This is a genomic window from Methanothrix soehngenii GP6 (genome assembly GCF_000204415.1).
Lineage (GTDB): Archaea > Halobacteriota > Methanosarcinia > Methanotrichales > Methanotrichaceae > Methanothrix > Methanothrix soehngenii.
In genome coordinates this window covers 2,515,137-2,627,103 of sequence record NC_015416.1, presented here as the reverse complement: position 1 = coordinate 2,627,103, position 111,967 = coordinate 2,515,137, and the positions used below count along the sequence as shown (strand labels likewise).

126 protein-coding genes (1 of these 126 running past the window's edge) are annotated in these 111,967 nt (G+C 50.4%); 46 read left to right on the top strand and 80 right to left on the bottom strand.

Annotation, left to right across the window (positions count from 1 at the left end; genetic code table 11):
• Positions 1-585 precede the first annotated feature (585 nt).
• Entirely contained in the window at positions 586-3,438 is a 2,853-nt protein-coding gene (locus tag MCON_RS15370; protein WP_162145023.1) for an ATP-binding protein, read from the bottom strand.
• A gap of 369 nt (positions 3,439-3,807) precedes the next feature.
• Here MCON_RS15370 and MCON_RS13165 point away from each other — a divergent pair, with 369 nt between their 5' ends.
• The gene (locus MCON_RS13165) at positions 3,808-4,323 is read left to right on the top strand and encodes an O-acetyl-ADP-ribose deacetylase (RefSeq protein WP_013720436.1); all 516 of its coding nucleotides are present in this window, start codon (positions 3,808-3,810) and stop codon (positions 4,321-4,323) included.
• A 66-nt stretch (positions 4,324-4,389) separates the two neighbouring features.
• On the opposite strand, the gene arsM is transcribed toward MCON_RS13165, so the two are convergent.
• The gene (arsM, locus tag MCON_RS13160; RefSeq protein ID WP_013720435.1) at positions 4,390-5,223 is read right to left on the bottom strand and encodes an arsenite methyltransferase; all 834 of its coding nucleotides are present in this window, start codon (positions 5,221-5,223) and stop codon (positions 4,390-4,392) included.
• A gap of 187 nt (positions 5,224-5,410) precedes the next feature.
• On the bottom strand, positions 5,411-5,974 hold the full coding sequence (locus tag MCON_RS13155; protein WP_013720434.1) for a hypothetical protein: 564 nt from the start codon (positions 5,972-5,974) through the stop codon (positions 5,411-5,413).
• A gap of 188 nt (positions 5,975-6,162) precedes the next feature.
• Between MCON_RS13155 and MCON_RS13150 the strand changes: the two genes are divergently transcribed.
• The gene (locus MCON_RS13150) at positions 6,163-6,537 is read left to right on the top strand and encodes a hypothetical protein (protein WP_013720433.1); all 375 of its coding nucleotides are present in this window, start codon (positions 6,163-6,165) and stop codon (positions 6,535-6,537) included.
• On the opposite strand, the gene MCON_RS15365 is transcribed toward MCON_RS13150, so the two are convergent.
• The 8 genes from MCON_RS15365 to MCON_RS16975 all read right to left on the bottom strand — a co-directional run bounded on the left by MCON_RS15365 (position 6,538) and on the right by MCON_RS16975 (position 13,177).
• On the bottom strand, positions 6,538-7,962 hold the full coding sequence (locus MCON_RS15365; protein ID WP_013720432.1) for a Coenzyme F420 hydrogenase/dehydrogenase, beta subunit C-terminal domain: 1,425 nt from the start codon (positions 7,960-7,962) through the stop codon (positions 6,538-6,540). It lies immediately after the preceding gene.
• A 71-nt stretch (positions 7,963-8,033) separates the two neighbouring features.
• On the bottom strand, positions 8,034-9,920 hold the full coding sequence (locus MCON_RS13140; protein ID WP_013720431.1) for an NADH-quinone oxidoreductase subunit NuoF: 1,887 nt from the start codon (positions 9,918-9,920) through the stop codon (positions 8,034-8,036).
• A gap of 129 nt (positions 9,921-10,049) precedes the next feature.
• The gene (nuoE, locus tag MCON_RS13135; protein WP_013720430.1) at positions 10,050-10,511 is read right to left on the bottom strand and encodes an NADH-quinone oxidoreductase subunit NuoE; all 462 of its coding nucleotides are present in this window, start codon (positions 10,509-10,511) and stop codon (positions 10,050-10,052) included.
• 335 nt (positions 10,512-10,846) lie between these two features.
• A complete protein-coding gene (locus tag MCON_RS13130; RefSeq protein ID WP_048133339.1) occupies positions 10,847-11,230 on the bottom strand; it encodes a DUF488 domain-containing protein in 384 nt (127 codons plus the stop codon).
• A gap of 472 nt (positions 11,231-11,702) precedes the next feature.
• A complete protein-coding gene (locus MCON_RS13125; protein WP_157863832.1) occupies positions 11,703-11,957 on the bottom strand; it encodes a hypothetical protein in 255 nt (84 codons plus the stop codon).
• A 54-nt stretch (positions 11,958-12,011) separates the two neighbouring features.
• Positions 12,012-12,485 carry a hypothetical protein gene (locus MCON_RS13120; protein ID WP_013720427.1) on the bottom strand — a complete coding sequence of 158 codons (474 nt, stop codon included), beginning with the start codon at positions 12,483-12,485 and terminating at the stop codon, positions 12,012-12,014.
• A gap of 148 nt (positions 12,486-12,633) precedes the next feature.
• Positions 12,634-12,840 carry a CxxC-x17-CxxC domain-containing protein gene (locus MCON_RS15755; RefSeq protein ID WP_013720426.1) on the bottom strand — a complete coding sequence of 69 codons (207 nt, stop codon included), beginning with the start codon at positions 12,838-12,840 and terminating at the stop codon, positions 12,634-12,636.
• Positions 12,841-13,042: 202 nt separating this feature from the next.
• Entirely contained in the window at positions 13,043-13,177 is a 135-nt protein-coding gene (locus MCON_RS16975; RefSeq protein WP_269798815.1) for a hypothetical protein, read from the bottom strand.
• Positions 13,178-13,257: 80 nt separating this feature from the next.
• On the opposite strand from MCON_RS16975, the gene MCON_RS13115 reads away from it, so the two are divergent.
• Entirely contained in the window at positions 13,258-13,602 is a 345-nt protein-coding gene (locus MCON_RS13115) for a hypothetical protein (protein WP_157863831.1), read from the top strand.
• 246 nt (positions 13,603-13,848) lie between these two features.
• Positions 13,849-14,043, top strand: a complete 195-nt coding sequence (locus tag MCON_RS13110) for a YwbE family protein (protein ID WP_013720424.1) — start codon at positions 13,849-13,851, stop codon at positions 14,041-14,043.
• A gap of 243 nt (positions 14,044-14,286) precedes the next feature.
• Here the strand turns inward: MCON_RS13110 and MCON_RS13105 are convergent, their stop codons facing one another.
• The 3 genes from MCON_RS13105 to MCON_RS13090 form a co-directional block, all read right to left on the bottom strand.
• A complete protein-coding gene (locus MCON_RS13105) occupies positions 14,287-16,257 on the bottom strand; it encodes an alkyl/aryl-sulfatase (protein ID WP_013720423.1) in 1,971 nt (656 codons plus the stop codon).
• Between the two features lie 424 nt (positions 16,258-16,681).
• Positions 16,682-17,563 carry a cache domain-containing protein gene (locus MCON_RS13100; protein ID WP_013720422.1) on the bottom strand — a complete coding sequence of 294 codons (882 nt, stop codon included), beginning with the start codon at positions 17,561-17,563 and terminating at the stop codon, positions 16,682-16,684.
• Between the two features lie 559 nt (positions 17,564-18,122).
• A complete protein-coding gene (locus tag MCON_RS13090; RefSeq protein WP_013720421.1) occupies positions 18,123-19,550 on the bottom strand; it encodes a ribulose-bisphosphate carboxylase in 1,428 nt (475 codons plus the stop codon).
• A 328-nt stretch (positions 19,551-19,878) separates the two neighbouring features.
• Between MCON_RS13090 and MCON_RS13085 the strand changes: the two genes are divergently transcribed.
• On the top strand, positions 19,879-20,679 hold the full coding sequence (locus MCON_RS13085; RefSeq protein WP_157863830.1) for a hypothetical protein: 801 nt from the start codon (positions 19,879-19,881) through the stop codon (positions 20,677-20,679).
• Here the strand turns inward: MCON_RS13085 and MCON_RS13080 are convergent.
• Together MCON_RS13080 and MCON_RS13075 are read right to left on the bottom strand one after the other, a co-directional pair.
• Entirely contained in the window at positions 20,654-21,355 is a 702-nt protein-coding gene (locus tag MCON_RS13080) for a tRNA(His) guanylyltransferase Thg1 family protein (protein WP_013720419.1), read from the bottom strand. The genes MCON_RS13085 and MCON_RS13080 overlap by 26 nt on opposite strands.
• The gene (locus tag MCON_RS13075; RefSeq protein ID WP_013720418.1) at positions 21,327-21,587 is read right to left on the bottom strand and encodes a PRC-barrel domain-containing protein; all 261 of its coding nucleotides are present in this window, start codon (positions 21,585-21,587) and stop codon (positions 21,327-21,329) included. Before MCON_RS13075 ends, MCON_RS13080 begins: the two co-directional genes overlap by 29 nt.
• Before the next feature lie 110 nt (positions 21,588-21,697).
• Between MCON_RS13075 and MCON_RS13070 the strand changes: the two genes are divergently transcribed.
• The 3 genes from MCON_RS13070 (at position 21,698) to rtcA (ending at position 24,832) form a co-directional block, all read left to right on the top strand.
• Positions 21,698-22,285: a flavodoxin family protein gene (locus MCON_RS13070; protein ID WP_013720417.1), complete on the top strand. Its 588-nt coding sequence runs from the start codon at positions 21,698-21,700 to the stop codon at positions 22,283-22,285.
• A gap of 110 nt (positions 22,286-22,395) precedes the next feature.
• Positions 22,396-23,619: a multidrug effflux MFS transporter gene (locus tag MCON_RS13065; protein ID WP_013720416.1), complete on the top strand. Its 1,224-nt coding sequence runs from the start codon at positions 22,396-22,398 to the stop codon at positions 23,617-23,619.
• A 169-nt stretch (positions 23,620-23,788) separates the two neighbouring features.
• A complete protein-coding gene (rtcA, locus tag MCON_RS13060; protein WP_013720415.1) occupies positions 23,789-24,832 on the top strand; it encodes an RNA 3'-terminal phosphate cyclase in 1,044 nt (347 codons plus the stop codon).
• A gap of 222 nt (positions 24,833-25,054) precedes the next feature.
• Here rtcA and MCON_RS13055 read toward each other — a convergent pair whose 3' ends face one another.
• Both MCON_RS13055 and MCON_RS13050 read right to left on the bottom strand, forming a co-directional pair.
• Complete coding sequence (locus MCON_RS13055) at positions 25,055-25,741, bottom strand: MBL fold metallo-hydrolase (protein ID WP_013720414.1); 687 nt, start codon at positions 25,739-25,741, stop codon at positions 25,055-25,057.
• Positions 25,742-25,783: 42 nt separating this feature from the next.
• Complete coding sequence (locus MCON_RS13050) at positions 25,784-26,602, bottom strand: DUF5803 family protein (protein ID WP_013720413.1); 819 nt, start codon at positions 26,600-26,602, stop codon at positions 25,784-25,786.
• A gap of 162 nt (positions 26,603-26,764) precedes the next feature.
• Between MCON_RS13050 and cbiM the strand changes: the two genes are divergently transcribed.
• The 5 genes from cbiM (at position 26,765) to MCON_RS13025 (ending at position 29,996) form a co-directional block, all read left to right on the top strand.
• Positions 26,765-27,484, top strand: a complete 720-nt coding sequence (gene cbiM / locus MCON_RS13045) for a cobalt transporter CbiM (protein WP_048132513.1) — start codon at positions 26,765-26,767, stop codon at positions 27,482-27,484.
• Positions 27,485-27,493: 9 nt separating this feature from the next.
• Positions 27,494-27,808 (top strand): PDGLE domain-containing protein, encoded by a 315-nt coding sequence (locus MCON_RS16755; protein WP_048132509.1) that lies wholly within the window; start codon positions 27,494-27,496, stop codon positions 27,806-27,808.
• 119 nt (positions 27,809-27,927) lie between these two features.
• A complete protein-coding gene (cbiQ, locus tag MCON_RS13035) occupies positions 27,928-28,866 on the top strand; it encodes a cobalt ECF transporter T component CbiQ (RefSeq protein ID WP_013720412.1) in 939 nt (312 codons plus the stop codon).
• Between the two features lie 16 nt (positions 28,867-28,882).
• Entirely contained in the window at positions 28,883-29,716 is an 834-nt protein-coding gene (locus tag MCON_RS13030; protein WP_048133337.1) for an ATP-binding cassette domain-containing protein, read from the top strand.
• Between the two features lie 79 nt (positions 29,717-29,795).
• Positions 29,796-29,996, top strand: coding sequence for a hypothetical protein (locus MCON_RS13025; RefSeq protein ID WP_013720410.1), 201 nt, complete (start codon positions 29,796-29,798; stop codon positions 29,994-29,996).
• 471 nt (positions 29,997-30,467) lie between these two features.
• Here MCON_RS13025 and MCON_RS13020 read toward each other — a convergent pair whose 3' ends face one another.
• From MCON_RS13020 to MCON_RS12970, 11 genes are read right to left on the bottom strand one after another with little or no spacing between them, the layout of a single operon-like run.
• On the bottom strand, positions 30,468-31,964 hold the full coding sequence (locus MCON_RS13020; protein ID WP_013720409.1) for an NADH-quinone oxidoreductase subunit N: 1,497 nt from the start codon (positions 31,962-31,964) through the stop codon (positions 30,468-30,470).
• A 1-nt stretch (position 31,965) separates the two neighbouring features.
• Positions 31,966-33,468: a complex I subunit 4 family protein gene (locus MCON_RS13015; protein WP_013720408.1), complete on the bottom strand. Its 1,503-nt coding sequence runs from the start codon at positions 33,466-33,468 to the stop codon at positions 31,966-31,968.
• On the bottom strand, positions 33,465-35,504 hold the full coding sequence (gene nuoL, locus MCON_RS13010; protein WP_013720407.1) for an NADH-quinone oxidoreductase subunit L: 2,040 nt from the start codon (positions 35,502-35,504) through the stop codon (positions 33,465-33,467). The genes MCON_RS13015 and nuoL overlap by 4 nt, the downstream gene beginning before the upstream one ends.
• A gap of 3 nt (positions 35,505-35,507) precedes the next feature.
• Positions 35,508-35,810, bottom strand: a complete 303-nt coding sequence (fpoK, locus tag MCON_RS13005; RefSeq protein ID WP_013720406.1) for a F420H2 dehydrogenase subunit FpoK — start codon at positions 35,808-35,810, stop codon at positions 35,508-35,510.
• Positions 35,811-35,848: 38 nt separating this feature from the next.
• A complete protein-coding gene (locus tag MCON_RS13000) occupies positions 35,849-36,112 on the bottom strand; it encodes an NADH-quinone oxidoreductase subunit J family protein (protein ID WP_048132505.1) in 264 nt (87 codons plus the stop codon).
• Positions 36,099-36,530 carry an NADH-quinone oxidoreductase subunit J gene (locus tag MCON_RS12995; RefSeq protein ID WP_157863829.1) on the bottom strand — a complete coding sequence of 144 codons (432 nt, stop codon included), beginning with the start codon at positions 36,528-36,530 and terminating at the stop codon, positions 36,099-36,101. The genes MCON_RS13000 and MCON_RS12995 overlap by 14 nt, the downstream gene beginning before the upstream one ends.
• On the bottom strand, positions 36,530-37,111 hold the full coding sequence (locus MCON_RS12990; RefSeq protein ID WP_013720405.1) for a 4Fe-4S binding protein: 582 nt from the start codon (positions 37,109-37,111) through the stop codon (positions 36,530-36,532). Before MCON_RS12990 ends, MCON_RS12995 begins: the two co-directional genes overlap by 1 nt.
• 12 nt (positions 37,112-37,123) lie before the next feature.
• On the bottom strand, positions 37,124-38,176 hold the full coding sequence (fpoH, locus tag MCON_RS12985) for a F420H2 dehydrogenase subunit FpoH (RefSeq protein WP_013720404.1): 1,053 nt from the start codon (positions 38,174-38,176) through the stop codon (positions 37,124-37,126).
• A gap of 12 nt (positions 38,177-38,188) precedes the next feature.
• Positions 38,189-39,901 carry a F420H2 dehydrogenase subunit FpoD gene (gene fpoD, locus MCON_RS16970; RefSeq protein WP_013720403.1) on the bottom strand — a complete coding sequence of 571 codons (1,713 nt, stop codon included), beginning with the start codon at positions 39,899-39,901 and terminating at the stop codon, positions 38,189-38,191.
• Positions 39,902-39,915: 14 nt separating this feature from the next.
• Positions 39,916-40,488, bottom strand: coding sequence for an NADH-quinone oxidoreductase subunit B (locus MCON_RS12975; protein ID WP_013720402.1), 573 nt, complete (start codon positions 40,486-40,488; stop codon positions 39,916-39,918).
• Positions 40,479-40,883 carry an NADH-quinone oxidoreductase subunit A gene (locus tag MCON_RS12970; RefSeq protein WP_013720401.1) on the bottom strand — a complete coding sequence of 135 codons (405 nt, stop codon included), beginning with the start codon at positions 40,881-40,883 and terminating at the stop codon, positions 40,479-40,481. The genes MCON_RS12975 and MCON_RS12970 overlap by 10 nt, the downstream gene beginning before the upstream one ends.
• A 133-nt stretch (positions 40,884-41,016) precedes the next feature.
• On the opposite strand from MCON_RS12970, the gene MCON_RS12965 reads away from it, so the two are divergent.
• The 7 genes from MCON_RS12965 to MCON_RS12935 all read left to right on the top strand — a co-directional run bounded on the left by MCON_RS12965 (position 41,017) and on the right by MCON_RS12935 (position 47,837).
• Complete coding sequence (locus tag MCON_RS12965) at positions 41,017-41,928, top strand: deoxyhypusine synthase (RefSeq protein ID WP_013720400.1); 912 nt, start codon at positions 41,017-41,019, stop codon at positions 41,926-41,928.
• A 25-nt stretch (positions 41,929-41,953) separates the two neighbouring features.
• On the top strand, positions 41,954-42,694 hold the full coding sequence (locus MCON_RS12960) for a DNA polymerase beta superfamily protein (RefSeq protein WP_157863828.1): 741 nt from the start codon (positions 41,954-41,956) through the stop codon (positions 42,692-42,694).
• A gap of 54 nt (positions 42,695-42,748) precedes the next feature.
• Complete coding sequence (locus tag MCON_RS12955; RefSeq protein WP_013720398.1) at positions 42,749-43,306, top strand: UbiX family flavin prenyltransferase; 558 nt, start codon at positions 42,749-42,751, stop codon at positions 43,304-43,306.
• Positions 43,307-43,356: 50 nt separating this feature from the next.
• Positions 43,357-43,575 (top strand): hypothetical protein, encoded by a 219-nt coding sequence (locus MCON_RS12950; protein WP_048132501.1) that lies wholly within the window; start codon positions 43,357-43,359, stop codon positions 43,573-43,575.
• 199 nt (positions 43,576-43,774) lie between these two features.
• Positions 43,775-46,177 carry a tetratricopeptide repeat protein gene (locus tag MCON_RS12945; protein WP_157863827.1) on the top strand — a complete coding sequence of 801 codons (2,403 nt, stop codon included), beginning with the start codon at positions 43,775-43,777 and terminating at the stop codon, positions 46,175-46,177.
• A 1-nt stretch (position 46,178) separates the two neighbouring features.
• Positions 46,179-47,309 carry a CHAT domain-containing protein gene (locus MCON_RS12940; RefSeq protein WP_013720396.1) on the top strand — a complete coding sequence of 377 codons (1,131 nt, stop codon included), beginning with the start codon at positions 46,179-46,181 and terminating at the stop codon, positions 47,307-47,309.
• A gap of 30 nt (positions 47,310-47,339) precedes the next feature.
• Positions 47,340-47,837 carry a trypco2 family protein gene (locus tag MCON_RS12935; protein WP_013720395.1) on the top strand — a complete coding sequence of 166 codons (498 nt, stop codon included), beginning with the start codon at positions 47,340-47,342 and terminating at the stop codon, positions 47,835-47,837.
• A 10-nt stretch (positions 47,838-47,847) separates the two neighbouring features.
• Here the strand turns inward: MCON_RS12935 and MCON_RS12930 are convergent, their stop codons facing one another.
• Together MCON_RS12930 and MCON_RS12925 are read right to left on the bottom strand one after the other, a co-directional pair.
• On the bottom strand, positions 47,848-48,441 hold the full coding sequence (locus MCON_RS12930) for an APC family permease (protein WP_013720394.1): 594 nt from the start codon (positions 48,439-48,441) through the stop codon (positions 47,848-47,850).
• 302 nt (positions 48,442-48,743) lie between these two features.
• Positions 48,744-49,067 carry a winged helix-turn-helix domain-containing protein gene (locus tag MCON_RS12925; RefSeq protein WP_013720393.1) on the bottom strand — a complete coding sequence of 108 codons (324 nt, stop codon included), beginning with the start codon at positions 49,065-49,067 and terminating at the stop codon, positions 48,744-48,746.
• A gap of 439 nt (positions 49,068-49,506) precedes the next feature.
• Here MCON_RS12925 and MCON_RS12920 point away from each other — a divergent pair, with 439 nt between their 5' ends.
• The 3 genes from MCON_RS12920 to MCON_RS12910 all read left to right on the top strand — a co-directional run bounded on the left by MCON_RS12920 (position 49,507) and on the right by MCON_RS12910 (position 53,080).
• Positions 49,507-50,079, top strand: a complete 573-nt coding sequence (locus MCON_RS12920; RefSeq protein ID WP_013720392.1) for a hypothetical protein — start codon at positions 49,507-49,509, stop codon at positions 50,077-50,079.
• Positions 50,080-50,087: 8 nt separating this feature from the next.
• Complete coding sequence (locus tag MCON_RS12915; RefSeq protein ID WP_013720391.1) at positions 50,088-51,647, top strand: cytochrome c biogenesis protein CcdA; 1,560 nt, start codon at positions 50,088-50,090, stop codon at positions 51,645-51,647.
• Between the two features lie 68 nt (positions 51,648-51,715).
• Positions 51,716-53,080, top strand: a complete 1,365-nt coding sequence (locus tag MCON_RS12910) for an FAD-binding oxidoreductase (RefSeq protein ID WP_013720390.1) — start codon at positions 51,716-51,718, stop codon at positions 53,078-53,080.
• A gap of 20 nt (positions 53,081-53,100) precedes the next feature.
• On the opposite strand, the gene MCON_RS12905 is transcribed toward MCON_RS12910, so the two are convergent.
• Positions 53,101-53,595: an HIT family protein gene (locus MCON_RS12905; protein WP_013720389.1), complete on the bottom strand. Its 495-nt coding sequence runs from the start codon at positions 53,593-53,595 to the stop codon at positions 53,101-53,103.
• A gap of 117 nt (positions 53,596-53,712) precedes the next feature.
• On the opposite strand from MCON_RS12905, the gene MCON_RS12900 reads away from it, so the two are divergent.
• Complete coding sequence (locus MCON_RS12900) at positions 53,713-54,777, top strand: (Fe-S)-binding protein (RefSeq protein ID WP_013720388.1); 1,065 nt, start codon at positions 53,713-53,715, stop codon at positions 54,775-54,777.
• On the opposite strand, the gene MCON_RS12895 is transcribed toward MCON_RS12900, so the two are convergent.
• Genes MCON_RS12895 through MCON_RS12855 form a run of 10 tightly spaced genes read right to left on the bottom strand, consistent with a single transcriptional unit; the run spans position 54,767 to position 60,320 of the window.
• Positions 54,767-55,510, bottom strand: a complete 744-nt coding sequence (locus MCON_RS12895; protein ID WP_157863826.1) for a GNAT family N-acetyltransferase — start codon at positions 55,508-55,510, stop codon at positions 54,767-54,769. The genes MCON_RS12900 and MCON_RS12895 overlap by 11 nt on opposite strands.
• A 38-nt stretch (positions 55,511-55,548) precedes the next feature.
• On the bottom strand, positions 55,549-55,848 hold the full coding sequence (locus tag MCON_RS12890) for a hypothetical protein (protein WP_013720386.1): 300 nt from the start codon (positions 55,846-55,848) through the stop codon (positions 55,549-55,551).
• Between the two features lie 11 nt (positions 55,849-55,859).
• A complete protein-coding gene (locus tag MCON_RS12885; protein ID WP_013720385.1) occupies positions 55,860-56,156 on the bottom strand; it encodes a DsrH/TusB family sulfur relay protein in 297 nt (98 codons plus the stop codon).
• Between the two features lie 10 nt (positions 56,157-56,166).
• Complete coding sequence (locus tag MCON_RS12880) at positions 56,167-56,508, bottom strand: DsrE family protein (RefSeq protein WP_013720384.1); 342 nt, start codon at positions 56,506-56,508, stop codon at positions 56,167-56,169.
• 42 nt (positions 56,509-56,550) lie between these two features.
• Positions 56,551-56,913, bottom strand: coding sequence for a DsrE family protein (locus MCON_RS12875; protein ID WP_013720383.1), 363 nt, complete (start codon positions 56,911-56,913; stop codon positions 56,551-56,553).
• 21 nt (positions 56,914-56,934) lie between these two features.
• On the bottom strand, positions 56,935-57,732 hold the full coding sequence (locus MCON_RS12870; RefSeq protein ID WP_013720382.1) for a (Fe-S)-binding protein: 798 nt from the start codon (positions 57,730-57,732) through the stop codon (positions 56,935-56,937).
• A 40-nt stretch (positions 57,733-57,772) separates the two neighbouring features.
• Complete coding sequence (gene arsB / locus MCON_RS12865; protein ID WP_157863997.1) at positions 57,773-58,855, bottom strand: ACR3 family arsenite efflux transporter; 1,083 nt, start codon at positions 58,853-58,855, stop codon at positions 57,773-57,775.
• 60 nt (positions 58,856-58,915) lie between these two features.
• Positions 58,916-59,038, bottom strand: coding sequence for a hypothetical protein (locus MCON_RS16965; protein WP_269798812.1), 123 nt, complete (start codon positions 59,036-59,038; stop codon positions 58,916-58,918).
• A gap of 9 nt (positions 59,039-59,047) precedes the next feature.
• Positions 59,048-59,869 (bottom strand): sulfurtransferase, encoded by an 822-nt coding sequence (locus tag MCON_RS12860; RefSeq protein WP_048132495.1) that lies wholly within the window; start codon positions 59,867-59,869, stop codon positions 59,048-59,050.
• A gap of 31 nt (positions 59,870-59,900) precedes the next feature.
• Positions 59,901-60,320, bottom strand: coding sequence for an ArsR/SmtB family transcription factor (locus MCON_RS12855; protein WP_013720379.1), 420 nt, complete (start codon positions 60,318-60,320; stop codon positions 59,901-59,903).
• A 523-nt stretch (positions 60,321-60,843) separates the two neighbouring features.
• Between MCON_RS12855 and MCON_RS12850 the strand changes: the two genes are divergently transcribed.
• Entirely contained in the window at positions 60,844-61,389 is a 546-nt protein-coding gene (locus MCON_RS12850) for a hypothetical protein (protein ID WP_013720378.1), read from the top strand.
• On the opposite strand, the gene MCON_RS16960 is transcribed toward MCON_RS12850, so the two are convergent.
• Positions 61,386-61,508 carry a hypothetical protein gene (locus tag MCON_RS16960; RefSeq protein WP_269798811.1) on the bottom strand — a complete coding sequence of 41 codons (123 nt, stop codon included), beginning with the start codon at positions 61,506-61,508 and terminating at the stop codon, positions 61,386-61,388. The two genes, MCON_RS12850 and MCON_RS16960, sit on opposite strands and share 4 nt — an antisense overlap.
• Positions 61,509-61,539: 31 nt before the next feature.
• On the opposite strand from MCON_RS16960, the gene MCON_RS12845 reads away from it, so the two are divergent.
• Positions 61,540-62,841: a cytochrome c biogenesis protein CcdA gene (locus MCON_RS12845; protein WP_013720377.1), complete on the top strand. Its 1,302-nt coding sequence runs from the start codon at positions 61,540-61,542 to the stop codon at positions 62,839-62,841.
• A gap of 208 nt (positions 62,842-63,049) precedes the next feature.
• Here MCON_RS12845 and MCON_RS12840 read toward each other — a convergent pair whose 3' ends face one another.
• Entirely contained in the window at positions 63,050-67,012 is a 3,963-nt protein-coding gene (locus tag MCON_RS12840) for a dsDNA nuclease domain-containing protein (RefSeq protein WP_013720376.1), read from the bottom strand.
• A gap of 458 nt (positions 67,013-67,470) precedes the next feature.
• Entirely contained in the window at positions 67,471-67,758 is a 288-nt protein-coding gene (locus tag MCON_RS12835) for a hypothetical protein (protein WP_048133321.1), read from the bottom strand.
• Between the two features lie 135 nt (positions 67,759-67,893).
• On the opposite strand from MCON_RS12835, the gene MCON_RS12830 reads away from it, so the two are divergent.
• Positions 67,894-68,145 (top strand): ferredoxin, encoded by a 252-nt coding sequence (locus MCON_RS12830; protein WP_013720374.1) that lies wholly within the window; start codon positions 67,894-67,896, stop codon positions 68,143-68,145.
• 70 nt (positions 68,146-68,215) lie between these two features.
• Positions 68,216-68,710 carry an arsenate reductase ArsC gene (locus MCON_RS12825; RefSeq protein ID WP_157863824.1) on the top strand — a complete coding sequence of 165 codons (495 nt, stop codon included), beginning with the start codon at positions 68,216-68,218 and terminating at the stop codon, positions 68,708-68,710.
• 42 nt (positions 68,711-68,752) lie between these two features.
• Here MCON_RS12825 and MCON_RS12820 read toward each other — a convergent pair whose 3' ends face one another.
• The 3 genes from MCON_RS12820 to MCON_RS12810 form a co-directional block, all read right to left on the bottom strand.
• Positions 68,753-69,652, bottom strand: a complete 900-nt coding sequence (locus MCON_RS12820; protein ID WP_013720372.1) for a permease — start codon at positions 69,650-69,652, stop codon at positions 68,753-68,755.
• A gap of 25 nt (positions 69,653-69,677) precedes the next feature.
• Positions 69,678-70,097 (bottom strand): ArsR/SmtB family transcription factor, encoded by a 420-nt coding sequence (locus MCON_RS12815; protein WP_232844291.1) that lies wholly within the window; start codon positions 70,095-70,097, stop codon positions 69,678-69,680.
• 86 nt (positions 70,098-70,183) lie between these two features.
• The gene (locus MCON_RS12810; protein WP_157863996.1) at positions 70,184-70,477 is read right to left on the bottom strand and encodes a hypothetical protein; all 294 of its coding nucleotides are present in this window, start codon (positions 70,475-70,477) and stop codon (positions 70,184-70,186) included.
• A 222-nt stretch (positions 70,478-70,699) separates the two neighbouring features.
• On the opposite strand from MCON_RS12810, the gene hgcC reads away from it, so the two are divergent.
• Both hgcC and MCON_RS12800 read left to right on the top strand, forming a co-directional pair.
• Positions 70,700-70,975 (top strand): HgcAB-associated protein HgcC, encoded by a 276-nt coding sequence (gene hgcC, locus MCON_RS12805; RefSeq protein WP_013720369.1) that lies wholly within the window; start codon positions 70,700-70,702, stop codon positions 70,973-70,975.
• Between the two features lie 31 nt (positions 70,976-71,006).
• Positions 71,007-71,759, top strand: a complete 753-nt coding sequence (locus MCON_RS12800) for an arsenite methyltransferase (RefSeq protein WP_013720368.1) — start codon at positions 71,007-71,009, stop codon at positions 71,757-71,759.
• A gap of 85 nt (positions 71,760-71,844) precedes the next feature.
• Here the strand turns inward: MCON_RS12800 and MCON_RS12795 are convergent, their stop codons facing one another.
• Both MCON_RS12795 and MCON_RS12790 read right to left on the bottom strand, forming a co-directional pair.
• Positions 71,845-73,260 carry a pentapeptide repeat-containing protein gene (locus MCON_RS12795; RefSeq protein ID WP_013720367.1) on the bottom strand — a complete coding sequence of 472 codons (1,416 nt, stop codon included), beginning with the start codon at positions 73,258-73,260 and terminating at the stop codon, positions 71,845-71,847.
• A gap of 263 nt (positions 73,261-73,523) precedes the next feature.
• Positions 73,524-74,117, bottom strand: a complete 594-nt coding sequence (locus tag MCON_RS12790; protein WP_013720366.1) for an ABC transporter permease — start codon at positions 74,115-74,117, stop codon at positions 73,524-73,526.
• A gap of 360 nt (positions 74,118-74,477) precedes the next feature.
• Between MCON_RS12790 and MCON_RS12785 the strand changes: the two genes are divergently transcribed.
• The gene (locus tag MCON_RS12785; protein WP_013720365.1) at positions 74,478-74,759 is read left to right on the top strand and encodes a hypothetical protein; all 282 of its coding nucleotides are present in this window, start codon (positions 74,478-74,480) and stop codon (positions 74,757-74,759) included.
• A gap of 39 nt (positions 74,760-74,798) precedes the next feature.
• The gene (locus MCON_RS12780) at positions 74,799-75,020 is read left to right on the top strand and encodes a ferredoxin (RefSeq protein WP_013720364.1); all 222 of its coding nucleotides are present in this window, start codon (positions 74,799-74,801) and stop codon (positions 75,018-75,020) included.
• Between the two features lie 497 nt (positions 75,021-75,517).
• Here MCON_RS12780 and MCON_RS12770 read toward each other — a convergent pair whose 3' ends face one another.
• The 4 genes from MCON_RS12770 to MCON_RS12755 form a co-directional block, all read right to left on the bottom strand.
• Entirely contained in the window at positions 75,518-75,820 is a 303-nt protein-coding gene (locus tag MCON_RS12770; protein ID WP_013720362.1) for a hypothetical protein, read from the bottom strand.
• 64 nt (positions 75,821-75,884) lie between these two features.
• Positions 75,885-76,691 carry a DUF169 domain-containing protein gene (locus MCON_RS12765; protein WP_269798810.1) on the bottom strand — a complete coding sequence of 269 codons (807 nt, stop codon included), beginning with the start codon at positions 76,689-76,691 and terminating at the stop codon, positions 75,885-75,887.
• Complete coding sequence (locus tag MCON_RS12760) at positions 76,672-77,028, bottom strand: 4Fe-4S dicluster domain-containing protein (protein WP_013720360.1); 357 nt, start codon at positions 77,026-77,028, stop codon at positions 76,672-76,674. Before MCON_RS12760 ends, MCON_RS12765 begins: the two co-directional genes overlap by 20 nt.
• Before the next feature lie 50 nt (positions 77,029-77,078).
• Positions 77,079-77,915, bottom strand: coding sequence for a hypothetical protein (locus MCON_RS12755; RefSeq protein ID WP_013720359.1), 837 nt, complete (start codon positions 77,913-77,915; stop codon positions 77,079-77,081).
• Positions 77,916-78,164: 249 nt separating this feature from the next.
• Between MCON_RS12755 and MCON_RS12750 the strand changes: the two genes are divergently transcribed.
• The 3 genes from MCON_RS12750 to MCON_RS12740 all read left to right on the top strand — a co-directional run bounded on the left by MCON_RS12750 (position 78,165) and on the right by MCON_RS12740 (position 80,913).
• A complete protein-coding gene (locus MCON_RS12750; protein WP_013720358.1) occupies positions 78,165-78,947 on the top strand; it encodes an SDR family NAD(P)-dependent oxidoreductase in 783 nt (260 codons plus the stop codon).
• 305 nt (positions 78,948-79,252) lie between these two features.
• Positions 79,253-80,500 carry an IS110 family RNA-guided transposase gene (locus tag MCON_RS12745; protein WP_013720357.1) on the top strand — a complete coding sequence of 416 codons (1,248 nt, stop codon included), beginning with the start codon at positions 79,253-79,255 and terminating at the stop codon, positions 80,498-80,500.
• Positions 80,497-80,913 carry a putative zinc-binding protein gene (locus MCON_RS12740; RefSeq protein WP_048132488.1) on the top strand — a complete coding sequence of 139 codons (417 nt, stop codon included), beginning with the start codon at positions 80,497-80,499 and terminating at the stop codon, positions 80,911-80,913. Before MCON_RS12745 ends, MCON_RS12740 begins: the two co-directional genes overlap by 4 nt.
• A gap of 91 nt (positions 80,914-81,004) precedes the next feature.
• On the opposite strand, the gene MCON_RS12735 is transcribed toward MCON_RS12740, so the two are convergent.
• Positions 81,005-81,418 (bottom strand): hypothetical protein, encoded by a 414-nt coding sequence (locus MCON_RS12735; protein WP_162145022.1) that lies wholly within the window; start codon positions 81,416-81,418, stop codon positions 81,005-81,007.
• Between the two features lie 390 nt (positions 81,419-81,808).
• Between MCON_RS12735 and MCON_RS12730 the strand changes: the two genes are divergently transcribed.
• Entirely contained in the window at positions 81,809-82,678 is an 870-nt protein-coding gene (locus tag MCON_RS12730) for a sulfite exporter TauE/SafE family protein (protein ID WP_013720355.1), read from the top strand.
• 58 nt (positions 82,679-82,736) lie between these two features.
• Here MCON_RS12730 and MCON_RS12725 read toward each other — a convergent pair whose 3' ends face one another.
• The 9 genes from MCON_RS12725 to MCON_RS12690 all read right to left on the bottom strand — a co-directional run bounded on the left by MCON_RS12725 (position 82,737) and on the right by MCON_RS12690 (position 90,088).
• Positions 82,737-84,251: a sulfurtransferase gene (locus MCON_RS12725; protein WP_048132484.1), complete on the bottom strand. Its 1,515-nt coding sequence runs from the start codon at positions 84,249-84,251 to the stop codon at positions 82,737-82,739.
• 38 nt (positions 84,252-84,289) lie between these two features.
• A complete protein-coding gene (locus tag MCON_RS12720) occupies positions 84,290-85,381 on the bottom strand; it encodes a sulfurtransferase (RefSeq protein ID WP_013720353.1) in 1,092 nt (363 codons plus the stop codon).
• A complete protein-coding gene (locus MCON_RS16335) occupies positions 85,378-85,524 on the bottom strand; it encodes a putative zinc-binding protein (protein WP_157863821.1) in 147 nt (48 codons plus the stop codon). Before MCON_RS16335 ends, MCON_RS12720 begins: the two co-directional genes overlap by 4 nt.
• A gap of 14 nt (positions 85,525-85,538) precedes the next feature.
• A complete protein-coding gene (locus MCON_RS12715) occupies positions 85,539-85,775 on the bottom strand; it encodes a thioredoxin family protein (protein ID WP_013720352.1) in 237 nt (78 codons plus the stop codon).
• A 22-nt stretch (positions 85,776-85,797) separates the two neighbouring features.
• Positions 85,798-86,892 carry a cytochrome c biogenesis protein gene (locus MCON_RS12710; protein ID WP_013720351.1) on the bottom strand — a complete coding sequence of 365 codons (1,095 nt, stop codon included), beginning with the start codon at positions 86,890-86,892 and terminating at the stop codon, positions 85,798-85,800.
• A gap of 114 nt (positions 86,893-87,006) precedes the next feature.
• Entirely contained in the window at positions 87,007-87,570 is a 564-nt protein-coding gene (locus MCON_RS12705) for a CBM96 family carbohydrate-binding protein (RefSeq protein ID WP_013720350.1), read from the bottom strand.
• A gap of 22 nt (positions 87,571-87,592) precedes the next feature.
• Positions 87,593-88,687 carry a permease gene (locus MCON_RS12700; RefSeq protein WP_013720349.1) on the bottom strand — a complete coding sequence of 365 codons (1,095 nt, stop codon included), beginning with the start codon at positions 88,685-88,687 and terminating at the stop codon, positions 87,593-87,595.
• A complete protein-coding gene (locus tag MCON_RS12695) occupies positions 88,684-89,028 on the bottom strand; it encodes an ArsR/SmtB family transcription factor (RefSeq protein ID WP_013720348.1) in 345 nt (114 codons plus the stop codon). Before MCON_RS12695 ends, MCON_RS12700 begins: the two co-directional genes overlap by 4 nt.
• Before the next feature lie 268 nt (positions 89,029-89,296).
• On the bottom strand, positions 89,297-90,088 hold the full coding sequence (locus MCON_RS12690) for a class I SAM-dependent methyltransferase (protein WP_013720347.1): 792 nt from the start codon (positions 90,086-90,088) through the stop codon (positions 89,297-89,299).
• 104 nt (positions 90,089-90,192) lie between these two features.
• Between MCON_RS12690 and hpt the strand changes: the two genes are divergently transcribed.
• Complete coding sequence (gene hpt / locus MCON_RS12685) at positions 90,193-90,762, top strand: hypoxanthine/guanine phosphoribosyltransferase (protein WP_013720346.1); 570 nt, start codon at positions 90,193-90,195, stop codon at positions 90,760-90,762.
• Between the two features lie 26 nt (positions 90,763-90,788).
• On the opposite strand, the gene MCON_RS12680 is transcribed toward hpt, so the two are convergent.
• Positions 90,789-91,874: a permease gene (locus MCON_RS12680; protein WP_013720345.1), complete on the bottom strand. Its 1,086-nt coding sequence runs from the start codon at positions 91,872-91,874 to the stop codon at positions 90,789-90,791.
• Between the two features lie 5 nt (positions 91,875-91,879).
• Positions 91,880-92,224: an ArsR/SmtB family transcription factor gene (locus MCON_RS12675; protein ID WP_013720344.1), complete on the bottom strand. Its 345-nt coding sequence runs from the start codon at positions 92,222-92,224 to the stop codon at positions 91,880-91,882.
• A 173-nt stretch (positions 92,225-92,397) separates the two neighbouring features.
• Between MCON_RS12675 and MCON_RS12670 the strand changes: the two genes are divergently transcribed.
• Positions 92,398-92,748, top strand: coding sequence for a hypothetical protein (locus MCON_RS12670; RefSeq protein ID WP_052297583.1), 351 nt, complete (start codon positions 92,398-92,400; stop codon positions 92,746-92,748).
• A 122-nt stretch (positions 92,749-92,870) separates the two neighbouring features.
• Here the strand turns inward: MCON_RS12670 and MCON_RS12665 are convergent, their stop codons facing one another.
• The 11 genes from MCON_RS12665 to MCON_RS12615 form a co-directional block, all read right to left on the bottom strand.
• Positions 92,871-93,143 carry a SemiSWEET family sugar transporter gene (locus MCON_RS12665; RefSeq protein WP_048132481.1) on the bottom strand — a complete coding sequence of 91 codons (273 nt, stop codon included), beginning with the start codon at positions 93,141-93,143 and terminating at the stop codon, positions 92,871-92,873.
• Between the two features lie 159 nt (positions 93,144-93,302).
• Positions 93,303-93,755 carry a hypothetical protein gene (locus MCON_RS12660; RefSeq protein ID WP_013720341.1) on the bottom strand — a complete coding sequence of 151 codons (453 nt, stop codon included), beginning with the start codon at positions 93,753-93,755 and terminating at the stop codon, positions 93,303-93,305.
• 137 nt (positions 93,756-93,892) lie between these two features.
• Complete coding sequence (locus tag MCON_RS12655; protein WP_013720340.1) at positions 93,893-94,378, bottom strand: hypothetical protein; 486 nt, start codon at positions 94,376-94,378, stop codon at positions 93,893-93,895.
• Positions 94,379-94,444: 66 nt separating this feature from the next.
• On the bottom strand, positions 94,445-94,990 hold the full coding sequence (locus MCON_RS12650) for a hypothetical protein (RefSeq protein ID WP_013720339.1): 546 nt from the start codon (positions 94,988-94,990) through the stop codon (positions 94,445-94,447).
• 68 nt (positions 94,991-95,058) lie between these two features.
• Positions 95,059-95,997, bottom strand: a complete 939-nt coding sequence (locus MCON_RS12645) for a UbiA family prenyltransferase (protein WP_013720338.1) — start codon at positions 95,995-95,997, stop codon at positions 95,059-95,061.
• A gap of 45 nt (positions 95,998-96,042) precedes the next feature.
• Positions 96,043-96,762, bottom strand: coding sequence for a glucose-6-phosphate isomerase family protein (locus MCON_RS12640; RefSeq protein WP_013720337.1), 720 nt, complete (start codon positions 96,760-96,762; stop codon positions 96,043-96,045).
• A 166-nt stretch (positions 96,763-96,928) separates the two neighbouring features.
• Positions 96,929-97,378, bottom strand: coding sequence for a hypothetical protein (locus MCON_RS12635; RefSeq protein WP_013720336.1), 450 nt, complete (start codon positions 97,376-97,378; stop codon positions 96,929-96,931).
• A 112-nt stretch (positions 97,379-97,490) separates the two neighbouring features.
• Positions 97,491-98,111, bottom strand: coding sequence for a DUF434 domain-containing protein (locus MCON_RS12630; RefSeq protein WP_083804766.1), 621 nt, complete (start codon positions 98,109-98,111; stop codon positions 97,491-97,493).
• 20 nt (positions 98,112-98,131) lie between these two features.
• Positions 98,132-98,668, bottom strand: coding sequence for a FumA C-terminus/TtdB family hydratase beta subunit (locus MCON_RS12625; protein ID WP_013720334.1), 537 nt, complete (start codon positions 98,666-98,668; stop codon positions 98,132-98,134).
• Entirely contained in the window at positions 98,665-99,564 is a 900-nt protein-coding gene (locus tag MCON_RS12620) for a fumarate hydratase (RefSeq protein ID WP_013720333.1), read from the bottom strand. Before MCON_RS12620 ends, MCON_RS12625 begins: the two co-directional genes overlap by 4 nt.
• Before the next feature lie 3 nt (positions 99,565-99,567).
• Complete coding sequence (locus MCON_RS12615; protein WP_013720332.1) at positions 99,568-100,308, bottom strand: DUF166 domain-containing protein; 741 nt, start codon at positions 100,306-100,308, stop codon at positions 99,568-99,570.
• Between the two features lie 90 nt (positions 100,309-100,398).
• On the opposite strand from MCON_RS12615, the gene MCON_RS12610 reads away from it, so the two are divergent.
• The 8 genes from MCON_RS12610 (at position 100,399) to MCON_RS12570 (ending at position 110,046) form a co-directional block, all read left to right on the top strand.
• Positions 100,399-101,823, top strand: coding sequence for a cobyrinate a,c-diamide synthase (locus tag MCON_RS12610; RefSeq protein ID WP_083804733.1), 1,425 nt, complete (start codon positions 100,399-100,401; stop codon positions 101,821-101,823).
• Between the two features lie 195 nt (positions 101,824-102,018).
• Positions 102,019-102,246: a hypothetical protein gene (locus MCON_RS12605; protein WP_013720330.1), complete on the top strand. Its 228-nt coding sequence runs from the start codon at positions 102,019-102,021 to the stop codon at positions 102,244-102,246.
• Between the two features lie 197 nt (positions 102,247-102,443).
• Positions 102,444-103,280, top strand: a complete 837-nt coding sequence (locus MCON_RS12600; protein ID WP_013720329.1) for a lamin tail domain-containing protein — start codon at positions 102,444-102,446, stop codon at positions 103,278-103,280.
• A 211-nt stretch (positions 103,281-103,491) separates the two neighbouring features.
• On the top strand, positions 103,492-104,076 hold the full coding sequence (locus MCON_RS12595; protein WP_013720328.1) for an acylphosphatase: 585 nt from the start codon (positions 103,492-103,494) through the stop codon (positions 104,074-104,076).
• A gap of 182 nt (positions 104,077-104,258) precedes the next feature.
• The gene (locus MCON_RS12590; RefSeq protein ID WP_013720327.1) at positions 104,259-104,897 is read left to right on the top strand and encodes an endonuclease dU; all 639 of its coding nucleotides are present in this window, start codon (positions 104,259-104,261) and stop codon (positions 104,895-104,897) included.
• Positions 104,898-105,259: 362 nt separating this feature from the next.
• Positions 105,260-106,837: a hypothetical protein gene (locus MCON_RS12585; RefSeq protein ID WP_013720326.1), complete on the top strand. Its 1,578-nt coding sequence runs from the start codon at positions 105,260-105,262 to the stop codon at positions 106,835-106,837.
• A 1,264-nt stretch (positions 106,838-108,101) separates the two neighbouring features.
• A complete protein-coding gene (locus MCON_RS12575) occupies positions 108,102-108,887 on the top strand; it encodes a CBM96 family carbohydrate-binding protein (protein ID WP_013720325.1) in 786 nt (261 codons plus the stop codon).
• Between the two features lie 175 nt (positions 108,888-109,062).
• Entirely contained in the window at positions 109,063-110,046 is a 984-nt protein-coding gene (locus MCON_RS12570) for a metal-dependent hydrolase (RefSeq protein WP_013720324.1), read from the top strand.
• 72 nt (positions 110,047-110,118) lie between these two features.
• Here MCON_RS12570 and MCON_RS12565 read toward each other — a convergent pair whose 3' ends face one another.
• The 3 genes from MCON_RS12565 to MCON_RS12555 form a co-directional block, all read right to left on the bottom strand.
• A complete protein-coding gene (locus MCON_RS12565) occupies positions 110,119-111,291 on the bottom strand; it encodes a M24 family metallopeptidase (RefSeq protein WP_013720323.1) in 1,173 nt (390 codons plus the stop codon).
• A 196-nt stretch (positions 111,292-111,487) separates the two neighbouring features.
• Positions 111,488-111,934 (bottom strand): RNA-guided endonuclease TnpB family protein, encoded by a 447-nt coding sequence (locus tag MCON_RS12560; RefSeq protein ID WP_232844290.1) that lies wholly within the window; start codon positions 111,932-111,934, stop codon positions 111,488-111,490.
• On the bottom strand, positions 111,925-111,967 hold the 3' portion of the coding sequence (locus MCON_RS12555) for an IS4 family transposase (RefSeq protein ID WP_083804753.1). 1,271 nt of this gene lie beyond the right edge of the window; the window shows 43 of its 1,314 coding nt (coding positions 1,272-1,314); its start codon lies beyond the right edge, outside the window; the stop codon is at positions 111,925-111,927. Before MCON_RS12555 ends, MCON_RS12560 begins: the two co-directional genes overlap by 10 nt.

Below are 111,967 nucleotides of genomic sequence, written 5' to 3'. Positions count from 1 at the left end.
TCTTGACTGTGTAGTCCCGACCGAAAACTACAAATATCTATAATGATTATATAGATAGATTGCCGTCTCATGAAAGGGTCTGGCGGGCGTACTGTGGGCCAAAACGCATCCGACAGTGATCTGCTGAATCTGGCCATTGATTTGCCTCTTCCTGCGAGCAAAAATTCGTGCCGCTCCTGGGAGCAGGTACATTAATCCGTGATGCAGATGATGCATGCCGTCGAGGTAATTGCATTCGGTTGCGCGCCTGCGGGATAACAGGCAGGATGAAAAAGAATTGCGTCCCGTGATTGGCACAGCAATCTGCCTGAGATCTCGTGCCAATACACAGTCGGGACATGAGGCGGCACCAGATCAAGATGATGCCGAAATCGAGATGTAGCCACAAAGTGAGATTCTGTGGGATCCCTGAGGGGATTGTGCGATTCGGTGTTGTGCTGCCTCGTGTTCGGCGCCACAGCCAAGATTCAGGCGGATCGGCCACCACCAGGATACCAGGTTCCTCCAATTGAAGTGGGGCGATTCATTTCCGATCCGCCTGAATCTTGATCCTATGCTCAGAAGATCTCCCAGCCCTTCTCCTGCTTAGTCCTTTGCCACAGCTTGCAGGGCTTCTCTTATAGCCTCTATCTTGGTGGGCTTCATTATATAGCCGTCCATTCCAGCCGCCAGACACATCTCCTGATCTCCTTTAAAAGCAGATGCAGTTACTGCTATTATCTTCGGGCCTCCCTCAGGCCAGCGACGGCGTATCTCCCTCGCTGCCTCCAGGCCGTCCATCTCCGGCATCTGCACGTCCATGAATATCAAATCGTATCTCTTCTTCTCCAGCGCTTTCAGGGCCTCGATGCCGCTGGACGCTACATCCGCATTATAGCCCAGCTTACTGAGCATCTTCTTTGTGACTATCTGATTGACTACGTTGTCCTCTGCTAGCAGGATATTCAATTCGGAATTAGATCTCTCCAGATCCTTGATCTTCTGCTTCCCGTGTGCGTACAAGTTGTCCGGCTTTGACAGATCTAAGGGTTCGCCGATGATAGGATCCGCCCGAATTGTAAAATGAAATACTGAACCCACTCCAACAGCGCTCTCTACCCACATTCGTCCATTCATCATCTCTGTGAGCTTCTTGCTTATGGCAAGGCCCAATCCAGTGCCGCCATACTTGCGTGCCGTCGAGGCATCAACCTGGCTGAAAGATCGAAATAGGCGGGACATCTTGTCTTCAGGGATTCCTATTCCAGTATCCTTCACCGCAAAATGAATCTCATATCCGCCATCATCCAGATTGGTGTTTGATACAGAGACTGCAATCTCGCCTTGCTCGGTGAACTTCACTGCATTATTGAGCAGGTTTATCAGGATCTGACAGAGCCTTGTGGGATCTCCCATGATAAATTGGGGGACGTTCTCTTCGATTTTATATGAAAATTTTATTCTTTTATCGCCGACGCTCCCGGACACGAGATCCATAGAGGATTCAATGCAACCCTTAACATCGATTGGCCGGTGCTCCAGCTCTGTCATGTTCGCCTCGATCTTGGTGAGATCGAGGATATTATTGATGATAGAGAGGAGAGTATCCCCGCTGATGCGGATCATCTCGACGCATTCCCTTTGCGCCGAAGTCAGCTTCTCATCCTTCTCATCCATGAGCAGTTCTGTAAGACCGATAACAGCATTCATTGGCGTCCGGATCTCGTGGCTCATGTTGGCCAGGAACTCGGACTTTGCCCGGGTGGCTGATTCAGCCATCTCCTTGGACCTTTGGAGCTCCTCTTCCACACGCTTTCGATCTGTTATATCACGTATCGATTCGATCGCTCCCCAATAATCTCCATTTGAGTCATAGAGCGCAGATGCGCTTCCCAGGAGGTATGCATCGCCTTTTCCCTGCAGGGGCATGTAGGCCTCGCCAACCAGCAAGTTATTCTCCTCATCTCTCTTTAGGTTCTCATATTTCTTTTCAAATTCCGGATCGATCTTTGGATCAATTCCTTTTGCCATATCTATCAGTGTAGGCCTTCGTTCTCCGTAAAATGGCAGAGAATATTCATAGTCTCCCTTGCCCAGGATCAACTCGGCCTTAACACCGGTTATCTTCTCAATGGCGCGGTTCCAGGAAATCACCTTGCCATTTTTGTCAACCACAAATGTGGCGTCAGGCAGAAATTCGATGATATCCGCCAGCCGACGCTCAGACTCCTTCAGAGCTCGCTCTGCACTCTTGCGGGCGCTGATATCTATCAGCACATGGACTACCCCGATGATCTTGCCATCTGCATCCTTGAGAGGACTGCTACGAGAGATCCAGGTCCTCCCGTCCGGAGTGATCAGATCGCCCTCCTGGGATGCGCCCATATTGATAGCTCGTGCCACTGTACAGCCTGAACAGGGCTCACTGCGACCGAATACCGCCTCATAACAACGAGCGCCAAGCATTTCATCAGCAGAGAGGCCGATTGATTCTTGCAGGTTATCATTGATCCAGATTAGTCGCATAAAAGGATCGAGATACTCGACAGCGACATTCTTCAAACCGCCCAGAATTGCCGCCTTCTCCTGCTCTGATTCGCGCAATGACTTCTCTACGCGCTTGCGTTCTTCAATCTCGGTAAGCGTTGTGGTGAGCAGTTGATTCCTCTCATCGAAGACTATCTTCTGGCGAACGAGCATCAGCCCCATGACCAGCCCTACGCAGGCTGCTATTATGGATTGGTTGATTGCTCGGGAGTATTCATATCCCCAGATGAGAAGAGAGAATGTGGCTCCAATTCCCAGGTATGGCAGATAGGGCATAATAGTGGATTTGCTGCAAATCCTTCTGCTCAGAGTTTTTAATGGATCAAAGGGATAAGGATTTGCCTGCAACAGTCCTGCCAATGCCATAAAAAGGTTGCTTGAGATCCAGAACGTATCCAGATGACCGCCTGAGATGTAAGTCCCTTTTTGTGTTTGAATGCTGAACACCGCATCTGCGACCAGTACTATAGCCATTCCAGCAGCCAGAAAAAGGGCAGGGGTAATGGTTGAAGCATCAAGCTTGCTCAAGACCAGTCGCACAAGGGCAACGAAGAGGACGATATCCATCATAGAATAGGCTAAAGAAATCGTCAATTCCAAAGTGATCGTATTCAATGATGATACTACAGGGGCGAAGAAGAAGATCCAAAATACCAGAGCAGCTGATATTATTACAATTGCCGAATCCAGGATGACCCCGAGCCTCTCCCGAGGAGAAAGAGGGGCATTGGGCAACAGAAAAATACCTGCTGCAAAGAGAGGATAGAACATCAGATAGCCGAAGTCTGCCACAGATGGGAATGGATCTTCCTGCAAAACGAACTCTATAAATGCCCAGGTTCCCTCTCCAAAAGAATTAAAAAGCATGGCAACAGCCATCATCAACCAGGCTTTCTTGGACCTCCCTTCCATATTATTTGCCGCATATAATAAACATAGAAAGGCGACTATTGAGCTTGAGGTGGAAAGAAGATTATTCATGAACAGGATCGACCTTTTATCATCTATCACCTCTATTAGAATGGTCTGAAATAACAAAATAAGGATAGATATGATAGCCGCTGGGAGAAATATTGGAGCCTGTAAGCGCTTTGCAGATCTTATTATTTTAACCACAATCCACCTGACCACTATCGGCATTAGTGAAGCTGCTAAAGGAAAAAAAGCTTTCGGTGGAATATAATAGGTATACATTTTTTTAAAAAGATTATGATGCAGCGAGATGATTATGGAAAGGTTAATTTCTCTTAGATATGGATAGCCAATTGGCGGATAGGAGGAATGAAGATCGGACAGAAAATAAAACTGCTCATGGCCGATATCACCACATTAAAGGTCGATGCCATTGTCAATGCCGCCAACAGCTCTCTGCTGGGAGGAGGCGGGGTCGACGGCGCCATTCACAAGGCAGCAGGACCGGAGCTCTTGGGAGAATGCAGGCAGATCGGCGGCTGTCCGGTGGGAGAGGCGCGCATCACCAGGGGCTATAGGCTTCCCGCTCGCTTTGTCATTCACACCGTTGGGCCGGTCTGGAGGGGTGGATCAGAGGGCGAGGATCAGCTTCTCGCCAGATGCTATCAGAGCTGCTTTGCCCTGGCAGAGAAGTACGAAATAAAGAGCATAGCCTTCCCAGCCATAAGCACAGGGGCTTATGGCTTTCCCATAGAGCGGGCCTGTCGTATTGCTATCTGGGAGATGAGGCGCAATCTAGAGGACAAAAACGCAGGTGATATAATAGCCGTCTGCTTCAACCATAGGACGTTCAAATGCTATCAGGAGGCTTTGCAGGAGTTCTGAATCCATCCAATGCAATAGTCCTCAAGATCCCTATCCAATGCCTTGATGCTCTCAGAGGTGCTGATTTTAGGGCTTGATCGCACATATCTTTATGCTCAAGACGGAATCCGCAACCTTCTTCTGCTGCTCAGGGGTGATCGCGGGATCTGTAGGTGTGCTGCAGCCAGATCTCTCGGAGATCAGAGACTCGACAGGAAATCTGGATTCTGCCACAACCCGCACATCTCTGAAGCCTATGCTCTTTATGATATCCAGGTAATCATCCTTCATGATGGCACCTGCCAGGCAGCCGATATAAGCTTCTGTGGAGCTCTTGACAAACTCCGGCAGCTCCTTGAGCAGCACCACATCAGAGACTGCCAGCCTTCCTCCTGGCTTTAAAACCCTGAAGGCCTCCCTGAATGCCATTCTCTTATTGGGGATGAGGTTGATCACGCAGTTGGAGATGACCACATCCACATAGTTGTCCGCCACCGGCATATTTTCAAGGTCTCCCTGCCGGAAGTCGATGTTAGCATAGCCGCCCTTTCGGGAGTTCGCCCTGGCCTTTTCCACCATCTCAGAGGTTATGTCAACACCAATTACCTTGCCTGATGGCCCAACCCTGTCGGATGCCAGGAAACAGTCAAATCCCGCTCCTGAGCCCATGTCCAGGACGATCTCCCCCTCGGATAACGATGCCAGAGCTACTGGGTTGCCGCAGCCCAGGCCGAGGTTTGACTCCGGCGGAGCTGCCTGGATCTCCTCCTCAGTGTAGCCCATCCTCTTGCTCAGCTCCTCTGGAATATCAGCATCCCCTGAGCAGCACCGTGAGGCATAGTCGGATGTTGCCTGCTTGGCAATACGAGCGTATCCTTCTTTAACTGCTCTTTTTATCTCTCTCTCTTTTAAAGTCAACATAAACCCCACCGTTCCTCAGCGTTAATCGTGCACTGACAATTTTTCTGGAAATTTATCTTGAGTGCTTAGCACAGGCTATAATTAAGGTTTTTTATAACGATAATTGTCGATGAATTATAAAAGATTGAGATATCGCAATCATTGATCCCCAAATGGGATGAGACATCTTTCTCACATCCCATAATCGTCACAATCCCATATATCTCTTTTTATTTTTATTATCATTGGGTGTATAATTGCCAATGTTCTTTATGAGGGCCTGATGCCTCATCCAAAGGGCGATGATCACTCCCAGGGATATTACCAGCCAGACCGCAAACCACAACTTCATTAGATGCTCCGTCCAGCTCTGCTGAGAATGAATAAAGGCTGCTGCTCCCAGGGTTACAATCACCGAGAAGAACATATTGGCAGATGGTGCCAGGCTATCCCGATAAGAGGTGCAGAAGCGCTCCCATTCTTGCTCCGCCTTTCCCGCTAGGGAGATAGGGTGCCTGCCCAGAAATACACCTATGCGCTTGATCCTGGAATCGGCGGACATGATGTATAGATCGTAGCTTATCGCCACCAGAGGGACGAAATAAATCAGCCAGAAGATCCTGGCAATCTCAATCTTGACATCCACTGAACTTACTCCAAAGAGGACGGTAATAAAAGCCAGCTTCATGGTGATTAGCTTTGCGCGTTCATTCTGGGTTCTTATCTTCTCCTCATGAAGTGCGCGCAAGAACTCTTGATCATTTTCTTCCATTTCTGCTACTCCGATGGAGGATATGTATTCATTATATTAATAACTTTTGTTTGTTATGTAATTAATGGCAGCATCGTTCTCTCAACGAGATGAACGAGATATATGAAAAGAAAAAATAAAACTGTACATAATTAAAAAAATATTTATAGATGTTAGAAGGGATTAACAGGCGATAAAGGGGATGGAAAATGAAGGGGAGAGCAAAGTTACTGGATAGTGGATTTAGGGAGTTTATCGAATATCTGCAAAAAATGGGAGAGCTCCACAATATATTGAGGATGATAGACAGCTTCTACAGTATGAATGGAATGGATTGCAGTGAACTCGATACCGGACACTATAATGTGGAAAAGGGTGGATTTGATATGCTGTTATCATTTTGGAGAAAGGGCTGGATCGAGATTCGAGAGACTGATAGGAGGAGAAAGGACTGGCATATAAAAGAGTATGCCCTATTGGTCCGCCTGGATGAGATAGCCGCATACTGCGCCCAGGGGAAGCATCAGGGGTTCAGCCCATCTGATTATCCCATGCCCAGACAGGATATAGAGGCTTTTGTCTGATCAAGGAGACTTGGTCGATTGAGAGCACTCCACTCCTTTTCTGATCCTCTCAAGATTGCGGTCTGCATTTCGCCTCTTCATCCTGGCCAGCTTCACGATGTCCTCTCGAACTGCCTTTTCTCTGCAAAACGATAGCCAATCCAGCAACTTCTTCCCCTTTTCCGATCTGACGATCACTGAGGAGTATCCTTCCGCGCTTCCCACTGAGCCTATGGAGATATCGGCCAGCCTTGAGACCAGATCGCCGCAAAACCGGCATCCTTCACGGATGTCATTTTCCAGCTCCCGCACGCTGCAGGAGTGCTCCATTCCATCCAGAGTCGCAATGTATCTCCCTTTTGCGATCTGAATTTTATCCGCATCCTCTATATCTATGCCCAAAAGCCCTTTAGCATGATCTCTCAGTCTTCTGTAATCGAAGCTCTCGAAGCAAAACAGGCCAACGAGAAAGATCTCTGCATCTGGAAACTCGTCCTTGAAGTAATCCAGTTGCTCCAATTTTCTGATCACTCTGATCTGGCAGGGAGTGCCAACCACAGCAACCCTTCTCTTTCCTCCTCTCAAAGCATCAATCAGCGGCGCCAGAGCGGATACGCGCACATATTTTGTCCCCTTGGCCTTTATCACTCCTTCAATATCGTCTACCGCTGCCGCTCTTCCTCCATTATTCTCCCTTTGATAAACTACCACAGCAGCATCAATGACGCCTTTATCCAGGCATCGAGCAAGAAGGGAGGTGACAACCCCTCCATCCTGTCCCTGGATCTCTGTTCTGGCGGCGAAAAGCTCGCTATACACTCCCAGATCCACATCCCTTTCGCCGGACAGATGCTCCTCTTCGATCCCGATGATATCTTCTGCAGTGAGCGGGAAGATGTTTCTCTGAGCGGATATGGCACTGGTGGGGCATACCAGAGAGCAGGCACCACAGGCTATGCAGTCCTCCGAGAGCTCTCCATACGGCGCGCCCACACTCCTATCTGTTCCCCTGTTTTGGAAATTGATGGCGAATACACCCACCATCTCACCACATACCCGGCAACAAAGCCCGCAGAGAATGCATTTCTCCTCTTCGAGCTTAAATCGAGGCTCAATGACTCCATACTCTCTGGCCAGGTCCTGGATCTGCTTCTCTTTCGGGCATCTGGACAATAAGAGCTCAGCGATCATCCGCCGGATATCCAGGACCGCAGGGGTGGCAGTCCTGACCACCAGACCGTCTTCTATCGGATAGTTGCAGGCGGTGACGAACCTCTTCTTTCCATTCTTTTCAATCTCCACCGTACAGAGCCTGCAAGACCCATAGGATTCAAGTGCGGGATGATGGCACAGAGTGGGAATTTTAATTCCTGCAGACAGGGCAGCCTCAAGAATGGTGCTGGAGGTCTGGGCTTCTAACTGCTGATCATCGATCCAGAATCTCAACTCTCATACCTCAAATCTCATCTCGTGCTTCTCGCCGCTCTTATCCAGACGCACAACTCGGCTCTTCCGGATCATCTCTTCCCTCCTGGGAGGCCTTTAGACTCTCTTACGACAGCTCTAACCTTTTTGGGGCAGATCTCAAAGCATATCCCGCATCGCATGCATTTCGATTGATCAACAACCGCGAATCCTCCGTCGTCCTTATAGATCGCCCCCTGAGGACAGTTCTCCCGGCACAGGTCGCAGCCTATGCAGATCTCAGGATCGATGGAATAAGACACAAGAGACTTGCAGGATAGGGCGGGACATCTCTTATCTTTGATATGGGCATCATACTCCTCTCGGAAATAACGAATAGTGCTCAGGACCGGATTGACTGCCGTTCGCCCCAGGGCGCAGAGCGATGCCGTTCTCATCAATTCTGCAATCTCCTGCAGGGTCTGGATATCCGTCTCCGTCCCCCGGCCGGACTCGATTGCATCAAGAATCTCTCTCATCCGTTTCAGCCCCTCCCGGCAGGGTAGGCATTTGCCGCAGGACTCGCTGCAGAGGAAGTCCACAAAGTAACGGGCCAGATCGACTGCACAGGTATCCTCATCGATGACGATAATGCTCCCCGAACCCATCATAGAGCCAAGACTGGTCAATTCATCAAAGTCCACTGGCGTATTCAGATACCTGGCCGGAATTATCCCACCAGACGGCCCTCCGGTCTGCACCCCTTTGAGCTTCTTGTTCCCGGGAATTCCCCCTCCAATCTTGTATATTATATCGGCCAGGGTCATGCCCATAGGGACCTCCACCAGACCGGTGTTATTGACCTTGCCTACCAGAGAGAAGATCTTGGTCCCTTTGCTCCTCTCGGTTCCAATGGAGTTGAACCATTTTGCACCGTGCTCTATGATCAAAGGCACATTGGCAAAGGTCTCAACGTTGTTCAGGGCGCTCGGCCGGCCCCAGAGGCCTTTTTGAGAGGTGTGGACGTACTTGGGCCTGGGCTCGCCCACCCATCCCTCCAGGGCGTTCATCAGAGCGGTCGACTCTCCGGAGACAAAGGAGCCGGCACCCCTATGAATGCTCACATCAAAATCAAAGCCAGTGCCCAGAATATTCTCACCCAAGAGGCCGTACTCCCGGGCCTGTTGGAGGGCGAGCGTGGCATTCTGGACCGCTAGAGGGTATTCCATGCGCACATAGATGAAGCCCTTATGCGATCCCATGGCGTAGGCGGCGATGATCAGCCCCTCCAGGACGCTATGAGGATTACCCTCCATGAGAGCCCGGTCCATAAATGCTCCTGGATCGCCTTCATCGCAGTTGACGATCACATATTTGGGCTCTCCTGGGGCCTCTCGGGTCGATTTCCATTTTCGTCCGGTGGGAAATCCGCCACCACCTCTGCCCCGGAGGTTTGATCTCTTCACCTCCTCGATCACCTCTTCCGGGGTCATCTCGGATAGAGCTCTGGCCAGGGCACTGTATCCGCCCAGAGCTATATAATCTTCTATATTTCTAGGATTTATTTTTATGTTATTTTTTATAAGATGCCTCATCTGGTATTTATAAAAAGGAATTTCGCTCTCAACGACGGCATTCTCTTCCGTTTCTGGATCCTTGTAGAGAAGGCGGTCGACCAGGTTGCCTTTGAGTATCGTCTCCTCCACGATATCAGGGACATCATCCTGGTGGACACCAATATAGTAGACACCTCTGGGGTAGACCACCACTAAAGTTCCTTTTTCGCAAAAGCCAGGGCAACCGGTCTCCTTGATCTCTATCTCCTTTTCCAGGCCCTTTTTGATCAAGTATTCTTGAAAGGCCCTGACCACTAGTCTGGCGCCGAGGGTCAAGCAGCCCGTTCCGGCGCAGATTGCGACCAGGGGCTTTGTGCTGTCTCTGCTGGACAGAATATCTGATCTGAGCTGTTCAAGCCCCTCAATTGATCTGAGCCTCACCATCCTGCTACACGCCCTGATTCCTGATGGAAGTGGTCATTCTTGCTTTATAGCAATTCCTGCTGACTCGTTGTGCGCAACTTGATATCCATCCTATTTCCAGCTTCAGGCCCAGATTCATCTGCTTTATGCTCAATCGTACTTCTTGATTATCCTTTCCACTCTGTCCGATGTGAGCCGGCCATGGTAGTCGTCATCCACGACCATTACAGGACCTATGGCGCAGCATCCCAGGCAGTTGACTCGTTTCAGAGTGAATCTCATATCCGGGGTAGTCCCGCCCTGTTTTATCTTCAGCTTAGATTCAGTCCTGTCCAGTATCATTCCAGAGCCTCGCACCTGGCAGGCTGTGCCCATGCAGACGCTTATTTTGTGCTTCCCAATGGGCTTGAGGCTTATGGCCTCATAGAAGCTTGCTATTCTGTATATCCGGCTGGGTGGGATCTTCAGTCTCTCGGATATCTCTTGGAGGGCATCTTTTGAGATCCAGTTGAACTCGCTTTGCAGGTCCAAAAGAAGCTGAATGAGAGACCCCTCTTTGCCTTTGTATCCATCTATCATCTCCACCAGCCTCTTATGCTCGTTATCCTGCATTTCTATACCTCTTGTCTATCCGGTTTTGCTTTGAATCTCCGCTAAGCCTTCGATCTCATTTATCCAGTCTGCGCCAGAGATGGTAGCCAGTCTGGTTAGCCTCCTTTCACCAATATGTCACTACTAAGCATGAATATATACGTTTGCTCGATGGATGGGTTCATTTCATCCTGATCATTATATCATGAAAAGGATATAATTAAACAGTATGCATTTTTTCTTTTTTTATCTTGATCGACCGACGAATGTACATGCCATTCGACATTGATGAGATCGTCCTGCCCGGCACAGAATATGTGGTTTGGGCATAATCTTGCTCCCCGAGGCGATTTGATTCAGATGCTATGATGATCCAGAGGCAACGAACCAGGCATTTTCATTCTGGCCTCAAGATATTCTTTCAATGCCACTGCGTTATTGTGCTCGGCATCTTTTGCCGCATATAAAAAGATCAGATCAGATTCCTCTGCTTTGGAAATTAGCTGATCCACAAGCTCCGCCTTCAAGTCAAGTTCTCTGAAGAATCTCTCTTTGAACTCCTCCCATTTGCCTGGATCGTGGCCAAACCATTTTCTAAGCTCATTGCTGGGAGCTATGTCCTTCATCCAGAGATCGATTCGTGTCTCATCTTTGGCCAAGCCCCTGGGCCAGAGCCTATCCACCAGTATTCTGAATCCGCCGCTTGCAGGAGCACTGTAAACCCTCTCAGTTCTTATCATCTCAAGCACCCATCAACCTCAATCGTTAGAATCACATCTTCAGAAGCCTGTCGCGTAGATCCGGTTCAGGGTCATGCTTCCTTCCGGTCTTCTTCGACTGACCCGCCATGTCTATCACATCTTTTGGATCGTCCCTGACCAGCATTTTATGTCTGTCGACTCAACCGTTGCATCTGTGCCGGGGCCATGGTAATTCTCACATCCGCTGGAGCGACACCAGGAGCATCGCTCACCCCGTCACCGGCCATGGGCCACGACATAATCCTTCTGGATGTTCTTAATGGCCTGGGCCTTGGAACAGCTTGAGACTCATGTGAAGGCAACCTCTGGATAGGATGTGTATTCGACTGCAGAGTACTTAACAACCATACCCGCACAAGTCCTCACCTGTCAGAAAAGCATAAGAGAGAGAATGCAGGCGAACAAATGACAAGAACTGAAGGCAAGAATTAATAGTATTACGAGGAGCTAATCAGCTCTCTGACCTCCTCTCGGCCAGATACGCCCTGGCCTTCCAGGGATCACAAGCCAATTCATTAATTCGGTCTTCCGACATGCGCCAGAGAATATCGTCCGCCTCGGTCACTTCATCTCTCTCCTGCCACCAGGAGAGGCAGGCTTCAGCAGCTAGCCTGCAAGCGTCCTCATCCGTCAAATGCAGAGATGCACAGTACGCCTCGCCCACGCATGCACCCACTGGTGCCCTAGTACAAAGATCACAGTTCATTTCAGCGCCCTATTTTGGTTAACGGGATTAATTAATTAAACTATCCCAAGCTATCTATAGACCTTCGGCAGCAATTAAGCATTGCTGTTTTGTGCGGAGAAGATCGCACAGTATCTCATAATCGCTCACAGGAAAGCGGATGGATATGGATAACGTAAGTCCGCATGCTTGGGAGGGATTCAATTCTACTGTACCGGATTCCTGGTCAATGTACTCTCTTGCATCATGAGGATGACCAGCATATTGCCAGCCTCCATTTGAGCCCATTATTCTGGAGTACAGCCAGTTGTTAGCTTCTGGGTCGTTGATGGGATCAAGACCCGATACTATGCGTGCCAAAAGCGCCTCTGCATCTTCGGCAGCGAGAAACTCGATCCATATGATGCCCGGCTTATTTTCTTGACAGGAATTGCAGGTGATGATACCGCAGTCCCAGATGGCTTCCAGCAGTGGTGCTATTCGTTCGTCCACCTCGATCATCGTGTCTGATGCAGGATCGTGAATTGCGGTCTGCTTGTGCTCAGTCAAAACCCTTTAGCTCCTTTCCATCCTCAAAGGTCTTAATATCTCGTGCATCAGGTGACGCTGCACGCTGCGAAAAAGTTGGAATCTGAAGGGCAGGATGACGCCCCAACTAGCCGATTTATAGATGTAATTCGACTAGAACAGATATTGTTCAGTACCTTCCAGAAGACCTGGCAGGCCTGTGCTTCTGGTAGCACTCGCTGCAGTAAACCGGCCTGGATCCATCCGGTTTGAATGGGACCTGGGTTTGCTTGCCGCATTCTGAGCAAGTTACATCTGTCATTTCTCTCGGACCGCTGTTGTAGCCACCGCGGCTTCCGCCGGAGCTACCTCTGTTTTCGTATTTTCTCTCAAACATTTTATTCACGTACCATTTGGATCGATTCAAAGAATCGAACTCGCTACAAAAGACATCTCAACAAATCTCTTTGAATCGATGAAAATGTAACGTCTCTTGAGTGATCAATCCGGTTGATATACCTGTCGGTGGAAATGCGAAATAAGATGAAGCATCGGATCATGAGGTTTCTTTTATTATGATCTTTCTCGCCTTGTGACTCTCAGATTGCCTGGACCGAACGGACCTCTGCGGGCATTTTAGCGCCTTTTTGGATCTTCGTTCCAGCAGAATTCAGCAAGATCTTGGCCTCCTTTACGGATATCCCGGGCAGTTGCTCTGCATTGCTGCTTCTCATTCCTGATTATGCCATATTTTTTGCATCGATTAGCATAGGAATATAAGGAAAGGTAACAATTGATGGTGCAGGTGATGTGGATGAAGAAGCTCAACCGAAAGGATATTCACATATTGAAAAAGTTGGTCAAGCCGCACATCGAAGAGCTGGAAAAAGGAGAAGCGGGCAGCTTGCTTGCATCCATCTCCAGATACTATATAACCGATAGGGAGGATTTTCTGTTCAGGCTGGATAAGCTGCCTGATGAGGATCTCAAGTATCTGGCGGAGAGGGCCATGGACGGCTCGGAATGCCTGTTGTGCATTGCACCGCAATGTGCGGAGGTCTTCTTGGATGCGGTTGAAAGAAGGCTCTCGCCGGAGATTGCAGGCAGATTAAGGGAGCTCTTCGAGAACGTCACCACCGGCTACAAGGATGTGACGTGATCGGCTCGGCCCACTATAAGCGACATCAGATCATTCCATTTCATCCAGTCCCATTCCAGGGATAAACCGCCATCTAAATATCTATCGGATCTATGACTATCATCCGGGAGGCCCGGAGATGGATGGGGCAAAGGCCGGCGACTCCGTGCCTGTCCGATACGCTGGCAGGCTCGATGAAGAGATGGTCTTCGACACCTCCAAGACCCACGGACGCTGAAGCTCACATATGAAAGGGAAAGGAAGAGCATGGACGGGAAGAATAGGAAGGACATAAAGCCGGGGCTGAAGGTGGAGATAGTCCTCAAGAAGGACCAGAGGACGGGGAAGAGGACCGAGGGAGTGGTAGCGCAGATCCTGACGAACTCTTCTTTCCACCCTCACGGGATCAAGGTCCGTCTCGCCGACGGCCAGGTGGGGCGGGTGGCGAGGATCCACGGGTAGGAAGCTGATATAAGAGATAGGTAACTGGGGGGACGGATGCCCTCACGCGATGTTTGCCAGAGAGTCACGATCTCGCTTCCAGTCTGTCCCAACCATGTATTTCTCTACTCCGGCCGGAGTATCCGACGCCAAGAAGGCTAAAATATACCGAAAAACAACGCGAATAGCAAAAGCTCTTGGATTGAAGATATAAAAAAAGAAAAAAGGATTTGTCTCCCTCAGAATGGTTGCCCCGGAAAAAGTTTAGGGAAGGATAATGTTGAATGAGGGATCAAATAGGTCCAGCACCCCAACAAATCCCTCAAACACCGAGGCATCTCCTTCAATGGTCACATTTGCCGGTGGAACGGATGGATCGAGCGCCAGCTGTTCAAGAGTCTTGCGCGGCATATGGACAGTGAGGGCAGCTTCATCTGAGTGCTCATCGATCCAGTAGACCAGCACGCTGTTATTGACCTGAATCAGTGCGCTCTCGCCGGTATCATTGATTATCATGTTCATCCTGAAGTCCTCGCCGTCCGCCTTCTGGCTATTCAGCCTCACTGCTATGTAGTCTAAGAGCTGGTTGATTGACATGGCAGATATCACATCTGCAGATATCATGTTCATTGCCTGCACTGGCTCTTTGCTGCGAAGCTCCATAGCTCCCACCAGATAGGCATTCCGGGCCGGTCCAGATTCCGCCTGATATCCAAGCTGCTCCAGGGCAGCAGCCTCCATCTCACGGGCCTTTATATTGTCGGGATCAGCAAAGACCAGGTAATTGGCGATAGTGGCCACCAGTTGATAGTTGCCAGCGTCATAATCTCTGGCCAGCCTCTCCAGGACAGCATCTGCCCCTCCCATGTACTCGGTTATATTTCGGGCAAACTCCTCAGGAGGAAGCCGTTTCAGGTTGATGGGATTGGCATCGTAGAATCCCAGGTATTTCTGATATGTGGCCTTTACACCCATGTATATCTGGCCGTAGAATCCATGAGTATACCAGTACTTCTGCAGGGATTGGGGAAGAACGATCATATTTGCGATCTCATCCATGGTATAGCCCTTGTTGATGAGGTTCAGGGTCTGATCATTGATGTACTTGTACATATCCCGCTGGTTTTCTAAAAGCTCAATGACCTTATCGTTACCGTACCTGGGCCAGTTGTGGGCGGTAAACACCACCTCTGCCTGGTCTCCGTAAAGCCTTCGTGCCTCATCCAGGCATTCTGCCCAGGAGAGAGGATCCCTGATCTGTGCTCCCCGCAGAGTCAGAATGTTATGCAGCGTTGCCACGCAATTCTCAGCCATGAAAAGCGCTTTGTGATCTGGGAACCAGATGTCTATCTCCACGGGAGCTTCCGTATTGGTGCAGTAATGGAACTGCATATCGACTCCGTCGATGGTCAGGTTCTGGCCGGTCTCGGTGATATCGATCGTCGGAGCGATGAGGGATGCCGATCCAAATGGGGTTCGTTTTCCCAGACCGTTATCCACAAGACCCTTCTCATCATGAGGAAGGAGGCCTCCGTACATGTACATGCCCCGCCTTTGCATAGCCGTCCCAGCATAGACATTCTCGCTGATTGCATGGTCCATGAATCCAGCAGGGGCTATGACCTCAACCTCACCCGATGCAACCTGCTTCTCAGTGATCACTCCCTTCACTCCCTGGTAATGATCCACATGAGGGTGAGAATAGATGACTGCCTTGACCGGATAGTATCCCAGTGTTCTGTTAACCAGGTCCATGGCCGCCCTGGCGGTCTCCACAGTCATCATGGGATCTATGATTATCCAGCCGGTATCGCTTTTGATGAGGCTCATTGATGTGAGATCGTATCCTCTGACCTGGTAGATGCCAGCTACGACCTCGAATAGACCGTTGATCTTGTTCAGCTTTGCATGCCTGTAGAGAAGGGGGTTTATTGTATCCGGACAGGTCGCATTGTCCAGGAAGGAGAACTCTTCCATATTCCAGGAGGTGAAACCCGGATAGAGAGAGGGGATGATCAGGGGACTATCGGTAGCGATGAACCCTCTATTGGCAAAATCGAAGTCTTCCTGGTTGTTGCTCCAGGCGGGAGAATTGTTGGCCAGCAGGTTGGCAGCAATGGTGTATTCGGTCGCATCATTCCTCGTATCGGCAGATTCTGCATAGATAACTGAAATCTCGCTAAACGCAATCAATAAAATGGCAGCCGCAAAAACGGCCTTTGAGCATAACTTCATTCTCTCACTTCCGCAAATTTTGATCCAGATTCAAAAAAATCTCTGACTAATATATTACAATTTTTCAATAATGATCTGTATGTCAGAATAATTGGGGCTTAATACTCCCAAATTTTTGGAAAAACCTCCTGCAGCCAGGTATGCTATTCGACTATTTAAGTTTAATCCAGGCTATTATTATAATTATATAATTTATTAATATTATTCTCAATGGCGATTCGTGACCGTGCCACAGTCTCCTGTCGTCCCATGGAATGGGAATTATGAAAAAGGCATTTGAGAACGTCACCATTGGCAGGAGGATGTGACCTAATCGGTTTTGCTTTGCAGGAGGGGCTCGCATTGAATCGAGGTAGGTTGGGACTATAGATGCCACTGTTGAAGGATACTGAGGGGGCTGAGCTCTCCCCCCGCAGCTTGAATCCTAATCGCTTGAATAGATGCCCGATCCCAGGAACCAGGTACCATCGACATCCATAACGTAGCTGAGCTTCAATTCTTGGGTCATGTTGTTAGATGGGTCTGGGTAGACGTAATAGGCAAAGCCATCTCCATTTTTGGCCATATCTGTGATCTGCTGAATGAAATATACTCCATTGGGATCCTGAGCATCGATGCGGTTTGTGCCGACCAGCTCAGGCTGATGGGAAAGCGCCAAGTTCTGTCCCTCATAGTCGTAGGCAAAGATGTAAAGTCCGTCTCGGGCGAAATTGCCTTCTGGATCGTTGAATGCCTGAAGAGCTTTCTCTTTGCCATTCTCCTGGGCGTACTTCAAGGCTTCATTCACAAAATCTACAAGCTCATCTCTTTCCCCCTGATCGAATGATGCCTGAATGTCAGAAAGGTACCGCCCAGATCCAAGGTACATGCTATCATTAACACTCTCAAGATGGAGTTGTTTTAGCTCCTCCTTGCCTTCATGAGATGGATTCGGGAAGACGATATACATAGTTCCGCCGCCTCTCTTAGCCAATGCAATCTCGCGGCCTACCACATCCACATCATTGATATCCAACAGGCTGGTTTGGCCGACCAATTCAGGATTGATAGGATGGGCGAGGCAGGTTCCATTGAAATCATATGCGAAGATGTAGAGATCTCCCCGAACAAAAGATCCAGTTGGATCGTTGAACTCTTGGAGAGCGTTCTCCATACCATTGTTGTCCACATAAGCTACAGCTTCATCCAAAAAGGCGATAACCTCGTCCGCCGAAGCGGTCTGATCGGAAGCTATACATAAGGTAATGGCAGCTAAGACCGATAGAGACATCAAAGCTACCATACGGGCTAAAGCAGCAATTCTCATGATAAATTCTCCATAAGTGCGGGGATGCATATTGGATGTCTATCTATGCGGGCTATTTTCATAAGAATATTTCGGCATTGCTTGGTCATGATCCATGCGGATTGACTTGTGGGATAACAGGGCCAGCCAATTTACAGAAGAATCGACATACTACCGAGCATTGGTCAAATCCGTTAATTTTGACTGAAAAATGGATGCAATCGTCTATATGACTTATCGAGTTTTTAGATGCAGCTATGCCCAGGAGGAATATATGTGCAATAAGTTTCATCTTGTTCACATTTGCGGCGAGCATGTCATTGGTGAGTGCATCGAATGATTCATTATCTAGTCTGAATTCGTTGATATCCGGCTTCGACGATCCGAGCATGGGTGTTAAGGATCTGGCTTTTTATCTTGTTACTCATAATTTCGACGCAACCCCGCATGAAAATCATGTAACAGTTGATTTAGGTGGTAAGATCTACAAACTTACTCCTAACGGCTTGGCTTCTGGGCTTTGCGATATTGTGGCTTAATGAAAAAGGAAAAATAAAAAATATCAACTGGATATAAAAGATCACTTCTTTTTCTTCTTGCTGAAGAACTCGATCGCCTCGGCGAGTTCTCTGTGATCCTTCGCATAGTCCGCGATGTCGATCTTATTCTTGTAGGCTTCGCATGCCTGCACAAGGGCCATCGCACCAGCGCGTGTTCCTCTCGGGTGAGCGTGGCAACCCGCGCCCATGGTCGTAATGAAATCGATTCCTCCCATGACATCGATGAAAGGCTCGAGGAGCGTCGGGTTTAGTCCTCCAGAGATGATCGGGCAGCATTTCTTGAGGCCGCGCCAGGAGTCGTCCTCCAGGACAACGTGGTGAGCATCGTCCATCTCGACCATCTTGATGGCATCGTCGTCCTGCGGCGGGATCCTTCCCCAGTTCTGGGTGAAGAAGTGACCCTTTCCCTCGACTTTCAGGATGTTCCTCGCCGCAGTTACGTCCTCCTCGGGACTGCCTGCCATCTTGCCGACGCCTGCCGTCCCGGTGTGGATACCTGATGCGCCTGCCAACCTGGCAAACTTGGAGAGCACTAGCACTGAGAAGCCAATGGGGTTCTCCGGCCTGGTAAAGCCACCGTGGCCTGCCCTGTGGAAGTGCAAAAAGACATCCGGATACCTCCGTCTCAGCGTCTGCACCGCCATCCACCCGGCGGTGATGCCGTCTATGAGGAAGGCGTATGAACCCGGCTCGAAGCCCGCCTCCCTGATCATCTCGCACCTTTCGATCATGGTGTCGAAATCGGCCGAGGATACGTTGAACGAGTGGACCTTCTTCTTCCCCGTCTCCTTGACCGCCTTGTCCATTGCCATCTTGACATACTTGACCATTTTGTCGTAGGGGCAGAAGTCCTGGTCGGCTTGGGGCTCGTCGTTCTTGACGAAGTCGCCTCCGCCCACCCAGAAGTCATAGCAGACCTCGGCGTACTCCGAAGAGGTGAGCCCCATCTTGGGTTTGATTATGGTCCCGAGTATCGGCCTGTCGTGCACATTGAGGTAGGTTCTCATGTCGTCGAGTGTATAGCTTGGGCCGTCGTACTGCTCCAGCATGGAGGGGGGGAACCAGATGTCCAGGAGCTTGAGAGCCTTGATCTCCTTCATGCCGAGGGCGTTCCCGGCGATGTAGGTCATGATGTTCTGGACGTTGCCGTTTCTATCGAACAGGCGCCAGGGATAGGCGATCCAGACCAGGTTCTTCTCGATGTCAACCTTGTAGACGAGGGCGTTCATCACCCTTGAGAAGGGAGTCTCGGTCTTCACGGCAAAATTGGTGCCTGTTGAGCTCTCAGCTGCGACCTCGGCTGCGGCTTGCATAATGTTGAGCTCGCCGCTGGGGATCAGGTGAAACACAGCCAGAAGATACTCGCCGTTCCTCGGATCAGGAAGATCCATCCTCATGTACTGGACCTGCTTCGGATTGAGCGTTTTTGAGAGTTCTTCTTGAATCATTGAAAAAACCTTCCGATTCTCCATTTAGGCCATTGCATATATTTGATGTTTCTCTTCCATCGGCAATTCAAGCCGCATCGTGAAGTTGGGTGAGCATGACAGAACCATGACAGGACCATGGCATCGGGAGAAAAACACGCATCCTCAAACATCTAATCCAAACAAATCGGCCGCTCTTGTCCGCAGATGAATTTTCCCAGCCCTAAACTCTTATCACTCCCTTGCTCATCCGATGACCAGGGGGGAGGGCAGACTGAACTTCCAAAAACTACTTATCCGCATCATCAGATTAAACTATGTGAATGGGCACTATGAGTTCCTACGACCATTGGCTCGACTGATGAGGGAATATCGTCGTTTTGAGCGAACAGTATGGGCTCTCAACGCCATTATAATCGCCATCGCGATCTATGCCCTCATGCAGTATCTGGGATTGACCACTCTTATGAAATTCTACTATCAGGATAGCTTTATCCTATCGGCATTGCCTGCCATTGTCTCCATAATTTCAGGAGTTGCTCTAGCCACCTTTTTCAAGAGACGCAAGAAGGCTGATGTCTTTCCGCTTTTAGGCTCGGAATTATCTGAGAAAGCTAAAACCGCCTTTGACAACAAAGATCTTGATTCTCTTCCCATGCAGAGCCTGGCCGAGGAGCTCAAACTGAGTTTGGCAGGAATCAAACCCTCCCAGATTCTGGATAGAAGACAGCTGAGCGGAAGAGTGATGACTGCCATCCTCCTTTCAGCAGTGGTGGCGCTCTTAGCGCAGGGAAATCTTGTCGAGACCGCAGATCTCCAGTCGATCATCGAGCTGAAGGACAGAGCCGCCGGCATCTTCCAGGAGGATAAACCCCAGCCGGATATAAGCCAAAACATGAATCTGAGCGAAAACCTATTTGGCAATCCATCTCTCGCCGTCCTGAACGAGAATAAGCTTCCTTTAGTCCTATCTCCTGGAACGGGCGCGGGCTCCATCCCCACAAATACCAAACCCGTGGAGAGGGTCTTTCAGCAGTCTCAAGCAGGAGAGGCAGCAGCAGTGCCGTCAGAACTCTATATTGAGAGCCTTCCTCCTGAGAATAGAGAGATTATAAAGAATTACTTCACCCTTCTCTCCCAGAGCGACTGATGATAATCCGGGCCAGCAGCTCCTCCCCTTTTCGAGAAGAGAAGAGAGGCAGCTCCCAATCCTGCAAGATTCTTCTTTCATCGCGATAGATCATTATTCCCCTTCTCTCCCAGGAAGGAGTCTTGGCCAGGTTTATTCCTCTCTGGAAGACCAGCTCATGAATCTCATGCTCTTTCATTCCCCGCAGCCTCTCCATGGCTCCGGCCGGATCGATTCCTTCATCCTGCAGCATATAAAATCCATAAGAGAAGACATGGTTTCTCCAGGTCTCGTTCTGCCGCTCAATTAGGTATTCTCTGATCTCGGCCTTGCACAGGGGAATGGTCCGGCAGTCCATTGAGACGGGCTTTGCTAGCTGGAGAGAGAGAGCAGCAGATAATGAGCCCGCGACCAGGGAATCTATCTTCTCTATCCGTCCCCCAAAGGGAGCAGCCAGGAAGATGAGATTGATCTCATCGGAGAACATGAATGCCAGGAGAGGACTGAGCCCCGAATCCTCGAACAAGCCGCTGGCTGAGGATGCCATTGCGCTCGCGAAGCCTGCATCGTAAGGCTTCTTGAATCCAGCCAGGATATTCTTGAAGCCCCGGCCATCTGCCCTTGCTACCAGAGGGGGACGGGCCCGAAGACCGGAATAGATCTCCCAGTTAGCTGACTTTTGGCTCAGCCTTTGCATTTCTACTCAGGTGCCTGATTATTATGATGTCGCCGACAGCAGTGACCCAGCGGTAAGGGATGACGATCCCTTTGCCCTTGCTATCGAAAAGATCCCGGTTGACGTCTCCCAAAGCCAGTCCGCTTACCACCCCGTTGTCAGGATCTAAGACGGCATCGTCCACCCTGCCCACATAGATGCCTTTCTGAGTATAGACATCCTGTTCCAGAAGCGATGTGATCTCAGCATTCATTTTAATCCCATAATAAAATTAGGGTATTAGATATTAACTTTGCCATCGGCAGGTCGAACCGCAAAAGCATATATTCGTCTCCTGCAATCTACTGAACTGTGAAAGAAATAATGAAAATAGTAGGCATCTCAGGCAGTCCCAGGAAGGCCGGCAACACCGAGTTCTTGCTAAACGAGGCACTGGCGGTAGCTGCTGAATATGGCTTTCAGACGGAAAGGCTGCTCTGCTCAGAGCTGAATTTTGATTTTTGCAGCGACTGCGGAGACTGCAGCAAAGGCAAACCCTGTCCCAATAAAGATGATATGCACAAGGTCCTGAGGGCAATGCAAGAGGCAGAAGGCATAATTGTGGCCTCGCCCGTCTACTTCGGAAACGTCACTGCCCAGCTCAAGGCGATCTTCGACCGGACCATTCCCCTCCGCAGGCAGGGCTTCAGGCTCAGGAATAAGATTGGCTGCGCGATAGCCGTTGGTGGCTCCAGAAACGGCGGCCAGGAGAAGACCCTGGAGAGCATTCACGCCTGGATGCACATCCAGGGAATGATAGTGGTTGGTGATGATGCTCATTTTGGAGGCATTGCCGTTCGGCCAGCAGCAGAGGACCGCATCGGCAGAAAGACTGTGGTGGCCAGTGCCAATAAGCTGTGCGATCTATTGCTCTTGAAAAAGGAGTATGATGGGACCATCAAGGGAGACTGAAGCCTCTTGCAATTGAATGTAATAATTCCGGCCGCTTGGATGTCCGTCATTCGGATATCGAGCACAGAGATGCCATGGATTAGGATTTTGGGCTGGAGATTGCCCAAGAGATGACGGATTCCCAATCAGCCTTTGTCTCCGGGGGCAGGAGACAGAAATATCTGGGCAACAGGGGCCTTATCGCCCTCATCGCATTTCTGAGCGCATTCGTTCCCCTATCTACTGATCTCTATCTTCCTGCCCTGCCCGGCATGTCCAAATATTTCCAGGTATCAGCCGAGCAGGTCAATCTCACGCTGATATTCTTCTTCATCGTTTTTGCCGCGGGGATGCTCTTCTGGGGGCCCCTGAGCGATAAATACGGCCGGCGCCCCATTCTGATAGCTGGCCTTGCCATCTATTCTCTGGCAGGATTCCTCTGTGCCATCTCCCAGGATATCAATCAACTCATCGCGTTTCGCATCCTCCAGGCTATTGGAGGAAGCTCAGCCTCCGCGGTGGCCATGGCAATGATAAAGGATGTGTACGACAGCCGCAACCGGGAGATGATCCTGGCCTGGGTCTCCTCCATGGTCCTCATATCACCCATGGCGGCACCAGTCTTGGGAGCGCTCCTCTTAGGGTTCACATCCTGGAGAGGAGTGTTTGTGGTCCTGGGAGTCATAGGATTTGTCGCTCTATCAGGTAGCCTGGCCCTGGTGGAGACGCTAAATACAAGATATACCGGTACATTGAGCCAGTCCATCGGGAGGCTGGCAGTGGTGCTGAAGAACCCTGGATTTTTATCTCTGCTAATCGTATTCTCCCTGCTCAGCTTCTCCTCTATGGCCTTCATCGCTTCATCCTCATACATTTACATAGACGGCTTCGGCTTGAGCGAGAAGCTCTTTTCCCTCTATTTCGCCTTCAATGCCCTGGGGATGATTGGGGGGCCCATGCTTTATCTGCGTCTATCTAAGAGGTTTCGCCGCTATTCGATTATCATCGCCGGCTTCATCTCTACATTTCTCGGAGGGCTGCTGGTGTACCATCTTGGCAGCCTTCAGCCCTGGATATTCGCATTATGCCTTTTTCCGGCGACGACGATGGGAAGCTGCATCCGGACCCCGGGCGCAAATCTGATGCTGGAGCAACAAGAGGAAGATACCGGCTCTGCCTCTGCTCTCATGAGCTGTTTTGGGATTCTAATGGGCAGCATGGGCATGACCGTCATCTCTCAGGAGTGGAGCAATACCATTCGGATCTTGGGATTGATGAATATCCTGGTGGGGGTATTGTGTCTTTGCCTTTGGCTTCTCCTGTCAAATAGGCCTTTTGTAAAGCAGATTCCCTGATAAAACAGTGGCAGAATCGATTTCATCTCGGGTTCAGTCTCAAGCCCGCGAGAAATTGCGATTTCATCGCCCCCTGGCAACTCGCATTGGATATTCCCGGCAAAGGTTTAACTTGTTCGCAATCTACGCATAAGATGGAAATTGCCCTGTTAAAAAAAAAGGATCTATTATGATTGAGATAGACGGCTCCTTTGGAGAAGGGGGCGGCCAGATCGTCAGGACGGCTGTGGCACTTTGTGCGGTCACTGGGAAATCGGTCCACATAAGCAAGATAAGGCAAGGCCGTCCAAAGCCCGGACTGGCAGCTCAGCATGCCCATGCTATTGCTGCTCTGGCCAGCATATGCCAGGCCAAGACCTCAGGCATCAGCCCTGGATCATCAGAGATCAGCTTCTCTCCCGGCGAGATTCAAGGTGGCAGCTATGAGATCTCCATAGGGACTGCCGGAAGCGCGACTCTTCTCCTTCAATGTCTCCTCCCTGCACTGCTTCGGGCCAATACACCCACAACCTTATCGGTTCAGGGTGGAACTGATGTGCAGTGGTCGCCAACTGTCGATTACTTCCAGAACGTCTTCCTGCCCGCTCTGCAGCGTTTCGGGGCCAAAGCGAGCCTGAAGCTGGAGAAGAGAGGATACTACCCCCATGGCCAGGGAAATGTGGTCTGCAGTATCGAGCCCTCGGAACTCCAGGCCGCTCATCTGGAGAGCACAGGCGTCAGGAACGCTTCCGGCGATCGATCTGAAATGGAAATCTCCGGAATATCCCATTGCTCAAACCTGCCCGAGAATGTGGCCAAAAGACAGGCGGATGCAGCGGCCGGAGCTCTTCTGGAGGCAGGCTTTGAGGCCAACATAGCCCTGGAGGTCCTCAGGCTGCCGTCAACGGGTAGCGGCATTACCCTTTGGTCGGATTCTCCCAGAGTCCATATTGGTGCCAGCAGCCTGGGCAAGAGAGGTCTTCCTGCAGAAAGGGTAGGAAAGAGCGCCGCAGAGGAGCTGGCTTTGGAGCTTGCATCTGGCGCATCTGTGGATGTTCATCTGGCCGATCAGCTGATTCCCTATCTAGCCCTGGCAGGAGGTAGCTATAGCACCCGGGAGATATCCCTGCACACCAGTACTAATATATGGACTGCAGAGCATTTTCTGGAGAGGAAGATATCGATCTCGCAAAAAGATATATCAGGAAAGGAAGTTATGGTGCTCGAGGCTTGAGCCTGATGGCGGGCTATAGATTAAGCCAGGGTAGTAATAATAAAAAAGGGCTCCTCGCTATTTGTCATGGGTGAACGTAAATCGGAAAAACTTTATGTCTCCGTGCCTTCTGTGGTGAACCGCGATGCACTGACCTAACCACAGAGGCACAGAGGAACAGAGGCCATATTCTCTGCCTGAACTCACCCACATAATTCAGCGAAGAGCCAAAAAAAGAGAAACTCAGCTCGAGCTATATCTTCTCAAATAGCCCTCAATATATTCTCTGATCTCCTCGCCTCTGTAGATCCCAGCATGCCCCTCGCAGAGAAAATCGGCCTCAAGGTCAAGGAGTTTTCTCATCGATCTCCTCCACTCCACCATATCAGAATCCCAGGAGGGAGAGAACGGGCCGTGTATATCCTGGCCGAAGAGAACCCTGCCTTCAGGGGTATCGATATAAACCGAGATGCTTCCAGGAGTGTGGCCGGGGGTGTGAAGGACCTTAAATTCCATCTCTCCCAGACGGATCTGATTATGCTCGCCAGAGAGGATGGTATCAAGCATGACCGGCCGGTAGTCAACCCCGTACATGCTGGCGGCCGTCAGCTCATTATTCTTGCCCTCTATGCCAGCCCGGTCCAGTTCATGGGCAATGATCTTGCTGCCGTACTTATCCCGCCAGAGGTGAAGTCCTCCGATATGATCGATGTGGCAGTGGGTGGCAATAATATGCCAGACCTGTGCTGGCTCGGAGCCCAGAGATCTGATGTTCTTTTCTATCTTATCATTTCCATATCCTACACCAGCGTCTATTAAAACCAGACAGCTCTTTGCATCGACAAGATAGACATATGCATCCTCGGAACGGGAGAGATTCGGTCCCCCCACAGCATAGATCCCATCGCAAATGGTTATTGTTTTACTCATTGCACATCCCCTTGATTGTATCCGAATTTCTATTGGGACGGGTTAATTCTTCTTCATGGACTCTTCTTCCTTCTCCATCCTCAATGATCTCAGCTTTCTGATGCTGAAGTAATACTCAACGAGCAGGGCAATCGCTGCCAGGGCGAGGATGGATATGATTATCGCCAAGGCTTCACGGGCATTATCTCGATAGTAGTTCACCTCAATATAGGATACCTTAGTGGTATTATACCAGGTGAGAGCACTCTTTTTTTCTGCGCTCGCGATCATGTCAGGTGGGGGCCAGGCTATTCCCAGCAGGCGGTCTCCAGTGGCATATCCTTCTGGCAGGATTACTCTTACCGGTCCTTTATCTCGGATTGATATCACAAACTGCTGGCCCTGTGAAGTCAAGTTGTAGACCAGCCTTCCCTCGACATGCCTTTCAAAGTCCAGGCTGTAGATGTAGTTTCCCTGCCAGAAACTCTGGCTGCTATTTATCTTAACCATTCTTCCGGCTTCATCATAAAGGGTGATATTATCCACCTTCTCTGGCAGGGTGAGATTAAGCCGGCTGGCATTGACCGGTACTGTAACCTCGGTCACCAACTCGCCCAGACGATATACTGTGCCGTTGAACTCCCCATCTGCGCCGCCGTTCATAGATGCTGTGGCATTATAAATTGTGAATCCATTATGCTCTGCAGGGGCGATGCTGTTCGCAGTGCTGTTTATGGATTCAGAGAGATCAAAGTCGGCAGTGCCCTCGTGTATCCCGTCTGTCTGCCCTTTGATCTCAGCAGAGGAGGTAGGGGCAGAGAGAATGGCCGCCATCAGGGCGATCAGAAGCAGTATGCTCTTTTCAGTGGTAGTCTCAGTCATCTTTCATACTCTGAATAGCGCTACCGCTTTATCAAATGCTCGCTTGTTTTTTGCCCTAGGAAAAAAGATGATCTTATGATAATAGATGCAAAATTTTCACACATAATATACGAATCCGATATCTTCTTATAACCCAAGGACAATTGGCCCAAGGGTGTTTCTATGCACATTCCTGATGGCTATTTAGGGCCTTATACTTACGGTGCATTATGGATAATAATGATCCCTATATGGATCTACGCCGGAAGGCGGTTGGGCAACGAACTCAGATCAAGGCAGGTTCCCCTGCTTGCTCTCTCCGCGGCATTCTCCTTCGTGATCATGATGTTCAATGTTCCAATACCTGGTGGCAGCACTGGCCACGCAGTGGGAGCAGCGATAATAGGAATAGTTCTGGGACCCTGGGCAGCGGTAATATCAGTGACGGTGGCCCTGGTATTGCAGGCCCTGATATTTGGAGATGGGGGGATCACAGCCATTGCTGCCAACTGTTTCAACATGGCCGTAGTGATGCCCTTTTCCGCTTATTATATCTACAGGATAGTGAGCGGAAGCACTAATATCGCATCTTCACGCAGGGTCATTGCCGCAGCAATAGCAGGATATGTATCGCTCACCCTGGCGGCAGCTCTGACCGGCTTCATGTTCGGAATCCAACCCCTCCTCCATCAAACGGCAGAAGGAATTCCCGTCTTTATGCCTTATTCCCTGAATATCACCATGCCTGCAATGATACTGGAGCACGCGCTCGGATTTTCCATTCTCGAGGCGTTGGTAACTGCTTTGATCTTCGCCTATATTCAAAAGACCGATGCCACCCTGCTTTATGGTGAGTTATCCGCTAGAGAGAGGATAAAAATGGGAAGGGCAGGAACGTTGTGAGGAAAGAGCATGGACAAGACTACAAGGAACCTGATAGTAGGCCTGGCTGCGCTCATCATCCTTGCGCCACTTGGCCTGCTGGCAGTGGGAGAGACCTTTGGAGAATGGGGAAATGAGGAGCTAGAGGAGAAGATAGGCTATGTTCCAGAAGGCTTAGAGGAGCTTTCATCCCTTTGGAGCGCGCCAATGCCAGACTATGCCCTGCCCGGGATGGGAGACTCAATGACCGCAGCGTCTGCGGCGTACATTCTCTCCGCGGTGATAGGAGTTATCATTGGAGGCGGCCTGCTATACATTCTGGGAAAGAGGATCGCAAAGGATTAGTACTATCCCTCCAGGGAGACGTCGGCCAGGATATCCGCTAGCTTTGGACATAACCGCTCATCGGCTAGTGCCTGTGAGGACAAAGCATTCCAACCAGTAGGCTGTAACAAAAGGAGCATATGATTCCGGATTGGATGAGAGAGGTAGATGCTGGCCCACTTCAGTTTCCAGAGACAGCCCAGGGCAAAAAGGGTTTTGTGGGAAAGACGATAGACGGGATATTAGGCTTCATGGAGGAGGCATTCGTCTCTGAGGCCAGCTCCCGCCTGCCCGGCGTTCTGCAAAGCCTGGACCCAAGGGCGAAGCTGATCTCCATTCTGGCCATCGTATTCGCAACCAGCCTGATTGGAGATCTGAATGTCCTGATATTCATCTATCTCCTCACCCTGCTCTTCGCATATCTGAGCAAAATAGATGTGCTCTTTTTCATCAAGAGGGTGTGGCTGTTCATACCCGTTTTCGCTGGGATCATTGCCCTGCCCATGATCTTCAACATATTCATTCCGGGAGACCCTCTCATTCACCTGGCAATCCTCGGACCGGGAGCTCACCTGGGGCCGTTCTCCCTTCCAGAATCGATCTACATAACCCGCCAGGGAACTGTAGCCGCTGTGATCTTCACCATGAGGGTGGCAGCATGCGTATCGGCAGTAGTATTGCTTTTCATCACCACCTCCAAGCAGGTCCTCTTCAAATCCCTGAGATCTGTGGGCGTTCCAAAGCTGTATGTCCTCACCCTGGAGATGGCCTATCGCTATATCTTCCTCCTGATGGAGCTGGTGCGAGAGATGTACATCGCCAAGAAGGCGAGAACCATCCGGGCAGGAGGGCTGTTCGACGAGCAGAAGTGGATGGGAGGGAGGATGGGCTATACCCTGATCAGATCCCTGGACATGAGCGAGAAAGTCCATATGGCCATGACCTCCCGAGGCTTTAACGGCGAGGTGCATATTATGCAGGAATTCAAATTCAGGAATCGTGACTATCTCGCCGGGGCAACAGCTATATCTCTGGGCATTGTGCTCCTTCTGATCTCTCAGAATATCCCTCGGATATAGGAGCATGGAAGAGAAGATGGACACCATATTTGACCTCAGGAATGTATCTTACTCCTACCTGGGAAAGATCGAGGCCCTAAAGGATATCACAATCAAGATCAATAGGGGAGAGCAGGTCACAATCATCGGCTCAAACGGCAGCGGCAAGTCAACGCTGCTCGCCGTCTTGAACGGCCTGGTCTATCCGACGGCCGGCGACTTTTTTGCCTTCGGCCATCCGGTAACCGAGGAGGTCTTCGACTCCATAAAGGAGAATAAATTCAGGACCTACTTCCGGACAAAGGTGGGCTTTGTCTTTCAGAACTCCGACATCCAGCTTTTCTCCTCCACGGTCTTCGAGGAGATTGCCTTTGGCCCATTGCAGCTGAATATACCTTTGGAGGAGGTGAAAGCCAGGGTTGAGGATATAATAGAGATGATGCAGATAGCAAAGCTGCGAGACAGAGCGCCTCACACCCTGAGCGGTGGGGAGAAGAAGAAGGTCTGCATTGCCACCGTCCTGGTGAACAATCCCGATGTGCTGCTATTGGACGAGCCATCCGCGGGCCTTGACCCCAGAACCCAGCTCTGGCTGATAGAACTTCTCAGAGAGCTATCTCATGCCGGGAAGACCATCATCACTGCTACACACGACCTAGAGATCATGGATATGATCAGCAAGAGGTCAATTGTAATGGGTGAGGACCACAGGATCAAGCTGGATGACACTCCAAATAGAGTTCTCTCCAATTATGAGCTCCTTATGGAATCCAATCTGGTGCATGAGCACATGCATATCCACGGCAAGCTCGTACATGAGCACCTGCATGACCATGATGCGGGGCATACTCATGTTCATCTGAAGAGCTAAGATGAACTTTTATAAAAATTATTTCAATCCCAAAGCCTAGCGATCATGATTTAAATAATAAGAGATGAGGGATATAATCATGTGCGAGGTTTTGGAGCGAAAAGACCAGAAGCATAAACTTGACTACGACCGGGAGGAGCCCAAGGACATCACCAAGTCGCTCATGATCCTCTCAGAGAGATCTCTGCATGAGTTCTTAGCGAGCGAACCTGATATCTATACAGTTGATGATTTGAAAGTCCGATATAGATACTCGTTCCTTTTCCAAATTCCGACCTGACTCCAGGAAAGCTGCGGCCTGCTTTGGTTATCTACGAAGATAATATCGAGAATGAGACCACGATTGCCTGCATATCTTCGAAGACTCCAATAATGCCGTCTCCTTGCGATGTCCTGGAAACAGAGGAACACCCTCTTTTGATGAGTCCGGTCTAAGCTAAACTCGGTAATAAAGCTGAATAAAGTAGCCACCATAAAAGACTTTTTAATTTCAGGCCTGCTCGGATCTGCAAACGAAGCACTGTAGGCCGAAGTAGATAAGGCCATTGACGCCTGCACGAAATTCAGGCGATCAACATAGATCAATAGCGAAACAAAAAAAAGAGGAATAAGCAGGCAGGAGAAAAATTGCTGCCAGCCCGGAGCATATGGCCAAGCCTAAAGCCGCGACCTTGCCGATCTATCCTGCGGAGGAGCGGTATTCCCGAAAAGGCGAACTTGAATCGTTTCTTGCTATGAGATAAAAAAGAAATTACTGAGGCAGCAGTACTGTTGCTGCCTGCAGTGCCCAGTTGATGAACTGATCGGGGAATACACCGATATAGACGACTCCTAGCATGGTCAGAACCAGTGCCGCCATATATCCCTTCGACTCAGCGATCTTCGGCCCGGCGGGCTCCTTCAGATACATGTAGCTGATGATCCTCAGGTAGTACACCAGGGAGAGAGCGCTGTTCAGGATGGCTAAAACCGCCAGCCATACCAGGCCGGAGTAGATGGCCGAGCTGAAGAGCACGAACTTGCCGATATATCCTGCCGTGGGCGGAATTCCCGCCAGGGCGAACATGAAGATCAGCATGCAAAACGCCGTGACCGGCGCCCTGCTTGCGAGACCTGCATAGTTGGATATATCATCCGGATCTTCTGCATCGCTTTTGGAGACCATCGAGGCCACCTGAGCTGAGCCGATGAAGGCTCCGGTCTTCATCAGGGCATGACCGAGTATCAGGAGCAAGGCTCCAGCAATGCCCAGCTGATCCGCGGGGAACATTCCCAGGTTCAGCACATTGACCGGGGCATCACCGTAGGCTGCACCTACCACCACAAATGCGATGGCAATATAGCCCGCCTGGGCGATTGAGGAGTATGCCAGTATGCGCCTGACATTATTCTGCCAGCAAGCGGCCAGGTTTCCGAGGGTCATGGTTACTGCTGCCAGTATGGCGAAAGCAAGATACCACTCCACCCTCATGGCCACCAGGGCGATCAGGAGAACCCTGAAGGCCGCGGCAAATCCCATCTTCTTGGAACCTGCGGCAAGCAGCGCCGAGACCAGGGCCGGTGCTCCCTCGTAGGTATCGGGAGCCCACATATGGAATGGCACCAGAGCCATCTTGAAGGCAAACCCGGCGATGACGAATAGCAGGGCGACCAATGTCGCTGCACCGAATGATTCTACAGATGCTGCTGCGACGTCTGCCAGCCTAGTCGATCCGGTCATGCCGTAGAGCAATGAGAAGCCGAAGAGCATGAACGCCGAGGAGACAGAGCCATAGATGAAGTACTTCATGGCCGCCTCCAGGTTCTTCTTCGTCTTGTCAAACGCCGCCATGGCATAGGTGGACAGACTGGCCAGCTCGAAGCCCACGAACAGAGTCACCAGATCTACCGAGCTGGAGACTATCATCATGCCCACAGTGGCCAAGAGGAGCAGAGCGAAGAACTCGTCTGAGCCCTTTCCCGTGTACTTGGATAGCGATGCTATCACTACCAGCAAGGACACAATCAGGAAGACCGCCTTGAAGAACTGGGACAGGGCATCTACCGATATGGTATCAAAGAAGAACAGGGTGGGGGCAATAAAGAGATTGCTTGCCACCAGCCCCAGGGCTGCGACCAGCCCGGCCAGGCTCAGATAGCCTGGAAGTTTTCCACTGTTCTTCATCATGGCCCCCAGCAGCAGTATAAGCACTGCCAGTGCCGTCAATAACGCCTCTCCCCAGAGGGGTGCGTAGTGAGAAAAGTCCACTTCAGATCACCCCCATCTCAGATAAGGTTACAACCGGCTGCAATAGCTGGTTTGCTGCTGTGCCCATCATGTCAGTCATAAGACCGGGCTGCAGGCCGAAGAGCAGAGTGAGCAGAATGATCATGCTCATACTGAACAGCTCATAGGCATGCGGATCATGTACATCCATATACTTCCTCAAAATCGGTCCGAACATGGCCTTCTGCATGGCCCAGAGATGATAGGCCGCAGTGATCACTATGCTCAGGAAGACCACTATCATGACGTATACGGGAAGGGTGGCATAAGCACCGGTCAGTGTCATGAACTCAGCCACAAATCCGCTCATGCCCGGCAGGCCTAAGGAGGCCATAAACCCGGCCATCATGATAACGGCGAACTTGGGCATCCGATCAGCCAGTCCTCCCAGGTCTGCAATGATCCTGGTGCCGACAACGTGCTGAATGGTGCCGGCGGACATGAAGAGGACGCAGGTAATGATTCCGTGGGAGAACTGCTGGAACATGGCACCCTGAATGGATAATGGCACCAGGGCCACTGCTCCCAAAGTTACGAACCCCATGTGGCTAACTGACGAGTAGGCCACAAGCTTCTTGATGTCCTTTTGTGCCAGCGCCAGGAATGCTCCGTAGACGATGGAGAGCACCGCTATGATGGCGATTATGGTCACGAAGATCTTGTCAACGCTGGGCAGCATTGGCACTATGATCCTGAACAGACCGTACCCGCCCATCTTCAGCAGCAGCGCAGCAAGCACCACTGAGCCGGCGGTCGGAGCCTCGACGTGGGCATCCGGCAGCCAGGTATGGAAGGGGAATGCGGGCATCTTGACCAGGAACCCGAGCAGCAGTCCTGCGAAGATGATGTTCAGCAGGGCCGGCGGGAATATCTCCGGGTTTTGGGTGGCCTTCAGCAATGTCAGCATATCAAAGGTTCTCGATCCGTCCGGCAGCTGGTAGGTGAAATACAGAGCGAATATCGCCAGGAGCATCACCAGGCTGGCCACGTGGGTGTAGATGAAGAACTTGATTGCTGCATAGTCCTTTCTCGGTCCGCCCCATGATCCAATGAGGAAGAACATGGGGATGAGAACGATCTCCCAGAAGATGTAGAACAGGAAGAAGTCCAGTGCAGTGAACACTCCGAGCACTCCCACCTCATTTAAGAGAAGCAGGGCGAAGTATTGATTGGGCTTCTTTGTCTCTCCCCAGGAGTATATTATCACCAGTACAGTGACTATGGTGGAGAGGAGGACCAGGGGGAATCCTATGCCATCGACGCCCAAGGTATACTTGACTCCGATGGATGGAACCCAGTTGTAGCTCTCCACGAACTGCATCATAGTTGAGCTCTTATCGAACTCCATGTACATCTGCAGGGATAACACCAGAGGTGCAAGCGAGGCGATCAGAGCCACGAACTTGGCCTTTGTGCCCACAAAGAAGGATACTATCGCTCCCAGCAAGGGAAGGAGTATCATCAACGAGAGCGCGTTTGAGATCATATCAGGCCCACCTCCATTGCCAGACTGATAGCAGCAATTGCAATCACCAGCACCACTATCCCTAGCATTAAAGCAGTGACGTAGTTTTGCACCACGCCCGTCTGAACCTTTCTCACGTGACCTGCAAAGCCCATGACCCAGGCGCTGAGCCAGTTGAGCCAGCCATCAACGATCTTGATGTCTATCGTATTGCTGATCAGAGCCGTGCCGTAGACTATTCCCTCACATATCCAGCCGGTCATGATCTCATGCTGGTAGTAGCCTTTCAGCAGCATCTTTCTGATTGGATCCTTATCCCCGGTCACCTGGCTGGGGTCGAACTTCTTGACCCGATCCCAGTAGAACAGGGCTGCTATCAGAATGCCGCCCAAAGCCACAATATAGGGCAGTAGCTGAATGTGCAATGGTATCGCATGGCTTCCCTCTCCTTCAGCAGCCGCGCCATGGCCTTCCTCAGCAGAGGCATGCTCGCCCTCTTCGGCAGCAGCACCATGCTCTTCAATAAGCGCATGGCCTCCGATGATGCCCAGCTCAACGAAATCCATGTCATAATGCTCGAAGTTGGAGTCCAGATAGTTGTAGAAGTCATGCTGAGCGGCAAAGCCGAATGCGAAGGCGAATATGGCCAGAATCACCAGCGGCCCCAGCATAACCCAGGGAGACTCGTGCTTTCCGTAGTTAGATCTCTCTTTGCCCGTGAAGACGGAGAACCACATTCTGAAGGTGTAGATGGCTGTCAGGACCGCCGCCAGTATGAGGAAGATGTAGGGCAGGAAGTTGATCGCTATGCCGTACTCATAAGCGATCATGATGATCTCATCCTTGGAGAAGAATCCCGTGAATAAGGGGAATCCTGCCAGGGATAATGAGCCTATGAGCATGGTGTACATGGTCCACTTCATGTACTTCCCAACCCCGCCCATCTCACGCATATCATTGGTATTGACGGCGTGGATGACTGAGCCGGCACAGAGGAAGAGCAGGGCCTTGAAGAATGAGTGGCCAATGAGGTGGAACATGGAAACGCCCACCGCAAATGCTCCCACTGCTGCTCCCACACCAAGACCGGCCATCATGAAACCGAGCTGAGAGACAGTGGAGAAAGCCAGCACTCTTTTGATATCAAACGCCGTCAGGCCCATGGTGGCTGCGAACAGGGCTGTGAATGCTCCCACTGCCGCTACCGCGGTCAGGCCGTGAGGTGCGGCATAGAACAGGGGAAACATCCTGGCTACCAGGAATACACCGGCGGTAACCATCGTGGCCGCATGGATCATGGCGGAGACGGTGGTTGGACCCTCCATGGCATCAGGAAGCCAGACATGCAGGGGGAACTGACCTGACTTGCCCACTGCACCACCCAAAAGGCCCAGAGCAATGAGAGTCAGCTGATCTGGCGGTATCTCGGCGATATGAGCATAGATCACCGGGAACTGCAAAAGGTACTCTCCTGGATTGAGGGTGATGTTCAGGTTGACCAGGTTGTTGTAAAGCACAATTATGGCCGCCAGGAACATGACATCGCCCACACGGGTAGTGAGGAATGCTTTCTTGGCAGCGGCTGCTGCAGATGGCTTCCGGTACCAGAATCCAATCAGGAGATAGGAACACAGTCCCACCAGCTCCCAGAATATGAAGAGCTGAAGCAGGTTATCTGCGTAGACCAGTCCCAGCATAGCAGCGGAGAACAGTGCCGCCTCGGCGAAGTATCTCGCTGCGCCCGGGTCGCCATTCATGTATCCATTGCCGTAGATATGGATCAAAGTGACCACGAGGGACACCATGAGCAGCATAATCAGTGACAGTGGATCTATCAGTATTCCCACATTGAAATCGCCAAACCAGTGCATCGACTGATGGACGATATCACCGGGATAGATCTCCTGGAATATTCCAAAGGATATAATGAAGGCGCCTAACGTCGCCAGGACGGTGATAAATCCACCGCCTCTGGGCAGGTGCCAGCCAAAGAAGAGGCACAGCACAAATGCCAGTACAGGCAGCCCAACAATCAGATAAGCTAAATCGGAATACAAAGACTACCACCTCATGGTGTTTATGTTATCCAGGTCAATGGTTCCGTATAGCCTGTATAGTGCGATCAATATAGCAAATCCAACACCCGCTTCAGCTGCCGCCAGCGCTATGGAGAACAGGGCGAATACCTGCCCGTTCATATTAGGCTGGTAGGCTGAGAAGGCAACAAGATTGATGTTGGCGCTATTGAGCAGCAGCTCGATGCACATCATCAGCTTGACTCCGTTCTTCTGTGTGATGAGGCCGTACAAGCCGATGGTGAACATGATGGATGCCAGCAATATGTAAAGCTCCAACGGTATCATCGGTAAACTTCCCTCCTTGTCATTCTTTGTCGCCCTCCCTAGGCGTTCTCCTTTCTTGCCACCCAGATCGCTCCGACCAGGGCTGCGGTCAGGACCAGGGCCAGAACCTCAAAGGAGAAGACATAGGTGGTGAAGATCTCAAACCCTATGTCTCCTACACCGCTCTCAGGAAGCCTCATCCCCTCCGAAGGGGCGTAGCCGAGCGGGTGCTCTGTGACCGGTCCCCAATCGGTTACCGAAAGTGAAGCCACCAGGGCAGCAAGGAAGGCCAGAGTCAGTATAATGAGCTTAAATTTCGCCATGAGACTCCTCCATAATCGTCCTCCTGGTGAGCATCACAGCGAAGAGTATCAAAACTCCCACTGCACCAATGTAAACCAGGATCTGAGCCACACCCACGAAGGGGGCATTCATGAATATGTAGAGCGCAGCCACTCCAGCAAAGGTTCCCAGCAGGTAAAGAGCGCTATGCACAATATTCTTGACCAGGACCGTCAGCGCCGATAAAAGGACAATAATTGTCGCTATGGCCAGAAATGCCAAAAGCTCTATGGCAAAGCGAATATCGTAGTCCAGCAGCCTGTCCAATATCGTCTTGGACCAGGGGGACAGGAATATTATCACCGCCAGTCCGCCGAAGATGACTCCGAGGGCAAGCAAAAGCACCAGCAGCTCGAATATGCTTCTAATCACATTTTTTTCAGGTTCTTTTTCCGACATCAGGAAGCACCTCCTTCTGCGGGTTTGGCCACCGCCTTCTTCTTTTCTGCATTTGCTCCCTCTTTGGCTGGCTTCTTGTCGCCTGCGGCTGCAGCATCTTTTGCCGCAGCCTTCTTGGCAGCGGCCTTCTCAGCAGCAATCCTCTTTGCCTCGGCCTCCAGGTCTGCTACCTCTTTGGCTGAGAACCTCTTGGTGGCCAGGAAATCAGGACCTTTCACGATGTCCTTTCTTTCCCAGCCAGCCATGATGACCTTCTTTCCCATCTTGAGGCATTCGACCGGGCATTCATCCACGCACAGGCCGCAGAACATACATCTTCCGTAATCGATTTGCGGAAACTGCATCTTCTTGTTCTTGAGGGGATTTCCGAACTTGAAGTGCACCATCTCAATGCAGCTGTTGGGACAGACTCTAGCACATGAGCCGCAGCCGATGCATATGGTGGCATCCAGCTCATGAATCCCTCTCTCTGCATCAGGCAGCTCCATCATGAACTCGGGATAGAGCCTGGTGACTTCTATCTCCCGCGAGGCGGTCTTCAAAGGCCAGGTGAAGTTCTTTATCATCTTTCTCTTCAACATCTTACAGCCACCTCATGCAAAGTATGAGCCCACTATTACTGCCCACCCCAGATTCAATATGGATAAAGGCAGCATCCACTTCCATCCCAGGTCAGTCACCTGATCTATTCTCAGACGGAAGAGAGCAGCCCTGATCAATATTATGAACCAAATAACGATTATAACCTTCATGAGCAGCCAGATCATAGGCGATACCATGTCCAGAAGGGGTATGGGTATAATCGGTCCATGCCATCCGCCCAGGAACAGGAGCGAGACCAGAATGGATCCCAAGAGGAAGTTATTGTACTCCTGGAAGTATAGGAGACCCCACCTGATACCGCTGTATTCGGTGCTGTAGCCGCAGATGATCTCCTCTTCTGCCTCGCTCTGGTCGAATGGGACTCTTCCCAGGTCAGTCACCAGGGCGATCATGAAGATGACAAATCCCAGCGGCTGGGCAAATGCATACCAAACGGTCTGGCTTTCTACGATCTCCACCAGGTTGAGGCTATGGGCCATGACCGCTACGGATATGACGCAAACGCCCATTGGAACCTCATAGGCGATCATCCTGGCAATGCCTCGGAAGGCTCCGAGGATTGAGTACTTATTGTTCGAGCTGTACCCGGCCATGAAGACGGCAATGGACATGATGCTGAGAGCTGCTTCCACATAAAAAGCGCTGATATCCATATTGGCGACTACCAGGGGGTAGTTTTTGCCACCGATATGCAGTGCTCCAAATGGTATGGCTGCAGCCACCAGCATGGTGCCGGCAGAGGCGATAATAGGAGCCCAGACATAGACCCCCTTATCGACTCCTGCAGGTATGACATCCTCTTTGGTGAATAGCTTGATGGCATCAGCGCCCAGCTGAAGTATACCCCATCTGCCACCCACCCGGTTGGGGCCGAACCGGTTGCAGAAATCGCTCATTACCTTTCTGTCTGCCCAGATCACCAGCATTGCGCCTACATTGACCACGGCAGAAAGCACCGCTGCGCCGATTATGCCTATGATCAGGGCGAATATTGCCGGCTCCTGGGCAGCAAATTGGGTGATGGTATCTATTATTCCGTCCAAATCCTCTCCCTCCTACCTGTCAGATTCAGATGGGCAGCCGTCCATGCTTCCGGCAATTGCCACCGCATCCGCAATGTATACTCCCTCAAGAAGCGGAGTCAAAGTCTGGAATGTAGCATAGAAAGGCCCTCTTACCTTCACCCGGTATGGCTTGTCGCCTCCGTCGCTGATGACGTACATTCCCATCTCTCCGCGCGGGTCCTCGACCCGATAGTAGGCCTCGCCTGCGGGAATCTTCTTGGGAATCTTGGCCTCGGTCTTTATCGGTCCGGAGGGAATTTTATCCAGACATTGCTCTATGATATGAATGCTCTCCAGCATCTCCCTTAGAGTGCAATCGATTCTGTCCGCCGAATCGCCACGGGTTCCGGTGACCACCTTGAAGTCAAGCTCCGGATAGACCAGGATGGGATCCTCAATTCTCATGTCATAAGGAACGCCCGCTGCCCTCAGCACCCTTCCAGCGCAGCCAATGCGCTTAGCGGTCTCGGGCGATATGGAGCCGATATTCTCCATCCTGGCATGGTAGATGGGATCCTGGGCGAAGAGCTCAATGAACTCCTCGATCCTGGACTTCATGTAGGGAAAGACCTTTCGGCATTGCTCGTCGAAGCCCTCTGGAAGGTCGTTTCTTACCCCTCCAAAGCGGACGAATGAATGAGTCAGCCTGGCTCCGGTGACGCTCTCAATCAGAGAGATGATCTTCTCTCTATCCATGATCATGTACTGCCAGGGGGCAAAGCCCACCCCAGCGATCAGGGTCAGGAACTCGCCAGTGCCTATCAGGTGGCTCTGGATTCTGGAAAGCTCCTCCAAGATGACCCGGATGTATTGAGCCCTCAGGGGTACTTCCAGGCCCAAAAGCCTCTCCACTGCTCCGCAGTAGCACTCGTTGTTGCTCAGGGCCGCGACGTAGCACATCCTGTCGGTATAGGTTATCCCCTGGAGCCAACTTCTGTTCTCCATGATCTTCTCGATGCCCTTGTGGATATAGCCCAGATCGAGGAAGGCCTTCTTGACCCTCTCTCCTTCAACCAGTATATCGAGCAGGAAAGGACCGGGAACCATGGCATGCTGCGGCCCAAGATGCATGATCATCTCCGAATCGGATTTGATATGGGCCTCCTCTCTCTCCCGGAATGTGGGATATTTGGGCCTCTCGGTCACCACTGTCCCCGCCTCGATCTCGGCAGGAGTGGGCGGGAAGCGGTATTCGGTATAGCCCTCGGGGGTGGTGATCTGCACCGCCCTCTCTCCAGTGGTCAGGTCGGGATAGCCCTTGAAATCCTTTCTCCAGGGCCAGACCCCAACCAATGGATCGGACAGGAGAAGTGGATACAGCTCTGGGTGCCCTTCGAAGTTGATGCCAAACATCTCCCAAGTCTCTCTCTCATACCAGTTGGCATTCCAGTACATATCGACAAGGGAAGGGACAGATGGATTGTCGCGTGGCGTTTTAACCTTCAGCATGGCCACTACATTATGAATTCCATAGCTGGCCATGATCTCGACGACCTCCATCTCATTTCTGGCGATCCAGTCGACCCCTGCTGAACCTGCGTAGTGGTCGAAACCGAGCTTATCGGTCATGTATTTGCATACATCCCGGATCTTCTTGGAGTCAACTGTGACCCATAACCTGTCATCCGACTCCACTTTGCCGTCTGATACCGCTGCAGGGAAGGCGGACTGGATCGAGCTTAAGACCTCGCTTGCATTTGTCAAGAAAAGATCCCTCCTTAATAGTCTCGCAAGTCCTTACGCTGCTTGATCTTTTCCTGGAGATTCATGAGCCCCTCAAGGAACTGCTCAGGGCGTGGCGGACATCCGGGGATGTAGACATCAATGGGGAAATAGTCGCCTGTGTTCTGGATGATGTTGTAGGAATCATAGAACGGCCCGCCGGATATAGCGCATTCACCAATGGCTATGCACCACTTGGGCTCAGGCATGTTCTCCCACAGGTTCTTGAAGACCGGCAGGTATTTCCGGGTCAAGTAACCGGAGATGATCATCACATCCGTCTGTCGGGGGGTGTTTCTCGGAATGCATCCAAACCGGTCGCTGTCATAGGGTGCAGCTCCGAAGACGAACATCTCCACACCACAGCAGCCCATAGGCTGCATTAAAAAGTATACGGAATTCTTTCTGCCCCAGTTGAAGATATTCTTGATGGGCCCCATCTGGATGATCTCATGGATCTTCTCAGTGGTGGTGAACCAGACCTCAGTGACGGGCTGGCCGAATATAGTCCACTTCTCAATCTCCTCATCGATACATACAGGCACGGGTATGACATCGCTTATACCCAACGCAAAGCCTCCTTCTTGATTGCATAAATCAGTCCAACCAGCAATACAATGATGAATAGGAGCATCTCGAAGACGGCAATATTCATTGATCCGAAGACCATGAACTTTTGCATGGCTTCGTTCGCGTAGACATAGATCCAGGGGTATAAGAACAAAACCTCAACATCGAATATCACAAAAACGATTGCGAAAAGGTAATATTGAACGCTATACTGGATCTTGGCGTCGCGGATTGGTTTCAGCCCTCCTTCGTATATCGATAGCTTTTGGCGGCTAGGTTTATTCGGCGCTATGATTTTTATAGCTGCCAGAGCCGCAATGGGCACTATAGCTCCCATTATCAAAAATATAATAAGTGGTATATAATAAACCACTGCCATCGGTTCGCCGGCCATTGTTTATCCTCCGTAAAAGCTAAACATAAGGCCTGGTATAAAAGGTTTATGAGAAAAAATTTCGCGTTGCATAAGTTCAATCACAATTTTCCAGGACTATTTGGCGGGCATTATCATCATTAAGGTGAATAAAATGGATGCAGTACATCAGCTAAAGATCGAGCCGGGGATGAGCATAGATGCTTTGGTCAGGGGATGGAGCCAATGTGGCTTTGGAGCCAGAAGGCTGGCCCAGGCAGCGGACATATACGAAAGAATGCTTTCTGGAGATTTTACAAAATTTCTAACCCTATCGGGTGCTATGGTCCCGGCAGGGATGAGGCATGTGGTCTCAGATCTGATTCGGGGCGGCCATGTGGATGTGCTGGTGACAACCGGAGCGAACCTGGTGCATGATATAATAGAGTCCTATAGCTGCCACACCCTGGGATGTGCCGAATCGAATGACTCCTCCCTCCGAACTATAGGGGTGAGCCGGATCTATGATGTATTCATCAGGGATGAGGACTTCGTGGCCTTCGAGGAGCTGATGCAAAGCATCTTTCCGGAAAGCGCTGAATCTATATCCGGCAGGCAATTGTTGAACATCCTGGGCAGCAGGATAAGTGACGAGCGATCAATATTGCGCTCAGCATACGACATGGAGGTGCCCGTATTCTGTCCCGCTCTTCCCGACTCCATGATCGGCCTGCAGGCCTGGATGTTCAGCCAGACGAAAAAGCTCTCTGTGGACGCATTTGCCGATATCAGGGAGATCGTCGACATCTGCTACAACAGTGAGAGGGCGGGAGTTGTGATCGTTGGAGGAGGGGTTCCCAAGAACTTCACCCTGCAGTCCATGCTGGTCACACCAAATAGCTTTGATCTCGCGATTCAGCTCACCACGGATACCCCAGAGAACGGAGGCTTGTCCGGGGCAACGCTATCCGAGGCCATCTCCTGGGGCAAGATATCGGAGAGCGCAAGCTATGTGACGGTTTACGGGGACGCGACAATTACCCTACCATTGATGGTGGGGGCGGCGCTGGAGAGGCTGAAAAAATAGTGATATGGAGGGAAGGCGGCCATTGATGATCGAACAGATCGATTTTGAGGACCTGCCCATATCGGAGCTGAAGGCAGCACAGACGGTCAAAGGCAGGGGGATGAGGATCCAATACATCAGCTGCGTCGGCTCTCATATGTGGAAGATGGAGAATGAAACGAGCGATATCGACCTGGTTATGATCTATACCGTCCCCACAAGGAGAATCCTGCGAGGGGAGAAGTTCCCGGCCACAATCCGCCAGGAGATGGTCGCGAGAAGGGGAGGGATTTATGATACCCTGGGCTGGGAGATCGGCCACCTCATCGACCTGCTCATCAAAGGAAACATCAATGCCATCTGGTATGCGACCAGCCCCCTGGTGATTATGCCTTCTGCCCTTCAGGAGGAGCTATCAGCTATTGTGCAGGCAAACCTCTGCCGGGAAAGCTATCATTCCATAAAAGGGATGGCAGAAAGCCAGATTGAATCCGAGACCGGGCAGCTTAAATTGTCCGGCGCTGGATTGGTCAAGAGGCCGGGCAAAGGATATCGCACTGCTCTGAGGAGCATCAACTTCGGAATCGAGCTGCTGAGAGAGGCCAGGATTAGCTATGAGCCCGTAATGCACGATCCTACTCATGAAGAGTTAAAAGAGGGGATGAATCAACTGGATGAGGCATACAGGCAAAGCATGCTGCCCGATCTGCCCGACGAGGATCAATTCCGCGATTTTCTCTTGCGGCAGCGCTTGAAGGAGATGGATGAGGATGCCGGAAAGGATTGAAGAGATGAGGGAGTTCCTCTATCGGTATGAAGCGAGCTTAGTTGAGGAAATGATATGGAGATCGTTGTAGGAATCAGCGGGGCTTCAGGAGTGCAGTATGGAATCCGGCTCCTGGAAGCTCTTAAGGCGAAGGGCTGCACCACCCACCTGATAATCACCGATTCAGCCCGAAAGATCATCGAGATAGAGACCAGCTCGCCGGCCCGAGGGGTGGAGGAGCTGGCGGCCCATGTTTATGCCCCCAAAGATTTCTCCGCGCCGGTAGCCAGCGGATCGCATCTCTTCGACGCCCTGGTGGTCATCCCCTGCAGTATGGGAACCCTCTCAGGGATTGCCTGCGGATCCTCGGATACCCTGATCACCCGCTGCGCCGACGTATGCCTGAAAGAGAAGAGGAGGCTGATTTTGGTCCCCAGGGAGACGCCCCTGAGCCTGATTCAGCTGCGCAATATGGTAGCTGCCAGCGAGGCAGGTGCAGTGATCTTGCCCGCCTGCCCTGCCTTCTACTCCCAGCCCAAAAGCCTTGCAGAGTTGGTGGATGTGCTGGTGGGAAGGGTGCTTGATCTCCTGGGCCTGGAGAATGACCTTTATAAAAGATGGGAAGGAGAATGAAGGAAATGCTTATAACCGTGCGAATCAGTGCGAGTAAAAGGTGAAATTAGATGAAGTGCGCCCTCTGTCTTGTTGAGAAGGAGACGGTTCCTGTCAAGCTCAACTTGGCCACCATTCACGGCCCCAAGGATGAGATCTTCTATATCTGCAAAGAATGCCTGGACCTGGCCCATCAGGCCTATCTGGATAAGGACTTCCTGATTGTAAAAGGAGGGACAAACGCAGCGCCCCATGGCGCACATGCAGATGCGCATGGAGCGCATCACTAAACAACTTTTTCTCGATTTTTGAAATGCTAATTTTCCCATGGATTACTGCATACTATCAACATCATCAAATACAATATCATCTTGAAAAGGCTAGATAGCTGTAAATTGCAATATATCTCATTGATCTCCTATGAAAACTAATTTATATGGATTAAAATAACAAACAAATCTTAATCTCGCGAAAAAGAAAGGATTGATGATGACTGAGGAAGAAATCGATAATAAGATTTTGATTCTCAACGAAAAGGTCATTGACTTTCGTAATGATGGTAATTATATTCAGGCAATAGCCTTTGCCGAGGAACTAAGGGACTTAATTTGGCAAAAAGTGGGCTATGATCATCCCGACTACGCCGCTAGCCTGAACAACCTTGCAGAGCTGTATCGATCGATGGGCAGATACAACGATGCTGAGCCGCTTTTCCGCCAGGCAGCAGAAATTTGCCGCAAATCGCTAGGCGAAGATCATCCCGACTACGCCACTAGCCTGAACAACCTTGCATTGGTATACTATTCCATGGGCAGATACGACGATGCGGAGCCGCTTTTCTGCCAGGTAACAGAAATTTGGGGCAAATCGCTAGGCGAAGATCATCCCAACTGCGCCACCGGCTTGAACAACCTCGCAGAGCTGTATCGATCTATAGGCAGATATAGCGAAGCTGAGCGGCTTTTCCGCCAGGCGACAGAAATTCGGCGCAAATCACTGGGAGAAGATCATCCCAACTACGCTGCTAGCCTGAACAACCTCGCTATCCTGTATCGATCGATGGGCAGATACAACGAAGCTGAGCCGCTTTTTCGCAAGGCAATAGAAATCTGGCGCAGATCGCTAGGCGAAGATCATCCCAATTACGCCACCAGCCTGAACAACCTTGCATTGGTGTACGATTCGATGGGCAGATATAGCGAAGCTGAGCCGCTTTTCCGCCAGGCAACAGAAATTCGGCGCAAATCGCTAGGCGAAGATCATCCTGACTACTCCCAGAGCTTGAACAATCTTGCTGGCCTGTATTATTCGATGGGCAGATACAGCGATGCTGAGCCGCTCTACCGAAAGGCAATAGAAAATTGGGGCAAATCGCTAGGTGAAGACCATCCCGCCTATGCCCAGAGCCTGAACAATCTCGCAGAGCTGTATCGATCGATGGGCAGATACAGCGATGCTGAGCCGCTCTACCGCAAGGCAACTGAAATTCGGCGCAAATCGCTAGGCGAAGATCATCCTGACTACTCCCAGAGCCTGAACAACCTCGCATTGATGTACTATTCTATAGGCAGATACAGCGATGCTGAGCCGCTTTTCCGCCAGGCAACAGAAATTCAGCGCAAATCGCTAGGTGAAGCCCATCCCGACTATGCCCAGAGCCTGAACAATCTCGCAGAGCTGTATCGATCGATGGGCAGATACAGCGATGCTGAGCCGCTTTTCCGCCAGGCAACAGAAATTTGGCGCAAATCGCTAGGCGAAGATCATCCCGAATACGCCGCTAGCCTGAACAACCTCGCAGTGCTGTATCGATCGATGGGCAGATATAGCGATGCTGAGCCGCTTTTCCGCCAGGCAACAGAAATTTGGCGCAAATCGCTAGGCGAAGATCATCCCAACTGCGCCACCGGCTTGAACAACCTCGCAGAACTGTATCGATCGGTGGGCAGATATAGCGATGCCGAGCCGCTTTTCCGCCAGGCAACAGAAATTTGGCGTAAATCGCTAGGCGAAGATCATCCCGACTACGCCGCTAGCCTGAACAACCGCGCAGAGCTGTATCGATCGATGAGCAGATACAACGATGCTGAGTCGCTTTTCCGCCAGGCAACAGAAATTTGGCGCAAATCGCTAGGCGGAGATCATCCCAATTACGCTACCAGTCTGAACAACCTTGCATTGGTGTACGATTCGATGGGCAGATACAGCGAAGCTGAGCCGCTTTTCCGCCAGGCAACAGAAATTCGGCGCAAATCGCTAGGCAGAGATCATCCCGACTACGCCCAGAGCCTGAACAACCTTGCTGGCCTGTATTATTCGATGGGCAGATACAGCGATGCTGAGCCGCTTTTCCGCCAGGCAACAGAAATTTGGCGCAAATCGCTAGGCGAAGATCATCCCGACTACGCCCAGAGTCTGAACAACCTCGCAGTGCTGTATCGATCGATGGGCAGATACAGCGATGCTGAGCCGCTTTTCCGCCAGGCAACAGAAATTCGCCGTAAGGTTCTTGGAAAAGATCCTCTTGATAGATTTATCCTGTATCCCAGGCTGACTCATTCAGAGAAGCTCAGAGTGAACCAGGAATCAAATATCCTCGTCCAGCTGCAAGCAGAGGCATCAGATCAAGGCATTGATGCTGTTTTTATCGAATATTCTTATCTGCAGAGTCAATTTCCAAGAATAGAGATGGCGCTTCTGGCCCCAAATTTCGCAGTGAACGGCGAGGAAACTAGGATTCTGAATGTAGCAAAAAATGAAGACTCGAAAATTGCAGATTTTTCTATCATTCCACTTTCCCCCAGGGAGAATCAAATTCGCGTGGATTTCTATCAATCTGGAAGACGGATAGGCATGGTAAGAAAGAACGTGAATGTTTCGGAGGCCCAATGAATTGACGGCATATTTGCAGAAAGAAAAGAGCATTCAGAAATCAATATCCAAGGAATTGAATTATTCTGGGCCAGACCTTGAATTAATTGTGCAAATGGATCCTTTAAGCAACGAGCATATGCTGCATTTTTACCTGCATTCTTTGAGAGGAAATAATAGATATAATTTTAAGAATTTTGGAGTGACAAAGCTTTCAGAATCGCCACAGGAAAAAGTAAAAGAAATTTATAATGAACTGAGCGAAATGGCCAAGTATGACCTCTCAGCAGATGAGCAATCCGTAGCAGAGGCTCGCCTGAGCTCAATAGGAAAACACCTTTGGCAGTTGATAATTCCTAAAGAATTAAAAGATGAATACTGGCAATTTCGTTCCCACACCAAATCATTAATGATAACTTCAGATGAACCATGGATACCGTGGGAGATAATTAGACCCTACAATAATACCGAAGTGGAACCTTTCTGGTGTCAAAAATTTGCCATGTCCAGATGGCTCTCTGAATCTGCCAATATCGAAATCTTACCATTGGGCATAGCTTTACCCGTATCCTCCTCAAAAACAGATTTGGAGCATTTGAGTGAGGAAATGGATTTCGTGGAAAGGTTAAACGATCTGCACAAAGGTGTAAAAGGCAAAAGGCCTTTACAGGGGTATCTTGAAGTTTTGGAATGGCTAGAGCATCAGAACTTCTCTATTATGCATTTTGCCTGCCACGGGGAATTTGACGAAAAAATGCCTTCAAGATCTCCAATTATTCTATCTGGACAACCGCTAAGACCTGATGATATAAATACAAAATTCGGGGAAGGACGTCAAAGGCCACTCATCTTCATCAATGCATGTCATACTGGACGAACAGGGTCTAGCTTAACATGGCTGGGCGGCTGGCCGGTTTGCTTTGTCAATATAGCTCATGTTGGGGCATTCATCGGAGCCATGTGGGAGGTAGATGATCAACTGGCAGTTCTATTTGCCAAGAGCTTTTATACTGCCCTATTAAGAGACAAATTCCCTATCGCACAAGCATTTCGTCATGCACGGGAGGAGATCCGCAGGGCTAAGCCCTACAATTCGAGCTGGCTGGCATATGTCCTTTATGCAGATCCCGAGGCAATGATGCTCGATTCTTAGAAAAGGTCATAAATTTGAAGGTGAGAGAAAATGTCCGAGATTTCAGGCGCAGATATCGAAAAGGTAATTGCAGGAGTTAAGAGAGCGATTAAAGCGGCTCAGAAGAGTGAATCTGAAAAGAAGGCACTCAATATAGAGAAGCTTGAGCTCACGCTGAAAGCTGTTGTTGAAAAGGTCGCAGGCGGAGAGCTAAAGATAACTATTCCAGTAATAGGCAGTTTAGGTGCCAGTGCAGAATTGGCAAGCAAAGAGCTTCAAACCATCCAGCTCACGCTTGTGCCAGCGAGATCGACTACTCGAACTGCAACCAGGACAGAGGCTTTTGAGAAAGACCTTGTTAAAGCGATAAAAGCTATTCAAGAAGGCATAAAAAATGCTTCAGAAGGTGAGCCAAAATTCACTCTTAAAGATGCTTCAGTCGAATTGAATTTCGTCGTGAATGCAAAAGGGGAGATATCTTTATTGGCTAAAGGCAGCGGCCAATCAGAGTTTGCGCAAACAGTGAAACTATCCCTGGTCTCTGCTTGAAATAGAATTTTTAATCAATTTTTTTTATATCCGACCTGATATAGCGCATGCTAATCAGGGCAGCTAATGCTCCCAGGCCGCCCAGGCCCAGGCCGATGGCCATAACCCTGGTCTCCAGCTGAATCAGCATCAGAAGATTGAATAATATCCCCAGAACGGGAAGGACCGCAAGCTTCCCCCACGAAATTGGCACCCGGAAGGGGCGAGCGATCTGGGGCTTTTTGTATCGCAGGGATATCAGGACGGCATTGATCACAATGAAGGTCACAAATACGGTGAAGTTGTTGACATTGGCCACGAAGGCGATATCCTCCAGGAAGACAAAGGACATGGCTATGATCATGGAGAGGATTGTAGCAATCCAGGGAGCATGGGTTCGAGGGTGGACAGATGCCAGGATTGGGGGAAGCGATCCGGAACTGGCCATGCCGTAGATGATCCGGGATGAGGCGAGGAGCATGAGCAGAACGGTGTTGGTGGTAGCAAAGAGCGCCATGATGGATATGATGGCAGAGGCATTCGGTCCCAGGGCATAACGGGCGATGTCAGAGAAGGGGGCACAATCCTTCGTGGGACAAATTTTCCATTCGCGTTCAAGACGCATGCTTGTCTACGAGAGTTAACATGGTTAGTTTGTGGGTTGGAATCAGAGTTCCAATGAGGCAGCAGCCTTCACTGCCCATATCAAGCATAACAGGAATACCAGGCTTATCACAGTTTTCATCCTGCTTGTATAATACCTGTCCTGAGGATCATTTAAGTTTGTGGTTGGTTCCGGATCGCGGTTCACCCCAGATGCAAAAGGATACAGAGAATTTGCGATTCAAGTTCACCCATGCCAAATAGCGAGAAGCCATTAAAAGAAGATGAGCCTTCGGGGCTGGATCGATAAGGCCCCGAGATAATTCAAGGCCTCAGGGAATAAATCCTTGACCGTCCCTTCTTATTCACATTGATCTTGCCCTCTCTGCCCAGCCAGCCCAGTGCGCCATGGACATCATCTATCCGCAGAGCGGCAGACTTGGCCAATTCCCTGGCCGGCATCGGGCCCTTTAGGCTGAGCAGGTCCCAAATTATGCCGGCATTGATACCGAATACCAGATCCACAGACTCCTCCGTCATCCCCCCTCCCTTCCCAGTCACTCTCTTTGATTTGACCGCTGCCACTCCTGCTTCAGCCATTCCTCTCTTCTTCCTGGACCTCGGTTTCTTCTCAGTTTCATTGGCCATTTTTTATATCCTCCAATATGTATCCTTTTTTAAATACGACTTCATGGAATTTAAAGTTTTTCTGAGCTAAAATTGCAGATTTGGTCATAGTCACTGGTTCAAGGTGCGGGATGCAGGCCCAATGTGCTATATGTGAAATGTATATACCGATCCCGGCCCAAAAGCGATAAATACCGAGGACTATGACTTAATTGCTCGTAATGGTTCTGCATAAAGGAAGCAAGAGATCCACGTCTGGCGATTTCTTGAGGGGCTATTGTCATTCTTCTGCCTGGCTATGCTCTCATGGCAAAACGCCTTTGACACCAAAATCCCAAAGGAGAAACTGCTGCCGATTCCAGCACTGCAGAAGTTGCTGCAGATCTATCATCGCAAGAAGACGGGAATCTCTAAATATTCAAATAAAGAATAAAAGAGGACGAATTCGGAGGTTTAAATCATGCTTGATCGATTCACAAATTTCCTCACAATATTGATTACCTCTCTTTTGGCCATCTCTCTTTTCTGTGCCTTTGCCCTGGCAGAGGAAGAGGATGACAATGGTCCTGAGCATTCTCTAGGCTCGGGTGATTCTGATTGGTGGACGACATACCCGGACAAAAACATCGACTCTGGCTCTGCCGTAAATCACCCGGATTGGGTTATTGAGGCTCTGGAGGACAGACCTCTGCTGATCCTGATCCACCAGAACAACTGCCTGCCCTGCGTGACCCATGTCCCCAGGATAAATGATGCTATAAAAATCCACAACGACGATATCCGGTTCTACAGCATTCTGGCTGAGGGAGACGGAATCCTGAAGGCGATGGAGGTTCTGGATATCTACAGTCCCACAGGCAAGAAGCAGTATGTTCCCACCACCATCTTCCTCACTCTGATAGAGAACGAGGACGGCGAGGTTGAGGTTGGCTGGCATAGCGAGATTGATATCATGAGCACGGACGATATCAACAGCTATGCAGACGATTCCATTTACTATCACCAGCAGAATGCGGCTGACTGGGAGCAGTGATCGGCCTAATGGCAGTGAAAGATGGCGTGGGTGGTCTGAGCAAGCCGGGCTCTAATCCCCCTCACGCTCTCATTTTGCCAGTTTCTATTATATCTTTATTCGCGCTATTATTCATATCCCTATCCATCAGTCCCGCGCTAGCAGATGAAGCGCAGGCGCCGGACTTTTTCGCAACCAGCTGGGATCAAAGGAGCTTCAATCTATCCGATTTCATGGGCTCCCCGGTGGTCCTGCATATAACAAATATCGAGAACCCCCTATGCATTGAATGCGAAAAGTCCCTCTCGGGGCAGGTAGAGGAGCTTGCAGCCCTCAAGGCCCTAGACACCAATGTCCAGATAGTAACCCTGAACCTGAGGAAGAACCCCTATTCCATTGACGGCCGGGAGCTGGCCCAAACCTGGTGGGAGGTCAATATAACCTGGCCCTGGATCGAGGATCTGGACCCATATCCCATAGGGAGCAAATACCTGGACTATTGGACGGTGAGAGGCGGCTCTTCCAATCCCACCATTGTTCTGATCGACAGAGAGGGCAGAATCGGCCCGGTCTACCACGTCTACCGGGTGGGTGAAGGGATAGAAGATGGGGTGCAGAAGGCCCAGAGCCTTCTGGATGACATCCAGGAGCTCAATGGGACAGCTCTTATGGTGGAAGGGGAAGCCTCCCCTCCTGCAGAGGTGGAGGCCCGCCCAGAGGGGGCAGCAGGCATCTTCTCCGCCCTCTGGACCAGGATGGAGAATGAGGTCTCAAGGAAGGATGTCACCGCCTTTGGCATGTTCCTTCTGGGCATCTTCACCTCCCTTGCCCCCTGCTCCATCGCCCTGATGATCGCTGTGTTCTCTTATGTGATGACCGTTCGCAGGAAGGACGAATACCTGCGAGCCAGCGCCTCCACCTCAAGAGAGGGATTCATGATCGGCGTCGCCTTCACCCTCGGCATGGCGGTTGTCTTCTTTGTGCTCGGGCTGTTCATATCCCAGATAGGCGTCTTCTTCCGGGATTCAAAGATCTTCGACCTTCTGGCCGGGAGCATCATGGTCATGCTTGGAATCGGCAGCTTCAAGCCCCTGGGGGAGATCATCGAGCCGGTCACATCCCGTATGCGCTTCCATCAGGCTGGCGTCGATGGGACAGATGAGCCATCCGATGGTCCAGGCTCAGCCAGCTTGGCCGAGCCCATGGAGGAGGAGAAGAGCCTGCTCCAAAAGGCTGTGGAGTTCTCGCTAAACCTCTTCCGCTATTCTGCGTTCATCGGCGCCTTCACCCTGGGGATCTTCTTCGCCCTGGGTTGGGCTCCCTGTGCCCTCTCCATGGTGATGCCAGTCCTGATCTGGCTGGCAAGCCAGGATGTCGCCCCCCTGGTCGGCGGGACGATGCTCTTCTTCTTCGGCATCGGCCATGGAGTGCCCATCATCCCCATCACCACCTTCTCCCGAATGGTGGGCGGCAGGATCGGGGAGAAGTATATATCGGTGGGAGAGTGGACCAGCAAGATCTTCGGGCTGCTGGTAATCCTGGTGGGCCTGGTCTATGCCGCCAGGTATTTTGGATACCTGTTATGGTAAGGGTACAATAACGGCGCAGTAATTACAGTGTGAGGATATCGAGGGGAAGGTGAGATTACATTTCGACCATGCTGAAAAGCCTGCAGGAGATTGTCGGGGAGAGGGTCTCCTCCTCGCTGGCAGAGAGGTGCTGCTACTCTTCCGACGCCTCCCAGGTTTCTGGATACCCTGATTTCGTCGTCCGGCCAGCGAATACGGGAGAGGTCTCCAGAATTATGATGCTGTGCAATGAGAGGGATGTGCCGGTGGTCGCCCGGGGAGCGGGAAGCGGACTTGCCGGCGGGGCGTCTCCGGTCTCCGGCGGCGTGGTTTTAGATATGTCCGGAATGGATCGCATTCTGGAGATGGACCTGGAGAACCTGCAGGTCATCGTTGAGCCGGGAGTGGTGGCAGAGAAGCTCAATTGGGCTCTTGAGCCTCATGGATTCTTCTTTCCCCCAGATCCGGGCAGCAGCAGCTTTTGCACCATCGGGGGCATGATATCCTACAACAGCAGCGGCATGCGCTCGGTCAAATACGGCACCACCAGAAGCTATGTGCTGGATTTAGAGGTTGTTCTGGCGGATGGTAGGGTGATTCATACCGGCTCCCGGAACCTCAAATCCGCAGCCGGATACGACCTCACCCGGCTATTCGTCGGCTCGGAGGGAACCCTTGGCATCATCACCCGGGCGGGACTGAAGGTTGCCCCTCTGCCCAAAGAGAGGAGGCTGGTATTCGCCAGCTTCGAGAGCGCAGAGGCTGCCGGGCAGGCGGTGATAGCGGTATTCTCCCAGGGGATAACCCCATCCGCCTGCGAGATACTTGACCGGACCACTCTGAAGGTCCTGAGGCTTGTCGATCCCAAGCTTGCCCTGCCGGATGACGGGGACGTGATACTATTCGAGGTGGACGGCTCAAGAGATTCGACCGCAGAGGCAGCAGAGCAGATCGAAAAGGTCTGCCGGCCGATGGCCATTACGATAAGGCAAGCTTCTGGCCGGGAGATGGAGCCCATCTGGGCGGCGAGGAGGCTGGTGGGAGCGGCCATTTCGCGTCTGGACCCGAAGAAGACCAGGATCTATATGGGCGAGGATGTGGGGGTTCCCATAAAGCAGATTCCGGCGCTGATTAAGAGAGTGCAGCAGATCACTGCAAGCGTGGGCATTCCTGCCATGAAGTACGGCCATATAGGAGACGGAAATCTGCATGTCGCATTGTTCATCGATGTCAACGATCCGGATCAGTGGGATCGGCTCAGGACGGCAGCCGACAGAATCCACCGAGCGGCCCTGAGCCTGGGAGGGACGGTCAGCTCTGAGCACGGCATAGGCCTTGCCCGTGCGGAGTATATGGCAGAGCAGGTAGGGAAAGAGAGCTTGAATGTGATGCGAGCGATCAAGAAGTCTCTGGACCCAAGGGGGATACTAAATCCAGGAAAGATGGGGCTATGACTGATAATGAATCGTGGATTTCAGCATTCCACAGAATAATCTTTGCTCTTTGAGCTTTTCTTTGGATCCGCCTCTCTGAGCAGATCAGCTATATCTTCCATTGAATCTTTCTCTCGCAGAGCTGCCAGCTCAGGAGGCGATTCCTGGAACAGCTCCAGGGCGTTGAAGAACCGGTCCAGAATATCTCCCTGATAGGTGGGGACCAGAAAGATATGGGTATGAGGGATCCTCCTGCCCCGAGCATACATGCAGACGAAGTCAGGTTCCAGGGCGATCATCATCTTTTCCGCCACCACCTTTGCTACTTTAAAGAGGCTGGCATTCTCATCATCTGAGAGTTCATGCCACCAGGGCACATGTCTCTTAGGTATCACCAGACAATGGCCTTTAGAAAAGGGGTTGACGTCCAGAATTGCCAGCGATAGTTCATCCTCATAAATCCTGTAGCATGGCAGATCTCCAGCAACGATCTGGCAGAAGATACAGCCTTTCTCTTTCCCGGTGCTCTCAGCCATAAAGCCTCCTCTAATTCTATTAGGGTATTATTGATGATCAATCCTTCGCCATGCAAAATATTCCTTATTTGGATGGAGATCTTTTTATGCCGGATGAACAGGATGCGATAGAACGAAATGCAGAACATGAAACAGGATAAGAGGGCCTTCAATCTGTGCGTTCGCTGCGGGACCTGTCGCACCGTCTGTCCGGCCTTCCTGGAGAGCGGCTGGGAGTCGGCCAACACCAGAGGGCGGATGATGATCATCAAGGAGCTCACCTCGGGCCGCCTGCAGGCAGATGGTGATGTGCTCAGGAGCCTTAACACCTGCACCACCTGCGGCCTGTGCACTGAGAACTGCCCGGCAGGCATCTCCCCACCGGAAATCATCGAGAGGGCGAGAAGGATGCTTGCCATTCAGGGAAAGGTGACTCCGGAGCAGGATGCTCTCAGCCGGAGTATCTTCCAGAGCGGCAATACCTTTGGCACAGGGGACGACCGGCTGGCGTGGCTCCAGGACAGGAGCCTGGTCAGGAAGAAGGCGGATTATGTCTACTTCGTGGGCTGCATGAACTCCTATCGCTACCATGAGACGGCCAAGAATACGTTCTCCCTCCTCAGCCGGTTTGGAGCTACCCTGCTGCCAGGAGAGCAGTGCTGCGGCTCGCCCTTGCTTCGAATGGGGTTTGATGCCAGTGAACTGATCGAAGAGAACTCCAGGCAGATCAGAGAGATTGGGGCGAGCACGGTGATCACCGGCTGCGCAGGCTGCTATACTACCCTGAAAAACAGCTATGGGAACCAGTTTCAGGTTTTGAGCGTGCCCGAGTTTCTTGCTAGTCACATCTCGGAAATCGATCTGAAGCCTCTGGATATCACTGTGACCTATCACGATCCCTGCCACCTGGGACGGCACAACCGGATCTACGAGCAGCCGCGCCAGGTCATAAGGGCCATCTGCCGCCTGGTAGAGATGAAAGCAAGCCGGAATGCTGCCCGATGCTGCGGTGGAGGGGGTGGGGTGCGGGCGGGATATAAAGATCTATCTCTGCAGATGGCCAGGAGGAGGCTGGAGGATGTGCCGGATGATGTGGATTATATTGTCACCTCCTGCCCGCTGTGCATCAGGAATCTAAGGGATGGGGGAGGAGGAGAGAAGGTGATCGACCTGGTGGACCTGGTGGGAATGGCTATGGAATGAAGGGGGATGAGCTGTCCATCGAGGAGGTGCTTCTCTTTCTGTAGAATATCTCAGATTTTTCCCCTTTCCATTCCACTCGATATCCCTCGTAGCCCCTCTGGATGAGCTCCCTCTGGCACTCGATATTCAAGCAAGTGATTGCGGTTTCATCTCCGGTGGCAGCCATACCTGTACCGGTCATCGGCCAGTTTACATTCTTATAGAGGATGTATCTCCACCAGCCGGCAAACTTGGGATTCAGTGCCCTGACCCTGAACCCGCAGGAGAGGAGGTTATTCAGGCTGACCGGATTTTTCGGGGATACGGTGCAGCAGATGTGCTCATACCCAGAGCTTTCCAGCACCTGCAGGTGGGCTGCGGCCAATTCCCGCTGCAGGCCGCATCCCCTGAAATGAGGGTGGACGGCGATGGCCTGGAGGTGGGCGAGTTTTTTCAGATCCTCTTCAGCCAGGTTCAAATCCCGGCCCAGGTTATCTTTCTCCATCCCTGGATAGCGAATTATGCTATAGGCGGCAAGCTTTTCCTCTGCCAGGACCCCCAGGACGGAAAGTTCCGTCTGGAATATCCGGCTGAGGTACTCCTCATCGTGAGGCATGAAGATTTCAATCTCGTGCAGGGTGCTGACTACCAGAGACTGCAGGGCGGCCAGGTCTGAGAGTGAGCACTCAGCAAGAAACCTCATCTCCAGGCATTTGCCCCGTCTTACGAAGCTGCGGGGATAGGAATCTGCCATATCTCTTTGGCCGGTCAAATGCTCTCGAACCATCTTCTTTATTTCTTCCTGGATTCAAAATATCTCTCGTACTCCTTTATGAGGGCCTCTTCATAAAGATCCTCGATATCCTCGGGAATGAAATTCTGCCTTCTTACCTCCCTGATCATTTCACGGCCCTCAATCTCCTCTGCCGTCATTCCCTTCTCGAAGTAATCATGAAATAATTCGTCCAATCCTTTCACTTCCATAGAGCACTTTCCGACCTTGACCTGGCAAAATCCCACGGTCCACTCGTAGTAGCAATCCTTCTTGCCGTTCTTCCTTGCCAAAACCCCATCCATTGATATTTTAATCACATCCGAATTCCTTAGAAAGAATAAATCCGACTGCCCTCTGCGACCATCTCCTCCACCAGCAGCTGGTAGAAGTCCTCAGGCACCCTCACCCCTTCTCCCGCCTGCACACCTCTCGCATCCAGGTCCTCTTTGCAGGCCATAACCTTTCCAGGCCATTTTTCCATGAGGGCTTCATCCAGAAGATTGTAGACACCGTCTCCCGCCAGATAGAGAACTGGATCATCGCCGTGCTCCATCAGGCGCAGGCACAGCTCTGCCCGTTCACTCTGGGGCGGCTTGGTCAAAAGGAAGATATCTCTATTTGCCATAATTCAACCTTTATAGTGCAATCAGACCGTCGGCAGCAAGGGCCTGCTTCATAAAATCCTCCTCATCCACAAGCTCCACCCTCTCCACCAGCCCGCGGCTCAAGAGGCCCCTCTCCGTCAGGGAGGGCTCATGTGCCATGACCCGCAGCTCGGGGTAGGCATAGAGGATATCGGAGAGGTTTGGCACATCAAGAAGGCTGGTGTCCTGGCCGGCAAGGGCAAGATATACCCCATCGGCGTACAGGCCCAGATTTACATCCATCTTGATGCTCACCGCTGCCGCATTGAGAACGCCATAAGCCTTTTCGCTTCCGTAGGGAGCGCTGTCGAGAAGATAGAAGATCGATCGCATGAATAGCTAACCTCACGACTTATGATCTCATGAAGATCGATCTCACAGTGCAATCACCCGGTCGCTCTTCTCCAGCATCTCTGCCAGGTCATAGAGGCTGGTGATCTTTATCCCCTGCAGGTAATCCGGGCATGTTCCGTCTTCCTCTGCCCGATAGCCTCTGGCAGCAGCGCATCTAGCGCAGGCCCTGACCACAGCTCCTCTATCCGCCAGTTCCTGGAAGAGCTTGCCAGTAATTTTAAAATTTGAGGGATTCTGGCCGCTCTTTGGAATATGGACTGCATCCAGGTAGAGGAATATGTTCACCTGGAACACATTTAGCGCCCGGGAGGCGATCTTAAAGGCCATATCTGCATACTGGGAGATATAAGGCCCGTCTGTGAGTATGATGGTCAGGGTCTTCAACTGCTCACCTGCATGGCATCTTCAAAGGTACTCCAGCAGAGTCCTGATGTGCTCGAGATTGGTGGCATACCTGGGCTCGAGGAGCGGCGTGCATTTATCAATCTCGGTCTCCCTGCCCACCAGCTTGATGGCAAAGGCATAGCAGCTCTGCTCGCCGCAGATCTGGCAGTCGGTGCGGGGAAGGTACTGGTAGATCTCAGCATGGTCCACTTTGACCTTCTCCCGCGGAACTGGAGTGACTCCCTTAGCAATAGCCTCATTGATGGTCTTTTTCAGGTCCTCCAAAACCTCCCTGGCCTCTGCCTCGCTCTTGATCATGGTCATGGTCACGCTGCCGGTGGAATAGATGGTGATCAGAATGTTGCCCCTCTGAATAATCAGAGCGCCGATCCGATCGGAGTACCTGGCCCGGGGGAAGAGGGGCTCCAACAGTTTTAGCGCTCCTTCCAGCGGTGGCTCGAAGCGGGCGATTATCCTGAACTTGCTGCTGTCGGCGATGCAGGGCAGGAGCTGGCGAAGCTCGACGACCTGCAGGGGTCTGGTGCCAGCCAGGTCTTTTTTCGTTTCTGCCGGCTTGTCGGATTTGGTCTCCATGAAGTTCTTTCCGAAATCCGTGATGAGGACCCTGTCACCTCTCGTGTCAGCCAGGCCGGCTTGCTTGAGCATTTGCAGGTGGTAGTCGAGCATGGTACCTCCCACTGCTTGCTCAATCTCTTCTTTTGTCCTCTCCTTTTCCACCAGCATGGCCATGATCTTCCTTCTCGTAGCATTGGCCATGGCATTGCTCACGAGCTTTACCTCAGCAGGCGATCCAGTCATTTTTCATCACATCTTCATATCGCATCCATATGTCGCATCTTTAGTCTTCGGACTTCAAAGGGCTTTCACAGAATATCTTCTCCGGGGCGGAAGGATAGTACCTGTCCCTCAGCTTCAAGGCCACGTTCACCAGGGCGATCAGGACCGGCACCTCGATCAAGGGGCCGATAACCGCAGCGAAAGCCTCCTGGGAGGCGATGCCAAAGACGCCCACAGCAACGGCGATGGCCAGCTCGAAGTTGTTGCTGGCCGCAGTAAATGAGAGTGCTGCAGTGTTCTCGTAGCTCACGCCCAGCTTGTAGGACATAAAGAAGCTAACCGAGAACATCAGCAGGAAGTAGATGGCTAAAGGTATGGCCACCCGCACCACATCCAGGGGGAGCTGCACGATGTAGTCCCCCTTAAGAGAGAACATGACGACTATGGTGAAGAGCAGGGCGACTAGGGTTAAAGGCGATATCCTGGGCAGGAAATCCCTCTCATACCAGCTCTTTCCCCGCGCCTGGATAAGGCTGAACCTGGTGACTATCCCTGCCAAGAAGGGAATTCCCAGGTATATGAATACGCTTTCAGCGATCTGGGATATGGTAACATCAACTGCCGTGCCCGCTGCAATTCCCAAAGCTGCCGGCAGGACGGTGATGAAGATGTATGCATAGATGGAGTAGAAGAACACCTGAAAGATGGAGTTTAGTCCCACCAGGGCGGCGCAGTACTCGGTGCAGCCGCAGGCCAGCTCGTTCCAGACGATGACCATGGCGATGCAGCGGGCAAGGCCGATGAGGATTATGCCATACATGAGATGAGGCGAGTCCCGCAGGAAGATCACTGCCAGGGCGAACATCAGAATGGGGCCCACGATCCAGTTCTGAACCAGGGAGAGGCCCAGAACCTTTCGATCTGTAAAGACCTGTCCCAGCTCCTCGTACTTGACCTTGGCCAGTGGCGGATACATCATCAGTATCAGGCCGATGGCGATGGGAATTGAGGTCGTGCCGATCTGCAGGCTGAGGATGAAACGGGTTATCCCGGGAGCATAATAGCCAAGGGCGATTCCCAGGATCATGGCCACGAATATCCAGATGGTAAGGTAGCGAGAGAGAAAATCCAGCCCCTTGCTCATCCCATTTGACCCACTTGATCCACTTGACATATCGCTCCACCATCCCCCTTAAAAATGCAATTATGTCCTGCCGAGCTTTACGTACTTAGAATCAGAATCATCTCCCTTGCCCTCATGCGACTGCCAGTCTCCCCAGGAGTAGACGGCAGCCTCGTAATCCATGAGCTGCAGAGAATATGCCACCAGAGCAGATTAGCTGTAGTCATCGGAATAGACCACAATAGGCATATCCTTATCCAGCCGGCTGAAGACGGTTCCTAGATCGCCACCGTTCTTGATTTTATCTCCTTTTATCACATTGGCCGGGTCCAGGGCTGTGGAGCCGGGTATGCGGCCTTTTCCAAAGTCCACAAAAGGCCGGACGTCCACGATCCGAGCCTGGCCGGACTTAACATAATCGTATTCTGCTATCACGCCAGGCCTTACGGAGGGATTATATTCAGCAGCTGGAATTACCGTCTTCTGGGCCTCAACCGGCAGGCCTGCAGCCTTCCAGTCATCCAGGCTTCCCTCCAATAGCCTCACATCATCCTGTCCCAGATGTCTCAGGACCAGGAATGCCAACTGCGCCTCGCCAGAGCGTTCTGCACTTCCATATACAACCACGGAGTCCTCTTTCGAGAGGCCTGCCTCACCCAGGAGCCTGGACAGCTCTTCATCGCCCTTGAGATTGCCATTGCTGTCCAGAAAGTCCTTGCTGGGGATGTGAATAGCGTTCTTGATATGAGATGCGGCATAGCCATCTCCGTTAGATGCATCTATTATCACATCAGAGCTGGAGACGCTCTTCATGAGCTTCATGATAATGCCATTGGGGTATGATGCCAGCCTATCGGGCGGATTTTGAGGGCTGCTGGAGCTTACTGCAGCGCTTTCTTGCGATCCTTCTGCCTGTGCGGACTGGATGGGCTGACTGGGCATGCCTGTGCCAGCATCGGAGTTCAGAAATCCGCTGGGATCCCAGGTGCCTTCACTGCAGCAGCCGGCATTGGCCAGGGGAGCTAGTGTTAACAAAGAAATCATGAGAATTGCTGGAATAGTAAAATCATTTTTTGTCATTGGAGTTGCCTCTTCGGTCTTTAGATTCAATCAATATGTTTACCAGATTGAGCATCTCAATCACTGCCCCTTCTGAGAGCCTGTATCTGGACCATCTTCCGTCTTTGCGCTCTTTGATCAGACCGGCATTCTTGAGGATGGAGAGATGATGAGAAGTGCTGGATTGGGGTCGGTCAACGCCGATCATGATCTCGCAGGCGCATAGCTCCCCCTCCCGCAGAAGAGAGAGAATCTTGAGGCGGCAGGGATCGGCCATGGCCTGAAAGATCTCAGATTCGGTCTTGAGCTCCTCTTCATCCAGATCTATGGTCAGGGAGCGCAGCCTGTTCACCTTGCACTCTGCCTTATCGCGATCGCCGATGAGCCTGGTCATCCTATCGACGGCCTCTTTGGATATGCATGACATGAGTCTCCTCTCACCTCAGCAGCATGTGCAGCTTTTTTGAGCAAGGAGATTGTCTCTCTCTTTCTGCAAGCAATCGCCGCAGATCCTGATTCTTCCCCTTTCTTTATGTGTAACCAGGAAAAAGGATTTCCCGCTTCTATTGCATATTTCGCATTCCATAGTGACCTCAAATAAGCAATACAACACCATATCCAGCAATCTCGATATATAAGAGTTTCCAGTCAGGCGATGAAGAGCAGGTACGACATCTGACGATAAGTATATATAATGAAATTGATATATGTATTCCTGCTGTCTGCAAATCTTATTTAACAACCATTGATTCATAATTCATTTTAAATATAATACTATGCATGATCTCAAAGCAAATGTTTTCCTCAGGTATGCCTATATAGATCGAATTGACGAAAGTCTTATATCCAATAATGTCGATGTGCTGAGATTAGCTCCTCATACCAACAGCAAGATGTCGATGTGATAGTTGGATCGGCATGGGAATGAGTGGGGAAAAGGAGAGTGTACCATGGATATTGTATCGAGAAAATATGGCATTGCCTCATTAATTGCATTAATTCTTATCGCTTTTGGCTTCAATGCAGCGGGAGCTGAATACTCCTTAGGATCGGAAAGCGATGACTGGTGGAAAGAATATCCCGATCAGTCTACGGGTGCAGGCGGCGATGTCAGCCATCCTGATTGGGTATTGGACGCTCTGGAGAGCAAGCCTGTGCTGATCTATGTGCATAAAGAATGTGATTATTGTGTACCACAGACCGAGGCCGTGCAGAAGATAATCGACGAATTCAGCGGAGAGATCACGATCTTCGAGTTGGGTGCCGATGGCAGTGATGTCAGGTCTGGTGAAGCCCTGCAGGCCTATGATCCCAATGGCGGCCTCGACATGTTCGTTCCTCTGACCGTCATATTGACCCTGGCTCCCGATTCTGAAGGCGAGATCGTGGCAGTCTGGCACAGCTCGGATGAAATAACGGGCGAAGAGTGGATCAGGAACTATGTGGAAGACGCCATAAGCCTATATGATGAGAACTACGCAGACTGGGATAATTAAAGCCGGATTTCAGATAAAGGGATCGTTGTCATGTCCACGAAATGCAAGAAATCCCTGATATCGGGACCCGTCACACTTTTTGCGGTTATAATTTCCATTATCTTTTCCATCTTCTCCATATGCTCATCACCTGCTATATCCCAGGTAGCTATGGCCCCTGATTTTCAGGCAGTAGATCTTGATGGGAAAAATGTCTCCCTCTCTGGCTATCGAGGAGAGGCAGTCCTTCTCCATATCACAAACATAGAAAATCCCCTCTGCAGGGAGTGCGAGAATGCTCTTGATGCCCAGACCAACCAGCTCTCTCAGCTTGCCGAAATGGATCCCGGCGTGAACATCATAACCCTCAATGTGCGGAAGAATTCCTACTCATTGGATGGGCGAGAACTAGCAGAAGGATGGTGGAATGCCAATATCACCGGGCCCTGGATTGAGGACTTTGACCCGTATCCCCTCACCGGCAAGTACATCGACTACTCAACTTTAGAGGGAGGATTTGCCAATCCCACCCTGATCTTGATCGATAAAGAGGGAAATGTGGCAGGTCTCTACCACGTCTATCAACTGGGCAAGGGGGAGATAGACGGTATCCAGAGTGCTGAGTCGTTGAAAAGCGACCTGGAGAGAATAGAGGCAGGCGAAGCCTCCGGATTTGAGGGAATCGCCTCCCGCCAGGGCATAAACTATCTGGGCATGTTCGCCCTGGGAATTGTCACCTCCCTCTCCCCCTGCTCCATAGCGCTTCTCCTGGCCATGTTCTCCTATGTTATGACCGCCCGCAGGAAGGACGAGTATCTGAGAAAGACAGCCTCGGCATCAAAAGAGGGCTTTATGATCGGCATAGCCTTCACTCTGGGCATGGCGGCGGTATTTTTCATCGTGGGTTTTTTCCTCTCGGATATCGGCGTTTTCATCCGCCAGGCCCGCTTCTTTGACCTGGCTGCGGGTCTTTTGATGATCATCCTGGGGATAAACATCATCAAGCCCATTGGGGAGATCATCGAGCCGGTGCGCTCACGCCTTTCTTTTGGCAGAGGCAATTCCGATGCGATTGATGAGGAGACGATAGCAGAGAAGAAGGGGATCATGGAGAGACTGGTTTCAGTCTCTATGAACCTCTTCCGGTACTCGGCATTCATCGGTGCCTTCACTCTGGGGGTCTTCTTTGCCCTGGGATGGGCCCCATGTGCCGTGTCCCTGGTCTTTCCGGTGCTCATCTGGCTTATATCCCAGGACGTGACCCCTTTGGGCGGAGCCCTGATGCTCTTTGTCTTTGGGGTGGGCCATGGAGTGCCGGTGATTCCCATCGCCACCTTCTCCAGAGCTGTGGGCGGGCAGATCGGTGAGAAATACATCGCCGCGGGGAAGCACATTACAAAGATATTCGGTCTGGCGGTAATCGTCATCGGATTGATCTATGCGGTGAGGTATCTGGGGTTCAAGATGTGGTGAGATAAGGTGGCTTGCATGTCAGGCTATGCTTCTTCTCAACGTCGCCAATCTTGGGAAGCTGGGCGGAGATGCAGTCGCCCAGCAATCGCAATCGTTCGGCGAAGAAGCATCAACTGGTTACAGCGAATATTGGTCTAAAATTTCTAATCTGCAAAGAAGTCAAACAGCGCTCCCCGCAGCAAGCTGCTGGATATACATTCAAAAACAATCATTTTTGCAGCAATTGCTCCGTAGCATTCAAAATATTACCTGCATTAAAGTCACCAGACACAAATAGCGTATCAATGGAATCCTTCTGTGAAGCTTCTTCTGTGATTTTAAGAAATCCTATCAATGTCTTAAAGTCTATGTCTTCCTGCAGGGATGAATATTCGGCTTTCAGATAATCCATTATCTTGCATGCCGCAATGCCAAAATCCGCTTGTATTTCAATAAGTCGCGATTTATGGCGATCATACAATTTAACTTCAAATTGATTTTCAGATGTCCTTAGTGTCTCAATCTTGTCCTTTTGCTCAATAAACACTATCATTCCAATGAGCAATGAGGTTATACTTGCTCTAATTTGCAGCCTCACAGATGGACAGAAGGGCAAGGCAGGAAGGCATCTCAATATATCTTCAGAGAGTTCCTGTAATGCAAAAGCCTCCCAGTTTGTGAGTTGCCCTTCATTAAATTTTGTAATTTGGTTTGAGCTGATTTGGTACCCACCCTCAAGGAAACGAACACCCTCATGTATCGGCACTAGATAGAAAATATCAGCAATATCTTTGACGTCCGAAATCGCTTCAATAACGATATCCAGTGAAGCTTCTGGGTAGATTGGATCCTTTACGGAAAATGCCAGCGGCATGTAACAAAGAGGATGTTTTATATATGCATCGATAGGGGGTATGATGATCATGCCGTATTCTTTGAGATGAGCGTTTACATCCTGGATGCGATTGAGCATTTCCTGTCTCTTTTGCTGTCTTCTTTTCCTAATATATTGCATAATATTTCGTTGTGGCGTCTTGGGTGGTTCTATTATCCAAACATCTAGTAGATCGGCGAGGATTTCGTAGTTCTTTACTTCAGAAATATCCAACTCACTGACGTCAAAATAGTCGGGTACATTCTCAAAAAGCTGATTAAAGATGCTGTGCATCTCCGGAAGATATTTGACGGCACATAGGAAATTATGGACTGCCAATCGTCCTATTCTTTGTTTACGTACATCCTGGAAATATTCAAATATTTGTAATAGGAAATTTTGTAAACTAGTTGACCACTTATTGGTAGTTCCTTTAAGCGCCTTGCTCAAATGCACCGGAGCCTGAGAAGGAGGATCTGGCAAATATCTCAGCAAGTCCATCAATCTGTCTGGGAGTTTTCCTCCGTCGAAGGCCTTTTGAAAGTCAAATTTTTTGCCCACAAGGATATTCTGTAAACCTTTTGAGAAGGCCTTTACAAAACACAAGCCATCATTTCGGAGATTATACCAAGATTTTTCATATATATAATAGCTATCCGATAGATAGTAATTATCTACTATGTGTTTCCATATCAAATTCTTTTCAATATCAGATTTGAATGGCAGATTCCCTTTGGGGATATTTTTTCGAGAATCGTCAATGGATGGCGTTAGGCCAGATGGCAAGAACCAAATGCCCTGAGATTGATAACTTTCACAAAAAGGAATACTAGATCTCAACTTATTGAAACGCTGTACTGCCTGTTCATTGATACTTTGACTTTCATCTGAATCAGTGAAGAATTCGATGTAAAGCGTATCGTCTGAAACATTCAATTCAATACAATTAACATGAAGTTTAAGATAGCCCAGAATATTCTCTTTATTTTGTGAAAACCATTTCATATATGCGGGTCCATCGTATCGATAAAATCCCTGCGCAAAGATGGAAAATGCGTCTAATGAATAATTAAATATTTTCATGTCTGAGATGTAATTGTCAAAAATATTTGTCCAAGTTGAAACGTGGATATTGCATAACGAACACCAGTCAAACAAGCGACCCATATCATCAGGAGTTTCTTGCAGTTTTTTTGATGGGATGTCTAGTATGATATAATTTAAGAAATCCCTGACTAAATCGAGGCCTCTGTCTGATTCAACGATTTGAGACGCAATCTCTGTTAACTTTTTGAAATTTTCTTTATTCTCACCAAGAATCCCGATCATCTTGGTTAATATGTCTACCTTGATGACTGGAGCAAATTTTAAAATTAATGGTAAAATACCGCTAGGACCAAATAACTCGTATGCCTCGTCGAACAAGCTTTGATTTACTTGAAAGAATTTACGTTCTCCCGCTTCGAAGATTCCATCAACAATGGCTAAAATAATATTGAGATCATTTTCCTTTGCTTTTTCAATCAGACCATTCATAAATAGTTCTTTATCCAAGTCGTCTTTGCTTAAAGCATTGGAGACAAATACAGGAATGCGTTCAAGTGGAATAGCTCCAAAAACTGCCAGAGCTGTCTTGCAAGGATTTGGATATCCTTCATGGAGTATATGAGTGAGGTGATCTGAACGAACCCAGTGAAGGCCAGTAAGAATTCCGTCCACTAAATCAATGTACTCCCCGGAAAGAGACATCAATACCTGTTGCGGATCATCCGTTAACTGAATGTCTACCAACAATTTGTCAACTGCGACGGGTGCTCCAAGCGAATCTGCCAGTGATATTCTTCGCAATATTTCAACTTTGGCGGGATCCTCGCCTTGTTCGGAGAATTGCTTTAATTGATCCCGAAGTCGTTCTTCAAGCATGTGACCATGTGTGAGCAAGTAAACATATTCCATTAATAAGTGGGGCTCACCAATTTTCTCATAAGCCCATTCAGGTGAGCTGATCGATTCGTGGAGTCTCCCTTTTGATCGAAATGCCTCGAAAATTTGTTGTGCTTCATCTAGAATCAAAATTGGCTCAATTATCTCGTAATTTGTCAAACACTCCCTTGCAAAACGATGCCAATCTTCATTGCGTACTGATATCAAAACCTGAACTCCTAAAGCGGCACATTCCTGTGCGACGAATGGCCAAAATCGCGTGCTCCATCCAGCATTATCAATTAGAAGAAAAATAGGCACGCCCAGATTCGCTCTGAAACGAAGGTGATCACGAATAAGCTCAACGTGTTCCTGTGATTCGGCAACTCGAAGAATAAAGGTGTTTTCCGCTGGCCATTTTTCGTATGCATACCGATATAAAAGTGATGATTTGCCTTGTCCGCTTGAAGATCGAAGGATACAAATCTTTGAGGAATTGATTGCCTTATCAATTCTTTCAAGCCAAATTGGCCGTCTAACATCAACGTTAGATGCAATATGCCCCTGTCTTGTTCTCTTTCCTTCAAAGAAATCCTCGATATTCGCATCTGAATCCCATGAGATTCTATCAATAAGACCACGTCCGTATCCTTGCCACTCCACCTCTCGTGACAAAGGTTCCCCAACGTTCGCTCGAACACCCTCAAGATCCGTGCGATTTATCGTCTTTCGATCCTTGGCCCAATCCAGAAATTTGGCGACAAGCGCCGAGATGTAAGTTTCAACTGCTTCGCTTCCTATATTAAAAGAGTCAGCTACGGCAGGTCTAAGTTTCCTCCAAATTTGATCTTCTGACATCGAGACGATGCATAATCTGCTAGCAAGAGCGTCGGCTTCAGTGGTAGATGCCCCTATTTGATGGCACAATTTACGAAACATTTCCTCAATAATTTTTTTATCTCTTGGTGGCAGAGACTCTATTTGAGCCAATTTTTCTAGGTCACCTTTTAGCTGAAAATTCACCACGAGAACGAAATGACAATTTGGATTTAACCGATAAATTTCTAGAAAATTCTCAATTGGACCTTTAGAATTTTTATAACTTTTAAGCTGGCTCCACTTCCACGGTTCTTGTGAGGTCTTGACTTGGATGTATTCATCCTCTAAACGCAATCCAAGAAGATCCAAATCTTCAATTCCCTCAAGTCTAATCGATCCATACGCATTATCATCAGCGTAGAGGTCAAAAGCGCGAAGAACAGAATACAGTATTTGATACTTGATACCTCTAATATTTGCCGCTCCGTGGTAACGTGCTCTAAAAATCGCGTCAATATCTGAACTTATGACCTCCTCGTCAGCCTGTGCATCTCTTTTTCTTGTTTTAGTAGACATAGGCCATCCTGTTTGAATACTTATCCGTTCCATTACATCACACTAAGTTGCACATATCTCTTTCGGGTTTTTTAATCTATTTAAAAAACTCAAATATAGTTTTTCCACAATTTTTAAACTGTCATCTTTTCTGAATAACACGAAATGCTTCACGAGCCTTACTGAAAACTATGAGACTGTCCCCCAAAGAAGATCTCATCGAGCACAGGCTAGCAGTGCAGGCTCATGCTTAAGCAGTCATCACTCGGAATTATGGATGGCGAAGGAACCGATAGAAAATAGCATAAAGATCGATCGATGGATGTCTGCAATTATTGAAACATCCAATCCGTAATCATCCAGGCGACATAGCAGGAGATGGAGAGATCCCACGTCCCTACTACCGCCAGAATTTTTTCCATTCCCAAAATAGAACCGGCCAAAACACAAGACCGACCCAAAGGAAGTTAATGGCAGATTCATTCTCCAAGGCTCTCCCTGGCCAGATACCTCAATCTTTCTAGTATGTCCCTGGCCCTCTGCACGCTGTCGCACTGGGAGAGGTCCTTGGGATTGCAGCAGGCCAGAAGGTCCATCATCCTATCCGCCAGGGGGAAAAATCCCTTCTCCTCCAGGCTCTGCAGCAATAGGGCTGCTCGATGGTTGAAATCCCGGCACTCAGAAGATTGGGTGATCTTTTGGTGACTTATGCAGAGATTCTCGATCTCCTGCAGGATCTCTAGATCTCCATATTGCTTTGCCATCATCAGGGCAAATGGCAGACAGGAGATTTTAATGTAACCGGCGCCCAACAGAACTTCAGCACAAATCCGCCTCCTGCGCCAAAAAGCATTAAAGCGATAAAAGAAAAACTGGCCCTGGCATAGGCCGGGATGATTTTCATGATCAATGTATCAATCGATAGAGAGGGCTGCATAAGCTGCGGTCAGTGCTGGGGGGACTGCCCCGATCTCTTCGATGAGAGTGAACAGGATGGCAAGAGTCAAATCGCCGAGAAGTTCCGCATAGCTGGGAAGCTGGATGAGGGAGTCGCTTTTGAGGATCAAGAGGAATGCGCAAAGAAGGTGGCAGAGGAGTGTCCCTCTCAGGTGATAGGCGTGAGCCCTCCGGCAATGGGCTTCGATCCCATCTGACCCACTTTTTATCACGCCTCCATCCAGCCAGACAAAATGCTGATTTACAATGGAGGCACCCGATCATCAGATGAAATCAGACTCTGCTTCCAGTTCGGCAGGAAAAAAGAAAGTCCTGTTCCTGTGCACTCACAACTCCGCCCGCTCCCAGATGGCGGAGGGGCTCCTGCGGGCCATGTACGGCGATCGATATGAGGCCTATAGCGCCGGGGTTGATCCAACGGCAGTCGACCCCCGCGCGGTGCGGGCTATGAGCGAGATCGGCATTGATATCTCCGGCCAGCGCTCCAAATCCACCCAGGAATTTCTGGATACGGTCTTCGACCAGGCGGTCACAGTATGCGACCGGGCCAGACAGGCCTGCCCCATCTGCAGCACAGAGATTGAGCTTCCCGCCCGGACGCCTCGAGCTAGAGAGGTCATCCACAGAAGCTTCCTGGATCCGGCGGCTACAAGAGGATCGAAGGAAGAGGAGATGCAGGCCTTCAGAAAAGTGAGAGATGAGATGAAGGATTGGATCTCTCAGACCTTTGGGGATGACGGCAGGACTCTTTTTTCGCCCTAATTCGCCTGCAATATTTCTATTTCGTTTCTCCTTCTGCAAACATCACAATGCCAACCAGTTGGCCAGATATCCGACCGCAACCGCTATTGTGATGATGGTGAGCACAAAGGCTGCCAGCATCTTCCTTTTGAATATGGCGGAAAGGAGGGTCAACTCAGGGATGCTCGCGCCCGCTCCGCCGATGACCAGGGCCAGCACCGCTCCCGTGCCCATCCCTTTCTCTATGAGGGCCAGGCCGATGGGGATCATGGTCTCCGCCCGGATGTAGATGGGGACGCCTATGATTGCCGCCACGGGAACAGCAAAGGGATTTCCCGATCCGGCGATGCTTGATATCAGCTCCGTGGGCACGAATCCATGAATGAAGGCACCAATGCCCGCTCCCAAGAGGAGATAGGGTACGAGCTGGCGGAATAGGCTGAAAGCGAATCTTGCCGAGCGCTGCACTCTCGATTTTGCATCCTCAGCCTGCTCACAGTCGCAGCAGCCTCTCACCGCGGCCACGGATTTAACCTGTGCTGCGAATCCCAGACTGTCAAGCATCAGGCCGATTACGATTGCCGCCAGGAAGGTGACGGAAAAGTAGAGAGCAGTTATCTTCCAGCCCAGGAGGATGATGAACAGGGATATTATCACCGGATTGAGCAGGGGCGAGGCAAACAGGAATGCCATTGCAGATGCGAAGGGCACGCCCGCATTGAGCATCCCCAGGAGGAGCGGAATGGTCGAGCAGGAGCAAAATGGAGTTAGCGCACCAAAACCTGCTCCCAGAAAGCTGCCCAGAATTCTGTGCCGCCCACCCAGGGCCTTCTTTATGGTTTCATCAGGCACATACTCCTGGATCAGGCCCACGAGAAAGGTTATCCCTATGAATAATACTATCAATTCTACTGCAATCTCTATGAAAAAGCTCATAGCCGTCGCTAGGTTGTCATAGAACATCTCATCCCACCACCTAAAAATCTTTTTATTTTATCTTCTTCAGCTCTCGGGCCTGCTTGATCATCTCATTGACAGCGCTGTCTGCCAGGCGGTAATAGGACCATTTGCCATCCTTTCGCTCTCTGACCAGTCCTGCCTCTCTGAGAATGGATAGATGATGGGAGGTGGTGGACTGAGGCTTATCAAGAGCAGTCATGATCTCGCAGACGCACAGCTCTCCTTCCTTCAAGAGCTTCACAATCCTTAGCCTGCAGGGATCGGCAACGGCCTTGAAGACCTCCACCTCTCCTTCCGGGCCATCAATGTCGATCGCCTTCATCAGTGACATGAGCATTCTGGTCCTCGACCGCGCCCGATCCTCATCTCCGATGAGCCTGGCCAGGCTGCATATTGCATCCTCATCGATTGATTCCTCAATGATCTCATCATTCATCGAATCTGGCATAACTGTCTATTTCACCACCAACTACTCATAGATTTCTGGTCGAGCCATGAGTGCAGAAATGGCTTTTATGGCCTTTAAATTGGATCCTATTTCTTCCTGGCCTCCCAATACCTCTGATATTCTGCCAAAAAGGCAATTTTATACATCTCCTCTACCCCATCGGCGATGAAGTTGGCCTTTTTCAGCTCCTCGACCAGCTCACTTCCGGTGGAGTCCTCTGGCTTCATTCCCTTTTTAAAGAAATCCTGGAGGGCTTCATCCAGGCCCATGATTCCTACGCTGCGTCCACCTACGTTGATCTGTCTGAGTCCCACAATACGGGTGCCACAGCAACAACTGCTGCTGCCCTTATCCCCGAAGATCTTATCTTTCAGCCCCATAGCAATCACAGATCATATCAATATTTGCCGATATATAATGCTTGCGCTTTATCTGAATTCTGTCAGGATTTGATGTGCATAGCATTAAACTGGTTTTAAAATCCAAAGTCATATTTGTTTGGAGAATTACGCATCAATTTTTATCGATTTGAGATGTTGCTTAAAAAGAGAATTTTCTGATTTTTCAGAAATATTTAAATAATCAGAGATAACGATATTATTATGGCGGTTAAATCCGAAGACAAGGCCTGTTGCCTGCCGGGATCGATGAGCTCATGCCGGGTGGAATCCATAGTAAGCGTAGATGAGCGCGGGCAGATGGTTCTTCCCAAGGATATCCGGGAAAGAGCAAAGATCCGGCCGGGAGATAAGCTGGCAGTGGTGAGCATGGAGAAGGATGGCAAGATCTGCTGCCTATCATTGATCAGGGTAAAAGAGCTGGAGGGCATGGTGAAGTCTGTGCTCGGGCCGGTTATTGATGACATATTCAAGAAATAATACTATATTTAGAATTTGAGGTGAACTAACGATGAACGATTCGGAAATAAAGGTACTGGTAAAGGAGAGCTACGGAAAAATTGCGAGAACGGAAGGCTCGTGCTGTCCCACCAAGGGCTCATGCTGTGGAACTCTTCCCCCAGAGGAGATCAGCAAGAATATCGGCTACTCAGAGGAAGAGATGAATGCCGTGCCTCAGGGAGCTAATCTGGGCCTGGGCTGCGGCAATCCAATCGCACTGGCATCGATAAAGGAAGGGGAGACTGTTCTTGACCTGGGCTCAGGGGCGGGATTCGACAGCTTCCTTGCCGCCAACAGGGTTGGACCGACAGGAAAGGTCATTGGAGTGGATATGACCCCGGAGATGATCAACAGGGCGAGAGAGAATGCAGCTATTGGAGGCTATAGCAATGTGCAGTTTTTGCCTGGCGAGCTGGAGGATCTTCCGGTTGAGGATAATAGCGTGGATATTGTCATCTCCAACTGCGTCATCAACCTGGTGCCCGACAAGAAGAAGGCTTTTATGGAGGCCTTCCGGGTGCTCAAACCCGGTGGCAGGCTGATGGTCTCAGATCTCGTCTTGCGCCAGGAGCTGCCTCTTCGCATAAAGAATTCGATCGAAGGCTATATAGGCTGTATCTCGGGAGCCGTTATGAAAGATGCCTATCTGGATGCGATAAGATCTGCAGGCTTCGACGAAGTCGCAGTTATTGAGGAATCCGCCTTCAACAGATTTGCTGATTCTGTATCCAGCATAAAGGTAAGGGCCATCAAGCCGCTATGATGGTGGGATCAGGCCCTGGATATGGGGATTAGAGGCCTGATTTTCCTTTATCTATTTTCTGATTGTATAGATACATTGAAAATGCTCATCCTTTGTGGGAGGAGTTGCTTGAATTTGTGCCTGCAACCATCGATAATATGCCATCTATGATCCATTTATGGCTATCGTCTGGCGCAACCCTGATTATCTCTTTCAAGTAAGTTGAACTGCAATCCGATGAATCTGTCTGCCATTGAAGTCTCTTATAATTGTTAATGAGGTTTTGGTAAGCAGCATCATCGAACTCAAGGTGATTTACGCAATCCCATTTTAAATAAAGCCAATCATATCCAGCTCTGGTTAGATTGATGGTATTGATCTGGCTGCTCTCGAAGTGGACATTTTTCTTAAACTGTGTATTATAGAAATTGACTCTATCGCTGAACGCAGTTCTGCTGAAGTCGGCCGGACCGCTGAAGATGGAATCGCTGAAATCAGCATCATATAAAAACTTCGAACCTCCAAAATCGGCAAATCCAAGGAAATTGCTTCCGCTGAATTCTGCTGGTTCAAGAAAAGTTGTATTATTGAATATGGCATCAACCTGGAAATCGGATTCTTTGAAGGTGGCGTTTTTAAGGAAATTACAGTCGCCGAACTCGACCAAATCATCAAACTTGGCCTTTGCGAAGAATGCCGGACCCTCGAATTGAGTCCGATCAAATCGAACCTCCTTTTCTAACTGAACTGAATTGAGGTCAACAGATTCGTTGAATACAGATTCAGAAAATTGAGCAGACCCGGAGAATTTTGCACCCTCAAATGAGGTCTCTTTTTCGAATCTTGTTCCATTGAATTCCACATCCTGATTGAACTGAGATGCTATGAATTTGGCTTCTCCTTTAAAATCTGTTTTATCAAAGAGGGCATCAGATGAGAATTGGCTGGAGGCGAAATTGCCAACTGAGTGGAACTGGGCGAGGGAGAAATCAGCAACGCCGCCAAATTTAGCGCCATCAAATGATGCCGGCCTGTTGAAACGGGTTTGGAAGAAATTCGCCTTGCCGTCAAACCTTGATCCTTCGAAGCTTCCTTCCTTTAAAAATATAGAATGATCAAATGCAGCATCGTCATTGAAAGTTGAGTTTACAAATAATGCATATTCGACAAAAAACACATTCACGAAGCGGACCTGCTTATGAAATTGTGTGTTGTTAAAGTCCACTCTGCCGCATATAATGGAATTTTTGATCACGACAGATGAATTGACCTGCATCTGCTTGGATGGCGGCATCTTCACCTCAAAGGGGATGCGCAAGATCTGCTTGGCAGTCATACCCAGCCGGTCAGATGTAAGGTTTCCTTTTATGACCGCATTTTCGTACTCCACTGGCAAGCCCAGCCTCATTTTGATCATTATATCATCGGCTGCTACCACAGTCTCCGATTCGCTAAGAGCCTTCAGGGGAGAGCAAAAGATCAAAACCAATCCAACCAGGATAATAGCTAAAGCATGCTTCACGGGTCATCTCCTTCCAAATATTAAGCCTTAAGCTTGACTTTAGGTCGCTTTACGCTCTATATGCGTATATCTGAGAGGCTATATTTCTGATGGATACACTCCATTTTGCTCCTTAGCAAGTCTCTTGCATTCGTAACTGTTTACCCACTCTGATTGAGGGGTTTGCTTTCCAAGTATAAATGGTTTTGCTTCAATATCTATATAGACTCCTTCATTCTATAGACTCATTCATACTGCAGACTCCCTCGTACGGCCAGCTCTACCTATGACAGGAGCTGAGGCAGGAACCTCTCGTGAGGCTTTATGGAAACCACGAGGAAGAGCAGGGTGAACACCACCAGGACGGCTAGATCTATGGGAAGCGAGTAATAACTTACGCCAGTTGTCGAATATCTTGCCAGGTCAATGAAATAGGTTAGCGGTGAAGCTGATGCAATGGTTTGCCCCCATGCAGGCATCTCTTCTACCGGGACGAAAACACCGCTGATGAAGACCAGGGGAAACCTCACCAGCGAGGATAGCATCATCACCGTGGCAAGCACATCCGTAGGCGGATAGACTGACAGCAATATGCTCAACGATGCAAAACAGATGGTTGCCAAAATCATGCCCAGGCAGAAGACCAGGAGGTGCACAACTTCCACGCCCATCAATACGGCAATGGCCAGGGGTATGAGGGAGATCAGCAATCCAAAGACGAACGAAGCGAAGACGCCTCCTAGAAGAAGGGCCCAGACCTCCACAGGAGAGGATATCAGCCGTTCCAGAGTTTTGGAGCGCGCTTCCCAGGGCAGAATTGCAGGACCTACCGCCGTGGAGGTGAAAAAATGGCCATGCCCATGAGCCCGGGTTGACATACACCGTGCATCATAGGCACAGATTCGTGACCTCGTTTTTCTCCGCAGTACATTTATTCCACCTCTTCTTCTTCCAGCAAATCAATCACAATTCTACGGGTCTTCAGCTTCCACACCTTCTCCGGTGTCCCCCCACCGACCTCGCGGTAAGAAGCCACCTCGACATTGGTATATTCGGGCCAGATAAACCATCTACACCTACCTGCAAAAAAGGTAACACATGTGAAGTCAGCTATTCAATTTTATCTGATTCAGGGTTTTTTTGCTAATCATTCTCTAAATCCCAAAAGATATTTAACCAATAACTATGCAAGATATCATAACCCGAAAATAGTTCAATGGTAAGAGGAGGATTAAAAGATGGAAAGGTTTCTGGGTTTAGTTCAGGATGGCAGATTCTCAATCTTGATGCCACGCCATCAATGCTGCACGGTCAGGCTTACCCGCATCGCCAGGCCGGCATCCATTGCGGAAGAGCTGACTGCTTCCCATGCAATCGATCTTGCCGAGTACGAGGGCAGGGCAATCATGGTGACCGGAGTCCTTCCCGAACGCAAGGGCTGGCTTTACGAGGCCAACGTGATCGACCAGGCAGGGCCCATTCTGACCGAGGTGGTCAAGGAGACATTCAGCCCGAGATGATGTGCCAGCCGTCCAAAAATTTTTGATACCGAGGATGGGATGACAAAAGTAGTCATAGATCGCGAAGGCTGCATAAGCTGCGGCACCTGCTGGGAGGATTGTCCAGATTTCTTTGAGGAGAATCCCGATGACAACTTGAGCCAGGTAGTTGAGAAATACAGGACTGGGGGATTGGGTGAAGGCGAGGCACCGGATGACCTGCTGAGCTGCGTTGTAGATGCCTCAGATGCCTGCCCGGCAGAGGTTATCCACGTCATATGATAGCGGCCTTGCGATTCAGCATCCATGTTCTGATGTCCTCAACGGCATCCCCGCGGCCATGCAGGTCAAGCCCGCTGCGACGCGCGAGCAGCGTCATTCCACTCTCGCGCACACAGTAGTCGCGTGCCAGCTCCTCTTCCACCAGCGCTGCCTTTAATGGCCAACGAGAGCGGTCGAGAAACAGCATGTGAAATAGCGAGGAACCAAATCCTCTTTGGAAAAGCCGTATCTTCCAACAATTACTATTCCAGCATCCTTTATCCGCTCTCTGAAGTCTTCCGGAGAGACGGCGCTGTTCTGAAAACCTCAAGCTCTCCCAGCTCCTCCAGCCATATCCTATAGGCATCTGGCAGATAATATTGGATCTGCTACCACAATCCTCATCAGCTATCTTGCCTCCGGAAGTTTATTTCTAGGTTAAGACCCTTCAAGAGAGTGCTCGTCGAGCCACATCCCGAGTCTTCTACGAACAATGTAAAATCATCCCTCCGAGAGTTTTATCCACAACATTGTCGGTCCATTTCTATTTTGTTAAATGCATCGGCAATGGCTATCTTAACCTCGTTGCAGCTTTCTTTAGGCTTAATACCATATCTCGTGGCCAACTCATTGTGTATATGCTGGATGTTATCCAGGGCTGAGGCAAAGGCGGCGATCTCCTGGGCCGAGATTATCTTTTCTGAGACCAAATGCTGTTTGATGTGGCTCAGGAGAATAACCGACAGAGCGGCACAGTTCGCATCGACGTTTATCTGTTCGCATTTCTCCGTCCCAATGGGCTCATCCTCTATTTTGTTCATTTCAAAGATCCCCTAAACTCATTACGGCTAAACTCTAAAATGCTTGCTGCATATACAATCAGCATCATAGCGATGAGCAGGAGACTGTCTGCCCACCTTCTTGTTCGTTTTTCAGCGCTGCAAAGGCGTGCTTACCCCTGGAATGGGGAAGTGCCTTTTTATTCAGATATTCGAGATGCTGGATGATATCCGGGAGATAAGATGCCGGGAATCCCAGCACCGCCTCGCCAGAGGCCATGTCTGTGGCATCGCGGCAGCCGTAGCAGCCGAAGCTGAAGTTCAGCCGCTTCTCCAAGTAAGGTATCACTGTGGAGTCGACACAGGTCGCCTGGAGAACTGCGGTGTTGCTCTGCACCCGCTCGCCTCCCTGGGCATGCATATAAGAGAGGACGATCCACATCAGCTTCTCTACCTCGTCCTCAACCACTACCAGATCCGGCAATTGCTCCGCCTTCTCCAGAGGGAAGAGGTGAATTTGCCCGATGGCCCCCTTCTCCAGATGTGGCATCTGCTCGAACATCTCCTGAGCCACCTTCTCCTCGGAAACAATTCCAAATCCCACCAGGCCTTTTCCCGTGCGCAGTGGTTCTGGCAGCGGCCTAAATCCGAAGGCTTGGGCAGCAGCCGGACAGGAAATGCCTTCTGCATCCAGCACCACGTTCTGGCCGTGGCGGGCGCGCATGAGTGCCTGGCAGTAGCGATGCCGATCAAGTATCTTCGCCCCTTCAACTGCCTCCTCAGCGTTAAGAAACCGCACTCCAACGGGAGAGGCGGAGAGCCCCAGGATGGCCTTCATCCTGGCTCCCATCTCTTGAATCTCTTCAATAGTAGCTATCGTCATTCCTTCTTGTTTAACTGCAGCACCCGCCATCACAGCAACCGCTCTCCTCTTCAGACTTCTGCTTTGTTTTTATCTTTCCTTCCTCCTCCAGTTGCTTCTTCACCTTAGACCAGATCTTCTCTCTTTTGTAGATCTCTCTTATCGTTTCTTTTTCCGGGAAGGAGATAGCATTGCCCATGCACAGATTTGCACAGGTATTGCAGCCCACAATACACTGATTGGGCCTGGCCACCACTGGGCCTTCCTCTGTCCAGTCGTATACGTTCCTTCCGCAGTTCATGCACATTCCGCACTTCACACACTTTTCGGGATCAATGGTGGGGTGCCAGTTTATCTTCTCTCTCGGATATCCGACTAACCATGCCATATTCATCTACCTCAAATTCTATTGTGTTCTTTATCATCTATTGATTTTTATCATCGATTGCATGCACATTCTATGATGGGCTCTATACGCTGCCCCTCAGGGAGCGTTATCAACAGAGGATGATTGTAATCCAAGTACAGGGTGGTGGTGTTCAGATCGATCTTTAGCAGGAAATCTTCGATCGGATCACTCAATTGCTCCATAATGTCTGGCGTCAAAGATAACTCCATCTTAACATTCTCCTTTCGGAGCAGCCCATCGTCATTGGATAGCCAAACGGTCCAGTTCACGACGCTCCTATCGCGAAGCCCGGTAAGGTTCACATAAGCTAAAGGCAACTCGGATTCTAACTGCTCAAAAACAAAGCTCTCATAAGACTTCCTATCCGGCATTACCTCGATTCTGCTGCATTCCATCCCGCCGATCATCTCTAATCCGGAAAGCTTCAGTTGGGATGAATTAAGCAGCAAAGCCTGCTTTTTTGCAGTATTCTTAAGAGCCCAGAAGTTCTCTGCATCCTGCAATGGTGCCTGGGACCAATTGCCATTAAATTTAATTTTTGCCGCACCTCCAACGATATAGACCTCTTGCTGCGTATTGTAAATCTCATCTCCGTAGCTGGAGATTTCGCTTATGATCGCGCTCATATTCTGGGCGGTCAGATTGACTGCACCGCTGTCCCTGGATCTCAGAATTAGCATGGAGATTTCAGTCGAGTCTTCGATGGACTTGAACTCCATAGCGGTTTCCGTGACAAACCTGTAGCTATCAAGGTTCTTTCCGGAATTGACCATCATCGTACTCAGATCCAATGCATTAAGCTCCTCTTCTACGCAGCCAGATAGTGCCGCAATGATCAATATTGGAATCAGCAGAACTCTATTCATTCAGCCCCATTTATATAATTATGCGATTTTTTAACCCCTTTTCTTCTGCTGTGATTTGGATTTATTAGCATTTTTTCCTATATCAACCTTATTGGATATATACATTTCATGTCTGAGACGAGAGAGAGGCTATAGCCCAGATAGCTCTTACCTGAAAATAAGTGCAAAAAACTTATATCGAATTACTTTGATATTGGACATGCTACAAAGAAAGCTTAAAAGCAATATTATTCAAAGGAGTGGTTTGAAATGGGGCGAGTGGATGGAAGAGTGGCAATAATAACGGGATCCACCTACGGAATAGGTGAGGCCATAGCCAGGGTACTGGCAAAAGAAGGTGCCTTATCCATAATCACAGGCAGGAGCAGGGAAGAAGGAAGGAAAGTAGTAGAGGCTATCAATAGTGCGGGTGGACGGTCGGAGTACTACCCCCTGGATGTGACCGATGAGAAGAGGATTGAAGAGGTAAGCAAAGCCGTCTATGAAAAATATGGCAGAATAGACATCCTGGTGAACAATGCCGGCGTGGCAGGTCCCAACAAGCCCACTCACGAGTATGCTCGTGCCGAATGGGAGTGGGTCTTCGATGTCAATGTCACCGGAGCCTTTCTCTGCACCAAGTATGTTGTGCCTTATATGCAGAGGCAGAAAAGCGGGAATATCGTTTACATCTCCTCCATCTACGGCATCATAGGTGCTCCTGACCTTCCTGCCTATCATGCCACAAAGGCTGCCAACCGGGTCATGGCCAAGATAGATGCATTGCTTTACGCTAAAGACAATATCCGCGTCAACTCCGTTCATCCTGGTTTCATCTGGACGCCACTGGTAGATAACTTCCTCCAGGAACAGTGCAATAAGTCGGGGTTGAGCTGTGAGGAACTGAAGAAGCAACTGGACGCCAAGCATCCTATAGGCCATATCGGCGAGCCGGATGATATCGCATATGGTGTGCTCTATCTGGTATCCGATGAAGCCAAATTTGTGACAGGCAGCGAGCTGATCATAGATGGTGGTTATACTGCCACCTGATTTCGCCAATTGCACAAGGGAAATTCGACTTGTGGTGAACTACTATGGCTGAGGATTCCGGTTTAGTTAAAAAACCTCCATGATTCTGTGACTCATACACAGAGCATGAGAAACGCTATTTGCCTGAATCAACCATAATATGGATGATATGGGCAGATAAGGCTGTTACGCTTATTGGGATCATAATCCCGTTTAAAAAACTAGCCATCTAACCGCTCGCATACACAGATGCGTCTTGGAACGCGTATGGGAAAATGTCCCTACGAGGGTTTATCGTATCTGCCCATATCAGGCCAGGTAATAGTATGATGGAGCAAAGAAATAAAGTTTGCGGAGTTGATATCCACAAGAGATTTCTGATTGCTACGATACTATCGAGAGATGGAACCAAGATACAGAAGCGATACAGTACCGACATTGATGACTTATTCGGTTTCAGGGATTGGGTACTCGAAAACAATTGTGACTGCGTAGCTATCGAATCGACTGGCGTTTACTGGTATCCTGTGAATGCGGTATTGGAAAACAAGATAGAACTGATACTGGCAAATGCACGCCAGATCAAACACACCCCAGGCAGGAAGACCGACTCCATAGATTCTGAATGGATTGCTGAGGTAGCACTTAACAATTTGATATATCCATCACGAATATTTCCGAAAGAAGAACGAGACCTCAGAAGACTAACAAGGACAAGAGAGAGTCTTGTGAAAATGAGATCTCAGATCAAGAACCAAGTTCACCAAGGACTGGAATCGTGTAGCATAAAGCTCTCATCAGTTCTTTCAGATAACTTTGGCAAATCGGGGAGACATATCCTGGACGGCTTGATCAAAGGAGAGAATATCGATCGTATCATTGAAGAAATACCTTCAAAGAGGGTCAAAAATAACGAAGATAAAATTCGAGCTGCAATCAGAACAGGGTTGGACGAAACTCAAATATTTCTTATCCAATCTCATCTGAATACGATTGACAGCTTAACAAAGAAACTTGATGAAATCGATTCCGAGATTAAAGACAAAATTTCAGGAAGAAAAAAAGATTTGCAGATCGCGATGTCAGTACCAGGAATAGGATTCACAGCCGCTGCAACCATACTCGCAGAAATAGGAAATTATAGGGATTTCAGTACATCGGATAAACTTGCTTCATGGTGCGGAATAGTCCCCAATGTGTACCAGTCTGCAGATAAGCTCATTACGGGAAGCATTACAAAACAAGGTTCAAAGCATATCCGCTGGATGTTGGTTCAAGTCGCCCAAGCTGCACTTAAAAAGAGAGAATCACGATTTAGAAGGTTCTTTCTAAGAATCAAAGCAAGAAAAGGACATAATGTGGCTGTTGTGGCTCTGGCTAGAAAGATACTCTGCATCTTGTATCATCTCCTGATGAACCAGGAAATGTATCAAGAAGATGGAGTAACTAAATCAAGGCAATCCAAAATTGATTGGTCTTCCGCGAGAATTGATAAGATGAGCCTGCAATCCATGATCGAGATAATTGCCAAAGCAGGATATGAAGTGAAAAAGATTAAAGGACAGGGGGGATAGTCCCCCATTCCGGATTTTTATATGTTTCTCATGGGAAAAATGAGAAGCGGGGCAGACTAAAAAGCACAGTTCTCTTTACCTGCTCAGGACGTTCAAATACGGGCAAACTTACAGATATAGCGGCCAGTACGTTGAGTTTTCGCAGACCGAATCTCTTTAGGGCAATTCCTGCACAGAAGGGAGCTGAAAATCTAGAAGATGCCAAACGAGAAGGAGAATTGATTTTTATCGTCGATGGTTGTGAGGAACACTGCGCCAAAAAGAAACTTGAGTTTGCGGGATTAGAGGCAGATATGCAGGTTGTTTTGACTCAGATTGGCATAAAGAAAACCAATCCTTCCGATATTAAATCTGAATACGTCGAACAGGTGATAAATGTATTAAAGAAAACAGTCAAATCGTTGCAGAAATAACTTGTATAATTTCTCATGAATTAAATGGATCCAACCGCCTCTGATTAAATGGTTCAGGCTATTTCTTTATCTCTTTGTAGATCGGAAGCAATCAGGCGCCTGCTATCTTCGCTACCCGTTTCATCAGATCCGTTCTCTCCTCTTCTGTCATGCCATCGCTGCCCTGCTCCAGCAGGACTGCTACCATCCTGGGAATGAACTCCACTCTCTCTTCTTTGCCAATTCTGGGAAGCATCATGCTCAAACACTGGGGCATCATCTTAGTCATCATTTGCTGCATCGCTGGCATGTCTTTTCTCATAAGCTCGAGCATCATTTCCATCATGTTGCCCGGATCTTTTCCTTCCATCATTTGAGGCATCATTTCCATCATCATGGGCATCATGGAGGCCATCATCTGCTGTTTTTCTTCAGGGGTCAGATCGGCAAAAAACTTCTCCATCATCCCATCCATCAGTCTTTGCTTCTCATCCGTGCTCATTCTCTCCATTATAAGCTGCATCATCGTATCCATAAAGCTCAAGGGCCATCAAACTCCTGACCAAATAGATCCCATATCGACTTTATTTGATATTAAATCTTCGAAAGGATTTAAAGCTTTGGACTATTCCGTTCGGGAAAATACCCCGGTGTATTCAATTGTTAATCCCTCTGTATTCAATTGTTAATCCCTCTGTATTCAATTGTTAATCCCTCTGTATTCAATTGTTAATCCCTCTGTATTCAATTGTTAATTGATGAGGATAATATCAAAAATTACCTGGCCATATTGCAGTTTTGACTTCATGACATCACAAGATATGTCGAAATCCTTATATCAGATTATATTGATATATAAGTTATAAGTGACCAACATATGAATCAAGGAGGAAGCTTTTGGCAGAGGTATAAACCAATGATTATACTTCTAGCAATAATCGCTGCATTGGCCATATGGACCTATCATTCTGGTGGAGATGGCCAGAGCGGTGCTCCGGATCTGACACCATTGAGGGTTATTATGCTTGTTGTGGTCGGTTTTATTGCCGGCGTACTGGGAGGATTGATCGGCACAGGAGGATGCAGCATAATGCTTCCGGCAATCCATTTTTGGATGGGATATTCCGCTCCCCTGGCTATCGGAACCACCATTTTTGCTGTGATTTTTACTGCAATCTCCGGAGGCTACGGGCATCTTGTTCGCAGAAACCTGGACCGAAAAGCGGTATTATGGATAGGGGGAGCAGGCATTTTGGGCGTCATATTGGGCTCATGGCTTTTCACCATGCTCGTCGACCATATCGATCTTCTGCAGCTGATTCTCGGTTTGGCTTTTCTTCTGCCCGCCATCAGAATGATATGGGAGGGAGCAGGAAGAGCCAAACCCCGGCAGGAGGGGAATGAAATTCCTGGACGCAAAAGCCACTGGGCAGTCTTTGGATTCCTTATAGGCATCCTCACGGGAATAGTCGGATTGGGCGGAGGCTATGCTCTGGTACCTGGCCTGATATACCTCTTCGGCGCTCCGGTTTACATAACAATGGGTTCATCTTTGGCCGTGATGATTCCTCTGGCAGCAGTAGCGGGTAGCATCAAGCTCTATCAGGGATTTGTGGCTTTGACCACTGCTCTCATTTTAGGAGCAGGCACCATCGTGGGTGCGCAGCTTGGAGCTGCAGTGATCAAGCGGTTTAAGCCAAATACCCTAAAGCTTATCTTTGGACTATACTTCCTTTATGTTTCCGCAAAATTCATAGCGGCATATTTCGGAGTAGCCATATGGTAGATGAACGGAGACAAGCTAAGATTATGCTAAAAGAGACGGTTGGGGTTTCTCTCAAACCTTAAGCCGTCACCTCTATCTCCAGAGCATCCACAAAGGTTTCGGAGTTGCCCGAAACAGTGGCCAGTATGCTCACCCCATAGATTCCCGGATCTACGTTGGCATTCCATATACCTGCATAATTGTATCCAGAGGTTTGCAATAGCCTCGTCCTTGCCACCTCTGAGCCGTCAGTCGCAATGACAAGGGCGGTGCAGAGGAGCGAGCTTTCTGTCTCCTGTACAGCGGTTTCTTCCGGCTGGGTGGCCTGGCGGGAGGAGCCGATCCGTGCAACTCCGCTGCTTCGATCTATATTGGCAAAGCTCTCAGGAGATCCGAATCCACAGGTGACACATCCCTTAACTGTCAGCTTTACATCTTCGTTTGAAGAGGAATTGCCTGAGGATGAAATCTCCTCCGCATCACTATCCCTTTCCCGGAATGATGCCGTTATAGTTGTGGCCATTCCCGACCTCACCGGATTGGGCTCGGCCCTAGCCTCTGTCAGCTCATAGCCGAATTTTGGCTGATTTTCCAGCCAGTCCCGCCAGGTATAAAGCCGGGCATCATAACCGGATAGGGTCAGGGCAAACCATACTAAAGAGGCCTCAACGCCGACATTGGTGTAGACGACGATGGGCCGAGCCTTATCCAGGCCGACAAAAACCTTCTCCAGATCCTCCTGTGCCCTTACAGTCTCGTCTTCCACCACACTCTCGAAAGGAATGTTAATCGCGCCGGGGATTGAGCCTATGCTGAAGTCTCCAGGCGGCCTGGCATCCACAATCTGAGCCCCGCCGTTAACGACGAAGTCATAGGTGGCAAGAAGCTCTGGCCTGAGAGCTGGAATGTAGTCGGTCCTCGGCCTCATAGCAGACACATTGCTGGTGTTTAGTCCGGCTGCTGCCCAGTCTTCAATGCTGCCATCCAGGACTCTGACCTTTTCCTGGCCGAGATACTTGAGAATCCAGTAGCTGAAGACGGCAGGAGAAGGGCCGCCACCGCATGGAAGACACTCGCCTGCAATCACCAGAGAGTCATTTCGAGAAATTCCTGCCTGGCCCAAAAGCTCTGCGATCTCCCCAACGGATCTGAACCGGCCACCTTCGGCATAAAAGCGCTCATAGTTGATATTGACTGCCCCTTCGATATATCTTGTCGCGCTGGGGCTTATGTCCAGCACAATATCATCAGATAAGACCTCTTGAGGGGATACAAGTGCCTGGGCAAAGTTGCCTGTCCTCACTCTCGAAATGCCTCCAGTAGCCGGATTGCTTTCGGGTGGGACCTGCACCTGCTCAGGAGGCGCATTCTGCGTGGTCAGTGTTATCGCTTCCTTTTCAAGCTGAGCTTTTTGCTGCTGCTCCTGCTCGTATGCCTCCTTCTTGGCCAGCCAGCCATCCATATCGGTCCAGTCAGGACAGGTGGGGCAAAATTCGCCGGTTTCCGTGCCTGCCAGAGCCGGGTGGGCTAAAGCCAGGCAAAGGAGGAGTAAGGTCAAAGCCGATGCAAAGGCTGTAGCTTTTCCGTTTCCCATTTTGCTCATCCGAAACAAATTCAAGTAAATCATAACCATCACTCCTGGGCATCACTGGATCTTTGCTCTATGAGCTGATTTGCCATCCAATTCTGGTAGCTGTAGAGCCGGGCATCATAGCCCATGATCTCCAGGGCAAGCCATAAAACAGAGCCTTTGAAGCCCGTGTTTGTAAATGCCACAACCTGTTGCTCTTTATCCAAAATGAAAAAGCGCTCATCCAGCTCATTCACATTCCTCAGCTTATCGCCATCAAGGACACTCTCATAAGGAATGCTGATGGCAGAGGGGATCGTTCCCGATTCGTACTCTAAAACTGTCCTGGCGTCTACCACTTGAGCCTGGCCGCTCTTCACATAATTATAGCTTCCAATATACTGATCGGTGAATTGAGGTACGTATTCAGCAACAGGCCTAGTGGTCGCATTTGATGATACCGGCAGTCCTTTATCCTTCCAGTCCTGCACATATCCGTTTAGGATCCTGACATCTTCATGCCCCAGGGATTTAAGCATCCAGTAGACATAGGCTGAAGCCGATGGCCCTCCTCCGCAAGGCAGGCACTCTCCATAGATGACCAGGGGATCATCACTGGAGATTCCGGCATTTCCGAGGATCTCTGCCAATTCCGGCACGGATTTGAGCGAGTCCCCTTGCAGGAACTCCTGATAAGGAATGGCTATAGATCCAGAGATGTGCTCTTTGGCACTCTCGCTGACATCCAGGAGAACATTCTCATTTGAGATCTCATCAATCTCAATTATTATCTCATGCCACCTGCCAGTACTCTGCTCAGCGCTCAGATCAGCTCTCACATCTTCCTTAATAGTAGATGCAGCCCCGTCCTCCCCCTGGCTGTCCTCGCTGCCGGAAGACATATTCCATCTTTGTTTCCTCGACTCTGCGGGCCAATTTGCGCTGGCCTGAGCCTGGTCGTATATTCCGGTGCCTATCTCATCCAGCTTGGCCATGGGATCCCAGTCGCCGCCGTCATCGCAGCCGCCGCCAAGGGAAGCACATTCAGCCCCGCCATATGCGCTCTGCGTAAGGGCCAGGGTAGCCAGCAAAAGAGCGCATGTTATGCTTTTTTTTGCATTTAGAATACTCATATCGCACCTACCTGATTTCATGCGGCAAGCTCATCTTTTACCTTCTCTACCACCAGTGAACAGGCTTTTGCTGCATCATTCGCGATCTGTCCCACATTCGAGCCGCCTGAACAGGCTACTACGCGCACATCCATTGTACCACAAGTGCATCTCTTCTCATCCATAATTCAGGTCACCCTTATTTCTGAAGCATCCTCTTGATCTCTTCAACTGTTGCCGTTCTGCCCGCCATCATTGACTTTCCGTCGATGTAAAGGGCAGGGGTCATCATCACACCTCTGTCCATTATCTCCTGGATGCTGTCAACCTTGACCACCTCAGCAGAGACGCCCAATTCTGCTACTGCTTTCTCCACATTCTTCAGCAGGCTCTTGCACTTGGCGCAGCCTGTCCCCAGAACTTCAATCTTTACCATTTAATTCGCCTTCCTTTTTAGCTCAAATCAGCTCCCAGTAAATCAGCGGAGCAAGAATGATCAATGTAAGCCCTGTTATCACTCTTATGGCCACTTTGTGATTATTCCGGAAATCGTCCACCTGCTCCGGGCTCATGCCAAGGGTCATGATAACTCCCAAGAGCAGCACGGGAAGCACTATTCCCAGGTTGTATAACATCAGATATATCAGACCTGACGAGGAATATCCATGGCTGGAAATAACCCCTATGATGGCGATATAGACCGCTCCTACACAGGGGGCCTTCACTAAAGAGAACAGTGCACCTAATAGGAAATAGGAGCTAAGCCTCTTGCTGGCCAGAGCACCATGCACATACTTCATAGCCCAATCTGTGCGAAAGAGGGAATCCCGTCCTGCATTCAACCTTCTCCCGTCTTCCATCTGAGTCAAGCCCAGGATCAGCAGTACGGCTGCCAGAACAAGTTTAAACATGGTGGCAGTGGACTTCTCCTGCAGAACATTGAACAGGCCTACTCCGAATATGTAGTAAACAACGAATATGCCCAGGGAGAAGAGTGCTATCATGGTCAATAGATCCCTTCTTCGGCCGGAGCTGGCCAGCACGGTGCTCGCCAGAAAGGCCAGTATAGCCAGAAGACAGGGGTTGAAGCCCGCCAGAAGGCCAGCCGCAAAGACAGTGACAGCGGAAGATAGGTTAAGATTTTGCAGTGCATCTTCAATATTCAGATTGCTATCTGTTTCATCCTCACTCTTAACGCTGATATTCTCTCCCTGCAAAGCAGCATTGATTAGTATCTTAAGTCTGCTTTCGTTTCCACCATAGTCTTTGTAGCCGATAACCGAACTGCCGATGATTATCGATGGAACATCCTTGACCTTATGCTCCTTTACGATCCTGTGTCCCTCTTCACTGGAAAATATAACCTCTTCAAAGGTGCTCTCCTGGTAATTAGACAGAACCTCTGTCAGCGCCCTTTCTGCAGCAGCGCACTTGCTGCAACCGGGAGAGGTGATTACAGTTATCTCGCTGTTAGCCCATGCAGCAGCAGGCAATAGAACCATGAATAGGGCTACCGTCAGCAGAACTGCTGTGATTCGCCGTCTGGCCTTCATCTCACTTTTCCCGCATCGCTTAATCTGAATAGGATTATGCCGGAGGGAGGTATTCTTCTCCGGCGATTTTTCTCCGATTCTGCTGCTATTCTCATCGATCGGTTCTATCGATCATCAGAATGCTTCATACTGCAAGACAGCCTTCTCCTCCTCGGATCCCTCTTGGGAGGCGAAGCTTATGGAGGCATCTTCATCAGCCACCAAAACCACTGAGAAGGAACAGCCCTCGCTGCACTCTACTGCCGCCTTTTTCACAAAATCTGTAGCATCCCAGGTCTGCCAGCCTGTCTCCTGAATCTCTATGCTTCCCAGGGCCTGCGAATCATATTCAGGCTGATCCGCCCAGGTAACGGTGTTCATGGCTGCATTATCGTAAAGGTAGAGAGTCACCTTTCCTGGCCTTTCCACCCCTTTGACGTAGATCTTCAGGTTGGCGGAGCTTATCTGCTCGGGCAGCTTGGTCATGCCGGCAAAGGAGAGATAGGCAATCCTCACAGGCTCCCCCATGTGGGATGAGACCCATACAGCGCTCTCTTCTCCAAAGCTCTGATCCTCATTCTCGGCGTCGGTATAGGTATCGATATGCAATGCAGAAGTGACTTTCACCGCTCCAGCACAGCTCGCCAGAAGGAATATACAGGCCAATGCAATTATGGCCCGAATGGCATAGTATCTCATTTTATCTCACTCCTTTTATCAATTATGAAACGATGGCACCGTAGAGCATTCCCACCAATGTGGATAAGATCACCACCAGGCTGATGTAGACGCTGGCTTTTTTCGCTCCAATGATCCTCCAGATAACTATCATACTGGGTAGGCTCAAGGAGGGGCCAGCAAGCAGAAGGGCCAGAGCAGGACCGGCAGCCATAACTCCCGTGCTGTAGCCGAAGAGAGTGCCGACGATCGGCACCTCAAGCAATGTGGGCATATAAAGCAACGAGCCGATCACTGAGGCCAGAAAGCAGGCCAGAAAGCTGCTGGTGCCGAAGATTGTCCTGACCCATTCAACCGGCAGGAAGTAGCCGATCACCCCGGTTACAAATGTGCCCACTACCAGCAGAGGAAAGATCTTCTTGGTCAGCCACCAGGTCTCTTCCAGGAAGGCGCTCTTTTCCTCTGGCTCGTAATACTTGTTCATAAGGAAGGCGGCCACTGCTATCAGCGCTCCCACAATTATCGCCTTGGGCAGGAGCTCTATGGCACTTGAGGTGGCAACGAGCAGTATGGCCACCAGAACTGCCATAAATGTGCCTGTGATATAATTTGGCCGGCTCATCTGATCTGGCTTTGGATCGGCCTGAATCATAGAAGGAGCAACATCGGTTTTGCAGCTTGGGTCATGTTTTTGGAACATGGCCGCCATGATCAGACCTATGACCACGGCCATGATCACTGCGGCCACTGCCCTGGCTATGCCCAGGTCCAGGCCCAGGACCCTGGCTGTGAGGATGATGGCCATGAGGTTTATCGCCGGTCCGGAGAAGAGGAAGGCCGTTGCCGGCCCAATGCCTGCGCCTCTCTTTTCGATTCCTGCAAACATGGGCAGGATGGTGCAGCTGCACACTGCCAATATGGTCCCTGAGGTGGAAGCCACGCTGTAGCAGAGCCACTTGGGAGCATCAGCACCGAAGTACTTGAGCACAGTATCCTTGTTCAAGAGAGCTGCTATTGCACCGGCTATGAAGAATGCTGGCACAAGGCAGGTCAAGACATGCGCCGAAAGGTATTCAAGCAGCGTTGCCAGCCCGGCCTCCAAGGCTGCCATGATGGTATAAGTTACCGTAAATATCATCTCCCGATGCCCAATGATTCCTCGAGAATCCTTCCTGCTTCTGCGAGCTGCGATATCTGCTTTAAGGCCATCCGGTCTACAAGGCGAACCAATTCGAAAACCTGAGGGTCTTTTATGCTGTAGAGCGTCTTTTTCCCGTCTATTCTGCGATCCAGAATGTCGGCCTCGAAGAGGATGTTCAGATGTTTGGATATGGTGGACTGAGATCTGGAGAAGGCGGGAAGGATCTCGCAAACGCATCGCTCGCCCCCGCTCAGGAATTCGAGCAGCTCCAGACGGATGGGATCGGACAGAGCGCTCAGAATCTTTAAGCGCAGTTCAGAGACATTCTTTTGAGCCATGATTAAAGCGCGATTAATGCATATTCCGATATAAACTTATCGCCATAAGACGATAATAGAAATGCACATCTAATCGAACCACATTTAGAGCATCACGTTTGTTTTGAGAGCATCGCCTTAATACTCCGTAATAGCGGATATCTTTCCCGGATGGCGATGAACAGGGACGACTGGTGCAGATCCAAAAGGAGCTTTCTCTGCTCTGCGAGCTGCACGAGGCAGTTATCTAAAGGCAGAATGCTGGCATTTCAACTCCCGCACAGAGCTTTTATTCTGCAGACAATTTTGAGCGCGAGCGGGCGCCATCCCCATCCAGAGGCTCGCCTGTTTTGCATGCCACAACCATGATCTCCATCTCATCCAGGTCGACGGGCCTTCTCCCCCAGTTCCCTGCTGTCCCGCCCCATATGTTGATCACAGACATCCCTGCCAGGCGGAAGAGCAGGACGAGCTCAGTTGGCACGAAAGCCCTCTCTCGAACGGCAACTGCAGCCACCCCCTCTTGGGGCGTGCATTCCGAAGACTCAACCAGTGTCAGAGGATCGAATCGTCCCTCCTCAACGTCCTTATTCGCGTTCCTGCGAATCGATGCCAGTGCGTTGAGAACAGTGAATACTGCCTTTGCCTGCGGCTTCAGGCTGCGGGAGATATTGCACAGGATGGACAGGGGCTGGCCAATAGGATCATCGCCCTTGCCCAGAAGCCCAAAAGCTCCCTCGCACAGGCAGATTGCGCCATCGTAGCTATTCGGTAGCTGAAACCGGGCAGCATCAGAACGAATCCATTGCACATTCACTTTTTTGCTCCTGGCAGCATCCGCAGCCCTGGCAAGCATCTCTGCGGACAGATCAAGCCCGGTGACAGCATAACCCCGCCTGGCCAGCTCAATGGAGTGACGTCCTGTACCGCATCCAACATCAAGAATTGAGCCCCCATCTCTCACCGCCAGTTCCTCTGTAAGGAAATTGACCTCCTGAATGGTGTTTTTTGTGAATACGTTTTCCTCATAGATCGGAGCATGAGCATCGAAAAACTCTTCCCATACGCTTTTCTCTGTCATCAATAGCATCCCTATCGGACGTCATATATCTTTTCCGCCCTGCCGGAGGATTGGCCACAGGGACCAATAACTTGAAAAGGAAAATAGTATGAAAGAACTCACCTATGCTGGAAAGGCTCAAAAAATCATTGCTGGAAGCCCCCGTATTCAAACGGGGAGAGTACGACTACTTCATCCATCCCATTACAGACGGAGTTCCCGAGATCAGGCCGGATCTGATCAGAGAGGTCACCGCCAATATCGTGCGGATCGCCAATCTGGATGTGGATAAGATAGTGACTGTTGAGGCCATGGGAATTCCCATAGGCATAGTGCTTTCCATCCTATGCGATATCCCCCTGGTGATAATAAGGAAGAGAAAGTACGGGCTCCCGAATGAGGTCGAGATCAGCCAGGTCACCGGCTACTCCCGCTCGCAGCTCTATCTGAACGGAATAAACAGGGGAGATAGGGTGATCGTGGTGGATGATGTGATCAGCACCGGCGGCACCCTTCAGGCCACGCTGGACTCTATGGAGCTGGCTGGGGCCGAGGTTATGGATACAGTGATCGTGGTGGAGAGAGGAAACGGAGCAGAGCTGCTGAGGTCCAAAGGCTACAACCTGAAGACCATGGTCAGAGTCAAGGTCGAAGGCGGCCGGGTGTCCGAGGTAGAACCGGGAATCTCAAAATAAATAAGATATCCTCCTACTCTTATCAATTATGAAACGACGGCACCGTAGAGCATTCCCACCAATGTGGATAGGATCACCACCAGGCTGATGTAGACGCTGGCCTTTTTCGCTCCAACTATCCTCCAGATAACAATCATATTGGGAAGGCTCAGGGATGGACCAGCAAGCAGAAGGGCCAGAGCAGGACCGGCAGCCGTAACTCCCGTGCTATAGCCGAAAAGAGTTCCGACTACTGGCACCTCAAGCAATGTAGGCATATAGAGCAACGAGCCGATCACTGAGGCCAGAAAACAGGCCAGAAAGCTGCTGGTGCCAAAGATGGTCCTTACCCATTCAACCGGCAGGAAGTAGCCGATCACCCCGGTTACAAATGTGCCCACTACCAGGAGAGGAAAGATCTTCCTGGTCAGCCACCAGGTCTCTTCCAGGAAGGCGCTCTTTTCCTCTGGCTGGTAGTATCTATTCATCAGGAAGGCAGCCACTGCTATCAGCGCTCCCACGATTATCGCCTTGGGCAGGAGCTCTATGGCGCTTGAGGTGGCAACGAGCAGTATGGCCACCAGCACGGCCATAAATGTGCCAGTGATATATTTGGGCCGGCTCATTTGATCCGGGTCTGGATCGACATCAAAAGAAGAAGGAGCCGCATCGTTTTTGCAGCTTGGGTCATGTCTTTGGAATATAGCCGCCATGATCAGACCTATAACCACGGCCATGAAGACTGCAGCCACTGCCCTGGCTACACCCAGGTCCAGGCCCAAGACCCTGGCTGTGAGGATGATGGCCATGAGGTTTATCGCCGGTCCGGAGAAGAGGAAGGCCGTTGCTGGCCCAATGCCCGCCCCTCTCTTTTCGATTCCTGCAAACATGGGCAGGATGGTGCAGCTGCAGACGGCCAATATAGTCCCCGAGGTGGAAGCCACGCTGTAGCAGAGCCACTTTGGGGCATCAGCACCGAAGTACTTGAGCACAGTATCCTTGTTCAAGAGAGCTGCTATCGCACCGGCGATGAAGAATGCTGGCACCAGGCAGGTCAATACATGCGCCGAGAGGTATTCAAGCAGTGTTGCCAGCCCGGCCTCCAAGGCTGCCATTATGACATAGGTTGCCATGAAATCTATCTCCCGCAGCTCAATGACTCCTCGATAATCCTTCCTGCTTCTGCGAGCTGCGATATCTGCTTTAGGGCCATCTGGTCTACAAGGCGAACCAATTCGAAAACCTGAGGGTCTTTTATGCTGTAGAGCGTCTTTTTCCCGTCTATTCTGCGATCCAGAATGTCGGCCTCGAAGAGGATATTCAGATGCTTGGATATGGTGGACTGAGATCTGGAGAAGGCGGGAAGGATCTCGCAAACGCATCGCTCGCCCCCGCTCAGGTATTCGAGCAGCTCCAGACGGGTGGGATCGGACAGAGCGCTCAGAATCTTCAAGCGCAGTTCAGAGACATTCTTTTGAGCCATGATTGGAGCGCGATTAAAGCATATTCAGATATAAGCTTATCGCCATAAGACGATAATACGATATTATCACTCTTCCATATTCAAGCAATTGATTCGATTTTTCAGGCTGATCGGATTCGAGGATACTGGAATCGAGACTATAAGACCATCGCCTCTGCATTGAGAGAATCGCCTTGATCATCGCCTTAATATTTCTGAAAGATGGATACCTTTCCCGGATGGCGATAAAAAGGGAGGACTGGTTGCAGATCAATAAGGAGCTTTCTCTGCTCTATGAAATGCACGAGGCTGCTATCTCGCAGACGGGGAAATGCCGGGAATTCAACTCCCGCGCCAGTATCTTATTGCAGCATCTGGAGGAGCTTGAGGCCTTCGATATGGCCGACAGAGTGATGGACCTTCTGGCTGGCTGCAATCCCAAAGACACTTCTCCCTGTGACAGTCGCCTGAGCACAAAAGCCTCTCTGGAGAGGCTGCAAGAGAGGATCAAAAATAAGATGAGTGAGCGGGAAGAAGACGGATAGGGATGCTGTGTCAATTGGTCAATGTCAGTTAACCTGCTTTCTTGTTCTCGCCTGCTCCCGAACATGATGCTTGGAGCGCTCTTTTGCTTTTCATTCCGGCTAATGACTGCCTCTCATGGATGCTACAGAGGGCTGGCACCACTTTTTCTGTACTTCATATACATCCCGGTGGCCACCATCAGGGTGAGAAAGGAGATCGTATTGGAGACGATCAGAATGCGATCCTGAATATACAGGCCATAGAGCAGCCAGAGGAACATTCCCAGTGAAAATTGCAGGAGCATGATCAGGCTGACATCTGAGACAGACTCTGTCCGATAGATTTTGAGGATCTGGGGGACGAATCCGAACATCGTCAAAAGAGCTGCACACCAGCCAACCAGTTCCCATTGCATCTGCCTTCTGTTAGAGCTGCAAGTATATGAGGATTGCAGTCTTCTATCTGGCTGTATCAGCCGAGCCGCTACCTTTTTTCACTGCCTCCTCGCCCCATCTTTTTTGGGATTCGAATTGGCAGATCGCCCGAATAAAAAAAGAAGCTTGTGGCGGAAGCTTCAGATCCCGCCCAGATACTCTGCTCCGCTGGCCTTTCCCTCTTCAGATCTCCGATATTGATCGATAGCCGCATCTGAAAGCAGGTTAACGTCATTGGTGGAAAATGTCTTGTTGCCTGACGATCCATCGATCTCGTGCACTATCCCCTTCGAGCTGGCGGTGGTATTGGTGATGAGAACCGGCTTGCTAAGATCTACTGGAGCGGTCATCTTCGGCATTAGCATATTTGGATCTTCTCCGAAGTTGGCCCTCACCCAGGCATTGTATTCGTCAACCTTGGCATTGAAGCCATCGATATTCTTTCCGTCAAGGGCAAGCTGGTATGCTTGACCCATCTCAAAGCCCTTCTTGAAGCCATCAATGGCTCCGTTCTGCCAGTCGGTATATTCTGCGGCCACTGCCAGGCCCGCCAGACACAGAAATATCGAAATATATACGATTTTATTCTTCATATTCAATCACTCCTTTATTCGATTATGCTCATTAACGGCAGCATTTCTGCCAATAATATCAAGCTCCGCTCTTATCCTGCATGTGAGCAGAGCGGCCATCATTCCGTTCGGTCAATTCAGATCTATCCGGGAGGCTCCTATCTCAAGACCGGTGGCAATGAGTAACTGCTGCTCTTCGCAACAACAGGGATGTCTGCACCGGCATAGCCATCCACATAGAATGGCTCATTGGTGTAAGGATCCAGGTAGAAGTACTTCGTCTCCCCAGTCCTGGGGATCTTGTAGGCATATATCGGATACCCCTTGAAGGGATCGACTCCCACTTGAGCTATCCCGCTCTCTGTGAGGTTGAAATCCTTCCAGCTGTTGAATGGATCGGTCAAGACCTCTCCATCCACAAGAACGCTTCCCTTGGGCGCGCTTCCCCAGCTCCAAAGGGTATCATTCTCGCTCGTATTCTGGCTTTTTTCCTTTGATTGGGAATCAATGGCCTCCAGGCTTGCCAGGATAGACCTGCCGGAATCTCCACTCAGAGTCTGAAAGCTGCCAATGCTCTGAGCAGAAGAGTTCGCTAGCAAGAGACAAGCTAATGCCAATACAATCACTGCTAATGCAGTCTTCATACCGAACCCACCATGCTGAGATTGATGCCTGATGATAAAAGGCTTTCGCAGGTCATTTAATCAGTTTTATCTGAGTATTGGTGGCAATGAGTATTGCTCTTCTTCGATGTATTGGCCGGAGATGGGAGTGAAGCTGGCATATATCGGCTCGCCAGTCTCCGGATTAAAGTAGACGTAGACCAGTTTTCCGCTATTGGAATCTGTGTATGTATAGTAGTGCTGCCCGGTGATTGGATCCACATAGGTTTTAACTCTCTCCCCAGTGACCGGATCGAAATAGGAATAAGCAGGAGTATCTCCATAGGGATCCACGAACGAATCGCCCAGCCAATCGCGCATAACGCTCAGGTTCTTCAACGTATACCGCGGATCGCCGATGATATTACCGTCCACAATCAGGCTGCCTTTGGGCGCTCCTCCCCAGCTCCATAGATTTTGATTGCTCTCGCTTTTTGATGCCGCCTCGGCGTCCGATGCTCCGATGGTGCTCAATACATTTCTGCCGTAGTCCCCGCCAACGCTCTGGAAGTTATTATTCTCCTGAGCAAGAGCGTTCCCGACCAAGAGGCATGCTATCAGCAATGCCATTGCTGCTGCAAATGCAGTCTTCATACTGACCCCACTGGTGTTGAAATGACTCTTGGCAATAAAAGGCTTTCGAATGCAAGAGCCATTTGTGTTCAAAGCCAACCCAACTGAGGCAGGGCCTGGAGCAGGGTTGCTCTGAGCAGCACATCGATGATCAGAGCCGCAAAGAGCCACGCACGGTAGTTGGCGGACTGATAGAAGAACTGCTCGCCTCTTTTTGCTGTCGGATGGCGCACGAAATCCTGGTTCTGACTCAGCAGCCAGCCGCCGGATACAATGGCTGCGATGAAATAGAACCACCCCAGGCCCGAGGCCAATCCCAGGGCAATGGAAAGAGCGATTCCTGCCAGCCAGAAGAGGGCCACCATCTTTGCGGTGACCGCAATGCCGAAGGTGGCGGGTGTGGTGGGAATTCCCTCTCTTCTGTCGCCCTCAACATCACGGGAGGCATCGCAGTTGGTAAATCCCCAATCGGTGATGCAGATCATCGCCGCCAGGATCAGAGAGGCAGGGTGGATGCCAGCGCCGGCCTTGAGAATCCCCGCCGGCTCCATAGCCAGCCAGACGCCTAAAGGCACCAATCCATAGGATAATCCCACGAAGATCCAGGAGAAGGGGGTATTCCTCTTGGCCCAGGCGGAGTAGATGCTTGCAAGTATGGTGGCAGCGACGAGGGCGACAAAGCTCTCGGGGTTGAGGTAGAGGGCGGCAGACAGGGCGACGAGAAAGAGAAATATCGACCAAGACTGGGCCTGCCTCTTGTTCAGCTTTGCCGAAGGCAGTGGCCGGCAGGGCATGCCGACCTTATCCACCTCGATATCGCAGCAGTCGTTATAGACATAAGAGCTGGTGATGGCACAGTAGGATCCGAGCACAGCTATTACAAAAGGAATCAGAGGAGGAAGAGTCCCTTCCACCGCATAGACCGCCAAGAGAGCCGAGGCTGCAGGCATGGCGATGTCCATGGGCGCGAGCGGTGGGCGTAGCAGCTCGATATATGCTCTGAAGTCTGAGAATCCTTGGTTTGTCATTTTATTCAAACTTCCCTCAGGGGTTCATCTTTTGAATCCATACTCTCAGATTACGCCTGAAAAGAGATCCAGGTGATCCCCGGGCCGGGTCAGATAATCCAGCCGGCCATGCTCCTTGAGGAGAGGGTACATCTCTTTGCCTTTGGCCAGCCCCAGCTGGGAAAGGGTTCTGCCACCTGGTGCGTCGGCCCGCCGCAGCTCAGACGCCTCCGGACAGCGCGGGTTCTTGATCCACCCATCGCGGGTAAAGAAGTATGCCCCTCCTCCCTTCTCCTTTATGGGATCGTAGAGGGATGAGAAGTCCCTGGCCACGAAATTGGACATCTTGAGGGTCTTATTGGATCGATTGATGGTGATATGCCCGTAATTGGGGGGGACCAGGACCTTATCCCCGGCGGCTGCGTTTATGGCCACCACATCGGATAGATCCTCCTTCTGCAGGAGATAGAGCGCCTCGCCCTCAAGCACCTCATAGAGCTCAGGATAGGTAACGGCAGACCCCGGTGCCAGGGGGTGATAGTGGCCTGCAGTCTTAATGTACTCGCTGCCCATCATCCCTGGAGGGATTATGGTGATATCGTATCTCAAGTTCTGGTCTCGAAGCTTATCCCCGTCCGCCCGGCTCAAGAAGAGGTCGCGGAACATATAGTACAGCTCAAAGTTCTCTCTTCCCGCCAGCCAGATCTGATCGAATATAACGTCTTTCATGTCAAAGAGCCTGCGAATATCAGGCTCTTTGGTCTTGCCACCAAATTCTAGATCCATTTTCTATGCCACCGCTCTCCTTAGGCCCTCCAGGATTTATATGGTCTTCCACTGGCATTCGAGCAAAGAAATGGAAAGACCAAAAGCAAAGCTAGCGCTTTAGCTTGCCAGTCTTATCATTCAGGACCTTTATTAATCTCGATATGCTGATATGCCAGTATAGGACTCAGCAGGCATAAGGAGTGTTGATGGTGAAGTACTCCGTGAGCTCCTTTTTGAAGTCCACTATCACATCCACCCTCCAGTTTCCTGGAAGCCTGGCAACGTCGGTTCCCTTGATCTTCAGGCAGCTCCAGACAGGTGCCGCCCACATTCCCGTGAATCCGTCGATGGGCGGAATGGTGCTAAACGACCGGGCATAGGTCCTGCCCTCGGGCCAGTACCATCTCCACTCCACAGTATGCGGCTTTGAGTCCCGCCAGATAAGCAACCAGGAGACGGCCTGCTCATCATCGGTGGTAAATATGTTTGTCCTGTATAGCGGCATGCCGCTATCGGTAATATCCTTGGCTATGGTATGCTCGCTAAGGGGAAAGAACATAGGATGGGATGCCAGAGCCCCTCCGCCCATGAGCAACAATGCCAACGCCACTAAAGCAAATACTCTCGTTCTCATTACCACTCACCATAACTTTGAAAGCTTTTCAAACCCCAATAGTATATTAATCCATGTAGCATAAAAAGATAACGATTGGATGATAGAGATAAAAGATAGTGTCAGGCAATTGTCAGAGAGTCAGAGGCCTTATGCCCGATCTTCTGGCAATCTCTCGGGGAAGGTCCATAACATGATCCAAGCTATCGATCACATTTCCGTCGCTGGTCAACACTATTCCCCTGGTTGCCTTTAAAAGGCGATCGACATCTCTGGCGGTTCTGGCTGTGCCGCAGAGGTGCCGATCTGCCATCATCCCTTTTATCAGCTCTGCCATCTCTCCGCTGCGGCTCATCTGCTGGTCCAGCAGCACCTCTGTTCTTGCGGGACCAGCCTGGGCCAGAAGATCAAGGATCTGGTTGAGGGCAAGAGCGGTGAGCGAGGAGATTTTGTAGCTCCTGAAGATCCCTCTGCTATCTCGCAGGAAGCCGTCATCGCATGAATAGACGGGATGGCCTCCGAGGAGGCTCTCAGTGGTGATAAGGACATTGTAGCCGTCAATGAAGATGGTCTGATCCTTCAGGTCCTCCAACTTCTGCATCCTGGACCTTCTGATCTGAGCAACGTCCGATCTCACTATTACCCTCATCATGATGAACCTCTCTTCAATCGCCAATCGATGGTGATTGGAGATGAACCTGACCGCAGAGTCCTTGGGGTAGCCCCGGTCCACCAGATACCTCGCCTCCTCCAGGGCTTTTGCCGTTTTTGCTTTTATTGCTTCTCTCTTGCAGCCTTCGCCGACAGTCTCACATCCTGGTACAGATCCCGACCATACGAGTCCACTGCCACTACCATGGGACCAAGATCTTCGGCCTCCAGCTCCCAGATGGACTCCGCCATCCCCAGCTCCGGGAAGTGAACAGCACGAATCCGAAGCTGTGATGCAGCCGCCGCACCGCAACCCCCTGGATAGGCAAGATAGACTGCTCTATTCAAGAACGGCTCTCCTGGCAGGCCTCCTTTGCCGATTATGGCCTTCACCCCTAAAGCCAGAATCTCATCGGTATAGCGTGCCATTCGGCCGCTGGTGGTAGGCCCGGCAGAGATGACAGAATCATCCTGAATGATGGGGCCGCAATGATAGAGCGCCGCTCCCTCTAAAGGTACTGGGCTGCCCTGGCGACGGATCAGAGCATGGGCTTTGTCCCGAGCGGTGAACACCTTGCCCTTCAGAAATACTATATCACCAGCGTTTAGCTTTTTCACATCCTCCTGGCAAAGGGGGGTATGGAGATGAAATATGGTCATAAAATCACCTCGGTAGCGCTTCTGTTTGCCCAGCACTGGAAGTTTATGGCCACCGGCAGGGAGGCGGTATGGCATAGAGCCTTCTCGATTCTCAGGCCGAGGACGGTGGTGTCCCCGCCCAGGCCCATGGGGCCGATGCCCAGGTTGTTCAGCCTCTTCATGAGGCTCTCTTCAAGCTTTTTTATCTCTTCAGGTGAGGTGGTAAGGGTGATGCTGCGGTCGGCTCTCTGGGAGGATTCCTGAGAATATGGCTGGATGCGGTGCATATTGAGGAGAGCGTGCTTGGCCAGCCGGGCGGCCAGATCGAAGCTGCCGCCGATCCCTATTCCCAGGAACAGGGGTGGACAGGCATTGGCTGCCCTTTCCCTGACCGCATCGACGATGAACTCCATCGGATCGTCTGCCGGATTGAGCATCATGACGAGGCTCATGTTCTCAGATCCCGCTCCCTTGGGAAAAGCAGTTATGCTCAGGCTCTGGCCACGGGCCTGGTCCAGGATGATGTCCGGCATCCCGGGACCGGTATTGTCCTTGCTGTTCTCTCTTGTTAAGGGATCGACGGCATTGGGCCGTAGAGGTATCTGAGATGTTGCTCTCCTCACTCCCTGAGCTATGGCCTCCTGAAGATCGAAGTCCAGGATCAGATCCTGGCCCATCAGAACATGAAATATGGCCAGGCCCGTATCCTGGCAGATGGGCAGGCCTCTTGATCCGGCAAGGCTAACATTGTCCAGCATGAACTGAAGCTGAGAGCGGGCCAGGGGATTGGTCTCCCTTTCAAGCCCTTCTTTTATTCTCTCCAAGACCCAGGGAGGAAGAGAGGTTTCCGCTCGATATAGGGCGCGAACGGTGGCGTCTGTCACCTGAGTGCTAGTGATCATCTGATTCTCACCCATCTTTTACCCTTCCAGCTTCTTGCCCTTCTTTCCCGGCTCGATCTTGATGGGTTTGGACTGCTCGGGAAGGACAAGCCGGGTGACCTTACCCAGAGCCCTCTCCATGGCATCCTTATGCAGGTCTCCGGAGGTGTGGATGCCCCCCGGACCTCCCCTCACTGCGCGACATGGATACTGCTGGCAGAATAGGCCTGTGAGGGATGGTGCCTCAGCCACAGTCTTCCCCACTATGTCTGTGGCGGCATGCCATGTCGCTCCGCAGGGGGAGCCACGCAAGACGCGCACGCCGCTGATCTTGCCGTCCTTTGTCTGGACCTCTAGCTCCGGTTTTCCCAGCTTTTTCGCGAACTGGTCGATCGCCGGGACGCCGCATTCCTCCAGGGTGCAGCAGATCTCATCAACCTCGATGTGGATGTTATGCACCTCAGCGATCTTCTCCAGCTCAGTGATGGAGCCCGCCCGGCCTATGCCGCCGGGAATGATGACCGCCTTAACCCCTTCTTTTCCTGCCAGGCGGACGATCTCCGGAGTGAGGTCCGGATGAAATGTGTAGAGAATGAGCAGGTCAGCCTGGAAGATTTGCGGGTCTAAATTCAGCTCCCGGACGAACTCCTCCGGATCCTCTATGAATCCCGGCAGGATCTCCGGGACATCAACCGATACCACTTCGAAGTCGGTATGGTCTTTTATGGTCTCTAGAAGGCGTTCGCCGTATTTTCCTCTTTTGATTACCCCAACCAGCATGCAGAAGGGATCGGCCAGCGTATTAATATCCTTGCCGGAGAAGATGGAAGCATGCACCCCGCAAGTTCAAAGAGGCGGTCGGATAGATCGATGGAAGGATCATTGGAGAGATCATCGGAGAGTTCAATTGAGAGATCGCATGATAGCTCAATTGAGGGATCCCTGAAAGGATCTATCCCAGCGGTGCTCATCGCCGGTACCCATAGCGGAGTAGGCAAGACGACGATCACCTTAGGTCTGATGGCCGCCCTGCGTGCTCGGGGTCTGGTGGTTCAGCCTTATAAGGTGGGCCCGGACTTCATCGATCCCTCCCACCATACCGCTATCTGTGGACGGCCTTCCCTAAATTTAGATCCCTTTATGATGAGCGAGGAGGGTGTACGTCGCTCCTTTTTCTCTGCCCTCGAGGGAGCAGATGTGGCGGTGGTGGAGGGTGTGATGGGTCTATTCGACGGCATGGATGGCACAGAGGTTGGCAGCACCGCCCAGGTGGCCAAGATACTGGATATACCCGTTCTCCTGGTGATCAATGTGCACGGCATGTCGCGAAGTGCTGCAGCCATGGAGCTGGGATTTGCCAGCTACGATCCAGGGGTGCGGCTGGCGGGGACGATACTCAACCGGGTGGGAAGCAAGAGGCATCTGGATATGCTCAAAAGCTGCCTGGCAAAGCCCGTATTCGGAGCCCTGCCCAGGGATAAAGAGATGGAGATGAAAAGCCGCCACCTGGGGCTGGTTATGGGCTTTGAGAAGGATCATGATCCAGGAATCCTGGCGACATTACTGGAGGAGAATGCCGATATCGACATGATTCTTAAGCTTCCGGGCCAGGCCCGGCCACCCGCGATTTCCACCTCTATTGAACTGGCAGGGGCAAAGGCAAATGGAAATGGATCGGTGCGAATAGGAGTGGCCAGGGATCGAGCCTTCTGCTTTTACTATCATGAGAACCTCTTGGAGCTGGAGAGGCATGGCGCGGATCTGGTCTATTTCAGCCCTCTGGAAGACAAGTTGCCCGATGTGGATGGACTGTATATCGGGGGAGGCTATCCAGAGCTTTATGCCTCTCAGCTGGAGAGAGCTCCTGCCAGGAAACAGATCAAGAAGGCTTCCGAGGATGGCATGCCCATCTATGGAGAGTGCGGGGGTCTGATGTATCTGGGAGCAGCCCTGGAGTCGGAGGCAGGCTCCTTTAAAATGGCTGGGGCCCTTCCCTGCACCACGTTCATGGAGAAGAGGCTCATGGCCCTTGGCTATGTGAAGGCGGAGGTATCGGAGAGAAATCCTTTGGCTGATGTGGGCAGGAGCCTTCGCGGTCATGAGTTTCACTATTCGCGCTGCATTTGTGATAGGGATGCCCGTTATTGCCTGAAGCTTTCCCGGGGAAAAGGAATCGCTGATGGCCGGGACGGTCTGGTGGAGAACAACACCATGGCTGGATATCTGCATACTCACTTTTATTCGGTATCTGGTAATAAATTCATTGAAAGCTGTCGTGCATACAGGAGGAGTTGAATCCGGATATCTGCAATAGCTCTTAAAAAGACTGCTTTTTGAGCCTGCTTTGGCTGAGCCTACTTGGCAGGGGAAAAGCTCGTTTTTTGCTGATCAATTCTCCTATTAGCCCGAGATATACTTAATTTTTGTCACGGAAAAGTTTATATTCAATAAAGATTTTCACACGCTAAGTTAGCAAATGGAGTGTAAACTATGAGCAAAATATCAAGCGGATTGGTACTCTTCTCCCTCTTGATGGCTCTGTCGATTGGAGCTGCCTTGAGCGAGGAAGTATTGGATGAGGACCTGAATGCAAGCGAAAACGAATCCACGAACATGACCAATGTAACCAACATGACAAACGTTACCAACATGACAAATGTAACCAATGTGACCATCGAAGCCGAAAACGTCACTGTCACTGAGTCCGCTGAGGAGTAAATCAAAACCCAGGTCAGGAGAAGGTGGCTCAGCAGAAACGCCTAAACGGGCGGAAGAGGGGCTATATTCTCTTGCCAATTTTTTTTGCCCAGAGGCCATAAGCAGCAATAAATTATATTGGCACTATGGACGAATCGAAAGAGGCCATAAGAAAGGCTTATATTTTTCTGCGAATACGTTTTGATTGAGGTATGAATATGAAGTGTACAGGAATGTTGATTCTATCTATGATGGTAGCCTTCTCCGTGGGGCTGGTTTATGCCCAGGATGTAGCAGATATCGCTGCCCTCGCAGATTTGAATGTCACTAACATCACCAATCTCACGAACGCCACCAATGTCACAAATATGACAGCCGTCACTAATGCAACTGCTGCAATAGAGACAATTAATGTCACAGAGGCCCCTGTAGAAGAGGTTCCAGTAGTTGAGACCCCAGTAGTTGAGACACCAGTGGTTGACACCCCAGTGAACGAGACCCCAATGAACGAGACACCCGCGGAAGAGGTCGCTGTCGCTACTGAGACCGCATCAAGGTTCAAGCAGCTCTCTAACTACACCGCTGGCACCTCCATGGTTCTGGGGAAGGCTCTTCCGGGAGGCTATTCTGATGTGGCCACATCCGCAGATCGGGCTGCCGTATTCAGCCGCGATTCTGGAATTCCGGCTCCTTCGGTAAAGGTAACAATCGCCAGAGTAGTTGATACTCCTGGGGACAAGTATGTCCAGGTAGCCAATGAGGCCGTTGGCGAGTGGGATATGACCGGCTGGACGCTGGAGTCTGCAGGAGTTGCCACCTTCGTCTTCCCCCAACTGGTCCTCGAGGATGGCACGTCGATCAAGGTTCATGAGGGAATGGGCGCTGGAACTGCCACAGATATCTATACCAATAGCACTGAGCCCCTCTGGGTCGACAATATCGTTACCTTAAAGGATGCTGCGGGAAATATCTTAACCAGCTATGATGTCACCACTGCTGCAGCAGAGGTAGCAACTGAATATGTCGATCCCTGGAAGGATATGATTCAGTACTAGAGCTTAATGCGGCCATTGCGGCCGCAGATTTTTCTTTTTTTCTCATGGCCCGATATAACAGTCAATTTCTCCTCTCCTGCAGATCTCCATTTGTGGAAAGGGAAAGGAGACGCGAGCAGGAAGTCTGAATGCAAAAGATGGTGAAATACTAATCGCCTTTCCCGCATGGGATGATAAAGTCCAAATACGAAAAGGGATAACAGTCAAAAGAATGCTCAAGCTCACCGCTTATGTCTCTGGAAAGGTCCAGATGGCTGGCTACAGGTCGAAGGTAGTAACCATAGCGCGCGTCTTTGGACTCAAAGGATATGTGATGAACCTGTCTGACAGCAGGGTGAAGATCGTTGCAGAGGGCCATGAAGCTGATTTAGAAAGGTTCCTTGAAGCCATCAGGATCAAAAATACCCTGATCGACGTGGAAGAGATTGAGGCAGAATTTTCTGGGGCAAATGGATCTTACGAAGAGTTTTTCAAAGTTGCGGGGGAGAGGGAGACCGACGCCCGCCTGGACCAGGCAGCAGATTATCTCAAAGAGCTGATATCTGCCGTGAGAGAGGGATTCAGAGATAATGGTTCAAAGCTCGATAGTATGGGATCCAAGCTGGATGGCATGAGCTCCTTTTTAAAAGAGATCTCTGGGAAACAGGATCAAATCATCGATAGGATAGACGATGCCAGAGAGGAGATAGTCTCTGAGGTTTGTGGCATGCGCTCGGATTTGAAGAGCCGCACAGAAGAGCGACTGCAGAGGATCGAGAGCGATGTGACGGAGATTAAGGCCAAGATGAGGTCTTAGCAAAATCTCGAAGCTTTGATCAGGGGCAGAGATTGCTATAAGGCTGAGGCCCAAAGAAAGCTGCGAGAGGATGAGCGATTCCGACATCCATTCTACTGGGCCGCGTTCTATATGACCGGGGTATGATCCATTATTGAATCACGGCCGTATGCTATTTGTCGCAGAGATGATAAGGTAGATGTATGCCACTTCATCTCAACAAGCCTGCCCTGCGGGTCTTGGGGATTGCGGAGAGCTTCGAGCGGCCTTGTGCCCTATCCTCCGATCCCGTATCCACAACTCTCTCACCGCCGATGAGTTCCTGGTCCATGCTGGCGGGGGTGGTCATGCGCGCAGACAGAAGGGTGGACGGCCTGGCCTATGCCCGGGCGAGTGTGGGGGGAGACGATGCCACCCGAGCGGTCCTGGAGATATGTCGCCGGCTGGATCGCAGGGATATCAATGCCCTTTTCCTGAGCGGGGCAGCAATAAGCTGGTTTAATATCATCGACCTCGTGGCGGTGTTCGAAGAGGTCAGCCGGCCCCTCATCTGCCTGACCTACGAGGAATCAGAGGGCTTGGAAAAATACCTGCGCGAATATTTCCCGGAACCGGAAGAAAAGATCGAGCGCTACCGTTCCCTGGGCATGCGGGAGAAGATCAGGCTCAAGACGGGCTACGAGCTATTCGTGCGCGTGCACGGGGCAACGGTGGAAGAGGCGAGAATTCTCTTAAATAAGTTCACACTGGATGGCAGGGTGCCGGAGCCGGTTAGATTGGCCCGAATGGCAGCCCGGGCAGCGCGCAAGGTTGAGGAGGAATTAGCTTCCGGCAGCGAATAGCAGCCTGCGATCCAGTGGATAAACCAGCGATAACAGCCTTGATGGCTTAATGGCGATATGCTGGCAGGAGGCATTCTGCCAACTTTGCTGCTCCTGCCAGGGCGGCAAGACAAGTCCCCACTCTCCTACCGCTCAATAGTCGATTCTCTCCGAAGTTAATAACTGTTTTTTTCATGTAGAGCTTATGTAGGTCTGATATAGGTTATTTTTTCAATTAAAAATTCAGGACCAATGGCCGAGCTGCTTCACCCTTCGATTTCACAATAGTTAATTCCTGAAGGATCTTTTTGATGGTGATAACTATACAGTGCGGGCTTTTTGGACCGAATCCTTTTTCTACAGAAAAAATATTATGAGGAAGTATGTGCAAGTCATACAAGCCAGGCAAGTTATTGAGGAGCGCCCGCTACCTTTCATGTATCATGGCGATCCTCATTCTTATGCTATTGTGTTATTTTCCTGCCGCAGGCCTTACCGATCTGGACTGGAGGCTGGGTAGCTCGAAGTACTCCCAGGGGTCGGTCAGCGATGAGGCGGCATTTCACGGGTCGAACTGCGCAGACCTGTCTGTGGACAATAAGGGCACTACCGTCCGGGCGCGAATTTATCTGGATGAGCCCATGGCCATAGAGGACATCGATAGGATGAGTATGTGGGTGAATCCGGGAGCTGGGAATGGAAAGGTTCAGATCGAGTTCTATATGGATGGTGATGAGAGCGGTGCCTACGAGAGCAAAGACCCTCAGGATGCAAGGATTCGCTCCATTAGCCGGTCGTGGTCGGATCTGGGATTCTCCCACGGCCAGTGGAATGAGCTGGATGGCTTTGACCTCGAATTTGAGAAATATGGCAATAAGAACTTCCCCCACGGCGGCCTAGAGGATTTCAAAGAATGGCTAAAAGGGCATGAGGTATTGCATATCTATATCACCCTCTATAAAGATTCCAAAGCGCCGGTGACCTCGGCCTTCATCGATTACATAAGAATTGGCGATGAGATCATCAGCTTCGAACCCCTGGAGGAAGAAGACGTCAAGTATGGCCCCAAAAGCGCGGCCGCCGGAGGGAAGATCACCTATACCATCACCTATGGGAACAACGATTTCCAGCCCGTTGACATCGTGGTCAGGGAGAATTACGACCCGAAGACAGTCTTCATCGAATCCCAGCCAGCGCCCGATCCGGGCAGCAACAACCGCTGGACCATCCCCGCCGTAGCTCCAGGCAAGCACGGCCAGATCAAGATCGTCATGAAGACAGTGAAGCCCGCAGCTAAGGCTGATATAGAGGGCACAGTCTCAGGCATAGGTCTTTCCTCAACCCGTGGCATGCTTTCAACAGAATTTGAAAGGTACATCATCACCAACAGCGTCCAGATCCTGGCGGGCAACCGCAGCTACTCGGCCTCTCTGGACACGGCGATAAAGCCGATAGTCGGCTCGACACTGGCTTACGGCGAGCATGGCTCTGGCACCTATCGAGCGGAGGAGGAGCTGGACTATAGATCTTCGAGCATATCCGCTGACCGTAGTGTTTCTGCCTCTCAATCCCCTTGCACGCTCAACCTCTCCCATCGCTCGATTGCCCTGGATGAGAGCTGGTCTGCCGATGTGCGGGCGGAGAACGATTACCGGGATCTGGGCTGGATGGACAGATACCATGAGGCAAGCTGGATCAATCTGAGCTACAAGACAAAGCTGGGAAAATCGCTATCATATCTGGAGACCTCTGCCCAGGTGAATGGCACTGCCGATCGCATGGCGGCATGGCAGGGCGGCTTCATAGACCAGCGGCTTATTGGCAACTTCTCTATGGATGGGAAGGCTGAGTGGAGGTTTGCGAGCAAGAGAAAGAGCCTGACAATGGATGAAAATGCGCTGGACTGCGGGATGGAGATTGGGGAGGGGAGGCTGAACTCTGGCAAATGCCAGGGTTTTTGATCCTCTTCTGGATTTAAGGCTTGCACGAGACTTCTTAATTGCAGATGAAACATGGAAGTCTCTTTGTTCTCTTTATGCGTTCTGTGTGAATCGCTTCTGTTCTATGTGGTTGAGGAATTATCTTTAATTAATAACACGTGCAATAATTTAACCACAAAGAACACAAAGCTCACAAAGGACTCGCTCAGATATGCGGGATTCCTGCAACCAGCATACAAACCACGGTCAAAGTGAGTCATATCGACTGAAGAAGAATCAGATGACGGGTCTGAAGGCAGGGATATTTAATTTTAGCATCCGCCCCCGGGCATCGGGAAAGTGGCGGGCGATCCGCTCAAAGATCGCATCTACAGCGATGGGCCTCTCAAAGGAAAGCTCCATAAATGATTGGAATCAGACTTAACCACCTCGATAGTTCCATCCAAGCCTCACCGGCGTTGAGGGGGCCAAAGCTCTTCCGCGCGTTTAATCGCGCGCGTCGCCCACTAAAAAAAACAGCTGTGAAGAATATTAGCCTCAATCCAGCTGGATTCAAGAAATCGACTGAAGTGAAACGGCGGCGACGCACCCCGCTGCAAGCAGACGGGGCATCCGAGGCGTCGCCGCATAAAGATAGTACTACTCGGATCTGATCAAATCCCTAAGTTGGACACGGATGCCCTTTATCCCCGATGCAAGCATCGGGGTATTGCGGTAAAAAAATAATAAAGGCCCTGAAAATAACTAAAATTGAAGGCCCTTCGCTGAATTATGTGGGTGAGGCAGGAAATATAGCCTCTGTTCCCCTGTGATTGGGTCAGAGCATAGCGGTTCACCACAGAAGGCACGGAGACATAGAGTTGTTCCGATTCAAGTTCACCCATACAAAATAGCGAGGAGCCAAATTGAATGAGGCGGTGGCTCTCTGAGGAATGATCGAGAATGGCTCCTTGACATTCTGGCATTCTGGAGGTTATCGAGAAGATAGAAAAGTACGCTGCCCTGGGCGAGAAGACTCCTCGGAGCCCAATCCCCTACGCGCATGAAGCCATCCCCTGGCAGATGAGACTGGCTAGCAAGACGACCTGCCAATAGAAAAGCCTAAAGCATCCATCCAGCCTCAGGCCCTATTGTTAACCAGCGCGCATTTCCGCCCAAGAAGTGCTTCCTGTGGCTCTACATTTTTCTTTCTCTTCACAAAAAAGATTTGCAGACTATAATTTTAAATATGAATCGATTTTATGTAATATCATCTGGATAAGAATTGATTGAGGAGAGATGAGATATGAATAGAAGGGGGATAATTCTCATGCTGCTGGCGGCGGTCATCGCCGTCTGCGGGCAATGCCAGGCGACAGAGATTCCCGCTTCCCAGGACGTTTATGTCAGCCTGGGAACGGGAAATGAGACGGTATACAACCAGAGCGATACACTGCTTTGCGCCACCAATGTGCCGGATGCAAACAATACCACTTTGAACAGCTATCCCGGGGTTCCATTAATACAATTCAACCTTTCCGGCATAGACATTGCCGATGACGACATCGCAATTCTGGTGCTCAAAGCAGCATCGGTGCGCCAGATGGATCGCTCAGGCATTGTGGCTCTGGTGACCATCGGCTCGGATTGGGATGAGCAATCCGATATAACCACCTTCCTGGTCAACATCCTACCTGCCAGGAACCTGATAGTGAAAAATGACCTTTCTCTGATGAGCACCAATAGCGATGGCGATGATATCTATGCCTTCGACGTCTCCCAAAAGCTCATGCAGGCAAAGGGAAGAGGGGACAAGGTATCATTCCTCCTGGAGGCCATTGGCAACAGCACGACTGAGATCGACTTTCTGTCTAAAGAGAGCGGCCAGGGGCCATATCTGATGATCATGCCCTATCCTGGGCAGCCCATCTCCGGCAATGCAGATCAGGCCATCCCTGCTGGTCAGCCAGTTCAGGCTGATCAAGCAGATCCGGAGGGTATCTCGGGGCAGATGAATCAGACAGATCAAATCCTATCCCCGGACTCTGTCTCAGCAGAGCCACCCGTTAATACATTTGGACTGGCACAATAAAGATCAAGGCCAGGGGTAGCCAGGTGCCTGGGGCGCAGAATCATAGGTAAATCAGGAGCCTGCCCAGATGCCTGCGACCATCTGACAGTTGATCTCATCTATACTTTTTTATTTTGTTCTGGACAAAGGCCGTTTCCAAAAAGCAAAAATAGCCATGATGAGCTAAACTGCCTTGATGGACTTCTTCTCCCATGCATTGCTTCCCTATCTCTTGGGCCGCTTCTTGAGGATCAGGAGAGATTATCTTGCCGCCCTGGTGCTCGGCGGAATAGCTCCCGACCTGGACGTGCTGGTGGTCTGGATCAATCAGATCCATCCGACCTCTTATCTCATAGTGCACAGGGGTTTCACCCATACTTTCCTCTTCGGCTTCTTCGTGGCAGCAATCCTCCTCTTTCTGGTCTCTCGCGGCTGGATAAAGACCAGGTCCAGGGGTATCGTTACTGAAGACCTGCAGTTCTCAGCCACGACCCTGGCCTATTCCTATGCAGGAATCATCAGCCACCTCTTCTTAGACTTTCTCACCTCAGGAGGCGTTCCCCTCTTCTATCCTCTGACCGCTGCCAGGTACTCAGCCGAGATCTTCAGCCGGATAGAGATCGTGATAATGATCGCTACCCTTCTATTTATGGCGAAGCTCTTCCGGGACCGGCCAGAGATGAAAATCGATAAAAAGGTGTCCGCCGCCTTTCTCATATTTCTTTTGGTCATAAGCGGAATAAGGCTGGAGGGCAAAGATATGGCGAATGGTTTTCATGATGACGGCTTCAAGATCTATCCGGACTCAAATCTCTTCCAGTGGATCATGCTGAAAAACGATAGCAATAACAATAGTTTCCTGATATCCAAGTTCAATATCTTTACTGGATTGCTGCCGGATAATGCATCCTATCTTCACCAAAATGCCCCGCTCCATAAAGACGGATTGGACGAAGCCCTCAAAAGAGCTGAGAGCCTCCCCCAGGTCAAGCTCTTCCGGTGGAGATCCAGTGCAGTAGCCATCAACGCCTCCGAAAAAGAAGGGAATTGGATCATAGAGTACTACGATCCGGTGATCGTGAATCAGTACATGAACAGCTGGCGCCCACTGAATGCCAGCTCCAGAGGTTTTGGATCCATCCAGGTTATGGCAAATGAGACTGAGGCGGAGCTCCTCTAGCGAAGTTGTCCCGACGGAGCGTCACAAAAACCCAAAACCGGATCTGCACCCTCTGATCCCATCGACAAAGCCTCAGACCTCCCAGATCTCCAGGGGCATCTCCGTCAGCCTCAGGGCTCCAGATGATGTCGTCAGGAAGGTGTCCTCCACCCCTAAAACACCTTTGCCCGGATAGATGATCTTGGGCTCCACGGCGATGGTCATCCCTTCCTGGATCTTGTGGTCCAGCGGGGCGAGCACCGGATACTCATCCAGCTCAAGACCTACACCGTGACCCACAAAGCCGCATTTGCTCCCTACCGGTCCACCCAGGAAATCGCCATAGCCCAGGCGCGCCCCCTCTGATTCTGAGAGCTCGAACAGCTCTCTAGCCGTCCTGCCCGGCTTCATCTCCCTGGCGATGGCCTCCTCGATCTGGCAGGAGGCCTCGTAGGCCTCCACGAGCTCCGGCTCGATCTTGCCCAAAGAGAAGATCCTGGTGGCATCGGCGATATATCCATTGCAGATGCCCACCGTGTCCACAAATACCGGTTCGTTTCTCTTTATCTTTCTGTAGCCTGGACCATGAGGAAACACCACCGAGGTTCCCTTGCCGCCGGTGGGCGAGGCCAGGAAGCTGGGGATGGCAGCGCTCGATCCGGACATTATATGGCCTATGGGAACGATGCTGTTGAAGCGGCGAAAGCGCAGGGATCCCTGATGGCCCATCAGCCTCATCTCCGATTCCATGCGGCACATCAGCTCCACCTCAGTCATTCCCTCTTTAATATGATCCGGAACGGTGGAGAATCCCTCCACCAGCATCTGTGCAGCTTCCTTGGCCAGTTTTATCTCGAACTCTGACTTGACTGAGCGGATATGCTTGATCCTCTCGGCAACATCGACAAAAGAAGCATCCTCCAGGGCCTTGTTCACCCTAAAGTAGAAGCTGCAGGGAAGGACATCCATCTCCAGGCCAATGGTAGCGCTCGTTTTGATGCCCAGGTCCTCTTTTAGATTTCTCATATTCTTTAGCGGCCGGACCTCCAGGGGCGACTCCTCTTTTGCCCTCACCAGGCTTCTTTTCATCATAATAATCGGCTCGCCGTCTCTGGGTATGTAGACCAGTCCGTCCTGGGCGGTTCCAGAGAAGTAGCACATGTCCACCGCCTGAAATAGAAGGGCTCCGTCGATGTCGTCCATCCGATCTTTTAGCTTTTTTATCCTGCTATCGATCTCTGACTTGGGGTGAAGAACATAATCCATTTTGCCTGCCTCTTATAATCCATTTATTATATCTTTTTTTATCATCAATTGAGCCTGGCCGTTATTGCAGTGTTTTGCTGGCTATGCATTTTTGCCATTCTGTCAGTGATGGTGCATGGCTGATCATCTTGATCATTTATTTACCTAACCATCTTGATCAAGTCAACTACCGCGTCCTGAAGGGCGCGGCTTGCGACTACGCAAAAAGTCGTGTCGCGTCTGGCGGGCTGACATTACCGCCCTGAGACTCCAGGATATACCTCAAGTCTCGTGTTCGGTGCTCTATGTTCATAGCACCAGCTCTGTCGGCATGGGTTTCGTAACCGCATTTTTCGCACCTGAAGGCTACGCCGCAGCGGTTATTTCGGCTGATGTGGTTACATCTGGGGCAAGTTTGGGAAGTATATTCAGGATTTACGTAAATTATAGCTATCCCGGTCTCTTTGGCTTTGTATTCCACAAAAGCCTGTAGTTGCCTGAATGCCCAACTGCTATGCTCGTACCTGAATTCTGTGGAGACTTTGTTTTCCGTTCTCTTCCTGATGCCCGTCAAATCTTCCATGCCGATTGCCGAAACGCCGTTATCTACAGCAAATTCTATGAGATCCTTGGATACCTTACATGCGTCTTCGGTTAAGACCACAATCCCTCCCTGAATCGTTCTCTATTGACATGC

Bases quoted from the DNA above. Each gene is read 5' to 3' on its own strand.
- fpoK (WP_013720406.1), bottom strand. From the start codon at position 35,810: ATGATACCGTTGGAGCTTTACATATTGCTGGCATCCATCATGTTCACC.
- MCON_RS12990 (WP_013720405.1), bottom strand. From the start codon at position 37,111: ATGTTGAAGAGAAAGATGATAAAGAACTTCACCTGGCCTTTGAAGACC.
- MCON_RS12910 (WP_013720390.1), top strand. From the start codon at position 51,716: ATGCTGAAAAGCCTGCAGGAGATTGTCGGGGAGAGGGTCTCCTCCTCG.
- MCON_RS12915 (WP_013720391.1), top strand. From the start codon at position 50,088: ATGGCAGTGAAAGATGGCGTGGGTGGTCTGAGCAAGCCGGGCTCTAAT.
- MCON_RS12945 (WP_157863827.1), top strand. From the start codon at position 43,775: ATGACTGAGGAAGAAATCGATAATAAGATTTTGATTCTCAACGAAAAG.
- MCON_RS12825 (WP_157863824.1), top strand. From the start codon at position 68,216: ATGAAATCAGACTCTGCTTCCAGTTCGGCAGGAAAAAAGAAAGTCCTG.
- MCON_RS12950 (WP_048132501.1), top strand. From the start codon at position 43,357: ATGAAGTGCGCCCTCTGTCTTGTTGAGAAGGAGACGGTTCCTGTCAAG.
- arsB (WP_157863997.1), bottom strand. From the start codon at position 58,855: ATGAGCAAGGGGCTGGATTTTCTCTCTCGCTACCTTACCATCTGGATA.
- MCON_RS12730 (WP_013720355.1), top strand. From the start codon at position 81,809: ATGATTATACTTCTAGCAATAATCGCTGCATTGGCCATATGGACCTAT.
- MCON_RS12820 (WP_013720372.1), bottom strand. From the start codon at position 69,652: ATGTTCTATGACAACCTAGCGACGGCTATGAGCTTTTTCATAGAGATT.
- MCON_RS12640 (WP_013720337.1), bottom strand. From the start codon at position 96,762: ATGGATCTAGAATTTGGTGGCAAGACCAAAGAGCCTGATATTCGCAGG.
- MCON_RS12710 (WP_013720351.1), bottom strand. From the start codon at position 86,892: ATGAAGGCCAGACGGCGAATCACAGCAGTTCTGCTGACGGTAGCCCTA.
- MCON_RS12960 (WP_157863828.1), top strand. From the start codon at position 41,954: ATGATCGAACAGATCGATTTTGAGGACCTGCCCATATCGGAGCTGAAG.
- MCON_RS13025 (WP_013720410.1), top strand. From the start codon at position 29,796: ATGTGCGAGGTTTTGGAGCGAAAAGACCAGAAGCATAAACTTGACTAC.
- arsM (WP_013720435.1), bottom strand. From the start codon at position 5,223: ATGTTGACTTTAAAAGAGAGAGAGATAAAAAGAGCAGTTAAAGAAGGA.
- MCON_RS12675 (WP_013720344.1), bottom strand. From the start codon at position 92,224: ATGGCTCAAAAGAATGTCTCTGAACTGCGCTTGAAGATTCTGAGCGCT.
- MCON_RS12585 (WP_013720326.1), top strand. From the start codon at position 105,260: ATGTGCAAGTCATACAAGCCAGGCAAGTTATTGAGGAGCGCCCGCTAC.
- MCON_RS12995 (WP_157863829.1), bottom strand. From the start codon at position 36,530: ATGTCGGAAAAAGAACCTGAAAAAAATGTGATTAGAAGCATATTCGAG.
- MCON_RS13125 (WP_157863832.1), bottom strand. From the start codon at position 11,957: ATGAACTGTGATCTTTGTACTAGGGCACCAGTGGGTGCATGCGTGGGC.
- MCON_RS12590 (WP_013720327.1), top strand. From the start codon at position 104,259: ATGCCACTTCATCTCAACAAGCCTGCCCTGCGGGTCTTGGGGATTGCG.
- hpt (WP_013720346.1), top strand. From the start codon at position 90,193: ATGCTGGAAAGGCTCAAAAAATCATTGCTGGAAGCCCCCGTATTCAAA.
- MCON_RS12900 (WP_013720388.1), top strand. From the start codon at position 53,713: ATGCAGAACATGAAACAGGATAAGAGGGCCTTCAATCTGTGCGTTCGC.
- MCON_RS12615 (WP_013720332.1), bottom strand. From the start codon at position 100,308: ATGCTGGTTGGGGTAATCAAAAGAGGAAAATACGGCGAACGCCTTCTA.
- MCON_RS12880 (WP_013720384.1), bottom strand. From the start codon at position 56,508: ATGCGATCGATCTTCTATCTTCTCGACAGCGCTCCCTACGGAAGCGAA.
- MCON_RS13165 (WP_013720436.1), top strand. From the start codon at position 3,808: ATGAAGATCGGACAGAAAATAAAACTGCTCATGGCCGATATCACCACA.
- MCON_RS12660 (WP_013720341.1), bottom strand. From the start codon at position 93,755: ATGAAGAATAAAATCGTATATATTTCGATATTTCTGTGTCTGGCGGGC.
- MCON_RS13110 (WP_013720424.1), top strand. From the start codon at position 13,849: ATGGACGGGAAGAATAGGAAGGACATAAAGCCGGGGCTGAAGGTGGAG.
- MCON_RS12635 (WP_013720336.1), bottom strand. From the start codon at position 97,378: ATGAGAACGAGAGTATTTGCTTTAGTGGCGTTGGCATTGTTGCTCATG.
- MCON_RS13090 (WP_013720421.1), bottom strand. From the start codon at position 19,550: ATGATTCAAGAAGAACTCTCAAAAACGCTCAATCCGAAGCAGGTCCAG.
- MCON_RS12720 (WP_013720353.1), bottom strand. From the start codon at position 85,381: ATGAAATCAGGTAGGTGCGATATGAGTATTCTAAATGCAAAAAAAAGC.
- MCON_RS12895 (WP_157863826.1), bottom strand. From the start codon at position 55,510: ATGGCAGATTCCTATCCCCGCAGCTTCGTAAGACGGGGCAAATGCCTG.
- MCON_RS12755 (WP_013720359.1), bottom strand. From the start codon at position 77,915: ATGAATAGAGTTCTGCTGATTCCAATATTGATCATTGCGGCACTATCT.
- MCON_RS13055 (WP_013720414.1), bottom strand. From the start codon at position 25,741: ATGAGTAAAACAATAACCATTTGCGATGGGATCTATGCTGTGGGGGGA.
- MCON_RS12620 (WP_013720333.1), bottom strand. From the start codon at position 99,564: ATGGGTGAGAATCAGATGATCACTAGCACTCAGGTGACAGACGCCACC.
- MCON_RS12735 (WP_162145022.1), bottom strand. From the start codon at position 81,418: ATGATGCAGCTTATAATGGAGAGAATGAGCACGGATGAGAAGCAAAGA.
- MCON_RS12715 (WP_013720352.1), bottom strand. From the start codon at position 85,775: ATGGTAAAGATTGAAGTTCTGGGGACAGGCTGCGCCAAGTGCAAGAGC.
- MCON_RS12970 (WP_013720401.1), bottom strand. From the start codon at position 40,883: ATGGCCGGCGAACCGATGGCAGTGGTTTATTATATACCACTTATTATA.
- MCON_RS13000 (WP_048132505.1), bottom strand. From the start codon at position 36,112: ATGGCGAAATTTAAGCTCATTATACTGACTCTGGCCTTCCTTGCTGCC.
- MCON_RS13015 (WP_013720408.1), bottom strand. From the start codon at position 33,468: ATGATCTCAAACGCGCTCTCGTTGATGATACTCCTTCCCTTGCTGGGA.
- MCON_RS15755 (WP_013720426.1), bottom strand. From the start codon at position 12,840: ATGTTTGAGAGAAAATACGAAAACAGAGGTAGCTCCGGCGGAAGCCGC.
- MCON_RS12780 (WP_013720364.1), top strand. From the start codon at position 74,799: ATGACAAAAGTAGTCATAGATCGCGAAGGCTGCATAAGCTGCGGCACC.
- MCON_RS12840 (WP_013720376.1), bottom strand. From the start codon at position 67,012: ATGTCTACTAAAACAAGAAAAAGAGATGCACAGGCTGACGAGGAGGTC.
- MCON_RS12765 (WP_269798810.1), bottom strand. From the start codon at position 76,691: ATGGCGGGTGCTGCAGTTAAACAAGAAGGAATGACGATAGCTACTATT.
- MCON_RS13080 (WP_013720419.1), bottom strand. From the start codon at position 21,355: ATGCAAAGGCTGAGCCAAAAGTCAGCTAACTGGGAGATCTATTCCGGT.
- MCON_RS15370 (WP_162145023.1), bottom strand. From the start codon at position 3,438: ATGGAAGGGAGGTCCAAGAAAGCCTGGTTGATGATGGCTGTTGCCATG.
- MCON_RS13075 (WP_013720418.1), bottom strand. From the start codon at position 21,587: ATGAATGCTGAGATCACATCGCTTCTGGAACAGGATGTCTATACTCAG.
- MCON_RS12695 (WP_013720348.1), bottom strand. From the start codon at position 89,028: ATGGCTCAAAAGAATGTCTCTGAACTGCGCTTAAAGATTCTGAGCGCT.
- MCON_RS12650 (WP_013720339.1), bottom strand. From the start codon at position 94,990: ATGAAGACTGCATTTGCAGCAGCAATGGCATTGCTGATAGCATGCCTC.
- MCON_RS13115 (WP_157863831.1), top strand. From the start codon at position 13,258: ATGAAGAAGCTCAACCGAAAGGATATTCACATATTGAAAAAGTTGGTC.
- MCON_RS12570 (WP_013720324.1), top strand. From the start codon at position 109,063: ATGGACTTCTTCTCCCATGCATTGCTTCCCTATCTCTTGGGCCGCTTC.
- MCON_RS12845 (WP_013720377.1), top strand. From the start codon at position 61,540: ATGGCCCCTGATTTTCAGGCAGTAGATCTTGATGGGAAAAATGTCTCC.
- MCON_RS13030 (WP_048133337.1), top strand. From the start codon at position 28,883: ATGGACACCATATTTGACCTCAGGAATGTATCTTACTCCTACCTGGGA.
- MCON_RS12920 (WP_013720392.1), top strand. From the start codon at position 49,507: ATGCTTGATCGATTCACAAATTTCCTCACAATATTGATTACCTCTCTT.
- MCON_RS12935 (WP_013720395.1), top strand. From the start codon at position 47,340: ATGTCCGAGATTTCAGGCGCAGATATCGAAAAGGTAATTGCAGGAGTT.
- MCON_RS12625 (WP_013720334.1), bottom strand. From the start codon at position 98,668: ATGACCATATTTCATCTCCATACCCCCCTTTGCCAGGAGGATGTGAAA.
- MCON_RS13100 (WP_013720422.1), bottom strand. From the start codon at position 17,563: ATGAGAATTGCTGCTTTAGCCCGTATGGTAGCTTTGATGTCTCTATCG.
- MCON_RS16335 (WP_157863821.1), bottom strand. From the start codon at position 85,524: ATGGATGAGAAGAGATGCACTTGTGGTACAATGGATGTGCGCGTAGTA.
- MCON_RS12925 (WP_013720393.1), bottom strand. From the start codon at position 49,067: ATGGCCAATGAAACTGAGAAGAAACCGAGGTCCAGGAAGAAGAGAGGA.
- MCON_RS12850 (WP_013720378.1), top strand. From the start codon at position 60,844: ATGGATATTGTATCGAGAAAATATGGCATTGCCTCATTAATTGCATTA.
- MCON_RS12810 (WP_157863996.1), bottom strand. From the start codon at position 70,477: ATGGGGCTGAAAGATAAGATCTTCGGGGATAAGGGCAGCAGCAGTTGT.
- MCON_RS12565 (WP_013720323.1), bottom strand. From the start codon at position 111,291: ATGGATTATGTTCTTCACCCCAAGTCAGAGATCGATAGCAGGATAAAA.
- MCON_RS12870 (WP_013720382.1), bottom strand. From the start codon at position 57,732: ATGACTGGATCGCCTGCTGAGGTAAAGCTCGTGAGCAATGCCATGGCC.
- rtcA (WP_013720415.1), top strand. From the start codon at position 23,789: ATGATTGAGATAGACGGCTCCTTTGGAGAAGGGGGCGGCCAGATCGTC.
- MCON_RS13065 (WP_013720416.1), top strand. From the start codon at position 22,396: ATGACGGATTCCCAATCAGCCTTTGTCTCCGGGGGCAGGAGACAGAAA.
- MCON_RS12610 (WP_083804733.1), top strand. From the start codon at position 100,399: ATGGAAGGATCATTGGAGAGATCATCGGAGAGTTCAATTGAGAGATCG.
- MCON_RS12955 (WP_013720398.1), top strand. From the start codon at position 42,749: ATGGAGATCGTTGTAGGAATCAGCGGGGCTTCAGGAGTGCAGTATGGA.
- MCON_RS12785 (WP_013720365.1), top strand. From the start codon at position 74,478: ATGGAAAGGTTTCTGGGTTTAGTTCAGGATGGCAGATTCTCAATCTTG.
- MCON_RS12905 (WP_013720389.1), bottom strand. From the start codon at position 53,595: ATGGCTGAGAGCACCGGGAAAGAGAAAGGCTGTATCTTCTGCCAGATC.
- MCON_RS16975 (WP_269798815.1), bottom strand. From the start codon at position 13,177: ATGAGAAGCAGCAATGCAGAGCAACTGCCCGGGATATCCGTAAAGGAG.
- MCON_RS12655 (WP_013720340.1), bottom strand. From the start codon at position 94,378: ATGAAGACTGCATTAGCAGTGATTGTATTGGCATTAGCTTGTCTCTTG.
- MCON_RS12725 (WP_048132484.1), bottom strand. From the start codon at position 84,251: ATGGGAAACGGAAAAGCTACAGCCTTTGCATCGGCTTTGACCTTACTC.
- MCON_RS12665 (WP_048132481.1), bottom strand. From the start codon at position 93,143: ATGCAATGGGAACTGGTTGGCTGGTGTGCAGCTCTTTTGACGATGTTC.
- MCON_RS12645 (WP_013720338.1), bottom strand. From the start codon at position 95,997: ATGACAAACCAAGGATTCTCAGACTTCAGAGCATATATCGAGCTGCTA.
- nuoE (WP_013720430.1), bottom strand. From the start codon at position 10,511: ATGCAGGATAACGAGCATAAGAGGCTGGTGGAGATGATAGATGGATAC.
- MCON_RS13070 (WP_013720417.1), top strand. From the start codon at position 21,698: ATGAAAATAGTAGGCATCTCAGGCAGTCCCAGGAAGGCCGGCAACACC.
- MCON_RS13140 (WP_013720431.1), bottom strand. From the start codon at position 9,920: ATGGTGAGGCTCAGATCAATTGAGGGGCTTGAACAGCTCAGATCAGAT.
- MCON_RS12750 (WP_013720358.1), top strand. From the start codon at position 78,165: ATGGGGCGAGTGGATGGAAGAGTGGCAATAATAACGGGATCCACCTAC.
- hgcC (WP_013720369.1), top strand. From the start codon at position 70,700: ATGGCGGTTAAATCCGAAGACAAGGCCTGTTGCCTGCCGGGATCGATG.
- MCON_RS12690 (WP_013720347.1), bottom strand. From the start codon at position 90,088: ATGACAGAGAAAAGCGTATGGGAAGAGTTTTTCGATGCTCATGCTCCG.
- MCON_RS12575 (WP_013720325.1), top strand. From the start codon at position 108,102: ATGAATAGAAGGGGGATAATTCTCATGCTGCTGGCGGCGGTCATCGCC.
- MCON_RS16960 (WP_269798811.1), bottom strand. From the start codon at position 61,508: ATGGAGAAGATGGAAAAGATAATGGAAATTATAACCGCAAAAAGTGTG.
- MCON_RS13150 (WP_013720433.1), top strand. From the start codon at position 6,163: ATGAAGGGGAGAGCAAAGTTACTGGATAGTGGATTTAGGGAGTTTATC.
- MCON_RS12855 (WP_013720379.1), bottom strand. From the start codon at position 60,320: ATGTCATGCATATCCAAAGAGGCCGTCGATAGGATGACCAGGCTCATC.
- MCON_RS12815 (WP_232844291.1), bottom strand. From the start codon at position 70,097: ATGCCAGATTCGATGAATGATGAGATCATTGAGGAATCAATCGATGAG.
- MCON_RS12770 (WP_013720362.1), bottom strand. From the start codon at position 75,820: ATGAACAAAATAGAGGATGAGCCCATTGGGACGGAGAAATGCGAACAG.
- MCON_RS16755 (WP_048132509.1), top strand. From the start codon at position 27,494: ATGGACAAGACTACAAGGAACCTGATAGTAGGCCTGGCTGCGCTCATC.
- MCON_RS13050 (WP_013720413.1), bottom strand. From the start codon at position 26,602: ATGACTGAGACTACCACTGAAAAGAGCATACTGCTTCTGATCGCCCTG.
- MCON_RS12595 (WP_013720328.1), top strand. From the start codon at position 103,492: ATGCTCAAGCTCACCGCTTATGTCTCTGGAAAGGTCCAGATGGCTGGC.
- cbiM (WP_048132513.1), top strand. From the start codon at position 26,765: ATGCACATTCCTGATGGCTATTTAGGGCCTTATACTTACGGTGCATTA.
- MCON_RS12835 (WP_048133321.1), bottom strand. From the start codon at position 67,758: ATGATGGCAAAGCAATATGGAGATCTAGAGATCCTGCAGGAGATCGAG.
- MCON_RS12800 (WP_013720368.1), top strand. From the start codon at position 71,007: ATGAACGATTCGGAAATAAAGGTACTGGTAAAGGAGAGCTACGGAAAA.
- MCON_RS12965 (WP_013720400.1), top strand. From the start codon at position 41,017: ATGGATGCAGTACATCAGCTAAAGATCGAGCCGGGGATGAGCATAGAT.
- MCON_RS12700 (WP_013720349.1), bottom strand. From the start codon at position 88,687: ATGATATTTACGGTAACTTATACCATCATGGCAGCCTTGGAGGCCGGG.
- MCON_RS12680 (WP_013720345.1), bottom strand. From the start codon at position 91,874: ATGGCAACCTATGTCATAATGGCAGCCTTGGAGGCCGGGCTGGCAACA.
- MCON_RS13155 (WP_013720434.1), bottom strand. From the start codon at position 5,974: ATGGAAGAAAATGATCAAGAGTTCTTGCGCGCACTTCATGAGGAGAAG.
- MCON_RS13105 (WP_013720423.1), bottom strand. From the start codon at position 16,257: ATGAAGTTATGCTCAAAGGCCGTTTTTGCGGCTGCCATTTTATTGATT.
- MCON_RS12705 (WP_013720350.1), bottom strand. From the start codon at position 87,570: ATGAGATACTATGCCATTCGGGCCATAATTGCATTGGCCTGTATATTC.
- MCON_RS13130 (WP_048133339.1), bottom strand. From the start codon at position 11,230: ATGATAAGAACTGAGAGGGTTTACAGTGCTCCTGCAAGCGGCGGATTC.
- MCON_RS12830 (WP_013720374.1), top strand. From the start codon at position 67,894: ATGATCAATGTATCAATCGATAGAGAGGGCTGCATAAGCTGCGGTCAG.
- cbiQ (WP_013720412.1), top strand. From the start codon at position 27,928: ATGATTCCGGATTGGATGAGAGAGGTAGATGCTGGCCCACTTCAGTTT.
- MCON_RS12605 (WP_013720330.1), top strand. From the start codon at position 102,019: ATGAGCAAAATATCAAGCGGATTGGTACTCTTCTCCCTCTTGATGGCT.
- MCON_RS12930 (WP_013720394.1), bottom strand. From the start codon at position 48,441: ATGCGTCTTGAACGCGAATGGAAAATTTGTCCCACGAAGGATTGTGCC.
- MCON_RS12790 (WP_013720366.1), bottom strand. From the start codon at position 74,117: ATGTCAACCCGGGCTCATGGGCATGGCCATTTTTTCACCTCCACGGCG.
- MCON_RS12600 (WP_013720329.1), top strand. From the start codon at position 102,444: ATGAAGTGTACAGGAATGTTGATTCTATCTATGATGGTAGCCTTCTCC.
- MCON_RS12745 (WP_013720357.1), top strand. From the start codon at position 79,253: ATGATGGAGCAAAGAAATAAAGTTTGCGGAGTTGATATCCACAAGAGA.
- MCON_RS12885 (WP_013720385.1), bottom strand. From the start codon at position 56,156: ATGGCAAATAGAGATATCTTCCTTTTGACCAAGCCGCCCCAGAGTGAA.
- MCON_RS12760 (WP_013720360.1), bottom strand. From the start codon at position 77,028: ATGGCATGGTTAGTCGGATATCCGAGAGAGAAGATAAACTGGCACCCC.